The organism is Maribacter algicola, assembly GCF_003933245.1.
GTDB lineage: Bacteria > Bacteroidota > Bacteroidia > Flavobacteriales > Flavobacteriaceae > Maribacter > Maribacter algicola.
Genome location: NZ_QUSX01000001.1, coordinates 173,015 through 288,357 on the forward strand (window position 1 = coordinate 173,015; position 115,343 = coordinate 288,357).

The following is a 115,343-nucleotide window of genomic DNA, read 5'->3' on the forward strand; positions in this document are numbered from 1 at the left end:
TAAAATATCTCAAAGGGATACATTAGTTTTGTGGGCAACAAAGATATTAAAACCAAAAATTAGCAGAATAGGCTTTTTATTGACAAATGACCAAAATCCTGTTGCTTTCCGATACACATTCCCACCTGGACAAAACTATCTTAAAATATGCATCAATGGCGGATGAAATTTGGCATGCAGGTGATATAGGCTCACTCGAGGTATCGGATTCGCTATCGTCCATAAAACCGCTAAGGGCCGTATTTGGCAACATTGATGACCATCAAATCCAAAAAGAATTCCCCTTGAACAATAGGTTTATGTGCGAAGACGTAGATGTTTGGATTACCCATATTGGTGGCTATCCCCCAAAATACAATGTCAACATACGGGAAGAAATCAAAAAAAATCCCCCAAAACTTTTTATTTGCGGGCACTCCCATATCCTCAAGGTGATGTGGGATAAGAATCTAGAAGTGCTGCACATGAATCCCGGAGCCTGCGGTAAACATGGTTTTCACCAAATTAGGACCATGCTTAGATTCTGTATAGATGGAAAGGAAATCAAGGATTTAGAAGTTATAGAGCTTGGCAAAAGATAAAAACCCGGGAACTACCCCGGGTTTTCGCACTAATACTACTAAGATGTTAGGTTCAACGCAAACGATCCACAGATTTTACAAGATCTTCATCCTTTTTGATCGCCCTATTGGCAAGGGCTAAAAAAACGATAGAAAATACAGGAATCAGCATCCCAATACCCTTCTCAGAAACCGTAGTTTCTCCGGATAGATTTAGGGACCGATAAACGAAAAGTCCTAGTAAAAAAAGATTTAATATCATGTTCAACCGGTTCAACACAAACTGGTTCTTTCTTTTCTTGTACAAAAACATAGCCCATAAGGCAAGTGTACCACTTATATAAAAGAGAACGGAAACCAAAATTTCATTGTTGGCATACACTTCTTGTCCTTTTGCGTCTGACCATAAGTTTACAAAGAATGGCAAAACACCTGATAAAAGTGCCACAATGATTAAATAAACGGTCTGAATTCTCTGAATCATCCTAAATGCTCTCCTTAAAAGCACAAAAATAAAGGTCTTTTTAAGAATTATCCATCAAATATTGAAAATAATTTGTAATATTGTAACGTTAATGATTTTAACACTTACCAAGGGAAACCTTTCCCCTCTTTATCCTTTTTAATTTAAGAGCCATAGCACTTCTTATCCTTATCAAAATACATACAACTTATTTATACACTTAATGTTTGAGATTTCAGATTTAAAATCAAAAAAGCTTCCTGAACTGCAGGAAATAGCCAAAGAACTAAACGTTCCTAAATTTAAGACCTTAAAAAAATTGGACTTGGTCTATCAAATTTTAGACCTACAGGCAGCAAATCCAAAAGTTGCCGCGTCAGTAGCACCTACGGAAACCGACAAACCAAAATCCAAAAAACCCAGAATTTCCAGAAATAAGGCAGAAAATAAGGAGGAAAATAAAACTGCCGTAAAAGCACCTGAAAAAACTGCTGCCGAGAGCATCGATTCCCCAAAATCCAATTCCAACGAACAGAGGATTCCAAAAACCCGTCCAAAAAGTAACGACAACGACACAAAACGGGAACATCAAAAAAATCCCGCACAGAGTAAGAACCAAAACAATCGAAAACAACCTAATACTCGCGGCAACAATCACGACAAGAGTAATTTTGACAAAGATTTAAAGAACCGGTACAAGGAACCTGAATATGAATTCGACAGTATTATTACAAGCGAAGGAGTATTGGACATCATGCAGGATGGGTATGGTTTTCTAAGATCTTCAGATTATAATTATTTATCCTCGCCTGACGATATCTATGTATCCCAATCCCAAATTAGATTATTTGGTTTAAAACCTGGGGATACTGTTTTAGGAAATGTAAGGCCACCAAAAGAAGGGGAAAAATATTTCCCCTTGATTAAAGTAAACAAAATTAATGGCATTGACCCCCAAGTGGTACGTGATAGGGTTTCCTTTGAGCATTTGACTCCATTGTTCCCCAAGGAAAAATTCAATCTGGCAGAAAAGCAGAGTACCATTTCCACTAGAATTATTGACTTATTCTCGCCCATTGGAAAAGGACAAAGGGGAATGATTGTTTCACAACCTAAAACGGGTAAAACGATGCTCTTGAAGGACATTGCCAACGGTATTGCGGCAAACCACCCAGAGGTATATCAAATAATCCTTCTGATCGACGAACGTCCAGAAGAGGTTACGGACATGCAACGCAATGTACGTGGAGAGGTCGTGGCCTCTACTTTTGACAAGGAGGCATCAGAACATGTAAGGGTAGCCAACATAGTTCTCGAAAAAGCAAAAAGATTGGTGGAATGTGGTCATGACGTAGTGATCCTATTAGATTCCATTACCAGATTGGCAAGGGCTTACAATACCGTGCAACCTGCCTCCGGAAAGGTGCTGAGCGGTGGTGTTGACGCCAATGCACTTCACAAACCAAAAAGATTCTTTGGAGCGGCACGTAATATTGAAAATGGAGGCTCCCTTTCAATCATTGCCACCGCACTTACGGAAACAGGCTCTAAAATGGACGAGGTTATCTTCGAAGAATTCAAAGGAACAGGTAACATGGAACTTCAATTGGACCGTAAAATCGCAAATAGAAGAATATTCCCTGCTATAGACCTCACCTCTTCCAGCACAAGACGTGATGATCTTTTATTGGACGAAAACACCCTGCAACGCATGTGGATAATGCGCAAATACCTTGCGGACATGAACCCAGTTGAAGCCATGGAGTTCATTGAGCAACGCTTTAAGCAAACCAAGAACAACGAAGAGTTTCTAATGACTATGAATCAGTAGTCTTGAACCAAATTTCCTAAAACTCCAATGGCCTGCCATTGGAGTTTTTTTATGCCCTAATCGAAATAAAACCCTATCTTTAGTAAAGTTTCCCCAAAACTAAATAACCAAAAATCTGAACTTATGAATAACACTTGTAAATACCTACTTCTCGTAGTTTTGGTAACTCTATTTTCTGCCTGTCAAGATGGTTCCAAAAAAGAAACTCAAGACCAAAAACCTATTGAAATTACTTATGAAGCTCCCAAACAGATTATTTCACTGGAAGAGGCCGACTCCCTTTATGTCAACTACCAAAAAAGAAGAGCTTCAATTATAGTGAAGACCGAGATGGAATCCCATCCTGAAGGAAAACCATTTGTACCCACCCAATTTGTTTCTTTTGATATTAAAGTGCTTAAAGAGTATATCGGTTATGTAGAACAAGAAGCGAAAAAAGGGGGGACTACGGCCGATAGTCTACGTATCTATTTTGGAAATTATGGGAATATCAGTAAGAAATATCCAAAGAAAAATACAGTATTCTTATTACCGACCGCAGCAGTGAATAAAGATTATGGAGGAATATTTATTGATAGCGAAGGTAAGGCCAAGTTAGTTCGAGATTGGGTAAACGAACAACTAGATGAAGGTTTTAAAGGAAATCAAAGGTCTGAGGCCTCAATCCTACCTAGTTTTTCATCTGCTTCCTCTTTACAAGGGGGCAAAAGTTTGACACTCAATTTTGGTCAAGGCGGACCTCCACCTAAAACGGATTTCTAAAAAATCGTGCCTCATGACTTCGTGGACTTTTATCAAAGAAAACTATTTCATGATAGGATATGCAATTACCTTGTTTGTGTCATTGGCCACTTATAGAAAGTATTATGATACCGCCCTGAAATACTTTCCAATAATAATTGCATATACCTTATTCAATGAAATTTTAGGTTACTTAGTAAGAAATTATAATGAAATATCTTTTTTTCAAAACCTTAAATACAGCAATTTTAACGACATAATATATAATATTTATGCGGTAATATTCTTCGGGTTTTTTTTTCGAGTCTATTGGGGACTTATTGATAATCCCAAATACAGAAAGTGGATTATGAAGGTTGCCACAGTAACAATATTGGCGTATTTATTAAGCTTGTTATTTCAAAACCCACTAGACACTAATCTATACTATGCCATTGCAATAGGGTCTTGGTCGTTAATTTTTTGCATTATTTTATATTTTAGAAATAAAATGGATTTAAACCAAAAAATCTACCAACCCTATAATCTAATGTTTTGGGTAAGTTTGGCACTACTGAGCTTTTATATCATATTTCCATTTCTCTACATTATTGGCTATACAGCTTACGAAATATGGGTTGAGTATGAACTTAGAGCAGTACTAAGATTACTTATTGCCATAATGTATAGTATCTTAATAGTTGGATTCATAAAGGCGAGGAGAAAAGCTTTCAGTTAGAATTGAAATCAATCCATATTCTGCAAAATTCTGAAAAACAAAAAAGCCTCCTTTTTGGGAGGCTTTTTCTAATATTTTCAAATGTGCTTACAAAGCAGCTACGTGTTTCGCCAATTTACTCTTTAAGTTGGCCGCCTTATTGCTATGGATGATGTTTCGTTTTGCCAAACGATCAATCATACTTACCACACTAGGCAACAAAGCCTCGGCATCCTTTTTGTTCTCCTCCGTACGTAATTTCTTGATTGCATTACGCGTGGTTTTGTGCTGATACCTATTACGTAAACGCACCGCTTCGTTCCTTCTAATTCTCTTTAATGCCGACTTATGGTTTGCCATCTTTTAACTAATTATATTTTTATTGGACTGTAACATCCATTTAATTCTAGTAGCCCGTAGGGGAATCGAACCCCTGTTACCAGGATGAAAACCTGGCGTCCTAACCCCTAGACGAACGGGCCATTAAGCTTATTCGGAACAAAGGTTCCCATATTTTCAGTAGCCCGTAGGGGAATCGAACCCCTGTTACCAGGATGAAAACCTGGCGTCCTAACCCCTAGACGAACGGGCCATTACTTTACGTAATTGCGGATGCAAAAATACAATTATTTTTTACTATCACAACTCCCATATATTATTTTTTAAAATCTTTTAATAGGCCTTGGCGAACAACACTCTTTTTGAAGATGGTTTTCCTGTCAAAATACAACTACCAACCTCATCCTTAGCATCTAATGGTATACATCGAATTGTTGCTTTGGTTTCCTCCTTTATGCGATCCTCCGTTTCTGCTGTTCCATCCCAATGAGCGGATATAAACCCTCCTTTGGTATCCAGAACCTCTTTGAATTCCGAGTACGTTTCTACTTGGGTAATGTGGTTTTCCCTATACTCAAAGGCCTTCTTGTATATTGACTTTTGAATGTCGTCCAATAAGAACTCTATTTTATCTACAATTTCATTGGCGGGAACCGTACTTTTTTCAAGCGTATCCCTTCTGGCAACCTCATAGGTGCCATTCGCCAAATCACGCTGCCCTATAGCCAATCTAACAGGTACACCTTTCAATTCATATTCGTTGAACTTAAAACCAGGTTTTTGCGTATCGCGATCATCATACTTCACGGAGATACCCTTTGATCTTAATTCCTTGACCAAAGGCCCTACTTTTTCGGAGATTTCATCCAATTGTTCCAATCCTTTGTAAATAGGAACGATTACCACTTGGATAGGAGCTAGTTTTGGTGGTAATACGAGGCCATTATCATCGGAGTGTGTCATAATCAACGCACCCATCAATCGTGTGGAAACCCCCCAAGAGGTGGCCCAAACATATTCCTTTCCTCCCTCTTTACTTGCAAATTTTACATCAAATGCCTTTGCGAAATTTTGCCCAAGAAAATGCGACGTTCCTGCCTGCAAAGCCTTTCCATCCTGCATCAATGCCTCTATACAATAGGTTTCCAAGGCTCCCGCGAATCGTTCACTAGGTGTTTTAACACCTTTTATAACGGGAACCGCCATATGTTCCTCCGCGAATTCGGCGTAAATGTTCATCATTTGGACAGCCTCTTCAATTGCCTCTTTTTCCGTGGCATGTGCCGTGTGTCCCTCCTGCCATAAAAATTCCGCCGTTCTAAGAAAAAGTCGCGTACGCATTTCCCATCGGACAACGTTGGCCCACTGGTTTATCAACAAGGGTAAATCCCTATAGGATTGAATCCATTTTCTATAAGTATCCCAGATAATGGTTTCAGAGGTGGGCCTAACAATCAATTCCTCTTCCAATTTAGCATCCGGATCCACGATAATACCACTTCCATCCTCCGCATTCTTCAACCTGTAGTGTGTTACAACGGCACATTCCTTGGCAAATCCCGCGACATGACTTGCTTCCTTGCTCAAATACGATTTAGGAATAAAAAGAGGAAAATAGGCATTCTCATGCCCCGTATCCTTAAACATTTTATCGAGACCGGCCTGCATTTTTTCCCAGATGGCATAACCATACGGTTTTATGACCATGCACCCTCTAACACCGGAATTTTCGGCCAAATCAGCCTTAACCACCAATTCATTATACCATTTGGAATAGTCCTCGCTTCTAGAAGTCAAATTTTTACCCATTGTTCGGAGTTTGGCACAAAACTTGTGCTTATTAAAGAAAATAATGCGGTAAAACTAGTTATTTTTACTATGTTCAACAATATAATTTTAGAACGATGATATATTCCACATCCCACACCAAATATTTATATGGCCTGATGGTCGCTTCACTGGCACTGCTAGTGGTTTCCTGTGGTTCATACCAACAAGCTTCGTATTACGACAACGACGGAATCTATGCCGATGATGCACCTAGAACCGTGGAACGTAGGCCGGACAGGCAGTACAATCCTACAACACGGGTAGAAGAGTCTGATACCTTTACGGACTATTTTGGACAAAAAGCAGATCAATATGACCAGATATTGGATAGTGAAATATTCACGGATGTGGATTCCTATTCCAGTAACGACCTTAACGATAGCATCCCGCAAGATCAATTGACCGATTATTACGATAGCCCAAACGACTACCAAGGTTTTGGAGGTTGGGGCGATAACGGTCAAAACGTTGTTATAAATGTTTATGATAATGGCTGGTACAATTTTGGCTGGGGTGGCTTCGGTTGGGGCTGGAACGATCCTTGGCTATGGAACAATTGGGGCTGGGGAGGCGGCTTCGGCTGGGGCTGGAACAATTGGGGCTGGAATAGATGGAACCGTTGGGGCTGGAACAACCCTTGGGGTTGGAACAACTGGGGCTGGGGAGGCTACGGTTGGGGCTGGAACAACTGGGGTTGGAATGGATGGAACCGTTGGGGCTGGGCCGGCAATTGGGGCTGGGGAGGTTACTATGGTAATGGTTTCAATAGAAATTTCCGTAGGGACTATGCATTCTCCAACAACCGCACAAGACGTGGTTACTACAATACCGTCACTAATGGCTCAACCGCCTTACGCGGCAGGTCAAACGTAAATACCAGGGGCACCTCACCTAGGTATAGGACTTCTGATTCAAGGGCCGTATCCGCTAGGAGTTCTTCCAATACAAGGAGTAGCTCCCTAAATAGAAGAACCGTAAGCGTAGACCAAAATAGGGCCTATAGAACTAATAGGAGCACACGGGCCACACCACGATACTATAGCAATTCCCGAAGCAATGGATACTCTAGTGGAACCGCAAAATCCTCATCCACATATAATAGAAGCGGCATGACAGGCAGAACCAGTAGGGCCGTTACACCAAGAACGTCCACCTATAGGGGGTCTAGCTCTGGAAGAAGTAGTTCTTCTTATGGAGGCTCCAGAAGCATGGGTACCAGCAGAGGCTACAATTCCAGTGGTAGTTATAGCTCAGGAAGGAGCAGTTCCGGAGGCAATTATAGTTCTGGTAGAAGTAGCTCTGGTGGTAGTTACAGAAGTTCGGGTGGCGGAGGTTCTTCAAGATCTTCAGGTGGAGGTAGGTCTTCTGGAGGAGGTAGGTCTTCAGGCGGTCGCAGCAACTAATAACTATTATTTTTAAAAAATTGCAATAATGAAAAGAATATTCACTTTCATAACACTATCCCTTTGTCTAATGGGAAGTGCACAGAATATAAACGATGTACTTCGCTACGGACAGGAAGAACTTCCTGGAACAGCAAGATTCCAAGCTATGGGTGGCGCCTTTGGGGCACTGGGCGGAGACATGTCTGCCATTAATATAAACCCCGCAGGTTCGGCAGTTTTCAATAATAGCTTAATGACCCTCTCCGGCACCCACTTTAGGAGGGAAAACGACGCCAATTATTTTGGTACTTCCGTGAATTCAAATCGAAATGAAATTGACTTGAACCAAATAGGTGGAGCTTTTGTCTTTAATAACACGGACAAAGATTCCGATTGGAAAAAGTTTTCCTTGGCCTTTAATTACGATATGGCCCAAAGCTTTGAAAATGAAGTGTTCATTTCTGGAAATAGCAATCAGGGAATCGACAACTATTTTTTAAATTTTGCCCAGGGAGTGCCCTTTGGCTCTATTTTGATTCAAGAGGGTGAGTTTATAGAAGATGCTTACTTGGATATTGGTGCGGCCCAAGGTTTTCGCAACCAACAGGCATTCCTAGGATATTACGGAGGGATTTTAGATCCCGAAAGTCCAGATGACGACACCACCAATTACATTAGCAATACAGGTTACTCATCCGTCAACCAAGAGTTTTTAAAAACTACAACAGGATACAACAGCAAGTTTACGGTGAATGCCGCCAGTCAATTTAGGGATAATCTTTACCTAGGGGCTTCCTTAAATTTTCACAATGTTATTTACGACCAGTTGACCCAGTTTACTGAAAATGGTTACAACACGGATTCCCCAATACAGAATACATCATTTGATAACTTATTAAGTACGGAAGGAAATGGATTTTCCTTTAGTTTAGGAGCTATTGCCAAATTGAACGAGCTTGTTCGTTTGGGCGCTAGTTATCAATCGCCAACTTGGTACCGACTTACAGATGATTTCTCACAAAGAATAAATTCCGATTTGGCCGATGATGACATCAACTTTATAGATTTTAATATCGTAAACCTATTCGATAGATATACAGTTAAGACCCCGGCAAGGTTAAATGGTAGTATGGCCTTGGTCTTTGGGAAAAACGGATTGTTAAGTTTGGATTACGGATATCAGGATTTTTCACAATCCGAGTTAAGACCCACCAATGACAGTAATTTTCAAACCGTGAACAACCAAATTACAAATGAGTTGGGCGGTGTATCCACTTTAAGATTGGGGGGCGAATATCGCGTGGGAATGGTGAGCCTCCGAGGAGGTTACAGATTTGAACAAAGTCCTTATGTCAATGGTGTTACTATGGACGACCTAAATGGTTATTCTGCAGGAATAGGGTTCAATTTTGGCGGCAGCCGCTTAGATTTGGCACTTAGTAGAACTACTCGGGATATGAACGAAAATCTGTTTGACACAGGCTTGGATACCCCAGCAATGATAACGAGGACAAACACCAATGCTACATTGAGCTATACTCTGAACTTTTAAGTAGTATACATATATAATTGAAAAAGGACCGCATATTTCGGTCCTTTTTTTATCTCTTTAAAGTAAAGTGCGATTGTCTGGTTTTGGCCACTAGCAACCCTCCGTCATCCTCTTGGTACTCAAACCGAAACCAATAATCCGTTGATGGCATGGGTCTTCCATTATAGGTACCGTCCCAACCTTCAACAGCGCCCAGCTGTTTCAATAGCTTTCCATATCTATCAAATATATAAACGATAGGGTTCGATAAAGTCTCTATTCCCTTTATGTTCCATTCGTCATTGATAGTGTCACCATTGGGCGTAAAGAACTTGGGATAACCAACCACTAAAAACTCAACAGGTTCTGTAATGCCACAACCATTTTTATCGTTGATTACAACGGTATTGATACCCGGCGGAATATCCAGGAAAACGGGATCATCCTGAAAAGACCCTCCATTGATGGCATACTCGTAATCACCATCTCCATCAACAAATATCTCCACGTTGTTGGCATCAGGGTCAACGGACAAATTGGTTTCTAAAACCTCTACCCTATCCAAAATTGGAATGCCGTAGAAGGTTATCAGAATACCCCCTAAATCAGCTACAGTTGGTGGAGTTCCAGATGCGGTGGTTATCGAAGCGAAATATCGCCCGGAATTTGGACTGGTAACCACCAATTCGGCCCCAAAAGGACCTGAGCCGGCCAAGGTACCATCAACCGTACCATCGTCGTCGTAATCTACCGTCCATTCAACATTTGCAATATCGGAACCTGCCGGAGAATTCAAGGCACTCAACACGATATCCGGATCACCCTCACAAGCTATAATATCCAAACCTAAAAATTCATCCCTTAGGGTACAATCCAAGGCCGTATTTTGATTTTCATTTACTGAATTCCCCGTAAAGGTTAACATGAAAGGCTCTGGGTCCCCGTCAAAGTTGGTATTGAAATTATTGATTAAGATATAGTAGATTTCCCCGGGTTGTACATCCAACCATTCATCATAGGTATTTTGGCTTCCCACCAAAAAGGGTGCTCCTTCCTGACCGTTCTCTGGATTCACACCAATTCCGGTGAAATTGGTATTATTTACCTCATAATTACATCGTATGGGCTCCGAGGTTCCGTCTCCAATAATGGAACAAAAATTTTGACCACTCAATTCGTCATAGGGACCGTAAACGGCAAAATCCCACTCTGCGGTTGGGGTTGTATTTCCACCGGAAGGCAAAGCTTCTATATCAAAACCGACCTGACCACCGGTTCCGGCCCTAAATACAAACCAGGAGGTATTGTTCTCTATGTTGGCGGAACTTACGCTTCCTTTTTCCAAACATCCCGTTTGCCGGATAACTTCCGGATCAAAATCATCGATATCGCCACCACCATCGGCCAAGCCCATAATAGGAGCATCGGCACAAACAGGAATGGCTGTTCTACAGTCAGGAGAGTTCTGCGCGTTGACATCCCAATAAAACAGGAGCAATAAACAGGTTACAAACAGAAGTGTTCGCATATTTCAATGGGGCTAGTACTTTACTTTAACGTATATAATAACTGGCTAATACAAGGTTTAGTATTTTTCAACGATTTATTTGAGCACTTAATCGATGAACGGACAATTAAGCCTTTCTTAAAAGGGCACAAAACCAACAGAAGCAAATCCTTAAACTTAACATCGATTTATAGTACCAATGAAGCACCTCATGGTATAAAGTGCCATAGAATGTATATCTTTGCCCCTTGTTAAAGTTTGTCTTAAATGAAAACAGAGGGAACATTGGAGGAACAGTTTGAACAATTGGGAGATGACCACATTTCTTCATCTGAAGAAACCCCCTTACGAAAGGATGCCTTCCTACTAAGTGATGAAGAAAAAATAGAAAGAATCAAGGGAAGTGTTCGGGAAATACTGCTCACTTTGGGAATGGATCTTGAGGACGATAGTCTTAAGGGCACACCAAACAGAGTAGCCAAAATGTTCGTAAAGGAAATTTTTGGCGGTCTCCACCCTGATAGAAAGCCCAATTCTTCCACATTTGAGAACAAATACAAATATGGGGAAATGTTGGTAGAAAAAAACATCACCCTTTATTCCACCTGTGAACACCATTTATTGCCAATCGTGGGCAGAGCTCATGTAGCCTACATTTCTAATGGCTCCGTGGTAGGTCTATCTAAAATGAACCGCATCGTAGATTACTATGCCAAAAGGCCTCAGGTACAAGAAAGACTTAACATTCAAATAGTTAGGGAATTGCAAAAGGTACTTGGAACCGAAGATGTAGCATGCGTCATCGATGCAAAACATCTTTGCGTAAATTCCAGGGGGATCCGTGATATCGAAAGTAGTACCGTGACTGCGGAATATGGCGGTAAATTCAAGGAAGAAGCTGTTCGCAACGAGTTTTTGGAGTATATAAACATGGATACGCAATTTTAATCCCCTCCTAATAAAATGCAATTGTACCAAGAGCAAACTTTAAGGGTCCACAATTCACTTTCAGGAAAAAAAGAAACATTTGTCCCTATAAACGAGGGCCATATAGGCATGTACGTCTGCGGTCCAACGGTATATAGTAACGTACACCTGGGAAACTGTAGGACCTTCATGTCTTTCGATATGATCTTCAGGTACTTCCGTCATTTGGGATACAAGGTGAGGTATGTACGAAATATTACGGATGCAGGCCACCTAGTCGATGATGCAGAGGATGGCGAGGACAAAATTGCAAAGAAGGCAAGGTTGGAACAACTGGAGCCCATGGAAGTCGTTCAACGATATACCGTGGACTTTCATAATATTTTGGAGAAATTCAATTTTCTTCCACCCAGTATAGAACCTACGGCAACGGGGCATATCATTGAACAAATTGAAATTATAAAGGATATTCTGGAAAAAGGATATGCCTATGAGGTGAACGGTTCTGTTTATTTTGATGTCGTTAAGTTCAACGAAACGAACGAATACGGAAAACTTAGTGGTAGAAAACTGGAGGACATGATTGCCAATACCCGTGAACTTACAGCACAAGATGATAAAAGAAGTCCCCAAGATTTCGCCCTTTGGAAAAAAGCGGAGCCAGAACACATTATGCGCTGGCCCTCGCCGTGGGGCGATGGTTTTCCCGGTTGGCATTTGGAATGTACGGCCATGAGCACCAAGTATCTTGGAGAGACCTTTGATATTCACGGAGGCGGAATGGATTTAAAGTTCCCGCACCACGAATGTGAAATTGCACAGGCAGAAGCAAGTAACGGTAAATCACCTGTCAAATATTGGATGCACGCCAACATGCTGACCTTAAATGGCAAAAAAATGGCCAAATCCACAGGAAACAGTATTCTTCCAGGGGAAATATTCTCCGGCGAAAACAATATTCTCAGCAAGCCCTTTTCCCCTCCCATGATACGATTTTTCATGATGCAGGCCCATTATGCAAGTATTTTGGATATAAGCAACGACGCCCTATTGGCTTCGGAAAAAGGGTTCAACAAATTAATGGACTCAATAAAGTCCATAAAAGCCTTACCCACAGGAAACAAGTCGGATTTTAATGTCAAGGAATGGAGACAAACGTGTTATGACGCCATGAACGATGACTTTAACACGCCGATACTTATTGCCAAACTATTTGATGCCGTCAAGCACATAAACCTCATTAAAGAAGGTTCAGAGACACTTATTCAAGACGATAAGGAAATGCTTCTTGAGACCATGCAAAATTTCGTTTTTGACATATTGGGATTGGAGGACAAACAAAGTTCCAGTGCGGATTCTGAAAAACTAAGCGGTGTCGTAGAATTGTTGATTCAACTTAGAAAAGAGGCAAGGGAAAACAAGGATTTTGCTACTTCGGATAAAATAAGAGATCAATTGGCAGCGTTGGGCATTCAGCTCAAAGACGGCAAAGAGGGAACTACCTATAGTTTATAACCGCACTTAGTACCGTATCGTTTTTAGCTGCGATTGGTACTCACCCGGGGAGAGCTGCTGCCTGTGTTTGAACACGCGATTAAAATAAGACCTACTTTCAAATCCACATTGCATGTAAACATCCTTGATATTCAATCCAGGATCCTGCAATAATCCAGTGGCCAGTTTAATCCGTTCGTTATTGATGAACTCGATGGGCGAAATTCCCAGCTCATTTTTAAAGATCCTGTGAAAATGGGACTGGCTCATACAGGCCTTTTTGCTTAAATCCTCAACGTTCAAAGGTTCATGTAGATTTTCGCGTATGTACCTTATTACAAATGAAAGTCGATTATTACTGTTTATGGCTATCTGTGAGCTGGTATATATTTTACGCTCGTTGGTCTGTAAAATCCGTATGATAAGTTCACGAAGCATATTATCAACAAAGAAATCCTTGGAGGGATGGTTTTCAGAGAAAAGAAAAAGTAATCTCTGTAGGATCTGAAAAATTCCTTGATCGTTCACAAAGTGGAAATTGTAATCCATTAAGCTCCATTCCTTCTCGTCATCCCTGGTCATGCTTTCGTTCATGAACTGTAGCACATTTTTGATTTTATCTTCGGATATGGCCATGGCCAAACAACGGGTTGGATTTTTGGATTTGGCCTCAGGAAAATCAATACACATGGTTTCATTAGCCGGGAGTACCAGAGACTCGCCCGGCAAAAAATCAAACGATTCATAGTCCCTAAGATGCATAACTTTTTTCCCTTCGATCATACTAGCCAAAACAGGTTGGTTAAATTGCAACAACACTTTCTCAGCTTGTTCATGGGTTTCAAAAACATGCATGGCCGCATTTTTTAACGTATAGGAGGTTTGGTTTTCGACCATAGTTTCCAATCGTCTTCCCTCCAAAAATGTATCGGACAGCTTTAACATTTCTTAATAATATCAATCATGCAATATGGAATATACAAAATTTTATATCTAAATAAATCATTATAACAAATAATGATAGGATTGTTCATGTTATTCATAGAATTCGTCAGACCATTGCACTTTTCAATATGTAATTTTAGAGGAATCTTTTATAAAGAACTGAAAAACAAAGAACTAATTTTTAATTTTTTAAAACAGTTAAGATATGAGCAACACTGCAACCGTGGCGCAAGACGTGCTACAAAAACCGACATTCAAAAATCAATATGAGAATTTCATAGGAGGAAAATGGACGGCACCCGTAAAGGGGGAGTATTTTGAAAACACCTCTCCGGTAGACGGAAAATCCTTTACAAGGATTCCCAGATCTACGGCAGAGGATATAGAAAAGGCTATTGATGCGGCATGGGAAGCAGCACCTTCATGGAACAATTCATCGGCAACAGAACGAAGCAATATGCTTTTGAAAATAGCCGATGTAATGGAAAAAAATCTGGAGATACTGGCGAGAGCCGAAACATGGGACAACGGAAAAGCAATTAGGGAAACAAGAGCTGCAGATTTACCATTGGCCATAGACCATTTTAGATATTTTGCCGGGGTTATCAGGGCCGAAGAAGGATCCGTAAGTGAATTGGACAGTAATACCGTTGCCTTAAACGTTACCGAGCCTTTGGGAGTAGTTGGACAGATCATTCCTTGGAACTTCCCTATTTTGATGGCGGTATGGAAACTGGCCCCAGCATTGGCAGCAGGAAACTGTGTAGTCCTAAAGCCCGCTGAACAGACCCCTGTAGGGATTCTTATCCTTGTTGAGTTGATTCAGGATATTCTTCCCGCTGGTGTTCTTAACGTCGTTAACGGCTTTGGAGCCGAAGCAGGCAAACCCTTGGCATCAAGCTCAAGAATCAATAAGGTCGCATTCACCGGAGAGACTACAACCGGACAATTGATTATGCAATATGCCTCCAAAAACATCACGCCCGTTACTTTGGAACTGGGCGGGAAATCTCCAAATATATTCTTCGAGAATATTATGGACGCAGATGATGAATTCTTTGATAAATGTATCGAAGGTGCCAACATGTTCGCCCTTAACCAAGGTGAGGTCTGTACCTGTCCATCTAGAATGCTCGTACAGGAAAGTATTTTTGATGCCTTTATGGCACGTGTTATAGAAAGAACAAAAGCGATAAAAATGGGACATCCCCTAGACCCGAACACGATGATGGGAGCCCAGGCATCCAGCGACCAGTTTGAAAAAATCCTCAACTATATCCAAATTGGCAAGGAAGAGGGTTGTGAGGTGTTGACCGGTGGTGAGCAAGCCTACAATGAAGGCTTGGAAGGTGGATTTTACATTCAGCCAACAGTGTTAAAAGGAAACAATAAAATGAGAGTGTTCCAGGAGGAAATCTTTGGACCCGTCGTTTGTGTAACCACCTTCAAGGATGAGGCCGAAGCCATTGAAATCGCCAATGATACGTTGTATGGTCTGGGGGCCGGGGTCTGGACCAGGGATACACACCAGGCCTATACGGTTTCCAGGGCCATCAAAGCGGGTAGGGTCTGGGTAAACTGCTACCACCTTTATCCCGCACATGCCCCATTTGGTGGATATAAAAAATCCGGAATAGGCAGGGAGAACCATAAAATGATGTTGGCGCACTACAGACAGACGAAGAACATGCTTATCTCTTACGATAAGAAGCCAATGGGATTCTTTTAAAAGAAAGAACATGAAAACCAAACGGGTACTGGTAAGTGATAAAGCTGCCGAAGTTATCAGTGAGCTCAAGGAAAAACACGGTGATCTTATGTTTCACCAGAGTGGGGGTTGTTGCGACGGCTCTTCTCCTATGTGCTTTCCTAAAGGCGAATTGATGATCGATGATAACGATATTTGGTTGGGAACTATAGAGGGATGTGAATTTCACATTTCCAAAGACCAATTTGAATATTGGAAACATACCCAACTTACCGTCGATGTAACACCCGGTAGAGGGGCAAGCTTTTCACTGGAAATACCCATGGGCATTCGGTTTATCATAAAATCCCGACTTTATAGTCCGGAAGAGGCGGAAAATCTAGCCCCTGTTCGGGTAGGGGAGTAATTAAAAGTATATATCATTTAAAAAAGGCCTGTAGAACATACGGGCCTTTCACTTTTTCAACACGATATAATGCGTAACTTGTTCCCTCAAAATTCTGCCGTTGAAACTTACATTTAAAAATATACTCATAGCTCCTTTTGTACTTTTGGTCCGTTTTTACCAACTTGTCATTTCACCTTATACTCCGGCAACTTGCAGGTACTCGCCAACATGCTCCCAATATACCTTGGAGGCATTGAAAAAGCATGGCCTTTTTAAAGGAGGCTGGTTGTCCGTCAAAAGAATATTCAGTTGTAATCCCTGGGGAGGAAAAGGATATGACCCCGTACCCTAAAAAATTGTACAAACTGTAAATTCGACCGGATATTTCGTAGGAGGTAATCGGTCCTATTTGCTTATATTAGCCCCTCTAAATCATCGCGCATGTACTTCTTAGGAATTATTTGGAATCCCAACGAGACCCTCTTCAATTTAGGCCCCATCCAAATAAAGTATTACAATTTGCTTTGGATTATCGCTTTTGCCATTGGTTGGTATCTTATGAAGAGGATATTCGTAAATGAAAAAAAATCGGTTGAACAACTAGATTCTCTTTTTGTATATACAGTTTTAGGAACCATGCTGGGAGCCAGATTGGGGCATGTCTTTTTCTATGACTGGCCCTATTATAAAAATCATTTACTGGAAATACTTTTACCAATACGGGAGAGCGATACGGGCAGTCTTCTTTTTGGTCTTATCGATGGGTATGAGTTCACCGGTTTTACGGGATTGGCCAGCCACGGGGCAACCATTGGTATTATTATTGCCACCTATTTGTTCACCCGAAAACATAATGGTTTCAGTATGCTTTGGATTTTTGATAGACTTACTATCCCCGTTGCTATTGGGGCTTTTTGTGTGCGTTTAGGTAACTTCTTCAACTCTGAAATAAACGGAAAGACTGTTGACGAGTCTTTCATCTTTGCGACAAAATTCATCAGGGATTCGGACGACCTCCATCCATCAAAAGCCTTGGGAGTCACCAAGGAAAGAACGCTGAACGCGGCCTATGATGCCATTGAGAACGACCCCCAATTTTCCCAATATTTAATGGAGATTCCTTATAGACATCCTGCGCAATTGTACGAAGGAGTATGCTATATTTTTGTTTTTATTCTATTGTATTATCTCTATTGGAAGACCGATAAAAAGAACAAACCCGGCTATCTTTTTGGGTTGTTTCTGATTCTATTGTGGACCGTTCGTTTCTTTGTGGAATTTGTAAAGAAAAGCCAAGGTGGTTTTGAAGAATCCCTAGGTTTACTATCAACGGGACAATGGTTGAGTATTCCCTTTATCCTATTAGGCTTTTATTTCATGTTCAGACCTGTAAAAACATCATAAATCGGTTACCGATATGTGCGTTTCAAAATACTTTTTGGGCATAGCGATAATTTTATTTATTGGATTGTCCTCTTGCAAGGAAGAAGCAAAGAAGGCAATCAAAACAACCCCGGTGACCTTTACGAAGGAGGGTTCTTTGAGTATCTTCAGACAAGAATCGGATTCCTTAATACAACAATTGGATATAGAAATTGCGGAAACCGATTATGAGACCCAAACCGGACTCATGTACCGAAAAAGCATGGAAACCAGCCAGGGAATGTTGTTCATTTTTCCCGATGTTGCCATGCATTCCTTTTACATGAAGAATACGGAGTTTCCCTTGGATATCATCTTCATAGGCGAAAATTTAAAAATAGCCAGCATCCAAAAAAACGCCCAACCTTATAATGAGATCGGCCTGTCTTCCAAAGTACCGGTAAAATATGTGTTGGAAGTAAATGGGGGCCTTTCAGATGCTTGGTCCCTTGAAATTGGGGACAGGATTTCGTTCATAAGACTTTAGCCCATGAACTACTCTATGGAAGGTGCCGAAACGAAAAGGCTACAGTTCAGAAAATTAACTGTGGCCGATTTTGATGCATGGCTGCCCTTCCATGTAGACCCTAGATCGTCGCAGTTTTGGTCAGGCCTTCCTCAAAATCCGGTTGCTGCCTGTTCCCAACAATTTGACCGGGTTTTTGAACGCTATGAAAAAGGTCTGGGAGGAATGTTCGCCTTAATAAACAAGGACACAAAGGAACTAGTTGGCCTGTGTGGCTTGTTAATACAAAGTGTGGATGGCCAAGAAGAACTGGAAATTGGGTATTCCGTTCTCCCAACACATTGGGGGAAAGGTTTCGCCTCCGAAGCCGCCCAAAAATGCAAGGAAACCGCCTTCAAAAAAGGATGGGCAAACCATCTTATTTCCATTATCCATATTGAAAATGAACCTTCCAAAAAAGTAGCCATAAATAATGGTATGCATCTGGAAAAAAGAACGGAATACAAGAACAACCCTGTATATATCTTTAGAATAGATCGATAATATGGAGCCCTCTTGGAGGGATTTTTTATGGCAATCTAATTACCTCAAAAAAAGAAATGTTCAATAACCAAGCTATTTACCAAATTTGAAACGCATGAACCATTGGGGGATTTTTACGGATAATCAAACCAACAAAAAAGAGCTTATTCAAAAGCTTCAAAACAATAAGTTTTTAGATATCATAAACCTGAAGGACAAAACCGGAAAACTATTTTCCCAATTGGCCCTTAGAAAGTTCATGGAGGAAGAAGAAAAACATGGTACCAAATACATTTCAAATGCGGGTCAAGACTTAAAGACAATGTCCAGCGGGGAACAAAAAAAAGCCTTGTTATTTCATATCCTCGACCAAAAACCGGACTATATTCTATTGGACAATCCCTTTGATAATTTGGATATAGGATTTCAAAGTAGTTTGAGAGACCTTCTCATAGAAAAGTCCCGTGAAACAATTCTTGTTCAGCTGGCCAGTAGAAAGTCTGATATGCTTCCCCATATCCACAATTTTGCAAAAGTCATTGATGGCCAACTTATAGTCGTAAAGGAAACATCGCAACATGAAAACGAGGAGATGAACGTCTTTTCGGGAAACATTCCTCCTCCAATTGACCCAATTCAATTTGATGGAAACATATTAATTTCGTTTCAAAAAGTTTCCGTCTCGTATGGCGAAAAACACGTTCTCAAGGATATTGACTGGGAAGTGAAACCCGGAGAGTTCTGGCAACTGATCGGAAACAATGGGACGGGTAAGACAACCATTCTTTCGATGATAACCGGGGATAATCCTAAAGCTTTCGGCCAAGAAATATACCTATTCGGAAAAAAGAAAGGTTCCGGGGAAAGTGTTTGGGACATCAAGGAAAAAATAGGCTACTTCTCCCCTGCCATGACCGATAGCTTTTCCGGAAGACATTCCGTCGAAAATATGCTAATTTCCGGGTTATTGGATTCCATTGGACTGTATATTAAACCCACCGAAATCCAAAAAAGGATTATTAAGGATTGGCTCTTACTTATTTGTTTATGGGATAGAAGAAACGTTCAATTCAACGATCTTTCCTTAGGAGAACAGCGTCTCGTTATGACCGTTCGCGCCATGGTAAAACATCCACCATTATTAATACTTGACGAACCCACCAGTGGTATGGACGATATCTCTGCCAATATGCTCGTGGCACTTGTCAATAAAATTGCGGAAGAGACACAGACCACCATCCTATTTGTAAGCCATAGAAAAGAACCCGGACTCAACCCCAAGAAAATCCTTGAATTAAAACAAACAGAGGAGGGTTCCATTGCCATTGTAGAATAGAACCTGATAGGTTTTAAACAAAGAGCTCACCCTAAAAGAACCCACAAAAAAAAGTCGCTATGATAACATAACGACTTTCCTGAGTTAGTATTAAACCAATTTCTAATTGAGGACTTTTGTAATCTTCTTGCTCAATGCATCGAACATAACTGGTGTTGCAATAAATACAGAAGAATACGTACCTACAACTACACCAACAATCATTGCGAACATAAATCCTCTCAACGATTCGCCACCAAAAATAAAGATGGCCAATAATACCACCAAGGTGGTCAAAGAGGTATTCAAGGTTCTTCCCAACGTACTGTTGATTGCGGAATTGACATTTTCTCCACCCTTCCAACCTCTCTCGGCCAAAATTTCACGTATACGGTCGAACACTACCACGGTATCGTTCAAGGAATACCCTATGACCGTTAGTATGGCCGCAATAAAGGCTTGATCGATTTCCATGTTGAATGGCATTATTTTACCGAATATGGAGAAAACACCCAAAACGATCAAAACATCGTGGAATACGGCGACGACCGCTCCCAATGAGAATTGCCATCTACGGAAACGTATTAAAATGTATAGGAAAACCACGGCCAATGAGCCCAAAATGGCCAGGAAGGCATTGTTCTTGATATCATCCGCAATGGTAGGACCTACTTTCACGGACTGTAATATTCCCACGGTTTTACCTTCACTTCCAATGGCAAAAGCATCTTTAGAAGTTCCGTCTGGAAGGTATTTTTGCAATGAGTTGTATAATTTATCCTGAATTTCGGTATCCACTTCAATACCTTCAACATCTACTTTATAAGGGGTCGTAATCTTTATTTGATTCGCTTCCCCAAAGGTCTTCACATTGGTTCCACTTCCAAATACGTCGTTCAATTCAGATGCTATTTCGGAAGGGTTCACGGCTTGTTCAAAACGTACCGTGTAGGAACGACCTCCCACAAAATCCACACCCTGTTGCAATCCAGGCCCAAAAAACAAGGATGCCAGACCTACTAGAACCAAAATACCTGAAAGGATGTAAGAAATCTTTCGTTTTACCAAGAAATCGATGGATAGGTTCTGGAACAGGCCTTTTGTTAGACTTGTGGAGAAATCCAGTTTTCTATTTTTACCACTGATGTACCAATCTATCAATAATCGGGTAATGAAAATAGCCGTGAACAAAGAGGTAAGGATACCGATAAGCAAGGTAGTCGCAAATCCTTTGATCGGGCCCGACCCAAAGACAAACAGGATTATGGCCGTAAGACCTGTAGTAATATTCGCATCCAAAATGGAGGATAGAGCATTTCCAAAACCATCGGACACGGCCAGACTCTTGCCCTTCCCTTTTGCAAGTTCCTCTTTTATCCTTTCAAAAATAAGTACGTTCGCATCCACGGACATACCTATCGTCAATACGATACCCGCGATACCCGGTAAAGTCAATACGGCGTTCAAACTTGTGAGTACCCCAAAAATCAATAGAATGTTCAACAACAACGCAACATCGGCAAAGGCACCCGCCTTTCCATAATATGCGATCATCCATAGCAATACAATGGCCATAGCTATCAAAAAGGACATAAAACCACTGTCTATTGCTTCCTGACCCAACGATGGACCTACGATTTCAGATTGTATGATTTCCGCAGAAGCCGGTAATTTACCTGCTCGCAATACGTTTGAAATATCCTTTGTTTCGTTTACGGTAAAGTTACCCGTGATCTCTGAACGACCACCTGAAATGGGGCCACTGGAAACCCCTGGAGCGGTATATACCTTGTTATCCAAAACAATTGCAATTCCTGTTTGGTTATTATAGGCATCGCCTGTCAATTGCTCCCATTCCTTGGCACCTTTGGTGTTCATGGTCATGGAAACGGCTGGTTTGCCAAATTGGTCAAAATCTGCACGGGCATCGCTCACCACATCACCACTGATTCGAGGAACTCCTTCCCGGTTGGACTTTAAGGCATACAAATCGATTACTTCCGTATCTTCGGTTGCAGGTCTTTCCCAAACAAATTTTACGAATTGGATATCCGCTGGCAATAACCTTCTGATTTCCGGCATTCTAAAATAAGACCCAATGGTAGCCGTGTCCTTTATGGCAGCCCTGAACATAGCGTTTGTTCCGGGGTTTGCAGGTATCAACAACTCGTAAAGAGGGTTCACCTGAGTAGCAAGGTCCAAAGAATCAGCGGCCACATCCGATAACAAAGAATCCAATTCCGACTCTTCCTTCACAGGTTCCGGCTTCTTGACATCCACGATCTCCTTTAATTTTTCGTTCGCTTGGATCAAGAAAGTGCTAAAGGATGGATTGCTCTGTTTGTACGTTTCCCAAAACTCCAATTGTGCTGTACTTGATAATAAATCCTGAGCGCGGTTTATATCCCTCGCACCAGGCAATTCTACCAAAATCCTACCTGAATTTCCTTCCCTTTGGATATTTGGCTGGGTAACCCCAAAGCCATCAATACGCTCACGCAACACCTCGAATGCGGATACTACGGACTCATCTATTTTTCTTCGGATGATGGGTTTTACCTCATCATCGGACATTTGAAAGTTGATTTCATCGCTCAATCCCTTATTGGCAAAAATATCCGGTGAGGCCAGTTTGGTTTCTCCCTTAATTTCGTCAAAAGCCTCAAAGAATAGATTGAGGTAGGTATCATCGCTATTTTTCGACGCCGCATCGGCATCGGCCAATGCTTTGTTGAAAACAGGGTTTTTAGTGTTGTTCGCCAAACCTTTCAATATGTCCTTTACGGATATTTGCAAGGTAACGTTGATTCCCCCTTTTAGGTCAAGACCTTTGTTCAACTCCTTCTTTTTGGCCTCGTCGTAGTTGGTGTAACCCAAAATGGTATTGTTGCCAATGGAATCCAAGTAACTGGCTTCCAAAGCTTCCCTTTTGGCTATGTAGTCCTCTTCCCCTTCAGAAATACGGCTTGCAGCAAATACTTCTGCTTCCTTCTCTACCTTATTGGTGATGAAAGTGTAGGATAGTTGGTAGATACTAACTAACCCGAATAATAAAGCAAAAAGCTTTATAAGTCCTTTATTTTGCATTTTAAAAATTGATTTAAGTTATGTCGATTATAATTTTTTTGTGATTTAAAAATCAAGAGGAAACGTAATTTTCTCCCTTTGAGTAGGTTGTTTGGAAATTAGCTTTTCCCAAGAAGACAAGGTCCTGCCCTTCCCTCTGGTATGTTCCGTGAAGTATTATCTATTGCGATTGCAATGTTATGATGAATCTTAAAGGCCGTTTGATCCAAAGTATCCGGCCTTAACACCACTGGAGTGTTGGCATACAGTAGAACCGAATTATAAAATCCCCCGTGAACCTCCTTCTGGGCCACAACGAGGTTTCCGTTGATTTTCAATCCATTATGGGCCTGTTGATGTAAATCTGAAACAACAAGGCTATAATTTTCAGGGAGGCTTTCATTTGGAAAATTAAGAGGGGATTCGTCTTCATACCCCGATGGCTTCGAGGTTTCATCGGAAAGAAATTCCTTGACAACATGCGCATCGATATCGCTGTAATAACGAATATTTACATGGCTGGTATCATCTTCTATTACCTCAATACCTTCGACACCCAAGAACAACAGTTTTTGCGTGATGTTGGACAACACTTCATCACGAGCATTTTCAGATGCGATTTCCACATCTGTGAATTGAAGGGTAATCTGCTGATTGGATGCTCTTTTATGCGGCTGACCGAGCCCCAAAAGAACGAGGATTACTATTAAGCTACTTATGCACCATTTTGCATTCATGGCGCAAATATAAAAAGAAAGATTATTGTTGAAACTATATTTTAGGATATAAGCCGAATGCCCTGAAAAAGAAAACCTTTGGATTCGTAATCCAAAGGTTTTCATATACGTTTAAGATGTATGAAAACTACAGTTCCAACAATCCGTTGGTTTTGGAAACACCTTCCGCACTTTCTTTCATTTTTGCCTTTTCAGCATCGCTTAATGGTATATCCACAATTTGCTCGATACCATTTTTACCTAGGATAACAGGCACCCCTATACAAATATCGTTTAGGCCGTACTCTCCTTCCAGCAACGTGGAACAAGGGAACATTTTCTTTTGGTCGCAGGCAATGGCCTGCACCAATGCGGAAACCGCTGCCCCTGGAGCATACCAAGCACTGGTACCCAACAATTTGGTCAAGGTGGCACCTCCTACTTTGGTATCTTCCGCAACTTGTTGTAATCGCTCCTCGGATAAAAATTCGGATACTTTGATACTATTTCGTGTAGCGTGCGAGGTCAAAGGAACCATTCCAGTATCGCTATGCCCCCCTATGACCATGCCGTCCACATCGGATATGGGAGCATCCATGGCCTCAGCCAAGCGATACTTAAAACGGGCGCTATCCAACGCACCCCCCATTCCTATAATCTTGTTCTTTGGAATATCCGTTGTTTTATGAACCAAATAGGTCATGGTATCCATTGGATTACTCACAACGATAATGATGACGTTGGGAGAATGCTGTATCAGGTTGCTAGATACCGTCTTTACGATACCTGCATTGATGCCTATCAACTCTTCCCGGGTCATTCCGGGCTTTCTAGGAATACCGGAAGTTATGACAGCAATATCGCTGTTGGCAGTTTTTGAATAATCATTGGTACTTCCCGTAATTTTGGTATCAAAACCGTTCAAGGATGCTGTTTGCATCAAATCCATCGCCTTACCTTCCGCAAAACCCTCCTTAATATCCAAAATGACCACCTCTGAAGCAAAATCCTTAATGGCAATGTACTCCGCACAACTGGCTCCTACCGCTCCAGCTCCAACTACTGTAACTTTCATGTTCCTATATTTTTATGAATTAATTTATTTATACTAAAACAAAAGGTTTCACTATACCTTTTTAGCTTGTCAAAAATACTCAATTCCTAACAATTTGACAGGAAGTAAAGCGGTAATATATCCAGACTTTTGACTTTTAAAAACATCGACAAAATGTAGCTTACGTTAAAAAAAGATACCTTTCAACGAAGAAATGGCAAAAAAGTTGCCATACGTCGATTTTTAGTAATATCGCAAAAGATGCCCCGTTTATGATTGTGGATCCCAAATCCAAACATAACCTACTTAGCAATGAAAAAGTTCCTCTCGTTAATGGCCATTTGTGCCATTATCTTTTCCGCAAACTGTTCGCGCATTGAACAGAACAATGACCCCATTATTGGTATTTGGTCCCAATCCGGAACCGAAATTAGCAATGGTTCTTCCAAAAGTACCCTCCGTAAAGAGTGGATTTTTAATGATGTTTATCTTGGTAGATATCATGAAATCAACGGAAACGACATTACCCTACAAACAGATTTTAAGTGGTACAAGGAAGGTGACATTTATACCATAGAATATAGGGGACTTGAAAATGTGCCTGTTGACCGTTTAAAAATTATTGAAAGCGATCAAGGTACTATTTTGGAAAAGATTGATGGCGAGTACGTAGCCATCAGGGAGTAGAAAATTTTCACAGGGCCATGGGAAAGAGCCTGTTCGGAGAAATCTGGGCAGGCTCTTCATGTATAAAAAAAGCCCGGCGGATGAGCTGGGCTTTTTAATTTCATAGTTATTTTATGGACTATCTAAACCCAAAATTGACACCAAATGTCCATGTATTGAATTCTCCTAAAGTATAATCGGCATTGAGCCTAAAGAAGCCCAACTTAAGCTTGGCGCCTACATTGCCCGTAACACCGTTTACCTTTTTGGTAATGGAAAAGGGGTCTTCGTATGTTTCCGAAGCAAAAGGTCCTGCAGTCACTATATAAGTTCCCAAAACGTCCGTTACGGATTTTCCTGTAACATAGCCCAGTCCGCCATAAAAATTGATTACCGGAAGTCTCGTGGAAACAACGGCATTAAATGCCCACGTATTTATACTCGTCTCTATTCGTTGGTCGTTTCCTTGTACCAAATTGAAATTCGCAAGGTCATAGTCACCATCTACCTTGGTATATCCTATAACTGCAGAAATGGCGACCGGTAAAATTTTATCCGCAGGGAGAAGTTTAGTAAAATCATGTTGCAGTCCAAAACCGATCAAGCCCACAGAAGCCCCCTCATATTCCATCTTGGGTAAAAACCGTGCCTTTATCTCCGTACCTTTGATTAGGCCAACACTTCCTTGAAGGTATCCAGAAGGTACAAAATCCAAGCCCTCTCCGGAAAGTCCGGAAGGCAACTCAAAAGTCTCACGAACCGTAATGCCCGCAACTTGGCCTTCCACAAATACTTCTACACCAGTTATATCCCCCAAGGCAGTAGAAACTTCCCTAGCAATGCCGGGATTATCCACAAAATCCAGATTCTGATAGTCATTGGGATCTAAAACAAAAGCTTTTTTATCCGACTTATTTTTAAATCCGGTAATATTACCAATAATGGATATTTCAAATCCGCCCAAGGGCTTGGCATCTGCCGTATTGTACCAACCTGTAGAAAAATTATAAATAGCACTTTCTGAAAGCGGCTCCAAATAATCCGCGGTAAATTGTTCTGCATCCTCCACACCGGCGGCAAAAAGGTCGTTAAAGTCCTGGGCCATAGCGGCACTAAAACTACACAGTAAAAAGCATGTAAGTAAATTCTTCATTTTTTTAATTTTTCCTAAAACTAAAAAACCTGCGTTTTTCGCGCAGGTTTTTGTTGTGTAATAGGGTTTTTCTATGTGTCAATGTTCGCATAGACGGCATTTTTCTCAATGAATTCTCGCCTTGGAGGCACCTCATCGCCCATCAACATAGAAAAGATCCGATCCGTCTCCGTCGCATTTTCAATGGTAATTTGACGTAAGGTCCTGAATTCTGGGTTCATAGTAGTGTCCCACAATTGTTCAGCGTTCATTTCACCAAGTCCTTTGTATCGTTGTATGCTTACACCTCCACTAAAACTTGCTGCGATTTCATCACGCTCCTTATCGGTCCAGGCATATTGCTTTTTTTGGCCCTTTTTGACCAAATATAGTGGTGGTGTAGCAATGTAAACATGGCCACCTTCGATCAACTCACGCATGTAGCGGAAGAAGAACGTCAAAATCAAGGTTTCAATGTGGCTACCGTCCACATCGGCATCACACATGATTACCACTTTATGGTAACGCAATTTTTCGAGGTTCAAAGCCTTGCTGTCTTCTTCGGTACCTATGGTAACGCCAAGTGCCGTATAAATGTTTTTGATTTCCTCATTTTCAAAAACTTTATGCTGCATGGCCTTCTCCACGTTCAGAATCTTACCTCTCAAGGGCAGAATGGCCTGAAAATTCCTGTCACGACCTTGCTTGGCAGTTCCTCCTGCAGAATCTCCCTCTACCAGAAATACCTCACATTGGGTAGGGTCTTGCTCTGAACAATCCGATAATTTCCCGGGCAATCCCCCCACGCTCATTACTGTCTTTCGCTGAACCATCTCCCTAGCTTTGGTTGCTGCATGCCTGGCTTGGGCCGCTAGGATTACTTTTTGCACGATTATCTTTGCATCATCTGGATGTTCTTCTAAATAGTCCGTCAACATCTCCGATACGGCTTGGCTAACAGCAGAGGAAACCTCCCTGTTGCCCAATTTAGTCTTGGTCTGGCCCTCAAATTGTGGTTCCGCCACCTTAACGGAAACGATCGCTGTCAAGCCCTCCCTAAAATCATCCCCTTGAATTTCAAATTTTAGCTTGTCCAACATACCGGAAGCATCGGCATATTTTTTAAGGGTTGTTGTGAGCCCCCTTCTAAAACCAGATAAATGGGTACCTCCTTCGTGCGTATTGATATTATTTACATAGGAATGTAGGTTTTCCGTGTAGCTTGTATTGTATACCATGGCAACTTCCACCGGAATATCGTTCTTTTCACCTTCCATGGAAATAACGCTCTTAATCAAAGGTTCCCTATTACCATCCAAGAACTTTACAAACTCCTTAAGTCCTTCATTGGAGTAGAATGTTTCCGACACAAACTCCCCCTTATCATCCTTTTGCCTTCTATCCGTAATGGAAATGGTAACCCCTTTGTTTAGAAAGGAAAGTTCGCGCATCCTATTGGAGAGGGTTTCATAACTATATTCAATGGTCTGGGTAAATATGGTCTCATCCGGTCTAAAAGTGACTACCGTTCCCCTATCATCAGTTTCACCAACGCTCTTTACGGGATAAAGCGCCTTGCCCCTTTCATACTCCTGTTCCCATATTTTACCATCCCTGTACACCGTAGCCTTTAGATGACTTGACAGCGCATTTACACAGGAAACTCCAACACCATGTAAACCACCGGATACTTTATAGGAATCTTTATCGAACTTGCCCCCAGCACCAATTTTGGTCATTACGACCTGTAGGGCGGATACACCTTCCTTTTTATGCAAATCAACAGGAATACCCCTTCCGTTATCCTTTGTGGTAATGGAATTGTCCTCGTTTATGACGACACTTATGGTATCACAATGTCCACCCATGGCCTCATCTATGGAGTTATCCACCACCTCATAGACCAAGTGATGCAACCCACGGACACCCACATCCCCAATGTACATGGAAGGACGCATCCTTACATGCTCCATACCTTCCAAAGCCTGGATACTATCCGCTGAATATTGCTTTTTATTTGCTTCTTCGCTCATAAATTAAAAGTTGTTTTTACTTCAAAAATTGCAATCCTACAAATATACGGAATACCCCATGAAATAAGCCCTTTCTCCATATTGGACACTGTCAAGTTATCAACAAAAATTGTGGAAAATTACCAATTTGACAAAAGGGGCCTGCTTAATTAATTTTGACCGGCACACAAGGTTTCAATTTGAAATGACCATAACAAAAGAGGTGCCAATATTTGGCACCTCTCAAGGACTAATTAAAAAATAAAAACTGCCCTGTTCCTTTGAAACAGGTAAACAGAATTGCCTTAAAGAACTTATTTCACATAAGCATCCGCATGTACTTTGGCCACGGCCCTTCCTGATGGATCATTCATGTTTTTAAACGCTTCGTCCCACTCCAAAGCAATTTTGGTACTACAGGCCACGGATGGTTCCTGGGGAACGCATAGCGCAGCGGCATCCGAAGGGAAATGTTCCTCGAATATGGAACGGTAGTAAAACTCTTCTTTGGTTGTGGGCGTCTGTATGGGAAACCTAAACCTGGCATTTGCCAATTGTTCATCCGTAACCTCATTTGCCACCAATTCCTTTAATGTATCGATCCAACTATAACCCACACCATCCGAAAATTGCTCCTTTTGTCTCCAAGCAACACTTTCGGGTAGCATTTCCTCAAAGGCCTTCCTAACCACCCATTTTTCCATGCGTTCACCGTTTATCATCTTATCCTTTGGATTGATACGCATGGCCACATCCATAAATTCCTTGTCCAAAAAGGGCACACGGCCCTCGATGCCCCATGCGGCCAGAGATTTGTTGGCCCTTAAACAATCATACATATGGAGTTTATCCAACTTTCGAACAGTTTCTTCATGAAAATCCTTTGGACTTGGTGCTTTGTGGAAATATAGATAGCCACCAAAAAGCTCATCCGCTCCTTCTCCTGATAATACCATCTTTATTCCCATGGACTTAATTACACGTGCCATCAAATACATAGGAGTAGAAGCACGGATCGTTGTAATGTCATAGGTTTCCAAATTGTAGATAACATCCCTTATTGCATCCAATCCTTCTTGTATTGTAAACTTGATTTCGTGATGCACGGTGCCAATGTGATCCGCTACCTTCCGGGCGGCAGCCAAATCCGGTGATCCTTCTAGTCCCACTGAAAATGAGTGTAACTGTGGCCACCATGCGTCCACCGTATCGCCGGACTCTATTCTCTTTTGGGCGTATTTTTTAGCTATGGCCGAGGTCACCGAGGAATCCAACCCTCCGGACAATAAAACGCCATAAGGTACATCCGACATTAACTGACGGTGCACCGCAGCCTCCAAAGCTTCCTTGATTGCTTGGATACTGGTTTCGTTTTCCTTTACGGCTTCATAGTCCATCCAATCGCGCTTGTACCATCTTTTCAATTCCCCATCGGAACTATGCAAATAATGCCCTGGGGGAAATAATGCTATCTTGGTACAAGTACCCTCCAAAGCCTTAAGCTCCGAAGCCACATAAAAGGTTCCATTCTGGTCCCAACCCATATATAAAGGAATGATTCCCATGTGGTCCCTGGCCACAAAATATTCGTCTTTTTCAGAGTCATAAATGGCAAAACCAAAAATACCGTTCATCTCATCTATGAAATGGGGCCCTTTTTCTTGGTAAAGTGCTAGAATGACCTCGCAATCGGATTCAGTTTTAAAATTATATTTTCCCTCAAATTGCTTACGCAACTCTCTATGATTATATATTTCCCCATTGGCGGCCAAAACCAACTTTCCATCTTCACTCAAAAGAGGTTGCTTTCCAGAGGCAGGATCCACAATTGCCAAACGCTCATGGGCCATGATGGCTTTGTCATCGGCATAAATACCGCTCCAATCCGGCCCTCTATGCCTAACTTTTTTAGACATTTCCAGCAATTGAGGCCTTAATACTTCCGTACTTTCCTTGACGTCAAACGCACAAACAATTCCACACATATTATGATATTTATAATAATTCCGATACAAAAATCGTACAATGGTTTAAAATATAAAACACAAAGGTTAATTATGATTACATTTTATAATCACAAAATGCTATTGTATATAAAAAATAAACCAATTTATTTTTAAATGGAAGTATCCCAACCATTTTGTAAGTATGTTAAAATTTAACGACTTTTTATAAGAATAAGCTCTGTGAAGTACTTAGCTTTGAAACACTAAATTAAATTCGATTATGAAAAAAATTATTTCCCTATCCCTATTCATCGCTGTTATATCCTTTTCAAACGGCCTGAGCGCCCAAAAGTTCTCCGGATTGGACAAAAGTCCTATGGATATGGCATCCTACCCTACCGATTACAAGGTTTCTGACAAGGTGGTGAGAATCATCTACGGAAGACCTCAACTTAAAAACCGTTCCTTGGCGGAACTAGCCCCTACCGGACAAGTTTGGAGAACCGGTGCCAATGAAGCGGCGGAGATTACCTTTTACCAAGACGTAAATTTTGGAGGTAAGGATATAAAAGCTGGGACATATTCATTATTCACGATTCCAGGAGAACAGGAATGGACGGTTATCCTTAATAAAAATTTGAACCAATGGGGTTCCTATTTTTACGATGAAAGTGGCGATGTTGCAAGAATTAAAGTTCCCAATGGTTCCGATGCTTCAAGTTTGGAAGAGTTTTCCATAGCCTTTAAGGAAGTTGAAAAAGGTGCCCACATGGTCATGGGTTGGGACAAAACAAGAGTGGCGGTTCCCATCACATGGTAATACCACTTTTTACTATAAAAAGAAACGGACTTAGGTCCGTTTTTTTATTTTCTAATTTTTAGTCAATAGCTATATCCTTCAATCGACCTTTATTAATTTTCCGGTAACTGTTTTGCACCTTTTACGGAAAACCTACTGCCTTCTCCCGTTATGACCTGTCCCTCAAGTTCCTTTCCTTTTATTCCAAGTACCACACCAACCCGCTCCACACCATCCAGGTTGACATGAAATTGCATTACATCACCTTCTACCAGTACATCATATGCATTGAGCGACCCTCTATTTTGCAATTGCACCTGCACCGCATACAGGCCTTCCATTTTATCAACTATCAAAAGACCTTCTTCATAGCCATTATCTATGTCCGCCACCCTATAGCTCCAAATACCTACAAGGTCTGTTGGTTCTAAAATTTGATCATTTGAAGTGCTTCTCAAAACGTCTTGGGCGGTTCCTGTGAAAAACACAAGCAAAAGCAATAGGAATATAGGAATGTACCTCACAATATTAGGATAGGATTTCTACTTATAACTCTCAATCCAGGAATTTATTTTCTCTTCCAAGAGCATTAAAGGCAAACTTCCGGAGCCCAACACTTGATCATGGAACTCCCGTAAATCAAATTTAGGACCTAGTTCCATTTTGGCCTTATTCCGTAATTCCACTATTTTTAATTGGCCCATTTTATAGGAGAGCGCCTGACCAGGTGTGGCCATATACCGTTCCACTTCGGCAATGATACCTTCCTCGGACTCCGCTTCATGGGCCAAAGAATAGGCTATGGCCTCTTCACGGGTCCAACCCATTGCGTGTATTCCCGTGTCCACTACCAAACGAATGGCGCGGTGCATTTCCATACTGAGCATGCCAAAGTATTGATAAGGGTCTTCATAAAGGCCCAGTTCCTTTCCTAGGGATTCCGCATACAGGGCCCACCCTTCCACAAAAACACCCATACTTTCAGGATGAAGAAATTCAGGCAGCCCTTGGTTCTCCTGTTGTAGGCTTAACTGGTAGTGATGGCCCGGTATGGCCTCATGTAGGAACAAGGCCTCGTCGTGAATCACATTGTAGCTATTGACATTGGGAATGGGCACATAAAAGGTCCCTGGCCGTTTGGCATCCTTAGATCCCGGAACATACTCAGCACTGGCCGATGCCTCCCTGAACGCTTCGGTACGCTTCACATGAAAACCGGCCTTGGGGCGAAGGTTGAATACACTATCCAATTGTAAGCTTAATCGATCATGGATACCATTAAAATGTTCCAAAACTTCAGCTGGATCATTAAAGGGCATCAGTTCTCTTTTGTTACGCACCTCGATGAAAAAGTCATTTAATTCACCTTTAAAACCCAATTCATCTTTTACCTTTTCCATTTCCCCTGTAATACGTTCCACTTCCTGCTGTCCAAGGGCATGGATATCTTCCGCAGTCATCTCCGTGGTAGTGTGCAATCGAATCAAATAATTATAAGTTTTGCGGCCATTTGGTAAGGCGGACAATCCATCGGTATCTCTACAGGCAGGAAGATATTCCTCTTCCAAAAATTGATGCAACTCTTGGTACTTCGGAAGAATTTTTTCTGTAATCATCCGTTCATAATCGCTTTTCAAGCTTGCCCTGACATCCTCATCCATCGCCTCCGGAAAATTGAGCACGGGCTGATAGAAGAGATTCTCCTCAAGGGGAATATCAAGGAACGTCTTAATTTGTGGCAGCATTTTTAGGGTAAGGACCTTAGGCAAAACGATTTCTTTTTGCATTCCTTCCTGCATATGCTCCATACAGGTATCCAAAAACTGGAGGTAGTCTTCCAAACGGTGTAACCAATTTACATAATCCTCCTGGGTGGCGAAGGGCTGTACGCTAGTGCCCCCGGCCAACTGGGCCACATATAGATGTAATGACTGTATCTGGAACAAGGGCATAAGTTCAAAACTGGGCAGGTTATAGATAGGAGATGCCATAGTGACAATGGAATTGTTTAACCCCTCCAATTTCATACGGCAGTCCCATTCCATTACCCGGGCGCTCAAGGCATCTTCCTTGGTAAGCTCGGATATAGGATACTTTTCCATTTCGGACAAAAACGAGATATAGGATTCACGGAGATATTCCTGATGCCTGTCTGAGATATAATTTACAATGGTATCATTGTAGGTGTCAATCCCCGCTTTTGTGGACTCTATGGGATTAATTTCTTTTTGAAAATCGTAAAAAGCGACAAAAAGACTATCTATGTTGCCAGTAGCTACTTTTGTAGTTTTACGCTCAGGTGTACAGGCTGAAAGCAATAGTATTATTGCTACAATAAATCCTTTGCAATTCATGGTCAGTGGTTTTTAGGATGCTATGGCTCTATTTCGATTTTTTATGTTTCTTTTCCTTTATTCGAACATAGATTAATTTATTCCTACCCTTGGAATCCTCTCGACGTTCAATTTCAAAATGTGGTATGGAGTTGATCAATGGGGTCAACTTTTGAAAGCCATAGTTTCTTGAATCAAAATTTGGCTGCTTTTTCTGGAGCAAACTTCCAACATCGCCCAAAAACGCCCATCCATCATCATCCGCTACATCTTCTATGGTAGTGGCTATAAACCTAAGGTCCTTTGGAGTTATTTTATCGACCTGGTTTTTATCATCGTTCTGGCTTGTATTGTTTATGGCCTCCTCTGACTGACTCTTAAGTATCTCTATGTATATGAATTTATCACAGGCAACTATAAATGGATTGGGAGTTTTACGTTCCCCGATACCGAACACCTGCATTCCCGCTTCCCGAAGCCTCGTAGCCAACCTGGTAAAGTCGCTATCACTGCTTACGATACAAAATCCATTGACCTTGCCAGAATATAGGATATCCATAGCGTCAATGATCATGGCGGAGTCCGTGGCATTCTTACCTTGGGTGTAGCCGTATTGTTGAATAGGCGTTATTGCATTTTCCAATAATACATTTTTCCATTTTCCCAATCTGGGATTGGTCCAATCGCCATAAATCCTTTTGATCGTAGGATTGCCGTATTTGGCTATTTCCTCCATCATTTCCTTGACATAGGCCGAGGGTATGTTATCGCCGTCTATCAATACGGCCAAGTTTAAATCCATTTGTTTAGTTTTCAGTAAAGTTAAAGGGTTTTATCCCTTTTATGGACAATCATTGAATTATAAATTGAAATACTAATCCATTGAGTTAAAATATTTCTTTTGAATTCCGAATAAAGTGTCGGTATCGATTGCACCATCGTGAACGACCAATCGATAATTCAAAATAAGGGGGATTTCACTGGACAAAGGAACCGGTAAGCTACCCGGATACGGATACACCGCATTCTGCATACTTTGCTTGGAACGAAGAATCCAAGGATTTGGATAGTCCAAATTGTCCTTTAAAGGTATTATTGTCAAGCCAAAGGGAGCTTCTTTCTGGGCTACCTTACTAACAATATCTATCCAATTGTATCCTTGCACCGGTGTATTTTGTGGAGTTATATTTCCTTCGGAATCCTTAAATAACACATCTTCGGATAATTGTACCCGTGCCGAAAAACCTCCATAACCTTTTTCATCATCAGAACCACCAATTAAAATAGTATCGAATAAAGGATACAGTTGAATCTTTATATCGATTGCCCTGTAGTTGGATGCTTTTGGATATACTGTAATCCAATTGATTTCCTTCACCAAGGGCCTGGTTTCATAAGTATCATTTATCGCCGTAGCGGATTTCCAAATCACTTCTGATTTTAGAGTAACCGCCATACTATTTTCTCTGATTTTCGACGTGCTTACAACGTCCCATTCAAAATCCCGTATTTCCCAGCCGTCTCCATACTTTGTATCATTTAAATAAAGCTGATGCCAAGCCCAAAAAATACCTCTATGATGCAAATGATCTTGGGGAAAATCCTCTGTATTGGGTACCCCTTCCAAGGAAAATAGTGGATGTATATAATTGGCTCGTTCATACATACCCTTAAAAGACTTGGGCTCCTTCTGATAGACCAAAACGCTATCTTTCCCTTCCAAAAAAACAGCGTTATTTTCGGTTACTTGTAAGGTTACCTTTTGGGAAAAAAGACTCCCCCAATGCATTAGTAAGACGGAAAGGAATAGTATTGTTTTATACATCGTTCAAAACTGCATAGGGAAATTACCAAAATATTAATACTCCAAACTACGGAAAGTTGATATAATTAGTAACTTGAACCCTTAATTAACGAACAATAACTCTCTGATGAAAAACAAAATTGCGATTACCGGCCTTGTATTATTTTTATGTCTCGCCATAACGGGCCAGGTTTTCTCCCAAGAGCAAAAAAGGGAATTTTATGAGCTTAAAACCTATACTATAAAAAACGAGGCACAGGAAAAAGCTGTGGATGCCTATTTAAAGAATGCCTATTTGCCGGCACTTAAAAGAATGGGTATAGAGAACATTGGGGTTTTTAAGGTGCGTCCAGGTAAATTCGTGATGGCCGATAAAATCTTTGTATTGATTCCTTTTAATTCCTTGGACCAGTTTGAAAAAATGGAAGCTTCCTTGGCAGTGGACAAATCACATTTGTCAGCAGGTAGCGATTATATTACGGCCAAACATGACAACCCTCCGTATCAGAGAATAAGTTCCACCTTGATGCGGGCCTTTTCTGAAATGCCTAAAATGGAGCCAATTAGCGTTTCCTCTCCTAGAACGGATCGCGTATATGAATTGAGAAGTTACGAATCCGCTACGGAAGCACTTTACATAAACAAAGTATCTATGTTCAATGAAGGTGGCGAAGTTGAATTGTTCGATAGTGTGGGAGCCAATGCGGTTTTCTATGCCGAGGTTATCTCCGGTGACAGTATGCCCAATTTAATGTATATGACCACCTATGAAAACATGGAGAAAAGGGACGCTGTATGGAAGGTCTTTTTTGGTTCTGAAAAATGGCAGGAGCTTGTGAACGATCAACAATATAAAAACAACGTGAGCAAAGCAGATATCTGGCTTTTATATCCTACAGAATATTCCGATTATTGATCTTTATTCATAAACACGAATTCCACCCGTCTGTTTTCCTGTCTCCCCTTGTTACTTTGGTTCGTGGTAAGGGGACGTGAACTGCCATAACCTTCATAGGAAATCCTAGAAGTATGGATTCCACTTTCCAAAAGAAATTTGGCTACGGCACCCGCCCTCCTTTTTGAAAGCAACAGGTTATAGGATTCCTCCCCTATCCTATCCGTATGGCCAGAGATTGAAATCGTTAGATTGGAATTGGTGTTCAGGTAGGTAATGATCTTCCTCAATTCAAATTTGGCATTTGGGGAGATATCAAAACTGTCAAAATCAAAAAGGACACTCTTGAAAGTATTCACTTCATTAATGGCGTAGCTTGTATTCGAATTTCCTTCCACTGTCAATTGCTCGATCTTTGATTCATCACCAATGGCTACCAACGAGACCATATCCAAATAGTAATACGACCCTTCAGTGGCCCTTCGTTGCGTTTTATAGGTTTGTGTCCTTTTATTGTCCTTGAAATTCCCAATGACCAAATAGTTCTCCGTACCGTTCGCCACAAATTCACTTTCCACTTTCACCCAAGATTCGTTATCCGAATAAAAGTCGGAATACCTGATTTCAAGTGTATTGGAGACATCACCCGTCACTTTGGACAAATGCATTCTTGAAAGCACCTTTCGTGTATCTATTTGGATGGGATTTTCCGAAAAGAGAATCCCGAATTCCTTGACAGCAAAGTCCGACCGTTCTGCCAAACTTACATAAAAGGAAAGTCTATATTTTTGGTTCTTTTGGAGATTTTCAGTGAGACGCGTCTGCAAATACTCCCTGTAATCATCGGGAGCGAATAAATATAAACCCACATAACCCACCCCAAACTCCGCAGGTTGTTCCCCATTAAAGTTTTTTGGCGTTCCCATGGCCTGGCTACATCCGTTGAAATAATCCGTGGAACCCAAAGTAGGTATATCCCAATCGGTTAAATCCTCATTTAAGTTGCCCAATTTTTTGGGACAGTTCAAAAATTGCTCAAAACTGGGGTTTTTTACAAGGTTTTGGCCAAGCACAAAATGAGTTCCCATCACCAAAAAAAAGGGAGGGAGTATGCCCATGATATGAATAAACCTAAACCTCATCCCCCTAAGTTAGAAAATATAGGGCGGAGAAGATATATTTTAGTCTGCCGGCTTCTACAAATCGAACTTATAGGTAGCTCCGGCCATAACCTGTAATCCTTGAACGGGATAATTTGCCCAACGCTGGTAGTTGTTGTTGGCAATGTTCGCAGCTTTCAAAAAGATGGACAGTTGATTGTCTACCCTGTATCCCAAATGGGCATTGGCATCAAAAAAGCCATCCAAACTAATCAAGGTTGCAGGATAATCCGAGACCGGAACATTCTGCACCACTACTGTACTAAAGTCCTCCCTTTCCCCAACATAGAAAAGATTGGCACCGGCAAACCACTTTTCGCCAATCTGATAGTCCATGAACAAAGATCCTTTTAAGTTGGGAAGGTTCCAAGCGGGATTGTCCGTTTCCGTATTATAATCATATACTTCGGCATTGATACCCAAAGTGAAATTACGGTTTACATCAACATTCAACTCCCCAAAAATACCTATGGTTTTTATATCGTCATAAAAGACCTCAAAGGAATTGCCAAAGTAATAGCCTTTTTCATCATCCCTAAAGTTGTTCTGGGCATTGAGCTTGAACAAAGGCGTACTGTTTTCTGCCGTATAAGAACCTTTGATATTATAGCTCAAATTGGGCAATAACTGTCCCTTCAACCCAATGTAGGCGTTGTACTGGCTATCTGTTGGGGCAATGGTCAACGTGGGCGACACAAAGGTATTCTCCTCCACGAAATCATAGTAGGAGTTTTGCCGCAGCTCCCCTTCCACTCCACCATAGGCAATTACGGTCTCATCCAACAATCTATACGAGGCCTTAACTGCGGGATAAATGTAAAAATTACCCTCGCTGGCCTCCAAGTTCATTCCGTACACCAAATTTACACCCAAATTCAGTGAAAGATCATCCCTGCGCATCATCAGCACCGGACTGATACCTACCTGCAATTGGCTGTACGAAATACCTTGATCGTTCGTGGGGCTATTGACGCTGGCATTTTCGAAATTCCCAGCTACATGATCCACCTTGGCCCCTATTGCAAAAATCTCATCGTTTAGCGGTGCCTCGAATGAAGTATTTAAAATGGCCCTGTTCTCGCCCGATTTCACGGAATCCCAAAACCTTCTGTATTTCAAATCAAGCCGATTAAAAAAGGATTCCTCCACATTGATGTGGCCCCCAACCTCGCCCATAAAGTAATTTTGCCGCTCGTTGATCCCGTTAACGGTAGCTTCGTCATAAACGCCTTCCGGGAGTCCGTACCAATTGTACAACTGATGCTGCAAGGCGATATCTGCACCCCAATCCAAATCACGATCCCGCTTTTTAAAGGAAGCGTCCAAACGGCTATCCGCAAAAATATTGTCCAATTGAACCCCTTCTATGGAACCCCTTGAAGAATTGTGGTTAAAACCCAAATCAAAGGTCGCGTCCCTATCCACTTCTCGGGTAGTATAAAATTCCGCCGTTGCATTGCCATAATTGCCCGCACCTGCGGAGGCATAGGTATTGAACAGTTCCGGGGGCGGAACCCTTTCCACGCGGGACGCCGTTCCTTTTGAAGGTGTAAACGTAGATGCAACGGGAACTGAAAAAATACTATAGTTGATCTTCTTTTTCTGCAGTACGATAGAATCATTGAGATTTGGCATGGATTTTATTTTGAACGCATCGGAGACCGTTGGTGTATAAGCCTTGGTCACCGTAACGGTTTCCGTGCCTAGATCCTTGGTTTCTTCCTGTGCCATGGCCCATGGAGCCATCATCAGCATTGCCAATCCCATACCTATTTTAATACTCTTGTACATACGTGTTCTATTACTATGCGTGTTTATTCTTGATTTGGATCTACTGAAGAATTCCTCTGTGATTCCTTGGATTTTATCATGGCCAGCTCCCCTTGGGCCACAGCAACGATTTCAGGATATTGACCAAAATTGGAAATGACGCTATCCAGAATATAAGTTGCCTGGTAGGAGTCTCCCAAGGCATAAAAGTTTTTGGCCATCAAAACCAACCCTTTACCGCCCCATTCCTTGTAGGTGGCGTAGTCCTTTGCCAATTTCTGCACTGAAATATTCGAGGATTCATAATCACCTTCCTTGTTCTTAAAATAGGCATCATAGTACAATGCCTCTGCGGCGGTCGCTCCAGATGCTATGGTCAAAACTTGGGCATAGGCTGATTTTGCCTTGGATTCGTTCCCCGTGGCGATGGCAGAACGCGCGATCATGATCTGGGCGTCGCTCTTGATACGGTCGTCTATGCTAGGCGTGCCTAAAACTTTCTCAGCATACTCCAATGTTTTGGAATAATTCTTTTGCCCGTAATATCCCTTCATCAGGTTTGATTGGGCAAAGGTCCTGTTCTGTTGGATGTTGGCCTGATCTTCCAATTTCAACAAATAAGGCAGCGCGGTCGCGTAATCCTGTTTTCCAATATACACCTCGCAAACCCGGGTCAGGGCCTGCTCCGCATATTCGCTGGTGGTCTTGTCCGCCACATATTTGTAATAGGGCAAAGCGGCATCCTTATCCCCTTCACCAAAGTATAGTTGTGCCAAACTGAAATTGGCATCTAGGGCATGTAATCCGTTAGGGAATTCCTGTATGTACTTTTTATAGGCCCGAATAGCTGCATCGGTCTTGCCCTCCATATTCTGTTTTTGGGCCGATTCAAAAGTGGCGTTGTCCAGTTCTGCATTGGTCACCTCAACAAAATCCAATCCGTTTACCCAACTGGCGTACTCATCCACCCTACCCAAATCCACGTATACCAACTTGGCCGTGGAAACTGCTTGAATGGCCTCCTGGGTATTGGGAAAATCCCGCACCACGGTTTTGAACTTGCCCAGTGCCTCATTGTTCCTTCCGGAATTGTAAAATACGAGCCCCTGCCTCATAAGGGCCTGTGGCACAAGGGAACTTCCCCTAAAATCATTGATCAATCGGTCATAGGCCTGGAGCCCTTTGTTCTCCTGCCCTGTGGACACATAGGTATTGCCGAGTTCAAACAGAGCATCGTCCTTAAATGTTGACCTTGGGTATTGTGACACGAAATTCTCGAGGTTTTCAATTTTACTTTCTGTCCTATCAACAAAACCATAGCTCATAGCCTTTTGATAAGCCGCGTAATCCTTTTCAGGTCCGGTCAATGCCAAGGCCTTGTTGTAGGTCTCTATGGCCGGCCAGTATTTGCTGGTCGCAAAATAACTGTCGCCCAATCGCAGATAACCGTCATGCAACTTCTCAACATCGTCCTTTTGGGCATCGGTGAAAGCGCTGAAATAGGTAATGGCATTGGCGTAGTCCTTTTGTTTAAAGTATGCATAGGCCAAATCATAATCCACGTCATTTCCTTCATTTACTTTTTTGGAAGCAGGGTTTTGTTTGAAGTCCCTGAACCCTATCGCAGCGGCATCAAACCGATTCAGGAGATAATCCGCTTCGGCCTTCCAATATGTTGCACGCGCCCTAAAGGAATCATTGACGGCACTGCCCAAGGATTTTCCCAAGACTTCCGATGCCGCACTATAATCCCCTTCCATGTACAATTCCAGACCCCTGTAGTAGGCCACCTTTTGATAGGTTTCCTTGGTGGCATAATTTTGGTTCCTCTCCAACAGTTCCATCGCCCCTGCAAAATTTTTGGATGTAATGAAGGAGTCCACCAAGAGGGTCTGCATTTCCTCCTTGTTTTCGTCGTTGGGATAGGCATCCAGATAGTTCGTTATTACCTGTGGTACAGGTTCGTAGGCATTCCCCACTTCATAGCTCAATCGGGCATAGTTAAGAAAGGCATCCTTCTTTATATCTGGATTAAAATCCATTTGCGAGGCATTCCTAAATGCGTTTAACGCTTCCTGTTTTTGGTCCTGTTTCAAATAGCACTCCGCCAAGTGATAATAGGCATTTTGCGATACGCTATTGGTACCCCCGATTATCTTATTGAACTGGGCAATGGCATTGGCATAGTCTCCCTGTTTGTAATAGCAATAGCCCAATTGGTAGTAATCCGTATTGTTCCATTTGCCGCGTTTTCCCTTGTATTCTTGTAGGTACGGGATGGCATTTTCGTACTGGCCGAGATTGAAGTAACTCTCGCCGATGATTTTATTAAGTTCCGATACTTCGGTTCTATCGGACTTTGGTAATTGCTTCTTGGCCAAGGCAATCGCTTCCTCGAACTTACCTAGCTTAAAGTTCATATCGGCCTGATAATAACTCAATTTTTCTTCCAATACATTCTGGTCCGTAATCTGGTCAAAACGCTCATTGGCCGCTTCATAATCATCTTGTTGGTAGGAAATATACCCCAGATAATATTTGGCTTGGGATCCATATACCGGGGAAGTTGTCACCTTCTCCAGATACCGCTCCGCTTCTTTTGGCTTGCTTGAGGAAAAGAGTGAATACCCATAATTAAAATTGAATTTGTCCATTTCGCCCATAGACAAGGCGCTCTGGTCCACCTTGTTGTACCATTTTAGGGCGTAAGGATATTTTCCCGTGTCAAAATAGTATTCCGCTACATCTGCAAAGGCAGAATTTTTTTTAGTGGAAGTGGGGTAGTTTTCGACAAACTCCTCCATCATGCGGTCCGCACCGGGCTGGTTCAACCGTACGGCCGCATTCGCCGCATAATAGGCGCTGTTGGCGGCAATCTCCTCGTCCTTGGTGGTAGCCTTCACCTTTTCGAAAATTGTCTGGGCGGCCTGAAACTGTTCATTGTTATAAAGGGCCAGTGCATCCTGAAAATCCTTGTTTTCGTGGGTATAGATTTTTGACTCTTGGGCAGTTGCCATCCAAAAAACTCCCATGACCAATGGAAGAAAAGCGGTGATTTTATGAAGCATAGTGTTCTCTTACTATTTTGAATTACCGTAGTATCACAAAGGATAACGGCAAAAATTGTTCCTAAGTATGTGGGTTGCGGGTACAAAAGAAAAGAATTTGTTCAAGGGTACGGCGTTATCAAAAGGAACTTATTACTTTTATATCAACAGAGAATTTATGGAAGAGACGGTTTTAGAGTTAAAGGATGCATCCATTTTTCAGAAGGAAAGCTTGGTGCTCAGCGAAGTGAACATACATGTGGCCAAGGGAGAATTCGTCTATCTTATAGGAAAGACTGGCAGTGGAAAAAGTAGCTTTATGAAAACCCTATACGGCGACCTACCCTTGCAAAAAGGGGAAGGAAAGATAGTGGACTTCAATTTAAAGACACTTAAGGAGAACGACATCCCTTTCCTAAGGCGAAAACTGGGCATCGTTTTTCAGGATTTTAAGTTGCTGCCCGATAGAAATATAAACCAAAACATGCTGTTCGTCCTAAAGGCGACAGGATGGAAGGACCAGGCCAAAATGGATGCCCGGGTGGTAGAGGTTTTGGAGAAAGTAGGCATGAAGACCAAGGGCTTCAAGTTTCCGCATGAACTATCAGGTGGGGAACAACAACGTGTGGCTATTGCCAGGGCCCTGTTGAACGACCCGGAATTGATTTTGGCTGACGAACCTACCGGAAACCTAGATCCCCAAACCAGTGTGGAAGTAATGAAGGTACTTCAGGAAATCAACAAATCTGGCCGCACGATCTTAATGGCGACCCATGATTATGCACTTATTCTCAAATACCCCTCAAAAACCATCAAGTGCGACTCAAACAAAGTATTCGAGGTAGTTCAAAAGGCGGTTTAATTCTTGGACTTTTTACTCTGAAAATCCCAATCCATAAGCGTCCGATGGAAAAAGAACGCCTTTCTCCAACCTGAAAATTTTTTTAAAAGGGTCTCCAACTATATCTAGGTGTCCATCCAAATCGGCATATACGATATTAGGTCTTGAAAGGGCAAAATGGAGACCTGCGGAGATTCCCAAACCACATTCATCTATACATCCCACCATGGTCTCCAAATTGGCGGCCTTGGCAACGGAGCTAATATGGTTCGCCGTAAGGATGCCCCCAACTTTTTGAAGTTTGATGTTCACCATATCCACCCGTTCGTTCTGTGCCAATCTGAAGGCATCGGTCAAGGTTTTAAGGCTTTCATCGGCCATTACGGGAATGTCCACTTGCCCCGTAACCTCCCCCAAATGTTCATCGGATTCATGCTTGGTAGGCTGTTCGAATATTTCAATCCCAATGGCCGAGGTGGCCTTTACAAAAGCGATGGATTCTTGAACGGTATATCCCTGGTTTCCATCAAAACGAAACCTTACCCCAGGAAATTCCTTATGTAAGCGAATCATCTTGGCAATATCCTCCTCCAAATTTAAGCCGCCCTTAATTTTTAGGATCGAGAAGCCCATAGCCGTATATTCGTAGGCCTGTCGAACGGTCTCCCCCATATTCAGGATTCCAATGGTGATACTGGTGGGTATGCTCGATCTATAACCTCCCAAAAACTTGAACAATGGAACCTGAGCCTTTTTGGACAATAAGTCATATAGGGCAAGATCTACCATGGCCAAACAGCTCGACTTTTTTCCTAAGAGCGTTCTTAATTCTGAAAGAATCAGGGCAAATGTGAAAGGGTCCTTATTTTTTAGATACGGAACTATGATGCTGTCGAGGGCATTTTTAACCTCTTTAGGGGTTTCGTGCGTAACTTCCGTATCGGGTACGGAACAACCATACCCAACCAAATTTCCATCGGTTTCGAGCTTTATGATAAAATTTGTGGTCGCATCGATTTTTTCATATGCAATCGTATAGGGAACTGAAAGTGCCAGATCCAATCGCTCGTAGCTTACCTTTGTAATCTTCATTCCATTTTACCTACTAAGAGATTTACCAATTCCTTTGCCCCAAACTCCAATACGTCATAAGCGGGCAACTTTGTTTTCATGGTAATCTGTTTGCACATTTCTGGAATCTCAGCCTTGGTCATGCCCTCATGGTTTACCGTAACGGCAATGACCTCCTTACCGGAAATCACCTGTATTGCATTGATCTGCTCTTCCAAGGAGTGGAGACGATACCCCGGAAAACCGTCATATTCCAACCTTTTTGGAGCGTGCTGCAGGATTACATAATCAGGTCTACCCGCAGCCAAAATCTCAAAACCACCGGGATATGCAGGATTCATTAAACTTCCCTGACCTTCAATGACAATTACATCAGGGTCCTCATTTTTCCAAGCACTTACAACGGCATGCTCTATTTCCCCGGAAACAAAATCATTGATACAGCTATCCATGACCATGCTATATTTGGCCCCCTGCATCCAAGCGGTCTGTCCCGTTCCGATCATTTCGGCCTTTTTACCAGCTTCCCTGAACCCATGCACCAGAATCCAAGCGGTGGTTCTTTTTCCCAGCGCGGAATCCGTACCTAAAACGGCCAATTTGAGACAATCCACCTTTTCAATATCGCCCGTAAAAAAATGTAGCTTGTCCCTATCCGGAGTCTTTCTAATATCACGGATCGCAACCTTATTTTTTTTGGCCAACGCCACCAGCTCCGGATCATTTGTCAAAAAATCGTGAAGACCACTATCCACGTTCATCCCATGCTGTAGAGCCAATTTTATGCTTCCCTTGGCCTCCTCGGGTAATCGGCCGCCATCTGGGGCCAACCCCACTACCAAATAGTCAGGCTTTGCATCTATGGCCTTAATGGCCTCCTCCAAATCCTTAAAAACCTTGACCCCATTGTCCCTGCCATCCAAGACTTGTCCTGCATCCTGTCCCGCATATCTTGAATCCAAGACCCCTAGAATCTCATACCGCTCCGTAAAGCGTACCAATCCATGGGCGGTTTTTCCATTTGGTGTATTAAATGCACCTTCACAATAAACCAAGGCCTTTCCATCGATTATTCGTTTCATTCCAAATTAATTTTTTGCAGTGAGTACGGCCACAAATCGGTCGGCCTCAAAATTCATTTTTTCATTCAGTTCCAACAAAGCAATCAATCCAGCAGTAGCGGCGGGAAGAATCTTGTACCCCTCCTTCTTGCTCAAATAGGTGGACATATCGCGCAATTTCTTATCACTTATATTAAAGGCCTCTCCATGGGATTCCTTAATTGCATAAAGTGCCTCTTCGCCGTCAAAGCTATGCCAGTTGATCAATGGTTCATTTAGTTTGGTTTCCTTGATTAGCTCAGGCCTCAGATCCTTGCAATGGTCAAAACCGTGTAAAAATGAGTAAACTATTGGATTTTTATTGGCGGATGAAGCGGCTATCATTTTAGGTATTCTAGAGGTTTTGCCCCTTTTATATAAGGTTACAAAGCCCCTAAAAATACCGGCAATCAGCGTGCCGTTGGAGACGGGTACTGCACAATATTTTGGAGCATCGCCCAAATCCTCAAAAATTTCCACGGCCAATTGGGAATAGGCACTGATTTGCAGGGGTGTATTGGAACCACCGGGATTGGCATCGTACCAGTCATTTTTTTTTGCCAATTTGGAACTTTCCATAACCACGTCCTCGTAGCTTCCCGGTAATCGGATAATTTCGGCCTTCAACCCCTCCATTTCTGTGATACGATCGGTATGGTAGCTTTCCGGAATAAATATTTTACAATTTATCCCGGCAAGATTGGCCGCCAAAGCAACCGCAACTCCATAATTGCCACAGGTTGCCAAGGTAACCGTATCGAACTCCCTTCTCAAGGCATCGTACAATTGGGCAAAGGCTATGCGATCTTTTTGGGTGCCTGTTGGATTATCACCCTCATATTTGATGTACAATTGCCTCAAGTCAAACTCCCGCTCCAAAGTTTTGGCCCTGCTTAGGCCCGTATCGCCAATTTCCAAGCTGATTATGTCCTCATAGCACTCCAAGCGGTCCACAAGGTTTTTTGTATGGTCTCGTACAAATGCGCTCAATTTACGAGCCTCTGATGAGACTTTGTTTTCCGAGGTCCTTACACCGTCCTTAAGATCCATTTATAGTTGAAATGATTGGAATGAAGATAAACTAAATTCAAAGACGGAATTGACCTGAAAAGATGTTTTTTGAAAATAGCGCTGAATACGCTTTTTCTATACGAAGACCATCCGGCTACATGGATAAAAACCATAAACCTAATCCATTTCCATGATCAAATTTGCAATCAGGGCCGTCCAGCCCGTTTGGTGTGATGCTCCCAAGCCTTTCCCGTGATCGCCATCAAAAAACTCATAAAACAAATGATGGTCCTTAAAATGGGGGTCATTGGTAAACAACTTGTTTTCATCATCGGAATGATATTGGAACTTTCCGTCCTCATTACGTTCAAATAGCTTCAATAACCTCTTGCTGAGCTCATTGGCAATTTGCTTTAGATTGAGCTTCCTGCCAGACCCAAATGGGAATTCATATTGATAGGAATCCCCATAAAACAAATAGTACTTTCGCAGGGATTGTATGATCATATAATTTAAGGGCAACCAAATTGGGCCGCGCCAATTGGAATTTCCTCCGAACATGTTGGAACGACTTTCACCCGGTTCATATTGAATCTGATGATGTCCATGGTGCTTGAACACAAATGGATGCTCCTCGTGGTACTTTGAAAGCGATCGGATACCATAGTCGGACAAAAACTCGTCCTCGTCCAACAAACGCCTTAGTAAACGCTCCAACCGAAATCCCCGCATAATGGAGAAAAGGTAATTGCCATCTGCATTGGTTTCTTCAATATTGGATATTAGTGATGCTAAGTCTGGTCTGGTTCTAACGATGTCCGCTGCCCTTCTCCTGAATTCCTTTAGTTCTTCAAAAAGATCTTTATGGATAATCTCAACGGCAAACAGAGGAATAATACCTACTAATGACCTGACTTTCAAACGATTCGTCATTCCGCTATCCATTTCGACTACATCATAATAGAAATTATCCTCATCATCCCATAACGAAATATCCTTTTTACCTATATGGTGCATGGCCCAGGCTATGTTTAAAAAATGCCTGAAAAACTTAGCTACCAAATCTTCGTAGGATTTGTTGCCTTTGGAAAGTTCCAAACTCATTCTAAGCATGTTGAGGGTAAACATAGCCATCCAACTCGTAGCATCTGCCTGCTGCATTCTGGTAATTCCCGGTGGCATATGGTTCCTGTCGAAGACTCCAATATTATCCAAACCCAAAAAGCCACCTTCAAAAAGGTCCGTCCCGCTTTTATCCTTTTGATTGACCCACCAAGTGAAATTGATCAACAATTTCTGGAAGGCCTTTTCCAAAAAATGAATATCCCCCGTTCCAGTTTTTTGCTTATCCTTATCGTAGACGTTCCAAACGGCCCATGAATGTACGGGCGGATTTACATCGCTGAAATTCCATTCATATGCGGGAATCTGCCCATTGGGATGCATGTAGCTTTCCCGCAACATCAAAATGAGCTGTTCCTTGGCAAAATATGGGTCTATCTCCACAAAGGAAGCCATATGAAAGGCCAAGTCCCAGGCGGCATACCAAGGATATTCCCATTTGTCCGGCATGGAAATGACATGTCTGTTGGTCAAATGCTGCCAACTAAAATTTCTGGGGCTTTCCCTATAAGGTTTTGGTTCCCCAGGTCCTCCAAAAAGCCACTTGTAGACATCATAGTAATAAAACTGCTTGGTCCACAATAATCCAGAAAATGCCCTTTCCACAATGTCCTTATGTGCTTGGGGCAAGTCCTTTTTTGATACTATATCATTGTAAAACTCCTCACATTCCCGAATGCGACTCTCAAAAATAGTATCGAACCCAGTCCAGGGATCATCCAATTTTCGTTTGCTCAAGCGTATCCTCACCGATTTTTCCTCACCAGCATTTAAGGTCAATTTGTGCCAAACGGCAAATTTGGACCCCGTCTTTTCTGGATTTACGGTATCCATTCCGTTTACCACGTGGTTATTGATACCGTCCTTGACGTATGGAACCTCATTGTCCACATTATAAATACGTTTGTTATTAGTCTCGTTTTCGCAAAAAAGCTGCTTGCCCTTTTCATGATAGAGATAATAGCGACCGTTCCTAATACTTCTGGACTGTATGCAGTTCTCCGAAACAGCTTTCATGCTTGGCCTTTCAAAACGTTTATTGTGTTTCCAAAAGTTCCTGAACCATAAATGTGGTAGCACATGGATGGAGGACTTTTTTGATGACCGATTCACTACGGTAATCTTCATTAGGATATCCCCAACATCGGCCTTGGCATATTCAATAAAGCAATCAAAATAGGTATTGTTCCTAAAGGCTTTGGTATCCAGAATCTCATATTCAGATTCCTCCCTACTCCTAGACCTGTTTTTCTTCACTAGGTCCGTATAAGGAAACTTCTTTTGAGGGTATTTGTACAAATACTTGTTATAGGAATGAGTAGGAGTGGAAACTTGATGAAAATATAGTTCCTTTACGTCCTCACCATGATTGCCCTCACCATTGGTAAGACCGAACAAACGTTCCTTCAAGATGGCATCCTTTCCATTCCAAAAGGCCGGTGCCAAACAAAGGATTTCCCTAGAATCGCAGAAACCGCCAATCCCCTCTTCGCCCCATCTATAAGCATTGCTACGTGCCTTATCATGATCCACAAAATTCCACGCCTGGCCATTGGCACTATAATCCTCCCGTACCGTTCCCCATTGGCGTTCGGCCAAATAGGGACCCCATCGTTTCCAATTCTTGTAATTATCTCCAACGGCGAGACGCTGCTCTTCAGCATTTTTTAATGACATAAACTGAATCCTTTTTATAAAATGGAAAATAATTGTCTGAACCTCCAAAATAGGAATGGTTCAATGACACTCCCTTGAAAATAAAACGTTAAAAATAAAATTAATTTACGCAATTGATCAGGGTGATTAAAACTATTGATGTATTGTTATTATTGCAGGCCAACTTTTATTTGGTTGATCTTTTACCTATAGATAAATTACCAAACTCATAAGACAATGAAAGCAAGTACCAAAATCCGTTACTTAACACGGATTCCATTTCAAAGGATACTTCTTTTGGCGTATAAGAAAAAAACGTGCCTCCATGTAAGTTTTCCAACACAACCTCCTGGCCGGTACTTGAAATCCGTAAGAACAACTCAATTTTGGTGAAATTTATATAGGCCGATAAGGGATACAGAACCTTCAGATTCTTGAGAACCGATTTTAATGAAGTACAAGTATTTGATTATCAATATTTTTCATAATAAAATCACTGGCACAAAAAAAGAAGGAAAAGATTGAACATTTAAAAAAATTGAGTTCATTTGCATTGATTATGAATACCTCAAAAAATAGGGTTCCAATCAAAAAACAATAATGGGAAACAAACAAAATTATGCACTATGAAAACACTACTTATAGCCTTCGTTCTAATTGCCGCCACATCTAAAGGAAACATCGTTCAGGACACCGTAAGGGTCAACGGAATCTATGACAGACATGAGGACGGTATATACTATTTTAAGGGAGATAAAGGAGAAATCTATGAATTCCATGACATTACCGAAGAAGCTTCGGAGGCTTTTGACCTGATGGACGAAGCACTGGTGGGAAAATTGTTCAACATTACATTTACCTTGGAAATTGGGGAGGACGATGACATGGAATATAACACCATTATTGGCCTGAAACTATTGGAATAGTAAATATTCTTCGGACGTACGGAAAATAGGCCTTGGCCACTTTTAGAAACCACTAAAACTACCTACCGCCCTATAAAATTCAAGGAAAGGAATCTTTTTTGTTTCTTTGTAATCTCTTTTAAATTTTCGACATGACTTTACTTGGTATTGATGTAGGCGGCTCAGGAATAAAAGGTGCATTGGTAGATGCTGAAAGTGGTAAAATGCTAACCGAAAGGTTTCGCATTCCCACTCCCAAACCAAGAACGCCCGAAGCCATGGCCGATGTCATTGCCGAAATTGTAAAACATTTTGACTACAAAGGCAAGGTAGGCTGCGGATTTCCAACCATCATCAAAAAAGGTGTCTGTAAGTCCCCGGGGAACTTGGACCCGAGCTGGTTAGGTGTTAATGTTGAAGAGCTATTGGAGAAAAAAACCGGATTGGATTTTACGGTTATCAATGATGCCGATGCTGCCGGTTATGCAACCATGAATTATGGTGTTGGACGGGGAAAAGAAGGCTTGGTGGTCATGATTACCATTGGTACTGGCCTAGGAAGCGGGGCCTTTTTCAATGGACAATTGATCCCTAATTTTGAGCTTGGCCAAATACCTTACAAAAAATATAACAAAATTGAACTATGGGCGGCTGGTAGTGCCAAGGACAGGGAGGGTCTATCCTATAAAAAATGGGGGAAGCGTTTCAATACCTTTTTGGAATATGTAGAACTAATTATCTCCCCTGACCTTATTATTCTAGGTGGCGGCGCCTCAAAGGATTTTAAGGAATTCAAGAAGAAAATAAAAATCGAGACGCCTGTTATACCAGCGGAACTGGAAAATCATGCAGGAATCATCGGTGCGGCCGTGGCATGCTTGCACAAAGCTCCAAAGGTATAGGGAAGCTACTTTTGGTCATGTAAAACTACAAAGCCTTGTGTCCCTCGCTCGATGCCTTAAATTGCTCGTAAGTTTCCACAACTTTCGCATCAAACTTTTTAGGATCCATAAAATTCATCTCATTATCCTTTATGCGCTCATCCCCACCAAAAATTACTTGTAGTTCCTTTTTGAGCATGGCCTCAATGGATTTTTTGGCCACAAGCTGCGGGGAATCCATTTCCCTTCCCTCGAATTTCTGCATCATATCAGTGGCTGTGGCCGTGGGAAAGGAACAGGTAACGGAAACGTTAAATGGGGCAAGCTCCCTTCTCATAGAGTCCGAAAACTGTTTTATGGCCGCCTTGGTACTACCGTAAACCGAGTAAAATGGCATGCCAATCAAGCCGAGTCCAGATGAAATATTGAGTATGGTACCATCCTCGGATGACTTTAATAAAGGTACGCAGTATTTCGTCAATAACAATATTGCGGTAAGGTTGACGGCTACTTGGTCGTAAATTTCTTCATCCGGCAATTCCTCCAGAGGTCCCGCCGAAACGATACCTGCATTGTTGATCAATATATCCAAATACCCCCATTTATCCTCGATACGTGCTGCGGCTTCTCTAAGAATGTCGATATTGGCAACATCACCCGCAATTCGGAGAAACTTTACTTCAGGGTTTGCCTCGGATATTTCCTTAAGACCTTTTTTATCCCTGGCAATAATGGCAATATGGGTTACGCCACCATCAATAAGTTCCTGTACCATACATCTACCTATACCCCTTGTACCACCCGTAATGAGTACCCTCTTTCCTTTTAATTGCATGTTGATCCTTTATGAGTTTTATTTGTTAGTTTGAGCCAAATATGGTCGTCAAATTAGAAAAAAAAACTTGGTGGGCTTAAAGAAACTTAGGCTTAAGTAAATTATTACGAAAACGTTATTTATTGATTGGTTTGGATTATGGAATACGAAAAAAACTATTAAAAAATTACCAGTTTGGCAAACGCAGTTTCGCCTAAAAATCGACTTTTTAAGATATTAACCTGGGGATTTCCCAAAACGTACAAGAAATAAAAAGGCCCTGAAAAATCAGGGCCCGGTTTTATGCTATCTTGTTACGCTTTCGGTCGTTTTCCGTAAGGTAAATCTTCCGCAGCCTTAGATGCTTTGGGGTTACCTCAACGTACTCGTCCTTTTGAATGTATTCCAAGGCTTCCTCCAAAGAGAATTTAATGGCCGGAACTATCCTGGCCTTATCATCGGCCCCTGAAGAACGTACGTTTGATAGTTTCTTGGTTTTGGTGATATTTACTGTCATATCGTCCCCACGGGAGTTTTCACCAATAACCTGTCCTTCATAGATATCCTCACCCGGATCCACAAAAAACTTACCACGTTCCTGTAATTTATCAATGGAATATGGAATTGCCTTACCGGTCTCCATAGAAACCAAGGAGCCATTTTGACGTTGTGGAATATCGCCTTTCATTGGTTGGTATTCCAAGAATCGATGTGCCATGATCGCTTCTCCGGCAGTTGCCGTAAGCAATTGATTTCTTAATCCGATGATGCCCCTGGACGGGATTTGAAACTCACAAATCATTCGGTCGCCTTTGGCCTCCATACTGGTCATTTCGCCTTTTCGGATAGAAACCATTTCCACTGCCCTTCCAGAAACTTCCTCTGGCAAATCTATGGTCAAATGCTCGATGGGCTCACATTTTACCCCATCTATTTCCTTTATAATTACTTGAGGCTGTCCTATTTGTATCTCGTAGCCTTCCCTTCTCATGGTCTCGATCAAAACCGATAAGTGAAGTACACCACGGCCAAATACCAAAAATTTATCGGCACTATCGGTCTCATTTACCCTAAGTGCCAAGTTTTTCTCCAATTCACGCTCCAAACGTTCCTTGATATGTCTGGATGTCACAAACTTACCATCCTTTCCAAAAAACGGGCTATCGTTAATTGTAAACAACATACTCATCGTAGGCTCGTCAATAGCGATGGTCTTCATTCCTTCCGGATTCTCAAAATCAGCCACGGTATCCCCTATTTCAAAACCTTCCACACCCACCAAGGCGCAAATGTCACCAGCTTCAACGGAAGTGACCTTTTTACGACCCAAACCTTCAAAGGTAAAAAGCTCCTTTATTCTGGACTTTACTATGTTACCATTTCTCTTGACCAAAGAAATGGGTTGGCCTTCGCTTAGAGTTCCACGCTGTAATCTACCTATGGCGATTCTACCCGTAAAGGAGGAGAAATCCAAGGACGTAATCAACATCTGGGTATTTCCTTCCTTGGGTTCGAACAAAGGAATATGTTCAATGACCATATCCAATAGAGGCTCTATATTGTCCGTTTGATGCTTCCAATCATAGCTCATCCAATTGTGCTTGGCCGAACCGTAAACAGTAGGGAAATCCAACTGCCATTCCTCAGCTCCCAATTCGTACATCAAATCAAAGACCTTTTCATGTACCTCTTCCGGTGTACAGTTTTCCTTATCCACCTTATTGATGACCACACATGGCTTTAGACCAAGATTTATGGCCTTTTGAAGTACAAAGCGGGTCTGAGGCATGGGGCCCTCGAAAGCATCGACCAATAACAAGACGCCATCAGCCATGTTCAATACCCGTTCTACCTCACCACCAAAATCCGCGTGACCCGGAGTATCGATAATATTTATTTTCGTGTCCTTGTAAACCACAGAAACGTTTTTGGAAGTAATCGTAATACCCCGTTCACGTTCCAAATCGTTATTATCCAGGATCAAATCCCCGGTATTTTCATTTTCACGGAACAAACTGCAATGATACATGATTTTGTCTACCAAGGTAGTTTTACCATGGTCAACGTGTGCGATGATCGCAATATTTTTTGTGTTGGACATAAAGCCTTATTTTAAGCGCGCAAAGATAGTCTTAATTTCTTTAGATCTAGCCAAACAAATGTTATTTTTATCTTATTGATTTTGAAGGGATTATTTTGATTTTCTTATCCCCAATACCCACCTTACATTGGCAGACAACAACAAATCAATACCATTATTAAATTCATCAATGAAGTTGGCAGGACCCGCTTCCAAACGGAATTGTAATCCACCGAGGTAATTTCTTTGAATTCAATAAACAGCACCCAAGGCCAAAGTATATCTAGAAACATAATCCAAATCGCCAATTAGCGCATTTCCACCTTGGATCGCTACGGTTGGGGCGGTTTAGTTACCTGTATTGCCAGAAATTCGCTTTCCCTTTCGTATTCTCCGATCAAAATTGTAATAATCCCGATACTGGATTCTTCCAATAGGATAAATCGCGAATCCGTCGTCAAAGAAATCAGATTCTTGATCGGCAAAACCCATGGTAGCCTCAGCAGTCAGTGTTGAACTTTTCTAAATCCCAAATTCATAAACAACACCGGGCAATAAGGTATTTATGGTTATTTAATGGTTCTCAACATCCTTTCGTAGCTGTGGATTCGAAGTTAAAGAACTAAGCAAAAAAGTAATGATGATAACGGTTCTAATAATTGTGATTGGTTAAAATTAATCATCTTTAGTCATCAATTATTGTGCTAAAAGTATCAATCGAAAGTCGGTTTTCTAGATTTTCGTTTGGTAGCCACCCAACCGAAGGTAAAACCAATTAAAGGGCCATATCCACTTTGAATGCCGTCACCTTGGTAATAACCCATGCCTAACTCTGCATTAAAATTAAAGCCTTTTTCATAGGTACGCTGGATACCATAGACCATTCCATAGAAACCCACATTAAAATCGTCAGGTCCAATTATATTGGTTGTCAATCTAGCTTGAGAGAAAAAGATAGCTTGAGCTGCCGCGATATAATTACCAGAATTACCAGATACATTTTTACCTTTATTGGTCCTACTTCGAAAATTATGATAGTACCGATAACGATTGTTCATAGCTAAACCAAACACATAGCCTGGTTCATAGGCTGCCATACCTAAGCCCAAGGCAGTAGAAATACTTTGATTTCTAAACAATCCCAATTCATAGGATATTCCTGGAGATAGTAAATCCAACTTAAATTGGTGACGTTCCAGATTGACGATTCCAAACCCCTTCTCTGCAACCCCATTACTTTGAGATTGTACCCTTAAGCCCACCAAAACTAGCAGTATAAAAAAAAATTTGTTCATGTTGAATAATGGTTGTTACACTTAAATCTAAAAACAATACCATTGAATAACACTATCTTTATGAAAAATTTATAAGATGGATTTGACCAAGATTCCCCAAATAAAACATACTGATAGTGGTAATTTCTTTTTGCTCTCAGGCCCATGTGCCATTGAAGGGGAAGATATGGCGCTGCGAATTGCTGAGCATATTGTTTCGCTTTCAGAGCAATTGAAAATACCCTATGTTTTCAAGGGAAGTTTTAAAAAAGCAAATCGAAGTAGATTGGATTCCTTTACTGGTATTGGAGATGAGAAGGCACTCAAGATTTTGCGTAAAGTATCGGAAACTTTTAAAATCCCTACCATTACTGACATTCACACGGAACAGGACGCGACTATGGCTGCAGAATATGTGGATGTTTTGCAAATTCCCGCCTTTTTGGCAAGACAGACCGATTTGGTCGTAGCAGCAGCTGAAACCGGTAAGACAGTAAATATAAAAAAGGGGCAATTCATGAGTCCGGAAAGTATGAAACATGCTGTTAATAAAGTGACGGAAACAGGTAACGAGCAAGCCATTATAACAGATCGTGGAACTATGTTCGGGTATCAGGATATGATCGTGGATTTTAGGGGTATTCCCACCATGAAACAGTATGCGCCTGTTGTATTGGACGTTACCCATTCGCTTCAACAGCCCAACCAATCTTCTGGAGTTACGGGCGGCAGGCCGGCCCTAATAGGTACCATGGCACGTGCAGGTATCGCGGCAGGGGTTGACGGACTTTTTATTGAAACACATTTTGATACCGCAAATGCCAAAAGTGACGGTGCCAATATGCTCGAATTAAGTTTAATGGAAAAATTATTGACGGATTTAGTTGCACTAAGAACAGTGGTGAATCAATTTTAAGATAAGTCCTCCCTTTTATAAAAGCCCTTGCTTTTAAGGGATTCGGCCTCCAGAAGTACCTCCATAAGGACGGTGTCATCAACTTCTTCCAGAGTTGTATACCGAAGGGATTTGACCACTTTTCGCTTTTCCGAAACCATCCTGTCCAAATGCTTCGTTAAGTGGGCAGAGTTCCAGAACCCTACATCGACAAAACCCTTTTTCTGGGAAACGTTCAAATAGCACAATGGCGTTTTGTCTATATAAAAACAGGAAATTTTCCACTTATACTTCATGGTGGCATTAGGAATGGTATGTTCTACAACATTTTTAACATGTAATAAAATGCTGCGAAATGGCTCAGGCTGGTTTAGAATATAGTTTTCGGCTGGGTTCATATCAAGCTCAAGGTATAAAGTATTTTTAAAAAATATCAATCCCTGATTTCCAAGTTACAAAATAGCACTTAGATAAATATCTAATCTGAACTATCAATTTTAAAAAGTAAAAAGCAATACAGAAATGGTAATATAGGTGATATTGAATTCTGAGAAAGTTCAAAAAGAAATTCAGCAAAAGTCCTTAAAATATAATTGTAACGTTTAAATGGCAAACGGTCAATATTTAACTTTTATAACAATTGCACTAAATCCTTGTAATATTACCGATATGACCACTCTGTATTCAAGGTTCATCCGTAGATTTCCATTTTTTACCATAAGTTTTAAAATACCAAGACAAACCATAACATTGCTGAAATATTTTTATAGTTTATGACTTAACAAGTTCGTGCTGTGATTTGTATTTATTAGTATCTTTAAGACTCACTGAAACCAGGTTTTATGAGGAAAATACTTCCCTTTATCATTTTTTCTATCATCTTGTTTTCATGCACCAAAGAGAATACGGACACTCCTTTAGCGACTTTGGAGCCATCCGGAAACTTAGCTCCATCCCCAACAGATGAATTAGTCGAGGAGCAAAAGGAGCAACCAACTACGCAGATAACACTTAACGAAATAACTACTGATTTTGAAAGGTTCATGGGCCAAAATAATTTTCGCGGTGCCCAACTTGCCATTATACGGAATGAAAAATTGGTTTACCTAAACGCTTTTGGGGTTTCTGATGTTGACAAGAAAATTCCAGTTTCAAATTCCACTTTGTTCCGGGTTGCAAGTATATCCAAACCAATTACCCTTTTGGCAATCTCCAAATTGATTCTTGATGAAAAACTCGATATAAATGAGCGTGTTTTTGGGACCAATTCAATTTTAGGCACTACCTATGGTAGTCTTCCCTATGAAACAGAGGAATTGCAGATTACTGTAGAACACCTAGTGGAACATACGGCGGGCTTTGCCAACGAACCTACGGACATCATGTTCGAGCCCGTTAATTTAAATTTTAATTCTCTAGCAGGTAAAGTATTGGATGAGCGTTCGTTGACTTTCGAGCCTGGCCTACGTTTTCAATATTCCAATTTTGGGTATGCACTTTTGGGTAAAATCATTGAAGCAAAAAGTGGCCAAAGCTATAAAGACTACGTGAAAGAGAACATATTGGAACCCAATTTGATCAATGATGTATATATGGGAAAAAGCACCATTGAAGAAAAACTACCCAATGAAACCATGTACTATTCCACATGGGCTTCTCCATACAGTATGAATCTTGAACGATTAGATGCTGCCGGTGGATGGATTTCCAATGCAAAATCCTTGGCCCTGCTTGCAGTAAAATCCGATGGCAGATTCAATGTCAACAATATTTTGCCTGCAGGAGAGGGCGTAAGTTATCTTTTAAGGAGTAGTTGGACACATAATGGGGCATTACCTGGAACACTGGCAGCTTTGCATGTTGGACATCCATTTTCTTATGTTGTACTTGTAAATAGTGGTGAATCGAATTTTGCTATTGTTTTGGATGCAATCCACACATTTATGAACAATATGATCGAGCGTCAGGATGCTTGGCCAAATACAGATTTGTTCGAGCCAAGTCAATAGCCATTAATAAATTAACTATTTAATAAACCTTTGGACATGATAAGAGTACCCACAACAAAACTGAAAGTACTATTTTAGACCATTATGAGAAAAATCTATTACATTCCACTCTTTTTATTTTCTTTTTTGGTTTCGGCCCAAGACCACTCCCATCAAAGCTCAAGACCCTTGACGTTTCCAGATATTCCGGGCTACAATACCATCAAGACCGATTTACATATACATACCGTATTTTCTGATGGTAATGTTTGGCCGAACATCCGGGTGCAGGAAGCCCTTCGGGATAATTTGGATTTGATTTCACTTACGGAACACTTGGAATATCAGCCACATAAGGAAGATATCCCGCATCCGGACAGAAACCGTTCGTACGAAATCGCATTGCAGGAAGCTCAGGACCATGACTTGCTAATAGTACATGGCTCAGAGATTACTAGAAGTGCTCCCATGGGCCACAACAACGCCGTTTTTATCGAAGATGCCAACCCTATTCTACAGGATAGAGTAGAAGATGCCTTTGCTCAGGCCAACAAACAAGGAGCCTTTGTTTTTTGGAACCACCCGGCATGGCATGCACAAAGTCCAAAAGGAACTCCCATTCTGAGCGATTTTCAAAAAAACCTAATCCAAAAAGGCCAATTACATGGCATTGAAGTCATTAATAGCCTAGACTATGCTGAGGAATCCCTGGCACTGGCCTTGGAATACAACCTTACGATTATGGGTACGAGTGATGTGCACGGACTTATCGATTGGGACTATACTGAAAAGGGAAACCATCGGCCTATAACCTTGGTTTTTGCAAAGGAAAAAACATTGCCCTCCATTAAGGAAGCCCTTTTTGCAGGCAGGACCGTGGCGGTTTACAATGAACTTCTAGTAGGAAAGGAGGCCTATCTAGTACCATTGATTCAAAAAAGCATCCAAGTAAATTCGGTAAAATATATCGAGGACACCCAAGTATTGGAAGTGGTGCTGGAGAACCTGAGCAGTAGCGACCTTATTTTTGAAAATGCCATGTCATATTCCTTTTACAGCAAACCCGCCATTTTTACCATCAGGGCCGGAACATCTGAAACGTTGCGCATCAAAACCTTGGAAAATTTTGGACAGTTACAATTAGAATTGAAGGCTTTGGGTGCCTACGTGGCACCTAGAACGAATCCCCTTATTTCATGGGACCTCAGAGTAGGCCAATGATTCTTTCTGGGATTTTTTGTTTCCGAAATTAAAGAGCACATCTTCCTTTAAAAAGGAGAAGTAAAACGTGGTTCCCTTTCCCGCTTCGCTTTCCAACCAGATTTCACCTCCATTTTTAGCCAAAATCTTTTTCACCACGGCCAGTCCAATACCACTGGAGTCCTTACGTTTGTCCTCCTCCAGTTTTTGGAACAATTTAAAAATACGGTCAAAGTGTTCCTTGGCAATGCCCATACCGTTGTCCTGAACATAAAATGTAAAACGGTCCACTTCATCCATGACACCTACATTTATATATGCTATAGGTTTGTCATTATATTTTATGGCATTCTGAATCAAATTTTGATAAACCTGTAGCATTTGGGTGCGATCTACCAATAGACGAGGCAGCGAACTATCCTTTTCTATAATTACCTTTTCTGAATTATTGGCCCTTATAAGTCCATCTACCACTTCGTTTAAATCCAAAAGAGCTGTAACTGTCTTTTTTTCAATACCCAAGGAGTATTTAAGAATTCCATCTACAAGCATATCCATCTGGCCCACTTGATCCATTAACAGTTGTAGGTTGACCTTGCCCTGTTCCAATCTGCCATCATTCATATCTTCCAAAATCCAGGTACCCAAGGAGTGTACGTTGCGCAACGGACTCTTTATATCATGGGAGACAACATAGGCAAATTCTTCCAGCTCCCTATTTTTGAGGGATAATTCCCGAGCTCTTCTTTCCAAGGCCTTGGTACGTTGTTTTACCATTGTTTCCAAATCCATATTTTGCTTGCGCAATTTATATTTATACCTGATAAAACCGTTCTGGATAAACATTGAAAAAACGAAAATGGTGGCAAGGGATAATAGCACGGCCCCTTTATCGGAAAAGGAAACATTGGACACTCCCAATTGTAGGAACAAATGAAGGAAGGAGGAAAAGGTATAAAGTATGATTAATATTCTGTGGGTCAACAAGAGAATGCCCCCAAAGAGAACCACATAGGTACCCAACAGGTAGGATAGATGAAATTGGTTCAGGGCAGAGGTAATTATCAAGTAATGGGCAAATATCGTGAGGGCCGCGAATACAATATACCCATAATACTTTCGGCACCAAGAATTTAAGAAAAATGGAGCGAGACCTACTACCATGAAGAAAAGGCTTAAAACCTCTGGAGCCCAATCCAGTTCTACACGCTCCGTATCAAAATAGCCAATAGCCATACTATAAAGGTAAAGACCTGGTGAAATTAGTAAAAGAACAGGACGAGAGCTTCTTAACTCAAAATCGTCCATGGCACCAATGATTCGAAACATATTATTTCCAATTATTATGGTGAAATTACGTCCTTCCTTTCCCCTTAAAAGGATTGGTAATTCCAATGGGAATGGATGTTACGGTGAATAGCGGTTTACTGTAGATGGATGGTAGCTTTTACAAGACCTATTTTATAATAGTTATTTCACGTAAACCGATTTATTGGGTTTTTTGACGATAATGGAACTTCTTTCGTTTTTAAACAAACACACATCAATGTAAGCAAGTAGCCAAGATTGCTTGCATGCAAACAACATTTTAAAATTGAATGACCAATCTAAAGCTGCTCATTTAAAAATAGAACTGTGGCTACTTTGCTGAATTGGACACGTAATCCTGCAGATAACCATACCTTTCAGTAAGCTTTCCGTTTTGCGTCATCCTCGCCCGTTGTAGGATACCATCCTTATCCCCATTGAAAAAGGCAGGGATAACATTCTTTACAAAGGCTTCCCCAAAGCCTTCACTGGCATCGCGGGGTAATTCGCACGGCAGATTGTCCACGGCCATAACGGCGATGGCATTTTGGTTTTTATAATCGGTTTCACTTTCTGTTTTTGGATCATACCCATAAATGGGATCTTCAATAGTTGATGGCCTGATCGTGGAAGCCACAGGACCGTCAATATCGCAGCTTACATCTGCCACTACCCTGATTTTAAAATCTGGATGTTTGGCATCCTCCCTCGTATAGAGATAGGGTGCCCCTTGCCCGTAAAAATGCCCGGCAATGTAGAAATCGGTCACCTTTGCAAATCTGAAAAAATTCGATTTGTATTCTTCCGGATGAGCAAAGAAATCTGCTTTATTTCCCCTTATACCATCTTTTCTTCTGTTGTATTCCCCGGCATCGATCTGACAATAGACCGGTTCGTTAAATTCTTCTTCCAAATATTCAGCAACGGTCACTCTTCTCAATCCCATGCCATCCAACATTTCCCGGGAACCGTTGCCAACCCTTCCCCTGCCCGTAAGCAATATTTTTATATTAGGAAGTCTGATATTTTTCAATTCACGTATCAAGGCTTTTTGGTCAGGCAAGGCATTGGCCTTTGGCAAGTCGAACAATCCATATTTTAATCCATAGGTACGGAAACCATTATAGGCACCAACGATACCCGCATATCTACCAAAGGCCACCAAACGTTGCTCGCTGGTATTGGTTATGACCTCATGATCATAGAGCTCAATGTTCCTTTCCAAAATGGCCCGTAACAGATTTCTATTATAAGGCTGCTTTTTTATGGTATGCGAAAAGAAAAAGTATTTCTTATTTGGAATAAGCGCATCGATGGGAACTTCCTTGACCCCTAAAAGGACATCGCAGTCTTGCATGGAGTCCTCCACAGGTAAACCCAATTGCCTATAGGCGTCGTCGTCGAACGCTCTAATGGGAGAAGGTTCCACAATTATTCGTGCTTTTGGAAAACTCGCTACGACTTTTTGGCAGGTTCCTGGAGGCAAAACTACCCTACGATCTGGGGGATTCTTGCGTTCTCTAATGATTCCGAACTTCATACAGCTTTTGGTATAAATATTGCATAAATGTAAAGGGATTTGTAGCAGTGCGCAAACTTTTGTTAGCTTTGCAACCCGCGTTAGGGATAGAGGCGATATACTTTTTCTATCATTTCGAACGCCCGCCAGAATGAAAATTTCTTTCGGACTGGGAGTGGGGAGACAGAAAAAGATAAAGCCGATAGCCCGACCTTTTGAAAAAAAGGAAACGCCAAGTTCTTTGAAAAAATGGGGCCGACTGGTTTTGACAGCGAGACCAATGGCAATGTAAGCATGCCGAGCGCTGGGGTACAGCTCGTTAATATCATACTTCACACTTTTAATTGGCGAAAATAATTACGCTCTTGCCGCATAATCCGAATTATAGTAGGATATGCCTCGTCCCTACAAGGTAGGGAAGCGAGATGTTCCTGAATAGCCCTTGTTGACGGCGATTCATTTAGGAGCACCAGAAAAGTCAACACAAGGGTATCCGCTCGCTTTGGTGGTGCCTCTAAAACCTTAAGAAGATAAGTGTGTATTAGGCCGTATCTGGTCAGGTGCACATCGAAAACCAAACAGATACTAAGCATGTAGAAAGCACTGACGTTGCTTGTTTGGACGAGGGTTCGAATCCCTCCGGCTCCACTCCAAAAGCCACCATTTTAGGTGGCTTTTTTCGTTACGCCGTCGGGCTTCGAAGGCCAGCGCGGCAAGCTCGCTCCTTCGCTAAAAAGGTCTACAAGACCTTTTTTTAACGCTCGGCCGTCTCCGGCTCCACGACACTTAAGAAACCACGCCAAGGCGTGGTTTCTTATTTGCAATATCAATAAGGAGGGATAACCGAAGGTAATCATCCGTCTCCACTAAAATCGAAATTTCAGAATTAAATGCGAAAGTGGGCAAAGAAAAAAAGGTAAACTTCTAACGATTATATTGTGTCATCTCCTTTTTAAAAATCCTTAATCCAATTAAATTTTTCATTTATGATTTCCTCTTTTTTCTCGGTTAAATAGTCCAAGAAGGCGACCGCTGCAGGGGAAAGGTTTTTAGATTTTAACCAAATTAGGTTCCAAGTGGTAATAATTGGCAGTCCTTTAATGGGTATGATTCTCAGTTCGTTGTTCCTAAGCGAGTTTTTAATGCCTATCAAAGGCATGATGGAACATCCTAGCCCTGCAATAACGGCCTGCTTGACCGCTTCATTGGAGGTTAGCTCCAGTTTTTTAGTGACGGAATATCGGTTTTCAGTAATAAAGCCTTCCATGGCGTTTCTTGTAGCGGAACCCGGTTCCCTGTAAATGAGAGGCAATTTTTCAAAAAGATATTGCTTGGTATGACTTTTAGGCAATTCCCTTTGATAATCGCTCACATAAAACAGCTTGTTTGGCATCAACGCCACCGACGAAACTTTAAGCTTATCCGGCAATACGGAAACCAGCGCAAAATCCACCTCGTTTCTTTCCAAACTTCGCACTACTTTTGTTTTATTGGTCACGTCCATGATCAAATCCACACCTGGGTTAACCTTCATAAAATCCGACATAAAAAAAGGCATCACATATTTTCCCGTAGAAACAACCGATATCTTTAATCGACCGGAAAGTCTTCCTTGAAAAGCCATAGTCCTGTAATTGATCTCTTGAACCTGATTCAAGATTTTCTCTGCCGCCTGGGCTATTTCCTTCCCAAAATCCGTCACAAAAAGTCTTCTTCCCACAACTTCCGTCAAGGGGATTGGAAACTGGTCTTGAAAATTTTTCAGCTGTATCGATACGGCAGGCTGTGTTAAATGCAACTCTTCAGAAGCTTTCGTAATACTTTGTAATTCAGATATCTTAAGAAAAATCTGAAGTTGGTGCAATGTATAATTCATAAAATAAATTAATGTTTATCATTATAAATATAAATAATATTTAATAATAATTATACTTCATCTTTGCACTGAAAAATGTTAAAATTCAAAAATTCATGGAAACTAAAGAATTACCAAAAGTCAAAAAACAACTAAAGACCATCCAACTTGTGGATGGAACCTTTACACCTAGCGAGGCGTCCGATGTCATTTCAGCCTTGTTAGATGAAAAAATCAATTTTCATAAAATCCAAAGATTACAAGTTTGGGAAGGAAACCATAAATGTAATACACACGGATTGGATGGTAGAATTCAGCAATTAATAAAAGAAAAACAGTTGGCAAAGGAAATCATCAACGAAGCACGTGCCAAAGGCACTAACATTTCTATCAACGGTACTCTCAGTTTAAAGTTTGTCGACTAAGTTTAAAGTTCATTCGAATTCTAAAGTCCGCTACTTTCAAATTTTTCATTAACTCTAAAATCAAATCATGCAAATAAATAAAAAAACCGTCCTCCCTTTGCTCGGTGTTCTCGCCATGATTTTACTTATTGGACTTTCCTATTTCAACCAATTTATTTTTATGGAACAATTACTTCTTTGTGCATTCATTTTTGGGTTATCGGCCCTTGTTCACATATTGGGTGGCATGAAGAATATTGGGCAAGAAGAGGAAAGAGCCAAAGAAAGAATAAAATAATACTTAGATGACACCACAGCAAACCACGTTCACAAAAATATCAAACGAGCATACTGGTAAAACTTGGCTTACGGATATATTCCCGGTCTTATTTTGGGCCATTTTCTTTGCCAACCTACTTTTTACCTTGGTTCACTTTCCCAATATTCCAGAATGGCAGTGGGAAGAACTGTTTAGAACCAATGGTTTTACCTTTCTTCTTATAATTACCGTTTCCTTTTTCAGCGCCATTATTGCCACCTATGCCAAATTTTATTTTAAAGAACAGGGACAGAGGTCCAATTTTATGTTATTGTGCCTAGCGTTCACGCTCTCTGTACAGTTCTTCATTGTTTCCAAGCATATCCTGCTGTTACTGTTGGGCTGGTCGCTTATGGGCCTGGTCATGTCCAGACTTATTGGATTCCATTCGCAATGGAGCGAGGCCAAGGAAGCAAAAAGAGTGGCAAGAAATTACTTTTTAATAGGTAGTTTTCTTTTGGGGGTAGGCCTATTGCTACCTGCCGCCTATAACAATAGTATGACCTTGGATGCTTGGACGGATGCCATTGGACAAACTCCAAAATACATCCTATTGCTTTCAGCTTTTTGTATTATTGTTGCCGCTTTGATCCAGTCTGCCATATTCCCTTTTCACAAATGGTTACTATCTTCCATGACGGCCCCTACTCCTGCATCTGCCCTCATGCATGCAGGTTTTGTGAACGGGTCTGGAATAATCCTAACCTTGTTGGCGCCCATTATTGTTGCATCCAACACCTTGGATATACTGCTCATCATTGGCGGGCTTACGGCCATCGTAGCACAGTTTACAAAACTTATCCAAGTCAACGTGAAACAACGTTTGGCGTGTTCCACTATTGCGCAGATGGGTTTTATGATCATGCAATGCGGCCTTGGTTTTTTCAATGCAGCCATCGCGCATCTTATCCTACATGGGTTTTATAAAGCATCCCTTTTTCTCTCCAGCGGGGAAGAGGTTGAAAAACTTCATCCAAAATCCCCACCATCCATACGTATAAAATGGTACCAAGGGCTGATTGTTTTAGTATTCAGCTTACTGGGGGCTTACCTTTTCGCCCTACTCACCGGAAAAGGATTGACTTGGGACAGCGGCATATTCTTAACGCTGATAGCGGCCATCACAGTGGGACAAATGACCTACAATCTCGTAAAGCTTAATCCACTCAAAGGATGGCAGAAAATGGTGTTGCCCCCGTTACTTTTTATTTCAGGAATCGCGGTATATGCCCTCGTATATAAATTGGTGACCACCTTTATGACCGGGATGGAAATCATTGCTATACCAACCCAGATCACACCTTTTCAAATTGTATTTGGTATTGTGTTCTTAGTGGGGTTCTTTATCATGAAACTTGGAAGCTACAGAAAAATCCCTTGGCTTTATGTAAAACTTCTGGGCCTGTCCCAACCCTCCAAAAAATCCTTTTTAAATTATAAAAACTAACACCATGAATCAATTGGACATCGATATACTAGTAGATAGGGCCACGGAATACGTAGGAAACACATGGCCCCTCTATTCGTTTGTGACCTCCAATCCCCTAAGTGGTTTCGAAAGCCGACATTTTTTACAGGCAACCCAAGAAGCCGGGGACCTCTTAAGGGCGCAAATGTTCCCTAAGGCTTCGGTTTACAAAAAAGCCTTGGATAGCGGAGCTATAGCCATTTCCGAAATAAAGGATATTTTAAGGGAGAAAGGGTATTCCTATTCTCCTGAGCATTCTTTGGAGCTAATGACAAAAAAGACCCCTAAGGGAACGGAGTCTAAGGAAAATGCGTTGGACCGCTACATGGTAAAGTGGCTTTCCTCCTTTATGGACGAAGGTCTGGCGGAATGGGAAATGCCTTATAAGTCCGAAGGATTTTATCAAGCTTGGAGAAAATTGGCACCGTACGATGATAGTTTAGGTATTGTTCGGTTGACCATGATTCCCAAAACCAGTGATGATGCCCTAGAAATGTTGTTGGATGGATTGCCCAAAGAAGTGATCCTGAAAGCCTTTTCCCAACATCTAGCGGCCTTGCCGGGATGGACCGGTTACATAAAACACAGAGCGAACAATCTCAAGGCTTGGCAACAGGAGGCCCCTATAGACCTTAAGGACTATTTGGCCGTACGACTTTGGGCAAATAAAAAGTTGGGATTCGGACTTGTAAATAAGGATATATCGGACAATACGAAAGACCAAACCACTGAACTCCACTATATATGGCTAATGGCCTGGGAAAGAAGTTGGCAGAAAGAATTGTTAAAGACCCTAAAAAAGTCGGATATCGGCGTTTCAAAAAGCGAAGATTCGAAGCCCGATGCACAGATGGTATTCTGTATAGATACACGATCAGAACTCATCCGTAGACATGTGGAATTTCAGGGTAACTACGAAACCTTTGGGTATGCGGGTTTCTTTGGTATAGCCATGGATTACGAAAACCCAAAGAACGGCCTGTCACAAAAAGCCTGTCCGCCCATTTTGGAATCCTGTTATCTGGTTTCGGAAAATGCCAAAGAAGACAAGGAAGCTTCCAAAAATCATCTGGACAACAAAAACGAGATACGTTCCTTTTGGAACTATTTTCTAAAGCGGATGAAGAATATGTTGCCCTCCACCTTTGGTTTTGTGGAAGGTTCTGGATTTCTTTACGGACTTAACCTTACGGCACGCACGCTTTTTTCTAATTCCATATACCAATGGAAAAACAAAACTGGAAATACGTATGAAACGGTGTGTACCCCGGACATTAAAAATACCAACAAAAAGGATTCCCATACCATTTCCATTGACTTGACGGAAAAAGTAGCCATTGTGAAATCCGCCTTTGATTTAATGGGTTGGAAAAACTTTGCGCCCTTGGTAGTTTTCGCGGGCCATGGAAGCCATTCTGCCAATAATCCCTTTGGTTCCAGTTTGGACTGTGGTGCCTGCGCGGCAACGCCGGGAAGGCACAATGCACGGATGTTGGCAAAACTCGCCAATGAAAAAGAGGTTAGGGAAGTACTTTTGAATCATCATGGGCTGAAAGTTCCTGAATCTACCTATTTTATGGGTGCGGAACACAATACTACCACCGATGAGATCGTACTTTTTGATGCCGATGCACCTCAATCGCACCAAGAAGCCTTGGAAAGTCTCAAGATAAACCTGAAAAAAGCCCAGATTTCTGCGACGCAGGAAAGATTGGGACGAACCAAAAACAGTGTCTCCCAAGCACAATTGAATGCAAGCAATTGGGGGGAAACAAGGCCGGAATGGGGACTTGCCAAAAACGCCAGTTTCGTGATTGGACCAAGAAAATTGACGCAAAACCACAATCTGGACGGGCGGTGCTTTCTCCACTCCTACGATTGGCAAACCGATCCTGAAGGAAAGGCCCTAGAAGCTATAATGCAAGGACCCATGGTCGTCACCCAATGGATTAATAACCACTATTACTTTTCCACCGTGGATAACGAAGTCTTTGGCGCTGGTACCAAGACCACTCATAATGTTACGGGAAAATTCGGTGTGGTGCAGGGCAATGGTGGCGATCTTAAACGTGGGTTGCCCTGGGAATCCCTTTATGATGAAAAGGATACCCCGTATCACCCTCCATTAAGGCTGACCGTAGTGATCAATGCCCCACTGAAAAGAGTGAACAAAATATTGGATAATAACGAATCGTTAAAATCCTTGATTGCCAATGAATGGCTCCACCTCATCATTATGGATCCTGGAAAAAATGATGAGATACTCTGGAAACCAGATCAATTGATATGGGTCAAGAAAAAGAAAAATGGGGCAAATACATCCTTACAGGATAAAAAGTATGAAGAATTAAGTGTTTAACCAATGGACCAGAATCTTTTGTTTTTGTATTAGCATAAAAAACTAAAAACTGACTACCATACATTGAAAGCCACCTTATGGGTGGCTTTCTGCTACACTGCATTTTAGGAACGCTTAAAGTAACTAGGAAAAAATGGTAGCATTAGATATTAATGCTATCTTCGATATAAACAAAAATATCAGAATGCCCTCGGAAAAATCCATTCTACGTACTATAATCGAACTTCTGGAAGTCTTTTTCAACAGCTCCCGAAGCCTAAATAGAACAAGGACCTGGCACCAACATGTGGTTCCTTACGAAGATGGTTGGGCCGTTCGCCGCGAAGGAAATAAGCGTATTACCAGCAAGCACCGAAAACAGAGTACGGCCTTGGAAAAAGCCAAAAGATTGGCACGAAAATATAATGCGGATGTCATTATCCACAGGGAAAACGGGGAGATCCGGGATAGGATACAATATAGAGATTCCAACCCATAAACAGGCTTTATGCCCTTACAAATCCGTTACCTGATTACGCTTAGTGCTTTTTCCGTAGAATCTTTAACTCATATAACCCAATATGGGCATTTGGCGGATTTTTAAGTTTTTGTTAGTACACAAATTCCAGTAAAAAAGGTACTTTATGAAATATGGTAAAGATACCGCGACCAACTTGCCACATATTTCAAAAAAAAACACCTTTTAAAAAAATAAGCATAAAAGGGAATCCCTTTGCATATGTACTAATTTCCATACTTATTTTCATTGGCTGTTCGCCCAAATTCACCAATGTGTCACTCCCTATTGAAAATGTTCAGGAATTTTCAACTTCAGGCTCCATGGTATTGGAAGACAAGTGGTGGACCGCTTTTGAAGACGAACAGCTAAATATATTGATAGATAGCGCGCTCCGTTCCAACATGGACTTGGCGGCCATTTGGCAACAGTTTATGGCAGCCAAAGCAGTGGTGCGTAGACAGGCGTCTAATAAATGGCCACAGATAGATGCATCGGCACAGACAGCACGTAATTTCCCGGAACCGGATTTCGTGGGTGGTGAGAATACCCAGCTAGGATTGTCTACTTCCTATGAGGTGGATTTATGGGGAAGAATACGTACAGCGGTACAAGCGGAAAAACTTCGGTCAGACGCAAGTCTTTACGACTACAGAATAGCGGCAATTACGCTCTCCTCCCAAATAGCTTCCACGTGGTATCAGTTGCTCGTCGCTAAAAAGCAATTGGAAATTACGGATGAACAGATAGCTGTCAACGAGGACATCATCAAACTGATTCGTTCCAGATTCGTAGGTGGTCAGATACGTGCCGTGGATATTTTAAGGCAAGCGCAATTATTGGAAAGCACCAAGGAACAGCGCATTATTTTTAGGACCAACGTGGAACTGTTGGAAAACCAGCTTGCCGTGCTTCTTGGAAAACAACCTCAGGAACCTTTGGAACTTGAGACCCGACCCCTACCCCAACTAACCGAACTTCCAGAAACGGGACTGCCTCTGGAACTGGTTAGAAGACGGCCCGATTTACAAAGATCCTATGCCCTATTGCTAGCGGCCGACCGCGATATGGCATCCGCAGTAAAAAGTAAATATCCTAGGCTTTCATTGAGCGCCAGAGGACAATTGCGTTCCAATAATTTTGACAATCTCTTTAAAAATTGGGCCTACTCCATCGCCGGAAACCTATTGGCGCCCCTCTTTTATGGTGGCCGACTAAGTGCCGAAGTTGATCGAACCGAAGCAATCAAACGTCAAAGACTCTATGAATACGGCCAAGCCACCTTAACGGCCTTTCAGGAGGTAGAAAATGGTGTTACTAGGGACATTATGCAGAAAGAACGCCTGAAAAATATTGAAAGACAATTGGTCTTGGCTGAAAAAAGCAACAAACAATTGCGAATAGAGTTTCTGAACGGATTCAGCCCCTACTTGGACGTGCTCATTGGACTGGATGCGGAGCAACAGTTGCGAAGGGATTTCTTGGACGCGCAATTGCAGCAGATCCAGATACGGATCGATTTATACCGTGCTTTGGCAGGTGGATTTGAGACCGAAAGGGAAATTGAAATGGAAAAAACGAGATAACGATGACCAATAAAAAAATACTATGGATATGTTTGGGGATTTTGCTGGCCGGTGTCGCCATCACCACACTAATTTTCTCCACGGAGCCGGAGGCCCAGACAGAAGGTGCGACGGTAGAAACGGCCATGTTGGTTGAAGTTACGGAAGTGCAAATGGGTACTTTTGAACCGGTAATCGTGGCGACAGGCACTGTACAGCCTGTTGAGGATGTGCAATTGAGCGCATTGGTTCCCGGCCAGATAATTAGAAGAGATCCCGCCTTTACACCCGGTGGCTTTGTAAAAAAGAACCAGGTTTTGCTTCAAATAGACCCTTCCGATTATGAAAATACCCTTGAACTCAGAAGAAGCGAACTGTTGCAATCCCAGACTACGTTGGATACGGAAATGGGGCGGCAGCAAATTGCTTTGCAAGATCTGCAGCTAATTGTTGACGACTCCCTTTTTGGAAACGATCCGCTATCCGAGGAAGAGCGCCAGTTAGTACTTAGAAAACCTCAGCTAAATGCAGTGAAGGCAACCATTGAGGCTTCCAAAGCATCAGTGAAACAGGCCCAATTAAATCTTGAAAGAACCACTATAAGGGCACCTTTTGATGCACACATACTTACGCAAAATGTATCCACGGGTTCACAAGTAGCACAAGGAGATAATTTGGGAAGAATCGTAGGTACGGAATATTATTGGGTGAATACCACAGTTCCCGTTTCAAAGCTAAAATGGTTGAAATTCCCAAAAACTAGCACGGACAAAGGGTCGCTTGTGCGGATAGAAAACTCGACCACTTGGCCCAGCGGGACCTATAGGGAGGGCCATCTGGACCGACAAATTGGGGCACTGGACGGACAGACCCGCCTTGCCCGCGTGTTGGTACGTGTGGAAGACCCACTTGGCCAAAAACAGTATACTGTGGAAACGCCTATGCTCATTATCGGTTCATTTGTGGAGGTCTTTATCAAAGCAAGTCCCATCAAAAATGTTGTCCGTTTGGATAAAGGATTTGTCCGTAGCAGTGAGACCGTCTGGGTAATGAAGGACAATAAATTGGAAATAAGGGAAGTGGATATCGCTTTGACGGACGACAAGTATGCCTATATATCAAACGGGTTACAGTCTGGTGATAAGGTAATTACTACTGATTTAAGTACGGTAAGTAACGGAATCGGCCTACGTACAAAAGGGCAGGATAAAGCGAATACCTCAGAATAAAATCTCATGGAAGAAAAAGAAAAAGCTACAGAAAAGAACCCAAGAAAAGAAGGTGCCATTGCCTATATGGCCCGAAATTCCATCGCCACTAACCTATTGATGCTGTTATTATTAGGAGGAGGAATCTTTACCATGTATACCATACAAAAAGAGGTTTTTCCTGAATTTCAATTGGATTTTGTGGAAGTCTCCGTGGCCTACCCAGGGGCCTCACCTGCGGAAGTTGAACAGGGAATCCTACAACCCGTGGAGGAAGCCATTCGCGGGGTTAATGGTATTAAAGAAATTGTGTCCGAGGCCCAGGAGGGTTCAGGACAGGTAACGATAGAACTTGTGGCAGGTACAGAAAGGATGAAGGCCTTTCAAGATATCGATCAGGCAATCAATCGAATCCGGACCTTCCCAGACGATATAGAGGAGCCCGAAGTAGCCCTCCAAAACAGACAGCGCGATGTTATTCAAATAGGATTGTTCGGCAAGGCCGATATCTGGACCTTACGGAAATTGGCAGAACGACTGAGGACTATTTTACTGAATAACCCTGAAATAACCCAGGTAGAATTGGGTAATGTACCGGAGTACGAGACACGCATAGAAGTACCCCGAAGCAACCTGCAAAAATATAGTCTAACCCTTGGCCAAATTGCGGATATCATCCGCCAAAGTAGTAATGATGTTCCCGCTGGAGCGGTACAGACCCAAAGTGGGGAGATTTTATTGCGCATGCAGGAACGTAAGCAATGGGCGGAAGAATTTGGGAACATCACCATCATTTCCTCTGCGGACGGTGCAAACCTTCTTCTTAGGGATATCGCCACCATCACTGACGGATTTGAAGAGGTTGGCTTTCATGGTCAATTCAATCAAGAGAATTATGTAGAACTGCGCATTTTTCGCATAGGAGATCAATCTCCCCTAAAAATTGCGGAGGAGGTCCAAAGTATTTTGGCCGACTTTCAATTACCCCTGGGCATAAAATATAGAACAGATAGTAACAGGGCTGCGGACTATGAAGAAAGGCTCTCCCTTTTAACAGAAAATGGTGTTTTGGCCATTCTAATAGTATTGGTCATTCTAACCCTATTCTTGGAATATAGATTGGCATTTTGGGTCATGATGGGAATGACGGTCTCCTTCATAGGGGGTATGATATTTCTCCCATTGATCGGTATTAGTGTAAATATGATATCCATGTTCGGGTTTTTAGTGGTTTTAGGTATTGTAGTGGATGATGCCATTGTAGTGGGCGAAAACGTATACGAGTATCGGCAAAAAGGCCTCAGCCCCATTAAGGCAGCAATTGCAGGCACCAAGGATGTTTCACTTCCTGTGACCTTTAGCATCGTAACCACCATAATTGCCTTTGTTCCCCTTCTTTTCATGCCAGGGGAAACGGGTAAATTTTGGCAACCGTTGCCAGCCGTGGTAATCGTCATTCTTGCAGTTTCCTTGATAGAGGCACTTTTCATTCTTCCCTCCCACTTGGCCCACTTGAAAAAAGAACAGAATAAAAATAAATGGGTAAGAAAACTGGAAGGATGGCAAAGGTCCTTTGCTATGGGATTCGATAATTTTATAGAAAACAAGTACAGGCCAATTTTGGACAAATGTCTGCAATACCGATACATTACATTGTGTGCCGCTGTTACTTTATTATTGATAGTAGGTGGATATGGATACAGTGGCCATATGGGAATGATAATGATGCCGGAGGTCGCTGCAGACGAAATCGAGTGTGGAGTAAGGCTCCCGGTAGGTACAACACCGGACCAAGCCGCAAAAGTGGCAAAGGAGATTTCCGATGCTACCCAGCGGATGTTCGAAGAGCATAACCTTTACGAAGTAGCCGAGGGTATAAAGACCAATGTGCGGGGTCAAAATTTTATCGATGTGGAAATTGTTATGTTGCCCCCGGACCAACGCGATATCACCGCAGGTGAAATGATTGCCCTTTGGCGCGATAACATTGGTGATATTCAAGGGGTTGACCAAATTACGTTTGAGGCAGAGCGTGGACCAGGCGGTGCCCGTCAGGCAATCAGCGTGGATTTAAGCCATTCGGATATTGACGTACTCGAACGTGCAAGTGCGGCCTTTGTGGAGCGCATGAAGGAATTTTCCAATACACGTGATGTTACGGACAACTACAACAAAGGAAAGCTACAGTATGATTTTAAGCTACTTCCTCAAGGACGAAATCTAGGCTTAACTTCCGATGATATTGGAAGACAGGTTCGGGATGGATTTTTTGGGGCTCTGGCCATGCGACAGTTACGAGGTATGAACGAAATTGAGGTCAGGGTAAAACTTCCTTTGGAAGAGCGAAAAGATATCAAAAATCTGGAGGATTTCCTTATCCGTACTACGGATGGTATTGAAGTGCCCTTAATGGAAGTGGTGGAAGTGGAGCAACGAGAGGCCTTTACCAGCATAAATCGAAGGGATGGCAGAAGGGTCGTTAACGTAGGAATGGATGTGGAACCTGCTAATTCGGTCAGTCGGGTATTGGCTTCCATGCAAGAGGAGGTCCTTCCGCAACTGCGAAGTGATTTCCCAGGTACCACATGGACCTTTGAAGGTAGTCAAGCAGATATGCGTGAAAGTACCAACACCTTGAAGGCCGGATTTTCCATTGCCATGTTATTGATATATGCCCTCTTGGCCATTGCCTTTAGCAGTTACACTCAACCGTTGATAGTTATGACGGCCATTCCTTTTGGAATCGTTGGTGCGGTTATCGGTCATATATTATTGGGCTATGACCTTTCCTTGGTAAGTCTTATGGGTGTCATTGCGCTTTCTGGGGTGGTGGTAAACGATTCCCTCATAATGATCGATTTTGCCAATAAACGGCGATTGGCCGGAGACTCCATTTATGAGTCCATACATGAAGCCGGACTTCGTAGGTTTAGACCTATCATCCTAACAACGATGACCACATTTGGGGGATTGGCGCCCATTATTCTGGAAACATCCAGTCAGGCGTTTTACCTAATACCCATGGCGATTTCTTTAGGATTCGGAATCGTTTTTGCTACTGCGATCATCTTGGTCATTGTACCCTGCCTTTATCTTATATTGGAGGACATAAAGCTATTGCGAAAGAAGGGCAACACCGTAAAACGAGTGGATGTTCTAAAGGCTTAGCGACTATTTAACTTATTGAACTTTAGCGTTACAAAAATTGGCTTTTGCACAACAAAATTTCGACAAGTACCAATATATTGTATTCAAACAAAAAACGATATCATGGACAATGAAGAATTACTAGGTAAGGAATTGAGCAACCTCTATGCTATTTCAAAACAGGTAAACACCTTTTTCAATGGTAGCAATATCAGTTTTTTGAACGAACGCCGCAAAACGATGTTGGAGGATTATTTAAAGCTTAGTTGTAAATATGAAAATGAAATTGCGGAAACACTTCGAAATATAAAGGTAAACCCCGGAAATACAACAGACTCCATAGTAGATGAAATAACAGAGAACCTTCAGGAAGTTATTTCGCAGAAAGGTTACAAAAAAGATTCAAAACAACTAAGCTATATGATGTCACTGAATCGTTTGATCAGCTATCACGTGGCCAATATAGAAAACATCGGTTTTCTGCTGAACGAAGTGGAACTTAAAAACGTTTCGTAAGGCAAATGTTATTCTTAGACGGATTCAGGAGAATACAGGGTACCTCCGTTTCCTGAGGTTTTTGGTATAGACCTATACAAGTATCGGTCTAATATGGACCAAGGTATCCGGCTTATTAAGATTTTTGATAATATGCCTCTGGAATGGTTCCCATTAGAATACATTCAATATTTTATTACCGTTCCTCCATTCTCATTTTGGCTTTCTCCTATACCCGGCCAGTTTATTGATAATACGATCCAAAGTTCAAGGTGAAACGTCGGCCATGGCCAGATCGACCGCAATGGTGCACTACGTTTTAACCATTGAGAGTTTGATAAAAAACTGGAAAAACTCCTACCTATCGGGTTTTTAGGATTCCAAAAAAATGATTAAAAAGTGTCCTTCATCCAATTATATGGTTTCCTTTTTACCCAATTGCCTCTAGTGAAATCTGGAAAATCCTGGGGTTCCCCATTATTGGCAATAGATAGTTCGGACAAGGGTGTAATGGCACTCCAAGCTGCGGCATCGTAGGCATCCATAGGGGGTGCAATATTCGCTTTGGCAGATTCCACAAAGGCGTTGATTACGAAGAAGTCCATACCACCATGTCCCGCGCCACTGGCGTATTCGCCATATTTTACCCAAAGAGGGTGGTCATATTTTTTTAGCCATTCATCCGCACTATCCCATTTATGAGGCTCTGATTGTCCCTCAACATAAATTCGGTTGCCATCCACTTCCCAGAGACCATTGGCGCCCTGCACCCTAAACCCCAAGGAATAAGGTCTTGGCAGATTACAGTCATGGGTAACAATTATGGTCTCGCCATTGGAAGTATCGATCGTGGTGGTAATAACATCCCCTTGTTTCCATTTCAACTTGGCATTTGGATGATCTTCCCCGCCTTTGGCCACAATATAATTATGCAAGCCAATTGCCTTGGTGGCGTGGGAGGTAAGGGACATAAATCGATTCCCCCTATTGATATCGCACATTGCGGCTATGGGCCCTACTCCGTGGGTTGGATATACATCGGCATTTCTTAACAAGGAATGTTGGGTACGCCATTTTGCTTCGGAAATTCCCTTTTCTCCAAATTCCACCCCTACACCATAGGCTTCCGTACCATCATTGAACTTAACGCCCCTTAGATCGTGCTGATAACCACATCTAAAATGAACCAATTCACCAAAAACATCCTGTCGAACCATGTTCAGAACCGCCAAGATATCCCTCCTATAGTTTACGTTCTCCAAGATCATCATATGGGTTCCGCTGCTCTCATGGGTATTCACCAAATCCCAACACTCCTCCATGGTATTTGCGGCGGAAACTTCCAAGCCTGCGTACTTGCCAGCTTGCATGGCATCCTTGGCCATGCGAGTGTGCCATAACCAAGGGGTCGCAATAATAACCGCATCCACTTCCTTGCTTTCCAAAAGATTTTTATAGTCCAAATCGTCCTTTCCAAAAACCTGCGGCTTCGCTTTCCCCTTTTCGGAAATCATATCCAGGGCAATTTTCGTTCGGGCTTGATCTACATCGCATATAGCTGTAACAAGTACATCGTCCCGCATCAATAAATTTCTAAGGTGATTGGTGCCACGCAGGCCCACACCGATCATACCTACGCGGAGCTTTTGCGCGGAAAAATGCATTCCCATGGAAAATTGTGGCCAAAGGGCCGCTCCTGTTGCCGCTATGGAGGTGGATTTAATAAAATTTCTTCTGGATTTTGAGTTCATTGCGATACGGTTTTATATATTAGAGTGGGTCATGTTTTGGATACGCAACCCCGGGTCGACCTGTATGTTATATGCTTCCTTGGCACCAGCGGAAAGCAGTGTGTCAACAATTTTAGTTTCAGTACCAGGTTCAGTTAGGACCACGATACTACCGCCACCACCCGAGCCCACAATTTTTGCCCCGTAGGCACCCTGTTTCAAAACGGCATCGATCATGACATCGATTTTGGGGACCGTAATTTTTAATTTATCCTTCAACAAGGAGTGATGGGCGGTCATCAACCTACCTATTTCCTGTAAATCCAAATTCGGTTTTTGCAATTCCAACAAGGCCCTTTGAGTAATATGGTGGTTTTCAATGGCCGCCTCAAAATAAGGAACCAAATCCAATGGCAGTAGGGGACCATATTTTTTTAGGTCCGAAATGGTGGCCTTGTGAATATTAAAATCATTGTATTTATCCGAAACTATTTGAATGGCCTTTTGGGCATTTCCCTTAACTCTTCCCAAAAGTCCCACAGTTTCCTTGGGAACCCCAGATACCCCTGTCACCATTCCATCCAATTTAGTACCGATGGTACGGCATTCAAAAGGTGCCTCTGTTTTGATATGGACAACCCCGCCCATGGCGATACTAAAATGGTCCATCATGCCACCAGGTTCCCTATGTTCCATGATTTCGGCCCTGTATCCCAGCTCTGCTAAAAACTCCCGGTCGACCGGCCTGTCAATGCCAAAAGCCTCTATTAAAAAATAAATCCATGCCAAAAGAACCGCCGAGGAGCTGGAATTCCCAGAATTAATGGGGATGTTCCCTGTAATATCCACATCGTAACCCCTGTTTGGGAGACACCCCTCACGTCTTAAAACGCGTAGTGCCGAGGCGAAATAATCCCGGGGCTCTAGAGATCCGAATTCCTCTGAAATTGGAATATCCCTTTTGGAATCGATATCCTGCATCCGAATCTTAAAAACCCCGGAATCGTTGGGCGAGGCTTTTAGAAAGATATGCCGATCAATGGCACAGGCAATTACAGGAAGTCCCAAGTAATCCTGATGGTCCCCAAACAGACAAGTCCTACCCGGTGCCACTATTTTTATTTCTTTGTCTATCAAAATTCCGATCTCTTTGAATTTGTCCAACGTATTGCTTTAATACCAGAAGCTAATTGATTTAGAAGGTACATCATCAACGTAGCAATGATACAAAAAATGTGTTCGAGCACAAATTTAATATTCGGGTAAAACCGAAGTATTAAAACCGTATGCATCTTGACTGACAACGAGTACCGCTTTCAAATCAACCACTTGTAATCCCATAGGAGGCACCTATGTTAAAAACCTGTTGATTAAAAAGAGGGCTATGGTTTTAATATTTATTTATATTTGGAAATCGACCATCCACACCGATGATAAAAAATATCAAGACCATGTTCAGTAACATGAACGACTCCACGCGCGAGGCAGCCCTCACTTGCCTTTGCAATGAGTTTAAATTGAACGATAAGCGGTTTATAAAAAAAAATTGGATGATCGGAGGTAGAATTCCAGAGGAGTACCAGGAAAGAACCGTTGTTATTTTCCAGAATTTATTGCGGGAACAAGCCCTCAAAGTGCGGGAAATTAAGGTAAATCTATAATTACAACCTCTCCGGATTTTACTTAAAAAGTATTTGCAAAACCTTTAAATCAACGTTCAGGGAAATCAAAAACCTCTCCTTTAACTATGGATGTATCTATAGGTAGACCTAAAATTTCAAGCAGGGTTGGTACTATCTGATTGCTAAACAACTGTTCCTTTAACCTTATTTCCCCTTTTGCCGTTATGCCCTTTCCAAAGGCTATCAACCATACACTTCCTGCTCCTTGTACATCGGAGCCATGACTTCTCCAGGAATCCAACGGTGCAGAGCCACGGCCATGGTCCGAAGTTATCAAAAACAGTGTATTGTCCTTATAAACCGAATCGGATTGGGTAAAATCCCACAACTCCTTAATAAACAAATCGGTGGTTTGGGCCGATTTCAAATAAGCACCGTAATCCCCATCATGGGCAAAGTCGTCCGTTTCCCCATAGGCGATATACACCAATTTTGGATGGTTCTTCTTCATTTCCTCCAAGGCAAAGTAATGGGTGAAAGCATCTAACCTCACGGAACCCCATGGACTGGGCACCTTGGGTTGTAATTCGTTCAGGAATTGCTCCCTATCAGTTAGAGAATCACCATGTGCTAAATCAAAACCTGCATTGACCGGAACCTTTGACCGTTCCTCATTAATGATGTAAGGAAAAACATCCCAGCTACCAAAGGCCGCCACCTTACCTTGATATCTTTGATCTTCGTTGGCTATTTCCAAAATGGTCCTATTGGGGTTTGGCACTTTGTCATTGCTTGTAATTTGCTCATCATCCGCCCTTCCAGTCAAGATCTCATTATATCCCGGGTAGGAAAACCACATGGAATTGGTCAAATCCACCTTATTTCCCAGACTCCTGTTTCCATATATCTGCCCCATAGCTGATACCTCGTTCCAAATAAATGGCAGTAAGGCCTTCCTTCTTTCTACAGAAGATTTCTTCCAAAACAACCGTTTTAAACTCGTGGTATCCTGTACATAATCACTGTTGGCCACCAAAAGCGAATCCGCACCGGTAAAAAGTTCTTGCCAGCGAAAACCGTCCAAGGTGATCAGCACGATATTGATTTCTTCTTGTTGTGCCCTTACTTGGGCGCTTCCCATACAAATGAGTAGAAAAAGCATTGGCATTTTATAGTTCATTTTTCGTTTGTTTAATATTTGATTCCTTTTAGTGTATTATCATCTTACCTGAACTAAAAGTTATTAACGATCTATATTGATAACTTTTGGTGTGCATTTCATCGAAAAAATTGCTCTTTTAATCGTGAAAACAAATTCAAAATCTATTTTTGGCCGACCCATTTAGCCAAATATTCATTTACCCATAGCATTTTAAATGAAAATACGCCTTTTCAAGTTCCCTTCCCTAGCGTTGCTTGTTTTTGTTTTGCTTATTTTTTCAACCTCCTGTAACAAGGAAACCGATTTGGTTTCTGAATTTGTCATTAAGGACAGCGTAAAGGTAATTGACCAAAATAGTAATGAGCAGCTTGTAGAAATAGAGGCCGTAGAGGGTTCCAACTAGTATCCCTTCCCATCCGTTTGGAGCAACAATAACCGTTTTGGCGACCCTTATTTTCCAATCTTTATAATACCTTAGTGGGAAACTATTTTTTAATGTCCTCCCCATTTAAACGAAACATTTCACTAACCGGCGATACCAAATTGACCGGTATTGCGCTTACAGAATCTAAAGAATATGCCGCTGGATTTCCGGGGATTAAAGTCGCGATTCAGCATACTTTTAAGGAAATGGGGGCTTTGGAAGCCTTGGGCACGCTTTCCAAAATGAACCAAAAGGACGGGTTCGATTGTGCGGGTTGCGCTTGGCCGGACCCAGAAAAACCTTCCAAGCTTGGGGAATATTGCGAAAATGGGGCAAAAGCCCTTGCAGAGGAAGCCACATACGAAAAGGTGGATGCCGATTTTTTCAAGGAACACAGTGTCGAGGAAATTTCAACTTGGTCCGATTTTAAAATTGGCAAGAGTGGCAGATTGACCCAACCTATGATTTTAAGGGAAGGAAGTATCCATTATGAACCAATCTCCTGGGATGCCGCTTTTGATACAGTTGCCCAATATCTAAAATCCCTGGAATCCCCGGACGAAGCTATTTTCTATACTTCGGGCCGGTCCAGTAACGAGGCTGCCTTCCTATACGGACTATTCGTGCGTGCCTTTGGCACCAATAACATGCCGGACTGTTCCAACATGTGCCATGAAAGCAGTGGGGTCGCCTTGTCCGAGACTTTGGGCATTGGAAAGGGGTCTGTAAAATTGGAGGATTTTGATGCTGCAGAAGTAATCATCGTTATGGGGCAGAACCCGGGAACCAATCATCCCAGAATGCTTTCCGCACTTGAAAAGTGCAAAAAGAACGGTGGAAAAATAATCAGTATCAATCCCTTGGCAGAGGCCGGATTGATTCGGTTCAAAGACCCACAATCCCTTACAGGTATCACAAAGGGCACCTCATTGACGGATATCCATCTTCAGGTAAAAATCAATGAGGACGTTGCCTTGCTAAAATTGATCATGAAAAAGTTGGCCCGTTTGGAAAAAAACGGGAAAAAAGTGTTCGATCACGGCTTTATCGAAACCTATACCCAGGGATTTGATAGCTTCCTAAAGGACCTAGATCGCCACAAGGAGAGTGAACTTTTGGCGAGATGCGGTATTCCCGAGGAAACTATTGACGAAGCTGTTTCATTACTGTCGGAAAAAAATAAAATCGTCATCTGTTGGGCCATGGGACTTACACAACACAAAAATGGCGTGGACAATATCAAGGAATGTGTAAATCTATTACTAAGTAAGGGAAGTTTGGGTAAACCAGGCGCAGGGACATGCCCGGTTCGGGGACATAGCAATGTACAAGGAGATCGCACGGTGGGTATTATGCATCACGTTTCCAAAGAACTGAATGAGACTATAGAACGTGTTTTTGGTTTTACCCCACCTGAAAAAGAAGGATTGGATACAGTAAAGGCGCTCAAAGCCATGCACGAAGGGAAGGCAAAAGTATTTGTTGCCTTGGGCGGTAATTTTGTATCGGCCGTGGCCGATACTTCTTATGCAGCGGAAGCACTTCAAAACTGTGAACTTACCGTACAAATTAGTACCAAGTTGAATCGCAGTCACTTGGTTACGGGAAAAACAGCATTGATCTTACCGACTTTAGGTCGGTCCGAAAAAGACAATCATAATGGTAAGGACCGATTCCTGACCGTTGAAAACAGTATGGGAAAGGTGCATCGAACCAAGGGCATACTGCAACCAAAATCGGAACATTTAAAAAGTGAACCAGAAATTATTGGGGGTATTGCCCAGGCCTATTTCAAAAACCAGCATCCGGTAGCATGGGAAGATTTGGGCAAGGATTATGATGGTATCCGACAAAAGATGTCCGAAACGTTACCGGGATTCGAATCCGTTCAAAAAGCGTCCAAAGGAACAGGCTATTACCTACCCAACAACGTTAGGCAACTCGATTTCAGTAAACTGAAAAACGGCAGGGCCCAATTCAGTATTTGCAACTTGGCAAACCACACCTTACAACCCAACGAATTTATCTTGATGACCATACGTTCCCATGATCAGTTCAATACTACTATCTACGGTCTCAATGACCGCTATAGAGGTGTTACGAACGAACGCCGTGTGCTTTTTATGAACCAAAAGGATATGGAGAGATTCGGCTATAACACCTTGGACATCGTGGACCTGGTAAGCAACTATGATGCGGTCGAGCGACGTGCTCAAAGATTTTTTATCGTCCCTTATAATATCCCGCAAGGAAATCTGGGAGCCTATTTCCCGGAAGCCAATATGGTGGTTCCCCACAACCATTATGCGGATAAAAGTAATACGCCCATTAGCAAATCCATTATCGTACATTTGGAAAGGTCGAAATAAGTATTTCCCGACCATGCTTTATTCCCCTTTCAGTAAATTGAACTAACTTTAAAGTGGCCTTTTCCAATCGCTATTTTGTACTGTATCGTTGACATAGAAACCACCGGCAACGGAATCAAGGGTAATAGGATTACCGAAATATCCATTTTTAAATACGATGGGCATGAGGTGGTGGATGAATATACCACCTTGGTAAATCCGGAATGTGATATTCCCTTTTTTATTACCGGACTAACGGGTATAGATAACGATATGGTCAGGAACGCCCCGAAGCTCGAAGAGATTGCTCCCAAAATACTTGAAATTACATCAGGTGCCATTTTTGTGGCACACAGCGTAAACTTTGACTACAATGTCATAAAAAACGAACTAAAGCTTCTTGGATTGGAGTTTTCAAGAAAGAAGCTGTGCACTGTTCGTTTATCAAGAAAATTGATACCCGGTTATCATTCCTACAGCCTTGGGAAACTGTGTTCAGCCGTTGGGATTCCCCTTTCAGACAGACACCGGGCCCGTGGAGATGCCCATGCTACCATGCTCTTGTTCCATAAGCTATTACGGACACAAGATGCCGAAACAGTATTTAAGTCCTTTTTGAACGCCAAATCCCAGGAAGCTACCCTACCCCCTTCCCTGCCCAAATCGGAATTTGAAAAATTACCCGCAACACCGGGGATATATTATTTTAAGGACTCCAAAGGACAAATAATTTATGTGGGAAAGGCTATCAACATTAAAAAAAGGGTATTGGGACATTTCTATGACAAATCTACCAAGGAAATCGCTTTATGTTCAGAAACGGGCTACTTGGACTTTGAGGAAACGGGAAATGAATTGATTGCCCTATTGCTGGAATCAGCTGAAATTAAAAGGCATTATCCTAAATTCAACCGCGCCCAAAAACGAAAAATACAGCAGTATGCCATTTTTAGTTATGAGGACCGAAATGGAATCCTCCATTTGGCCTATAACAAAATCAATATGGCTCCCAATCCGCTACTGGTTCTATATAGTATTGCTGAATGCAGAGCCTTTATGGAGGCACTGTGCGAAAACTTTGAGCTTTGCCCAAAATACTGTCACCTACAAGACAATGTGGATACATGCTCACATTTTAGAATAAAAAATTGCATCGGGATATGTTCAGATATCCGTCATTTGGAAACTTATAACGAGCGGGTAGGTAATGCGATAAGATCCCTAAGTGAAAAAAAATCTGATTTCGCCATCAAACTCAAGGGTAGAAATCCTGATGAAAACGGTTTTGTACTCGTCCAAGAAAATCTGTATATGGGATTCGGATTTGCTCCCAAAGATAGCCCGCTGCTAACATTGGATGATTTTGAAACTTTTCTTTCAAAACAAAGAAATACCTTGGAAACACAACGCATTGTAGAAGCTTTCGTACGGAAAAATCAAAAAGGAATCGTAGGTTTAAAGGGCGTAGAAACCTATTAAGGTTATCAGTCCTTAAATTTGTGATACATACGGATTACAAAATACAACCAAAGGATGAATATAAGCCCAACAATGATGGAATAAACCAAAACTACCTCCACTACTTTCTATATTTTAGATAGTTCATAAAGCCTAAGATAGTTGGCGCCCAAAATGCAATAAAAATCGCGTCCAACTTTTGCCCCTGTAGGAACATGACCTCGGAGACAATAATAATGGAAAGAACGACTAGGAGCATGATTACGTTCATCACTCCAATACGTTTTATAAAACTTTTTAGCATACTCAAAATAAATGGAATATAACAGGCATATCCTACAAACCAGGATAAGCAACCCCTTTAATTCTTGTTTATCTAAAAGTACGAAAATATGTGGTCAAAAAAACAAGTTTATCTAAGACTGCTTTCCTTTTCCACTGTTCATGAGGCTAAGAGTTACCACAACAAGGGCTATCACCACTGCGGCAAATACGCCGATCATAATAATGCCGTTACTCCAGTTCACTAATGGTAGCAAAGTTTTCATATGTTATTATTTATTGATTATAATAGGTTAAATGCGATTCACCAACAATCATCCTTTGTTGTTTTCAAGATTTGTATTGGCTTGTTCCACGAGTATCCACTTAAAAGGGTTGTGCTAACACTAAATTTTCCAAAGAGCTCTATCGCCCCTTAAATTATTGTTCAAAAGTAAAAGGGAAGAGCCCAAAATTTTATGATTTCTGTCATGAACATTCTTTTATTAAAAGAGTATTTACCGAGCTTTTTTATTCTCACGGGCAACCCTAGCACCAAGTGTGGACAACTGATAGGCCTTGTCAAAATAGTCAACTGCCTCCTTGGTGGTTACAAAAAGAAACTCCTTTTGAAGTTCATTTATGATATTGGTGGTAAAAATAATATCTCGTATAGGTCCTGTGGCCCCAGCAATGTAAAACTGAAGCCCCATTTCATGTATTTCATGTATGAGTTTGGAAAGCATATCGGCACCCGTGGCATCAATATAGGTCATGGCTTCGGCATTCAAGATGACCGCCTTTAAATCCGACCCCTTTCCTTTGATTTGCTTTAGCATCTTCTTTTTAAAATAACCCGAATTACCAAAATAAAGTTGCGAATCGAACCGCACAATGAGCAGATCTTTTCTTATCACGACCTCATCGTTGAAACGATTTATATTTTTATAATAATCAGAACCCTTTACATTCCCCAACTCGGCAAAGTGGGGTTTGGAGGTGCGGTATACCATTAGCAATAACGACAATAGTACGCCCACTACGATGCCTTGAGTGATTCCTATAAAAAGTGTAACCAAAAAAGTTATTGCAAGCACCCCAAATTCATCCTTACGGCCCTCCCATAAATAGTTGGCATATTCAAAATCTATCAACCCAAAAACCGAGACCATAATGATGCTGGCCAGCACCGTATTGGGCAAGTATTGGAAAACGGGCGTAAAAAATAATAGGGTAAGTACGACCAAAACAACACTAAATAAACCCGCCAAATTTGTTTTGGCACCTGCTTCCTGATTAATGGCCGACCTAGAAAAACTGGCGGTGGAAGCATATGCCTGAAAAAAAGAACCTAAGATGTTGGATGCTCCCAAAGCAATCAATTCCTGATTGGCATCAATGGTTTCCTCCCCACTTTTCTCTTCCAAGGCCTTGCCAATGGATATGGTCTCCATATAACCCACCAAGGCCAGAGCAACGCCCATGGGCCAAAGACTTTTTACACTTTCAAAGCTAATGTTGGGAATTTCAAAAGAGGGCAAGCCTCTAGAAACCTCGCCCACCAAATTCATTCCGTAAGAGCCCAAACTAAAGAAGTACACGGCCATGATGCCCAATACAACTACCAAAAGGACTGCAGGAAAACTCTTTTTCCATTTTTTAAAACCCAAAATCATGAGAATGCAAAGGATGCCCAATCCCAAATCATAGGGGTTGGCATCTGCCATTTGCCGCAGTGTCAATGCTACAATTTCGTGAAAATGATTGCTATTAGGGACACTAATTCCCAACAAGTGTTTTAGTTGGCTTACCATAATAATTATGGCCGCCGCCGAGGTAAACCCACTGATTACGGGTTTTGACAAAAAATTGACCAAAAATCCCATTCTGAATATGCCCAGAAGTAATTGTGTAGCCCCCAAAATCAAAACCAACACTACGGCCAAAGCGATGTAATCCGATATGTTTGAAATTGCGAAAGTCCCCAACGCAGCTGCCACTAAAAGGGAATCCATGGCCACGGGTCCCATGGCCACTTTACGTGAGGTGCCTAAAAAAACATAGGTCAATACAGGAATCAAGGCCGTATACAGACCATAAACCGGAGGCAACCCGGCAATCATGGCGTAGGCCATACCTTGTGGGACCAAAACTATCCCTACGGTAAGTCCGGCAATAAGGTCTTTTGTAAAATAGGCTCTTTTATAGGTTGATGCCCATTCTAAAAACGGTAGAAAACGCTTCACGTTTCAAAAGTAATCAATTAACCAATCAAGGCTCAGTTCAGCATCTTGTTAAACTCCAAGGCCTTTCCAACCCAAAAATCCAAATCGTCCTCTTTATCAAAACCTTCCGGATAAATAAAAAGATAACCGAGCATGGGCCTACCTGTAAAATCCATTTTACGGCTTCCTTGCTTCTCCAGTAGTTCCTCGTAATTCAATTTACCAACACGTACCATTAACCGGTCCTGTTGGTTATTTTTATCCCGATCCACACCCACACACATTTTGCCGTTGACCATAAAGAGGTAGCCACCCATCATTTTCTTTTCTTCTAAAAGACCCGCTCCTTTCAAACGTTGTTTTACCCTATCTACTAAATATTCGCTATAGGCCATAACCCAATCATTTAGGATGAATAAAAGCCCTGAAAACAATAGGTTTGGAATTATTTAAATACTTAAACCCAGCATCCAAATTAGCCTGCTCCACGGCATAAGGATAAAAGGTGATGGGTTCTATACAGACCATGTTGGGAACTTCCGTCCACAGCATAAAGTGTTCAAAACCTTCGGTTTTGATGGTCAGTTCCAATTGGTCCTTGAGTATGATCGAGGATTCATTGGGTACCTGAAGGGCCCTGCTACCTACCGCCATAACTTCCGGGATGGAAATTTCCTTTTTCTGGGATTTAATTATTGGGTGCTCCGTGGTAAGGCTGAAGGCCGGGTGGTATCCCAACATAAAGGGCATGCCATCTTCCCCTTCGATTTCAAAACAGATTTCCAGGCCATCTTCTTTCAAATGATATGATTTTTTGAAGTTGAAATCATAAGGCCAAAAAAGTTCTGGTGCGGTCGACTTCCCAGGATATTTGGAATTTTTTATGCGTGTATTCGCTTGATAGCGCTTTTCAAAAACCGCTTTTGTATCAGCGGCTTCCAAAAGTTCGTATTTCAGTTCCCGTAGCAATCCATGTTGGTCTTGGACAGCTTCACCTTTGGGAGTGTGTACCTTGAAATCGGCTTCATTTGTGGGTCCAATAATGGGAAACATCTCCGTATCCGAATTTCGCCAACCCGGACTTCCTTTTTTATGTATCAATTCGTGGCCATCCACCAGATAGCCTACCAGTTCACCTTGGTCGATCCGTACTTGTTGTTTAGGTAAGGTAAGTATCGTCATGTTATTCGTTAATTAATCGGTAAATTAAAATAGCGGTTCTTTTGGTCAACGCTTCAATGGTGTTCAGATTCACGGTTTCCTGTGGTGTATGGGCGCCCGTGCCCATGGTGCCCAATCCGTCCAGGCAATCCACATATTCCGCCACAAAAGAGGTATCCGCAGCGCCTCTTCTACCGGGATCATAAGCGACTACCTCTCCCTGATTTAAATCGAGGCTGACTTGATTCAATTTTTGCAAAAGGGCATGATTACCTTGGGTCGGTGCCATGGCCGGGTACATATCGGAAAATGAAATCGTCGCCGAAGTCTTTGGGAGGTTTTCCGCAACGATTGCCCTCATTTTCTCCCGGGTACGTTCTTTTTGCTCCTCCGAAATAAACCTCAGTCCACCCCGTACCTCGGCCCGTTGGGCGACCACATTCGTTTTTCCAAAAACGGTGCCTTTGCTTGTCATGTCATCAAAGGTCACAAAAGTACCTCCCAACAACGTCCCGGGATTGAAGGTCAAAAGTTCCTCCCCTTTTACATCGGAATAAAAACCATGAAGGATACGGGACATTTCAAAAATGGCCCCCGCACCCGTATTTTCACTAAAGATACCCGAAGAATGGGCCCGTTTCCCCTCTACTTCCACCTTCCATCCCGAAGAGCCACGTCGAGCTACGGTAGCGTAGTTAAACCCGGTCGATGTTTCAAATCCCAAGGCAATATCGCTTCTTTTGGCGGCATCTATTAAGTCCTTCCTACTTATCTCCAAAGGGTCCCCGGCACTTTCCTCATCGCCCGTTAGGGCCACAATAATCTGGGCATCGCCCAACAAATTATTTTCTTGCAAGGCTTTTAGGGCATACAGAATAATGAGGTTGCCACCTTTCATATCATTGCCTCCAGGGGCGTGGGCCGTACTGTCACTGACCATCGTAAAGGTTTGAAAAGGGCTGTCCTCCTCAAAAACGGTATCCAGATGTCCGATTAATAACAGCTTTTTTCCTTTGGAACCTTTGGTCTCGGCAAACAAATGCCCTGCCCGGTTCATTTCCGCGGGCATGGAAATCCAATTCGTTTCAAAACCGATGTCGCCAAAAGCAGTACTGAATTCGGCCCCCACCTTCTTCACCCCTTCCAAATTCAGGGTGCCGCTGTTGATGTTCACCACCTTTTCCAAAAAGCCAATGGCATCGGGATTATTGGCTTCGATACTTTTGATGATTTTTTTCTCGGTGCGGGATAGTTTTTGTCCCGTTACATTTTGGAAAATTGGTAACAAGAGAACGACGAATAGGATTTTTCGAATCATAACATTTGGTTTGATCCAAATGTACCTAAAACAGAAACAAAAAGAAATACCGATACTTTCAGGTCTTATAATTACTCAAAGCGAATGGCCTTCACAGGCGAAATCTTGGTGATGATGTAGGAGGGAATCAAGAGCATCAACAGGCACAGGAAAAGCACCCCGATATTCAATAGCAACACCGTAATCAAATTAATATGCACGGGTATGTATTCGATATAATATTCCTCTGGATTTGGAAACTTAAACACCCGATATCTGTCCTGCACCCATATAAAGCCTAATCCAATCAAATTTCCCCAAAACAGCCCAATCCCTATCAAATAGGCTGCATTGTACAAAAAGACCTTTCGAATGCTCCAGTTGGTGGTACCCAAGGCTTTTAGTATTCCTATCATGGGGGTGCGTTCCAAAATGAGCACTAAAAGGGCTGTAATCATGTTGATGCCACCTACAATGATCATGATGCCAATAATCAGAGCGATATTAAAATCGAACAAGCCTATCCATTCAAAAATTTTATAGTATTTGTCCATCAATGTGGTGGTATTCAAATAAGAAACTGTCTTACTATAAATTTCGTTGTTCTTGGCATCGATGTCGTCAAAATTGTCCAGCAACACCTCAAAATTCCCCACCTCATCATCGGCCCATTTGTTCATTTGTTGAATGTGCCTGATGTCAATAAAGATATACCTATTGTCTATCTCTTCGAAACCACTGTCATAAATGCCTGAAATAACGAATTTCCGTTGATTCGGCATCTTATTGGTATCATCGTCCCTTAAAAAAAATGTAAAAAAAGAATCCCCAATACCCAATTTCAAACGGTTGGCGGTTAATTGGGAAATGAGGACCTCTGAGTTGAGTTCACCGGTGTAGTCAGGTAAAGTTCCGGCTACCAAAAATTCATTGATGGGCGTCCAATAGTAATCCTCTCCTACCCCCTTGGCTATAATGCCCTCGAACGTGTCCTCCGTTCGGATAATCCCTCCTTTCGTGGCTACGGCTTGCACATGTCGAATCCCGTCCACATCCGTAAATCTGGGATAGAAATCCTGTTTTGTGGATACAGGTGATACCGATACTTCAGACCGATTATTGTCATAGTTGGAAATCTGTATATGGCCATTGAAGGCCGTCACTTTTTCCCGAATCTTATGTTTTAGTCCTACCCCCGTAGCGATGGCAATCAACATCATTACAACACCAATGGCTATGGCCGCTATCGCAATTTTTATTATTGGCGCGGAAATACTAATTTTATGTTCCTTGCCCGTAATAAGCCGTTTGGCAATAAAATACTCTAAGTTCAAATGATGTTGTTTTTATACCGATTCAAAAATACCCTTTTTTTATCTTTCCTGATCTGCCTTTCATGCGGAAACTCGGGAAGGAAGACTGCGGATGTCTCTCCGGTTTTGGGCACGGAACCCATTCAGAAGGAAACCAAGCCAATTCTAGTAGCGGCCAATAGAACCGATGCATATCTTCCGCTGTTGGCAGGGAAATCGGTTGGCATTGTGGCGAACCAGACCTCAGTCATTTTTAAGGAAAACGGATATACCCACTTGGTCGATTCATTGTTAAATTTGAATGTCCACATAAAAAGGGTGTTTTCACCGGAACACGGTTTTCGTGGCAAGGCCGATGCCGGTGAAAAAGTGGACAGTGGTACGGATAACGAGACGGGGCTTCCCATCATTTCCCTCTATGGAAAGAACAGAAAACCTTCGGCAGAACAATTGGCGGGGTTGGATGTGGTCCTATTCGACATACAGGACGTTGGAACCCGATTCTATACGTATATCGCCACACTACAATTGATTATGGAAGCCTGTACCGAAAGTAATATCCCCGTTTTGGTTTTGGACCGACCCAATCCAAACGCCCATTACGTAGATGGCCCCACGATGCAAAAGGAACACTCCGGATTCTTGGGAATGAACGAAATCCCCCTAGTATATGGCATGAGTATTGGCGAATACGCTAACATGATCAACGGTGAAGGTTGGTTGGAAGGAGGCAAAAAATGTGACCTAACCGTTATTCCCTTAAAGAACTGGACACACGACAAATTTTATCAAATCCCTATACGCCCCTCGCCCAATCTACCGAATGATGTTTCCATCAATCTCTACCCTAGTTTGGGGCTTTTTGAAGGTACCAACGTCAATGCAGGTCGCGGTACGGAATTTCAATTTCAGCGGTATGGGGCTTCCTTCATGGATTCAACGTCTTATAATTTTTCCTATGTTCCGGAACCCAATTTTGGAAGTAAATATCCCAAGGAAGAGGGCAAAAATTGTTTTGGAAAAGACCTCTCCAATACCCCAAGAATAAGCGAAGTTTCCTTGCAATGGATTTTGGATGCCTATAAAAATACAACCGATAAAAGCAAGTTCTTTTTAACCGAGGGATTTACAAAGCACGCCGGCACCCCTGAACTTCAAAAACAAATCGAGTCGGGGCTTACGGAAGGGGAAATAAAGGCTTCTTGGCAACCAGAACTGGAGAAATTCAAGAAAATGCGAGCCAAGTATTTGATGTATGATTAAATTAATCAGCGTCACCTACAGTTGTTGGCCTACGGTATTTGTGAAAAGGCTGTTTTAGCAGTCCGGATATACTCGAATTTTCCGTTTCATCTGGGAAGGTATCCACACCGTACACGATCGATTCCCTGTCCAAATGCATATAGGTACCAAACAATCGGTCCCAAATGGCAAAAATATTTCCATAATTACTGTCCGTGTAAGGTAGCACATAGTGATGGTGGACCTTGTGCATGTCCGGAGAAACGATAATGTAACTCAGATATTTATCCAATTTTGTAGGCAGTTTAATATTGGCGTGATTGAATTGCGAGAGTACGACCGACAAGCTTTGATATAACATAATGATGCCAATAGGCGCCCCTACCAAAAGCACCCCTAACAAGGTAAATAGATAACGAACAAAAGATTCCAAAGGATGGTGCCTGTTCGCCGTAGTCGTATCCACGTGATGATCGGAATGGTGTACCAAGTGAACCATCCACAAGGGTTTTACCTTATGCTCCACCCAATGTGCCAAGTACGCCCCGATCAAATCCAACAGCATAACACCAAGTAGCACATACAACCACAAAGGCATTGCCGGTAGCCAATTAAGGATGCCAAAATCATTGGCCACGGTCCAATCTGCGGTTTTCAACAACAAAAACGCCAAGAAAAAATTAATGACGATGGTCGTTAGAGTAAAAAAGAAATTAGGGACGGCATGTTTCCATTTTTTATAGCGTAACGTGAATAACGGAACGATACCTTCCAAAACCCAAAAAAAAGTTATACCTCCCACCAGTATCAAGGAACGATGTGCCGAAGGAATCGTTTCAAAGTATTGAATTAATTGTTCCATATCCTTAAATATACAAAATCATGTCAATTTTTTTAAACAGGTTATACGGGAATCCGCTTCTTCATTTCCTCCACGATATTGTAGGCTGCTGGACAAATGGTTACATTCTTTAAAGTGATGTGGCTTATCTGTTGGAACTTTTTCCTGTCGGTATGGGGAAACTCCCTGCAGGCTTTAGGCCGCACCTCGTAGATAGCGCAATAATTATCGGCATCCAAAAAAGTGCATGGCACTTGCTGAAGCACATAGTCGTTCTCCTCATCGATGCGTAGATAGGCATCGATAAATTGCTGGGGCTTCATTCTAAAATGCTTGGAAATTCGTTCAATATCAGCATTCGTGAACAAAGGACCGGTAGACTTGCAGCAATTGGCACAGGTAAGGCAATCCGTCCGTTCGAATTCGGCTTCATGCAATTCCTGCATCACATAATCCAAATTCTTGGGCGGTTTCTTCCTTAATTTAGCGAAGAATTTCTTGTTTTCGGCTTTTTTATCGGAAGCCCATTGCGGAAGTTGTTTCAGTATCTTGTCCATCATCCAAATTTTCGCTCCAAAACTAGGTAAGTCCTGTTTAAAACGAGATTTTTGTAGCATTAAAAATATAAAATTTGTCAGAGGATATTTTGGGCAAGGCCCTTTTGGATTACCACAACCTTAAGTATACGGAAGATATCATCACCATTTCGTCCTTGGACGAGGAGGACCGTTTACCACTTCCTTATATGTTCCGTAGTTTTGAACAAATGCCCCTTTTGGAACAAATTGCCCTGGAGCATTGCAAAGGCATGGTACTTGATGTAGGTTGTGGGGCCGGCAACCATAGTCTTTATTTACAGAATAAAGGATATGAGGTGACGGGTTTGGACGCTTCTCCAGGGGCCGTTTCGGTATGTAGACAAAGAGGAGTTTTGAAAACGATACATGCTGATTTTTTAAGTTTGGACGGTCAACAATTCGACACGCTTTTGTTATTGATGAACGGTATAGGAATCACCGGAAAGCTAAAAAAACTGGACACGTATTTGAACCAAATGAAGCGGTTGCTCCGGCCAAACGGACAGGTTTTACTGGATTCCAGCAATATTCTATATATGTACGAATCAGACGAGGAGGATGGGGGCTACTGGATTCCTCAGAACGTGGACTATTACGGAGAGGTCACTTTTACGATGCGCTATAAAAACGAGGTAAGTGAACCGTTTGATTGGTTGTACGTAGATTTTAATACCTTAAAAAGAGCAGCCACGTTTAACGGTTTGCATTGTGACATGGTAAAACAAGGCGAAAACGACGACTATTTGGCCCGTTTGACCTTTTTGTGATACTTCTATAGTATCTTTAACGTTGTGCTATTGAAAAAGTTGATTATGAAAAAGTTTAAATTTGTGTCCCTTTTGGCGCTTTTTATCCTATTGGGTTCCTGTTCAAAGGACACTACGGAACCGGATGTACGTATAGACAAGACCCTTAATTTAAAGGGTACGGGGGATTCCGCCAACGATATACTGTCCAACGACACCTACGATAAACTTCAAATAGAGATTGCCTATGTTTCCGGGTTTAGGCCCACGGCAACGGCTATTTCAGAATTCACTAAATTTTTAAGGCTACATACCTTCAAAGAGGATATTGAATTCATATACAGCGAATTGGATTCCCCTAACGAGGAAAGCCTTACCTTGCAGGAAATCGCTGATCTGGAAACTGAAAACAGAAGCATCTATAGCAATGGCACTACTCTAGCGGTTTACATCTATTTTTCGGATGCGCCAGCGGAGGGTGACGAAGAGGATGAGGGTTTAGTGACCTTAGGTGCCGTTTTCAGAAATACCTCCATGATAATACATGAGGCCACCATCCGGCGATTGGCAGCTCAAAGCATATTAGTTAGCAATGCAGATGTAGAGGCGGCTACCCTAAACCATGAATTTGGGCACCTTTTTGGGTTGGTGAATTTAGGCACCACAGCCTTATCAGACCATGAAGATACTGCCGCGGAAAATCACTGCAATGTGGATGGGTGCCTTATGCGTGCGGAGCTGCAGTTTACACTTTCGGGAAAATCTTTTGACACTAAGAAAAGTGGCTATTCTGCGAATCTTAACCCGGCTTGCGTATTATCGGGTACTTCTGTAATGAGTTTATTGAGACCCTCAAAAACGGGCAGATCCGTTGAAATTCCCGGGTTGGATGCCGCTTGCATTGACGATATTCAAGGTAACGGAGCCAGATAGCCCCTTTTAAGGAATATTCAAATACTTATGGGTCTGTAAGGAAACCTTCCATTTGGGGTTTTTCATAACGTACTCCACGATCATTGGGGTTACCTTCTCCCGTACGCTCCACTCCGGTTGCAAATACAGGATACAATCCTTGTTCGTTTTGGCAGCCTGTTCTTCGGCAAATATTAAATCATGTTTGTTGTAAACAATCACTTTTAGTTCATGGGCTTCATCATATATACGACCCACAGGGAGTTTGTTTTTTTTGGGCGATAGACATATCCAATCCCAAGACCCTGTCAAAGGATAGGCACCCGAAGTTTCGATATGGGTTTTCAGTTTTTGGCCTTTCAACTTTTCCGTCAACGGTCCCATATCCCACGTCAAAGGCTCACCCCCTGTAACCACAATGGTATCCGAATATTTTGCCGCATTGTATACAATATGTTCGATATCTGTGGGCGGATGTGTTTCGGCGTTCCAACTTTCCTTTACGTCGCACCAATGACACCCAACATCGCATCCACCTACCCTTATAAAATAGGCCGCCGTACCTTTATGAAAGCCCTCTCCCTGAATGGTGTAGAACTCTTCCATTAAAGGTAGAAATAACCCTCTATCCACCAATGCCATGGTATCCATTTTCTCCATTCGTCAAAGATAGGAAAAGACAGGGTTATAGTTTTCAGTCCTAGGTACCAATTTTAAGAGGAAAGAGTGTCTTTGGCAATGCAATCCACCACCTTATAGACCTTACCATCATATTTGGTAAAAAGATAGAGTTCGCCAGCACTGTCCATGCCCCATCTAAGATCCACCCGGGCACCGCCCAACAAGGTATCAAAGGAGGTAGCCTCTCCGTTAAGGACAAACCCTATTTTTTGGATGGGTGCCTGCTGTCCCTGATGCACATTAGTTACATCTGCCATGAATAGGGTACCACGTGGAATATCGCCAAAGAGGTATTTGCCTTGCAGTTTTTTTAATGTACCATGATAGGTATAGCCCCCAGAGACCGCATTGCCCTCATCATGATCATATTGTATGATGGGATAGGCAAAGCCATTATCATCTTTGGGTAGCGGATAGACCACCTCTGTATTGGCATCGGCATCAAAAACAAAGGTACCCTCCCTGTTGGGCCAACCATAATTGCCTCCTTTTTCCACAAGGTTCACTTCCTCAACGCTATGCCTCCCTATATTGGAGACATACATCCGCCTTTGGTCCAAGGCATCCCAAGAAATGCGATGGGGATTTCTAAATCCATAGGCCCATATTTCGGGGATATCCTCGCTATTTCCAACAAAGGGATTATCGTACGGAATACCGTATCGACCGTTTACGCTATTATTACCCAAAGGATCTATTCTGATTACCGACCCCCATATTTTGTCCTTTCGACCCACAAATTGGGGTTTATCGGCATATATTGCCCCGCCATCACCAATACATAGGTACAGTAGTCCGTAATCCGAATCTCCCTTTTTGGCCATTGGATTAAAGGATACCTCTTGAAACCCGTGTGAGGAACCCAACATATCCACCCTCAGCAGTTCCCTTTTCGACCCACTGAAATGTTGCGCTTCCGGATTTTGAGCCTTCCATTCTGTAAGAACCCATTGCAGCCCAACCTTTAGACTATCCGGCAATGCGAAATCAGCGTCACGCATATGGGCCGGCTCCGTATGGGTGGTGTATAGCAGTCCGTTCTGTTCAAAATTTGGGTGAATGTCAAAACTACCTAACCCGGTCCCAAAACCTGGTGCATTGATAAAATTTGGTAGCTGCTGGACCATATCCAGATACGTTTTGACAGTAGAATCCTTCGCCTCGTATAATTTACCGTTAAGATCAGCAATAAAAAGTCGTTCCCCTTCAGAGAAACGCAAGGCGGCCAATTTATTGATGCGCGCCTTGGGATGATGTTCTGCACTGGCGGGCACTTGAAGCACCTCGTCCAATACCAACAGGAGGTTGGACTCATTTATTTTTTCCGTTATGGGGTCTGACAAAGCTCCGGGTCTTTTCTTTTTACTCTTTCTTTCCGCTTCGGAATACTTATGGATAAATCCCAATAGTGCCTCCAATTCATCTTCTGAAAAATACCCAAAAGCAGGCATATATGTTGAATAGGCTTCATAAAGTTGAACGCTTCTTTCGTCACCGGCCTCTATTTTTCTCTTGGGATTCCTTATAAAATCAGTAAGCCAAGCCTTATCCGCCTTAAGGGTAACACCGGCCAAATTGGGACCAATATTATCTGCATTAAAATCATGACAACTAGCACAATGCATATTGAACAATTGCATGCCTTTCTGAACGGATAGTTCATCTTGCCGGTAATTGTCTACTCTGCCCGCTTTAGGGTGCAGGTCCTTTTTTACACTGCTATTACAAGAAAAAAGGGCCAGACAGAGGCCCAAAAGTATATAAATCTGCCCCTTTGGCACTAAAAATAACATGATGGTAAATTTAAATGATGTGGTTTAAGCTCTTTTCAGCGCCCTAAACACCACGATTTATTTTAATTTTTGTGGGTAGGCGTACTACCCTATACTACCCCTAAGATACACATAGCACTTAAAATCACAGCAGAAAAATGCTTTGACGAGTGGTGATTTTTTTTGGGTTTTGGAATACAATCCCTTTTTCTATTGCTTAAAAATCTTCTATTTTTAACAAAAAATAAAAGCATGGCTTCCAAGGAAAGTTTTTTTGAGCATATTGAAAACGGATACGCTACCAAAGGTGATTATATCACCATGGGTGCCGCAATGTTAAACGGCGAAGCCATGACCAATGCTTTGGTAAAGGTGCCTTTGAAAACACTGAACCGTCACGGTCTAATCGCGGGGGCCACCGGAACGGGAAAAACCAAAACCTTACAGGTGTTGGCGGAGAATCTATCGGACAAGGGAATTCCTGTACTTCTCATGGACCTGAAAGGCGACTTGAGCGGATTGGCACAACCCAGCCCAGGTCACCCAAAAATTGATGAACGCCATGCCAAGATTGGAATACCTTTCGAGCCCAAAAGTTTTCCCGTGGAGATTCTTTCCTTATCGGAGCAGGGCGGAGTCAAATTACGGGCCACCGTATCTGAATTCGGCCCAATTTTACTATCCAGGATTTTGGACCTATCAGAAACCCAAGAAGGCATCGTAGCGGTAATTTTCAAATATTGTGACGATAATAAACTACCCTTGTTGGATCTGAAGGATTTTAAAAAGGTATTGCAATATGCCACGGGTGAGGGCAAGGCCGAATTTACCGAAGAGTATGGACGGATTTCAACCAGCTCCACAGGAACGATCCTTAGAAAAATAATCGAGTTGGAACAGCAGGGAGCCGACCTTTTTTTTGGTGAGAAATCCTTCGAAGTGAATGACCTTACCAGAATTGATGATAACGGACGGGGATACATCAACATTATCCGGCTTACGGATATTCAGGATAGGCCCAAACTCTTTTCAACCTTTATGCTCAGTTTGTTGGCCGAAATTTATGACACCTTTCCAGAGCTTGGAGATAGCGAAAGACCAGAATTGATTTTGTTCATTGACGAGGCCCACCTAATTTTTAATGAAGCGTCCAAGGCCCTGTTGGATCAGATAGAAAGTATCGTGAAATTGATACGATCAAAGGGAATCGGGCTGTATTTTGTTACCCAAAACCCTACAGATGTACCCAATGAAGTTCTAGCTCAATTAGGATTAAAAGTACAACATGCCCTAAGGGCTTTTACGGCCAGGGACCGAAAAGCAATCAAACTTACGGCCGAAAACTATCCTATTTCAGATTATTACGACACTAAGGAAGTACTTACCTCCTTAGGGATTGGGGAAGCCTTAATTTCTGCATTGGATGAAAAAGGAAGGCCCACGCCATTGGCGGCCACCTTATTAAGAGCACCTATGAGCCGGATGGATATATTATCAGATACGGAATTAAAGGAGCTCATTGACAAATCCAAGTTGGTAAAAAAATATAGCGAAGTAATCGATCGCGAGAGTGCCTACGAAATATTGAACGAGAAAATTGACAAGGCCGAGCAACTAGCGCAAAAAGAAAAGGAAAAAGCCCAAACCAATCGAAGAACCTCATCCACCAGAAGAAGTACTAGACAAAATCCGGTAATTAAAGTGCTGACCAGTGCAACGTTTATACGGGGAGTGCTCGGTGTATTAAAAAAAGTTATGCGATGATCTGTTTGAAATGAGCTACAGCTTATGCTTATATAGTAAGACATGACAAAATGCGAATAATGGCCCAGTACTGAGTGGAGTTGAAGTATGACCTTTAAAACAGTATTTAAGAACACATGAAATCAATCAAAACAATCATTATTCTTTTTTCTTTGATCATTATAGCACAGTGTCAAAAAGAAGATGACAATACTTTTAAAATCACCACAGATCATGTGGGTAAATTAAACAAATCAAGTTTGGCAAGGGATTTGGACCTCATTTACGAAAACGACTCCGTAGTCCGTGATACCATTCAGTCCAACTTTGGGAACGGTTCCAGTAAAATTAAAATCTATGAAAAAGGGGGCGCACTATTGCTTACCCTAACTCCCAATATGGATAGTATTCCCACCATTCAGAACGTTTTGATAAACGATAAGCGTTTCAAGACCGATACCGGAATCAATATTGAAAGCACCTTTAAGGATATTCAAGAGAAATATGAAATAAAAAAAATAATTACCTCCATAAACAATGTAATTATCCTATTGAAGGATAGTGACATCTATTTTACGATTGCCAAAGAGGAATTGCCAGAAAATCTTCGCTACAAGGCAAATACCAATATTGAGGCCGTTCAAATTCCCGATGCGGCGAAAATAAAGTATATGATGGTAGGTTGGGATTGATTTTACCAAGTTCACCTTACATCAATTTGACAAGGATTTTTTATGAAAGCATTGTTTAAAAAACTCATTCCTAAATTTTACGGAGCTTTATTAAACCTTTATGTTTTCCTAAGTCCTACAAAAGCAGCTTCAAAAGCGTTCACAATTTTTACGAAAGTCAGAAAAGGAAGGGTTTTGCCTAATCAAAAGGAATATCTAGACCCTGTCAAACATGAACGAATAGAGGTTACCGGCCACATGATACAAACGTACAATTGGCCCGGTGATAGGGAGACGGTATTATTGATTCATGGCTGGGAAAGCAACACATGGAGGTGGCATAAGCTACTTGAGAAATTGACACAGGCCAATTATAATGTAATCGCATTTGATGCCCCTGCTCATGGCTATTCAACGGGTGAACACCTATATGTTCCTTTGTATGCCGAAGTGTTGGAACAAATGATAATCAAGTATAGGCCACATCATCTTATAGGGCATTCCGTTGGGGGAATGACCATATTATATAACGAATATCGAAATCCAAACGATGCCATTGAGAAAATAGTGACTATAGCTTCCCCTTCTGAATTTCATGAAATTATAGATCATTTTCAAACTCTTTTAGGCTTATCCAATCGTATGTTAGACGCTTTGGAAACGTACATAAAAAAGCGGTTTGGATTTACCATACGAGAGTTTTCGTCTTCCAAGTTTGTATCGACGAATAACAAGAAGGGATTGCTATTTCATGACAGATGGGATAAAATTACTCCATATCACGCTTCAGAACGGGTTCACGCCGTATGGCAAGAAAGCATTTTTTATAGTACCGAAGGTTTGGGCCACTCCATGCATCAGGACGAGGTAAACGATAAAATCATTGCCTTTTTACAAGATAAGATAACTCAATAGGACAAAAGCCCTACTTTTTTCCAATCTTTTGGCTAGTTTTAAAATAAAAATGGCAAAAGAAAAAAATAGATCTGGAATTTTGAACGAGGAACAGTACGAGGCACTCGTAGAAAAAGGGTATAGCAAGGAGAAGTCCGCTAGAATTGCGAATACACCAGATTCCGGAAAAAAAGGCGGAAAGGCTCCAAATTATGAAGAGAGGACCAAAAAAGAGCTTTATGAAAAAGCGAAAGAAATTGGTATCGAAGGACGTTCTAAAATGAACAAAAAAGAGTTAATTTCGGCGTTAAGAAATAACTAAAGAATGAACAACGTTTCACCCTTTCACATTGCCATTCCGGTGCATAACTTGGCGGAATGCAGAAAATTCTATGGAGAAATACTGAATTGCGAAGAAGGAAGAAGTAGCGACCACTGGGTCGACTTCAACCTTTTCGGGCATCAGTTGGTCATCCATTACAAACCTAAATCCGAGACGGATTCGCTTCACCACAATCCGGTGGACGGCCATGATGTCCCCGTTCCACATTATGGGGTAGTATTGCCATGGGACACCTTTGAAAGTTTTTCCGAAGAACTAAAACAGAAAGGCGTAAAATTTATCATTGAGCCCTACATAAGATTCAAGGGACTTGTTGGTGAACAGGCCACCATGTTCTTTTTGGACCCTGCTGGTAACGCTTTGGAGTTTAAGGCGTTCAAGGACATGGGGCAATTATTCGCCAAATAAACTATTGTGACCAAGAAGTAGGGACCCTGTCCCAACGGTGTTTTTTAAGTTCCTTGATTAATTCCTTTGGTAGGGATTTACCATCACTGGTGGCAGAATTAGCCAATACATTACGCTGTTTTCTCATTCCAGGAATGGTGGTACCTACATGTTTGTTCTCCAAAATAAATCGGAGTGCCATTTCCGCCATGGTCATGCCTTCCGGAATTAGGGGCCTAAGGGCGTCCGCGTGTTCAACGGAAGAATTTAGATTTTCCGGGACAAAGTAGGTACCCCGCCAATCTCCCTCCGGGAACGTGGTTTCCTTGGTCAAATTACCCGTCAACGTCCCTTCGTCAAAAGGAACCCTCGCTATGACCCCAATATCCAGTTTCTCGCAAAGCGGAAAGAGTTTGTCCTCTGGCGCTTGATCAAAAATATTGTAGATAACCTGAACGGCATCCAACAATCCTGTTTCGAGTGCCAAAATTCCATTTTCTGGCTCCCAACGGTTCATACTGATTCCCATAGCCGCCACCTTACCGGACTTTTTCAAATCCTCAACAGTCCGCTGCCACTCTTCCCGCTCGCTCCAGGTATCGTCCCACGTATGGAACTGCATCAAATCTATTTGTTCGAGTCCGAGGTTTTTAAGGGTTTTATGGGTGTATTCCATGATATGGTCCGTAGGATAGGAGTCCTCAAAAGCATATTCCGGTTTGGCGGGCCACTGAAAATTCTTGGGAGGAATCTTGCTAGCCGTATATAATTTTTTGGAGGGATGTCTTTTTACAAGGTCGCCCAAAAGTTCCTCGCTATGGCCTTCGCCATAACCCCATGCCGTATCAAAAAAATTAACGCCGTTTTCTACGGCCAGATCAAGGGACTTGGCGGATTGCTCATCATCCGAAGCTTTCCAACCAGCCATGCCCCACATTCCATATCCTATCTCACTTACTTGCCAATCTGTCCTTCCAAACCTTCTATAATTCATCTGTGTATTTTATTTTTATTTATCTCCTATTGTTCGTTTTTCTACACCTTCAAAGGTGATTTTTACGGGCTTGATGGTCCCATCCTCATTGAATTCCATTACATCCAAACAAGTTACCCTGTGGTCTCTGTCCTCGTTGGGAATAGGTCTACGATGGTACACCATAATCCATTCATCCGTTCCGGGCACATTGATTACGGAATGATGGCCGGCTCCCGTGGCAACGGATTCGTCTGATTGCAATACCGTGCCTATTCGTTTATAGGGACCCGTAGCCTTATTTGCCATGGCATACACCACGCGATAGCTACCATCTGTCCAATTACCTTCGGACCACATAAAATAGTATATATTCTTTCGGAGAAACATAAAAGGACCTTCCACGTAGCCTTCCGGAGTAATTTCCCTAAAAATACTGCCATCTTCCCAAGGTACAAAACCTGTAAAATCATCATTTAATTTACCAAGGTTGCAATGGCTCCAACCTCCATAGAAAAAATAATGTGTTCCGTCCACATCCTTAAAAACGAATTGGTCGATTGGTTGGGCATCATTGTAAAAATCGGATATCAACGGTTTCCCTAAATAATCTTCGAACGGACCTCCAGGCGAATCGGCCACGGCTACGCCAATCCCACCATAATGATTGATGTCGTTATTGGGGTCATAAGATGACCTGCCAGGTCTTTGTATATCATTGCCACCAAAGAACAGGTAATACTTTTTGTCCTTTTCAATAATGGAAGGGGCCCATAGGGCCTGCCTCAACCATGTAATCTTTGTAGTATCCAATATATTTTCATGCTTCTTCCACTCTATCAAATCTCTGGAAGAAAACGCATCAAAATGCAACTGTTTGTCATAATCATCCGAAAAAGTAGGATAAATCCAATATTCTTCACCAAAAACTACCCCTTCCGGGTCGGCATACCATCCCTCAAAAATGGGGTTGCCGGACATTGATGCTGTGTTACCCTTTTGACCAAAACCCAAATTACAGACCCATAATGCAGAGCATGCAAAAAATAATTGAATACATCTTTTTTTCATCTTTTGGAATTCTTGTTGCGTCAATTGTTTTAGTAAGTCAAATAGGAAGATATTTAATTACGAAATAAAATTATGTAACAAACCTCAAAATTCAAGAATTTTTAGCCTATTGAAAGCCCTTTACGCCGGACCCAGAAGTAGGCAAAAACTAGATTGGGCACCCATGCCAACCAAGCGACAATACGGTATGCCGGTTCAAAAGAACCTATAAGCAAAATTAATAGTGGCAACCAAATGCGTAGTGTGACCGCACCAAAACAAGCAGCATAACTATATATCATAAAGACCTTATGCTTTTCAAAATCCCTTTCTCGAGCCGCCCTATAGGCCGTAATGGTAAAATACAACCAACAAACGGCAAGCAGAAAAAAGCCTGTCTTTGCTATAGGGCCGCCAGTTGCATAAAAGGCAATAAAACCACCACAAATTCCACTTATGAGTACGGATACGACATATATCTTACCAATAAGCCTATGTCTGGCAAGGTTGGAATTCCTGAAGCGTTTGCTAAACTGTACCCAACCTACCATGAGGGCCACACCCCCAAAAAGGATATGACCAAAAAATCCAATATTCCAAATTACATTGGCCAGCAATTCCTGACTTTTGGAAAGCAACAATCCTATTTCCTCTTGGGCAAAGACATAGATTAATGGATATAGCCCTACGCCTATAGCCAAAAACCCGAATACGAACCATGCTACCTTATTCGTCCTATTCATAGCGCCAGCTTGTCAAATCGGCCCCTTGGGGAGCACTTTCTTCAATCCTTTTCATTATTTTTGGCACGTACATGGAGTTATATCGCAACCTGCTGATCGCATTGGGCAGCTCTGAATCACCGTTCCAGCAATGCTCGGCCCGATCCCCGTACAATACTTCCCCTTCATAATAGGGATCTGTGGTGCTCTCCAGAAAATCCTCCATGAGATACACGGCATTGTTTAGGTAATAGTTGTCCATATCCCCACAGTAGATGTGTATCTTCCCTTTGAGGTTTTCGCCCAATTTATCCCAGTCGCGCTCCATAATATATCGGAGATCGTAATTTTCCTTCCAATATTCGGCCACCTCGTGGTCAATCTCCCCCGTCATTTTATCCCAAATTCTAACTGGATAGCCATCATCGCCTTGGGGAGAGTAGGTGGCTTCCCATATATCCCACTGTTGCCCTGACCTGGATTTATCGCCTAACACCAATTCCAGATGATTTCCCTGCCTCAAGGTTGATTGGATATTGCCCAAATAATCCCTATGTGAAGGTACTTCCAATTTTTTATGGGCAGCGTCATAGTAATAGGCATTATCATCTTCGTAGATATTGGTAAGGCAATACGCCCTAAAATCGATAGGGTCCGGGCAAGCCGCAAAACATCCGTTGTATTCCTCCGGATACTTCACCTGAACGGCCAAGGCCTCCCATCCACCCGTGGATCCTCCATACAGAAAGCGGGACCATCCTTCGCCCATACCCCTAAACTCCTTTTCTATGTAGGGTATCAGTTCGTAGGTAATGGCATCGCCATAAGGCCCCTGACTGGCCGAGTTCACGGCATAAGAATCATCGTAATAAGGTGTTGGATGCTGAATTTCGATAATCAAAAACCTTGGAAAATCGGGTTCGTTCCATCTTTTATAAAAATCGTACGCCTCTTGCTGTTGGATGATGTTGTACCCTTTCAAATCGAACCTGGCGGAATAATCTGGTTCCAAATTCGGGTCTGGCGGCGTAGTCCTGAAGCCGCTAAAATCGGAAGGAAAATGTCCGTGAAAGACCATTAGGGGATACTTTGCTTCGGGATGTTCGTCAAAACCCTTCGGCAACAAGACATGGGCCCCCAGATAGATGTCCCTACCATAAAACTCGGATAGTTTTTCGGACTTCATCTTAATATGCTTTATCCACTCCGTATCCTCGGGCTCGGCTATAGGCGGAATCACCTGATCCATCTCCACGCTCACATTTTCAATGCCATTGCTGCCTACCCGAATCTTAAAGGGCTTACTGTACAGATTACCAGGCGAACTGTTCCATTGCTGCCCTTCGCCATTGTCCATGGGCAATTTTACTGTATGGCCAGTAGCCAGGTTAAACGTTTCATAAACATGTAGCAAGGCCTGCACATTGTATTCGCCCGGCGGAATATCTGCCATGCTGGGATACGGATATCCAAAAACAGTTTCGTCAAAGGTAATGGGCTTACCGGGATCCATATTATCCACGTTCATCCCAAAGATCAGTTGTGTGTTTAGACCATCGTTAATTTGAAAGCGAGGTTCCTTACTGTCATCGGAAGAAAACATCAGCAAAAGCCTACCATCCTTTGCCTCTTGGCTGACAGATGCATTAAAACTAACGTTTACGCTATAGGTAGACTCCTTGACTTTTTGGCAAGAACCCAATAGTAAAAGGGCAATACAGACGAGACAAAAATTTCTAATCATTTTAGGTCGGTTTTTGATTAAAAGGTAAACCATTTAAATAAGAATGCAAAAGCCTGCATTGTTTTTGTGAACCACTACAAAAATGATGTCAAAAAAGCTGTTTCGTAGTATATACGAACATACCATTTAAAGAAACCGTTCGTTTTATACTAGCATAGGATTTTAGCAATGTAATCCTATTATAAGCACACCCAAATCCTGAACGTTATGAAACCCTCATCGAGGGATTTATTATGATAAGTTAAATATCACTATAAAAGTAAATGTTTAAAAAAAAAGCTGTTAACCTAATTCTAAACGAATGAAAAAACTAATTGCGATAACCCTAATTTTCTCTGGAATCCTTACCGTTAGTAGTTGCGAATATGACGACAGCAACGACTTGGATATCTTAAGGCCGAATGATTCCACACAAACTGGGCAGGCCAGTAGCCAGTAGCCAGTAGCCAGTAGCCAGTAGCCAGTAGCCAAAGTTTAGATAACTAAAAACCCCACAATACTATTTGTAGGGCTCAAGTATTTGAAATAATTTTTCTTATTCCCTGCTCCTATGCCTTTCCCGAGCCAATAGGGTGTTTTTAAGCAACATGGCGATGGTCATGGGGCCAACACCTCCCGGAACGGGGGTAATAAAAGATGCTTTTTTACTTACGTTTTCGTAATCCACGTCACCTGTAATGTAATAGCCCTTTTCAGTGGAATCATCCGGAACCCTTGTGATTCCCACATCGATGACCACCGCATCGTCCTTGACCATTTCGGCCTTGAGGAAATTTGGCACACCGAGAGCGGAAATAACAATGTCTGCCTGAGAAATTATCTGGGTGATGTTTTTGGTATGACTATGGGTTAGGGTCACCGTGGAGTTTCCAGGCCAACCCTTTCGCCCCATCAAAATGCTCATAGGCCTTCCTACGATGTGGCTTCGGCCTATTACAACCGTATGTTTTCCCTTGGTATCGACTTGATAACGTTCCAACAATTCCAAAATACCAAAGGGTGTAGCAGGAATGAACGTACTCATATCCAAGGCCATTTTCCCGAAGTTCATGGGATGGAAACCATCAACGTCCTTATCCGGATGGACGGCCATGATGACCTTTTGGGTGTCGATTTGTTCCGGTAAGGGTAACTGGACAATAAATCCATCAATATCTTTATCCTCGTTCAGCTCGTGGATCTTCTTCAACAATTCCTGTTCCGATGTGGTGCTGGGCATTCGTACCATGGTGGATTCAAACCCTACGCGTTCACAAGCCCTTACCTTGCTACCAACATACGTTAGACTGGCACCATCGCTACCCACAATGACCGCGGCCAAGTGCGGGACCTTTTCCCCCCTTTCACGCATCTTTGCCACTTCAGCGGCTATCTCATCCTTTATCTGATTTGAAATTTTTTTACCGTCAAGAATTTCCATGTATTTCGTATTCAGTAGGCAGTTTCAGTAGGCAGTACATTACACTACAAAATTACCCGGGTTGTTCATTTTAAATTGAATCGGTTTTACCACCTATGTTATTTTTCTTACTGGTTATCCGATATTAACGCCCAAGACCGCTCATCATCTGCATCATCTTTTTACCACCACCCCCTTGCATCATTTTCATCATCTTGCTCATTTGGTCAAATTGTTTTAGCAATTGGTTTACTTCCTGCACCTCTCTTCCACTACCCTTTGCTATTCTTTTCTTTCTACTGGCATCCAGTTTGGAAGGATTGGACCTTTCGTCGGGCGTCATGGAATAAATAATCGCCTCAATATGCTTAAAAGCGTCATCGTCAATATCCAAACCTTTAAGGGCCTTTCCGGCCCCGGGAATCATCCCCATAAGGTCCTTCATGTTCCCCATTTTTTTGATTTGCTGGATCTGGCCTAGGAAATCGTCAAACCCGAATTTATTCTTGGCGATTTTTTTCTGAATCTTTCTGGCCTCCTCTTCATCAAACTGCTCTTGTGCCCTTTCCACCAGAGAAACAACGTCACCCATTCCCAAAATACGATCGGCCATACGGGAAGGATAGAAGATATCGATAGCCTCCATTTTTTCACCCGTACCGATAAACTTGATGGGCTTGTTTACGACCGATTTTATGGAAATGGCGGCTCCACCACGGGTATCACCATCGAGCTTTGTAAGGATGACCCCGTCAAAATTCAGGACATCGTTAAATGCCTTGGCCGTGTTCACAGCATCCTGCCCGGTCATGGAATCCACTACAAACAAGGTTTCTTGCGGATTGATGGCCTTATGGATATCCGATATCTCGTTCATCATCTTCTCGTCCACGGCCAAACGACCGGCAGTATCAATGATGACCACATTATGACCTTCCGCCTTCGCCTTGGCAATACCGGCCTTGGCGATGGCCACAGGGTCGTTATTGTCCCTATCCGAATACACAGGCACACCGATCTGTTCCCCAACAACGTGCAACTGGTCGATGGCCGCGGGTCTGTATACGTCACATGCTACCAACAAAGGGTTTTTAGATTTTTTCTTCTTTAGAAAATTCGCCAATTTCCCCGAAAAGGTCGTCTTACCGGAACCTTGCAAACCAGACATCAATATAACGGACGGATTACCAGATAGATTGATTCCTTCTGAATCGCCTCCCATTAATTGGGTAAGTTCATCCTTTACGATCTTTACCATCAATTGGCCCGGTTGCAACGTAGTCAAAACATTTTGACCTAGCGCCTTTTCCTTTACCCGATTGGTAAATTCCTTAGCGATCTTGAAATTGACATCCGCATCCAAAAGGGCCCTTCGCACCTCCTTGGTCGTCTCCGCAACATTGATTTCCGTTATCTGCCCATGTCCTTTTAGAACATGAAGGGCTTTATCCAACTTTTCGCTTAAATTATCAAACATCCTATTCCGTTTTTAATGGGAAAGCAAATTTAAGAATATCATTGCTAAACGGGCATAAACACTGCCAAAATCTAAAAACAAAAAGAGCATCCAAATTATGGACGCTCTTAAAGCTGGGATGTGGGGCAAAAAAGGTATTACATTTTCATTAGTAACATAGCAAGACCCATATCAACTTGAGTCAAGTTCGCATTAAATCGTTTTCCAGAAAACGTCCATCAACACCACCAACGAGGCCCAACTCTTTACTGCTGGTGGTGTATTTTTGGATGTTTTATTTTTATGGATTATATTTTTTCAAAAACCAAACGGTCGATACTTCCATCGCCACTTTCGTCTTTCAATTCGATTCGCGCACTGGAAAAGGAAACGATGTCCCAATCTTCGGAAATCTCTTCGAAACTGGCCGGTGAGGCGAAATAAATATTAAAATCAACATCGTCATCTGAACTACTGTCGTCATCACTACTACTAGAATCTGAAGTAATGGACCATGCGCCTGAAACGGAAGTTTCTCCATTGTCCGCAATAAGCCTACCATCCGACTCGAAAACAAAAGTATGATCGGAAAAATCATTTGTTTGATCAAGCCCATCCTCCTCAAAAAGAGCCACACGCCAACTGCCCGATGTAATGGTAGACTTGACCTGCTCTGCGTTTACTATTTCATTTACATCATTGGAATCATCAGAGGATTCACAGGCTACGAATACCAGACCCGTCAAGGCCATCACCACTAAGCTTAATTTTTTTAGTTTTTTCATTTTTAAAACGAGTTTTTTGATTGATAAGGCCTATGGGGAATAATTCCCCATAGGCCCAATTTTTATTTTTCCAATACCAAGATGGATATGGTACCATCACTGCTAACATCCTTTAACTCCAGCCTTCCTTCTGTCATGGAAACAAATTCCCAATCATCGGTCAGTTCGTTCATAGGCATATTGTCTCCGTAATTCAGATATACTTTAAGCTTACCATCCTTGTTTCTAAGAACTCGCCATAGTCCAGTAGCATAAACCACCCCACCTTCTTTAAGTTCCATTTGTAGGTTTGGCATGAAGGCGGTACTATACCCTCCAAAATCAAGGGTCTCATCAACACTTTCGTCTATATAAGATGCAACGGTCCAGTCACCGCCCATCATGAAGTTCCTAATTTCCAGGACATCTGCATCATCCGCATTATCGTCACAAACTCTTTGCAACACCAGTTCATAGTCAATTTCATCGACTTCAAACTTTAGTCGGCTTTGAGTAAGTTCACGAACTGGCCATTCAAAACTTACTCCTGGCTCATCACCCATTGTGATGGAAACTGCAAGTTGTTGTTGCATGTTAAAGCCAATTTCCCAAGTACCTTCTGAAGTATTTACACCATTGCTTAGGGTTACTACACCTTCCGCCAAGAATTTAAACTCGTAACCCAAAAGACGATCGATCTCCTCTCCTTGGTTTTCTACATTCTTGATAACCCATACACATTCCCTTAGAATGTTCCTCAAATTCTCAGGATCAAATCCAATGCCGACTCCTTCACAATCCCTACGCATCCAGATTCGGTTTCTTTCCCCATTATAGAACTTAATGACACCTTCTTCAGTTTTATAGATGGTCCACTCCATATTGAAGCCTAATAAAGTTTCTATATTCATGGTCACTTTGGGACCATTATCTCCCATGATGGAAGACCAAGTACCGTTGGCTTCAAAACCTAAACGGTTGCTAACATATACGGTTCCATCTGCCTTAAAGTCAAAATAGTAATTTACGTATTGTGCGATCTCACTTACATCGTCCCTTATCACTTCAAGTACTTTCCACGGACAGGATACAAGGAACTCCTCCAAATCTTCGTCATCAAAATCATCGTCGTTATAATCGTTATCATCGTCCTCGTCACAGGCATCCTTGGCATTTCGTATGTTCATTGCCAATTCCTCATTGCTGTTCACCTCTATTTTAGAACCATCGTACAATTCCAACATAATGGGAAAATCAAAGCTCACAAGCTCATTATCCCCTAAACCTTTGAAGAAAAGTCTTAATTGCCTGTCGCTTTCAACAACCACCTCCCCGGTTTGCTCCAGGTTGATGTCAAATGTGTATAAGGTCATAGGATATACAAAATCTATACACTCAATATCATCATCTTCACCGCCCTCTTTACACTGTTGGGCCAACTCTCTCAAATCCTCAAAACCATTGATGTTTATTTCGGTAAAGTCGCCCGATGTAATGGTAATGGGAAAAAGAATTTCCAGAAAATCCTCATCATCGTCCACCTCATCAAAAATTTCTTCGATCAATTTCAAATCTTCCCTAGAGTTTATGGTCAATTCCAATCCATTCACCTCAACGGTATAGGGAAACTTTACGTCGTAACAGCTGGTGCCGTCCACGATATTATCAAAGGAACCGTCCCTAGTGACGGTATTCTGTATCAAAATACCGGCAGCTGAACTAGCCGTAATGGCCGCTGGTTCATCACCAGTGTTAATCTCTTCGAATTCATCTTGGCATGAGGTAAAACTCAGTGCAATAACAAATATGCCCAAGTAAGCAACATTTAAAAACTTTTTCATAACGATTTGGTATTATAATTTATTCGGCAGTAAAACAACACGTTGAAAAAAAACCCTACCTGCTTTTTAATTTTTTTTAAAATATCTTTGAAAAAAACAGGACATTGAAAGCTGACGAACCTCAAAATGTATGCAAGGAAAGTACGTACAGTACTTTGTTCAATGCTTATTCAAAAACGATTTTCAACTACATATATTATAAGTTTGGCAATGAAGAGAAGGCAAATGATGCCGTGCAGGAGGCTTTTGTAAAACTTTGGGAAAACTGTGCAAAGGTCGCACCAGAAAAAGCAAAGTCTTTTTTATATACCGTTGCCAACAATGTATACTTAAATGTTATCAAGGCGGAAAAGGTGCGGCTTAAATATGCCGATAAATCCCTGAAGACCACCCATGAGTCCCCAGAGTTTCTCATGGAGGAAAACGAATTCAAGGCAAAATTGGACCAAGCTTTGAACGACCTGCCCGATAACCAGCGGTCTACATTCCTATTGAATAGGATCGATGGAAAAAAATATGTTGAAATTGCCGAAATGGAAGGGGTAAGCGTAAAGGCCATTGAAAAGAGGATGCATTTGGCGCTGAAAGCGCTTCGGGAAAAGATAGAGGGGATTTAATATGGTTGTTGGTTGTTGGTTGTTGGAAATTACAAAATACCATCTGCACACGTAAAACATAAAAAGCGGTAATTTCTGTTTAAAGACTGATAAATCAAGGTGACCTTGGAAAATCAATTACTAAAAACTAACAACTTCTAACTATCAACTAAGAAAAGTAGGGTTTTTTAATAGATAGTTGTTAAAGAGGTATAAAGCTAAATAGATATGCAGGAAAATTACTTGGCAAAATGGCTTAATAATGAGCTTTCAGAGTCGGAACTTGAAGAATTCAAGAAGTCCGAGGAGTTTGCCACCTATCAAAGAATAGCGGAGACTTCCAAAGAATTACGTGCTCCTCAATTTGATAGTAATAAGGCCTGGGAACGTCTTCAAGAATCAAAAAGCAACCAGGAAGCGACCAAGGTTATCTCCCTATCTCCTTTTAAAGCTTTCTTAAGAGTAGCGGCTGTCGTAGCAGTGTTACTTGCTGGGGCATATTTTTACATCAACACACTTGACGAAACCATAAGTACTTCGTTTGCTGAAAATACCGAAATTACGTTGCCCGACTCCTCTGAAATTCTGTTGAACGCGGAATCTAAAGTATCCTACAGCGAAAAAAACTGGGACACGAAAAGAGCAATTAGCCTTGATGGAGAGGCCTTTTTCAAAGTGGCGAAGGGCAAAAAGTTTACAGTTACCACCCAACAAGGAACGGTGACCGTTTTGGGAACCCAATTTAATGTAGAGAACAGGGATGGTTTTTTTGAGGTTACCTGTTACGAAGGCTTGGTGAGCGTAACTTTTAACGGTACGGAATTTAAACTCCCCGCCGGGAATTCGGCTGTTGCAATTGACGGTATAATAAAAAAATCAAAGGCGGAAGTCAACGGACAACCATCTTGGGTAAACAACGAGAGTTCCTTTAAAAGTATCCCTTTAAAATATGTTCTTGCGGAATTACAACGTCAACATGATTTGGAAGTAAGCCTTGATGATATTGATGAAAATCAATTGTTTACAGGCACATTTAGCAATTCCAATTTGGATTTGGCTTTAAAAAGTATAAGCACACCTCTTCAAATTAGTTTTAAATTAGAGGGCAACAAAGTGCTGTTCTATGAGGAAAGCGCCCCTTAAAACGCTTAGTGTCCATTTTGTCATAGTCCTTCTGTTATTCCTAATGAACAACGGATGGACACAGGAAACCTCCAAACCAAAAATTCCGGTCATTGGTTTGCTTCAGGAATTGGAAACCGAGTTCAATGTAAAGTTTTCCTTTGCCGATGCCGACTTGGATGGCATCGAATTAAATAGGCCAAATACAAATGAACTTGAAGCCTCCATTGCCCATATATCAGCAGAAACTCCCCTACAAATCGAAAAACTAAGCGACCGCTATTATTCGATACTACTTAAGAACACTATTTCCGTTTGTGGTATGGTACTGGACAATTTTGAAGACAATACCATACCGGGTGCCACTGTTCGGGTCTTGGATTCGGACATCGCCATGATTACCAATATGGACGGGACCTTTGCTTTTGAGGAGGTTCCGCGCACCGCTGTCATCCAAATCAGCCATTTGGGGTTCAAACCTTATTTCATTTCGGCAGAAAAACTTAGTTACAAATCCCCTTGTACTTCCATAGCCTTGGCGCTTAGCTATCAGGAGTTGGAGGAGGTCGTAGTCTATAAATTCCTAACGGATGGTCTAGCCAAATTTTCCGATGGTAGCATACAAATGAACACGGCAGAATTCGGGATTCTGCCCGGTTTGATTGAGCCAGACATATTGCAATCGGCACAATCGCTTCCTGGAATCAAAAGTGTGGACGAGACCGTTTCGGACATTAACATCCGCGGAGGTACCAATGACCAAAACCTGATTATATGGGACGGAATAAAGATGTACCAGTCCGGCCATTTTTTCGGACTTATATCGGCCTTCAATCCATATTTGACCGATAAAATCACCGTTATTAAAAATGGAACCAGTTCCATTTATGGGGATGGTGTAAGCGGGGTGATGGACCTTCGAACAAAAAATGAGATTCAAAGCACGTTCTATGGCGGTGCCGGTTTCAATCTAATCAGTGGGGATGTTTACGGACAAATCCCTCTAGCGGAAAACTTGGCCGTACAATTCTCGGGAAGAAGGTCCGTAACCGATTTTCTAGAGACACCCACCTATACCACTTTTTCGGAAAAGGCCTTTCAGGATAGTGAAGTGCGTACGGACAATGACTTTTATTTTTACGATTTTACGGGTAAGTTGTTATATGATATCGACCGATATCATAAAGTTAGGCTAAGCCTCATCCATATCAACAATGACTTGGACAATTTTACGCTTAGTCCCGATGGTAACGATGCTACCGAAAATTCCTTGGACCAGATCAACATTTCCTTTGGGGGAAGCCTAGAAAGCGAATGGACGGATAACTTCCATACGCAAGCAAACGTCTATTACACCCAATACAGGCTCACAGCGTTCAGTATTACAGAAAGTGCGACACGCCAATTGTACCAAAATAACCTCGTAAAGGAATCCAGTGCAAGACTCAATACCACTTACAAATTGGCCCCCACCTTGCAATGGACGAACGGCTACCAATTCACCGAAACCGGTATTGAGAACATTACACGAATAAACCAGCCCTTTTTTGAAAGTAGTGTGAAGGGTGTTATTAGGTCTCACAGCGTTTATTCTGAATTTCGATTTGAAACGGAGGACAAAAGTCTCTTTGCCCAAATTGGGGGTAGGTTAAACTATATTGCCAATATCAATACTTTTGAGAAAGTATTGGTCGAACCCAGATTAAGCATCTCCTATGAATTCGCCCCTAATTTTAAGTTGGAGGCCTTGGGTGAGTTTAAAAGCCAATACACCAACCAGATCATTGACTTGGAACAGAACTTTTTAGGTCTGGAAAAAAGAAGATGGACCTTGGCAGATGAGAATCTGTTACCAATTGTGCAGGGCAAACAGGCATCGCTGGGCTTCAACTATGATGAGAACAGATTATATGTAGGTATAGAGGGATTTTATAAGAACGTAACAGGTATCAATGTATATACCCAAGGTTTCCAGAACCAAAATCAGTTTGATGGTGAAATTGGGGAATATTTGGTAAAGGGTGTGGAATTTTTAATCAACAAAAAAACGAACGATTATAGCGCTTGGTTCAGTTATGCCTATAATGACAACAAATACACCTTTAATACCTTAATACCGCCCAGCTTTCCCAACAATTTGGAGTTGGAACACTCCTTTACCCTGGCCGGAAATTATAATTACAACGATTTTAAAATAGGTATTGGTTTTAACTACAGATCGGGCAAGCCGTATACCAGGCCAGACGTTACTAACCCCCTCGACACCTCAACATTTCCAAATGAAATAAACTATGAGACCCCAAACAGCAGTAGCTTACCGGAATATTTTAGGGCCGATGCTTCCGCAACCTATGATTTTAATCTGAGCAAAACCCTACGAGCATCGGTAGGTGCTTCTGTTCTGAATTTTACA

General features: G+C 42.0%; 99 protein-coding genes, 2 tRNA genes and 1 other RNA gene (2 of these 102 running past the window's edge). 49 read left to right on the forward strand and 53 right to left on the reverse strand.

Going from position 1 to position 115,343, the window contains the following annotated elements; translation table 11 throughout:
• Window positions 1-13, reverse strand: partial view of a tRNA pseudouridine(38-40) synthase TruA gene (truA, locus tag DZC72_RS00695; RefSeq protein ID WP_125221021.1) — the 5' portion only. Its footprint begins 740 nt before the window's first position; the window shows 13 of its 753 coding nt (coding positions 1-13); it begins with the start codon at window positions 11-13; its stop codon lies off the left edge, out of view.
• Between the two features lie 73 nt (window positions 14-86).
• On the opposite strand from truA, the gene DZC72_RS00700 reads away from it, so the two are divergent.
• Window positions 87-581 (forward strand): metallophosphoesterase family protein, encoded by a 495-nt coding sequence (locus DZC72_RS00700; protein WP_125221022.1) that lies wholly within the window; start codon window positions 87-89, stop codon window positions 579-581.
• A 52-nt stretch (window positions 582-633) separates the two neighbouring features.
• Here DZC72_RS00700 and DZC72_RS00705 read toward each other — a convergent pair whose 3' ends face one another.
• Window positions 634-1,044: a DUF4293 domain-containing protein gene (locus tag DZC72_RS00705; protein ID WP_125221023.1), complete on the reverse strand. Its 411-nt coding sequence runs from the start codon at window positions 1,042-1,044 to the stop codon at window positions 634-636.
• A 202-nt stretch (window positions 1,045-1,246) separates the two neighbouring features.
• On the opposite strand from DZC72_RS00705, the gene rho reads away from it, so the two are divergent.
• Together rho and DZC72_RS00715 are read left to right on the forward strand one after the other, a co-directional pair.
• The gene (gene rho, locus DZC72_RS00710; protein ID WP_125221024.1) at window positions 1,247-2,854 is read left to right on the forward strand and encodes a transcription termination factor Rho; all 1,608 of its coding nucleotides are present in this window, start codon (window positions 1,247-1,249) and stop codon (window positions 2,852-2,854) included.
• A 123-nt stretch (window positions 2,855-2,977) separates the two neighbouring features.
• Complete coding sequence (locus DZC72_RS00715; RefSeq protein ID WP_125221025.1) at window positions 2,978-3,616, forward strand: hypothetical protein; 639 nt, start codon at window positions 2,978-2,980, stop codon at window positions 3,614-3,616.
• 784 nt (window positions 3,617-4,400) lie between these two features.
• On the opposite strand, the gene rpsT is transcribed toward DZC72_RS00715, so the two are convergent.
• From rpsT to proS, 4 genes are all read right to left on the reverse strand, one after another.
• Window positions 4,401-4,652: a 30S ribosomal protein S20 gene (rpsT, locus tag DZC72_RS00720; protein WP_100869334.1), complete on the reverse strand. Its 252-nt coding sequence runs from the start codon at window positions 4,650-4,652 to the stop codon at window positions 4,401-4,403.
• Window positions 4,653-4,702: 50 nt separating this feature from the next.
• Window positions 4,703-4,774, reverse strand: a tRNA-Glu gene (locus tag DZC72_RS00725).
• A gap of 38 nt (window positions 4,775-4,812) precedes the next feature.
• A tRNA-Glu gene (locus DZC72_RS00730) sits at window positions 4,813-4,884 on the reverse strand.
• Between the two features lie 80 nt (window positions 4,885-4,964).
• Complete coding sequence (proS, locus tag DZC72_RS00735; protein ID WP_125221026.1) at window positions 4,965-6,440, reverse strand: proline--tRNA ligase; 1,476 nt, start codon at window positions 6,438-6,440, stop codon at window positions 4,965-4,967.
• 95 nt (window positions 6,441-6,535) lie between these two features.
• On the opposite strand from proS, the gene DZC72_RS17660 reads away from it, so the two are divergent.
• Together DZC72_RS17660 and DZC72_RS00745 are read left to right on the forward strand one after the other, a co-directional pair.
• Entirely contained in the window at window positions 6,536-7,864 is a 1,329-nt protein-coding gene (locus DZC72_RS17660) for a hypothetical protein (protein ID WP_165869243.1), read from the forward strand.
• A 28-nt stretch (window positions 7,865-7,892) separates the two neighbouring features.
• Window positions 7,893-9,398: an OmpP1/FadL family transporter gene (locus tag DZC72_RS00745; protein WP_125221027.1), complete on the forward strand. Its 1,506-nt coding sequence runs from the start codon at window positions 7,893-7,895 to the stop codon at window positions 9,396-9,398.
• Between the two features lie 49 nt (window positions 9,399-9,447).
• On the opposite strand, the gene DZC72_RS00750 is transcribed toward DZC72_RS00745, so the two are convergent.
• Complete coding sequence (locus DZC72_RS00750; protein WP_125221028.1) at window positions 9,448-10,905, reverse strand: T9SS type B sorting domain-containing protein; 1,458 nt, start codon at window positions 10,903-10,905, stop codon at window positions 9,448-9,450.
• 246 nt (window positions 10,906-11,151) lie between these two features.
• Between DZC72_RS00750 and folE the strand changes: the two genes are divergently transcribed.
• Together folE and cysS are read left to right on the forward strand one after the other, a co-directional pair.
• On the forward strand, window positions 11,152-11,832 hold the full coding sequence (gene folE / locus DZC72_RS00755) for a GTP cyclohydrolase I FolE (RefSeq protein WP_125221029.1): 681 nt from the start codon (window positions 11,152-11,154) through the stop codon (window positions 11,830-11,832).
• 15 nt (window positions 11,833-11,847) lie between these two features.
• Window positions 11,848-13,326, forward strand: coding sequence for a cysteine--tRNA ligase (gene cysS / locus DZC72_RS00760; protein ID WP_125221030.1), 1,479 nt, complete (start codon window positions 11,848-11,850; stop codon window positions 13,324-13,326).
• A 6-nt stretch (window positions 13,327-13,332) separates the two neighbouring features.
• On the opposite strand, the gene DZC72_RS00765 is transcribed toward cysS, so the two are convergent.
• Window positions 13,333-14,250 (reverse strand): AraC family transcriptional regulator, encoded by a 918-nt coding sequence (locus DZC72_RS00765; RefSeq protein ID WP_125221031.1) that lies wholly within the window; start codon window positions 14,248-14,250, stop codon window positions 13,333-13,335.
• Window positions 14,251-14,455: 205 nt separating this feature from the next.
• Here DZC72_RS00765 and exaC point away from each other — a divergent pair, with 205 nt between their 5' ends.
• The 7 genes from exaC to DZC72_RS00800 all read left to right on the forward strand — a co-directional run bounded on the left by exaC (window position 14,456) and on the right by DZC72_RS00800 (window position 20,092).
• On the forward strand, window positions 14,456-15,979 hold the full coding sequence (exaC, locus tag DZC72_RS00770) for an acetaldehyde dehydrogenase ExaC (RefSeq protein ID WP_125221032.1): 1,524 nt from the start codon (window positions 14,456-14,458) through the stop codon (window positions 15,977-15,979).
• A gap of 10 nt (window positions 15,980-15,989) precedes the next feature.
• Window positions 15,990-16,364 (forward strand): DUF779 domain-containing protein, encoded by a 375-nt coding sequence (locus DZC72_RS00775; RefSeq protein ID WP_125221033.1) that lies wholly within the window; start codon window positions 15,990-15,992, stop codon window positions 16,362-16,364.
• Window positions 16,365-16,464: 100 nt separating this feature from the next.
• Complete coding sequence (gene yidD / locus DZC72_RS00780) at window positions 16,465-16,698, forward strand: membrane protein insertion efficiency factor YidD (protein ID WP_394340614.1); 234 nt, start codon at window positions 16,465-16,467, stop codon at window positions 16,696-16,698.
• Between the two features lie 89 nt (window positions 16,699-16,787).
• Window positions 16,788-17,750, forward strand: a complete 963-nt coding sequence (lgt, locus tag DZC72_RS00785; protein ID WP_125221034.1) for a prolipoprotein diacylglyceryl transferase — start codon at window positions 16,788-16,790, stop codon at window positions 17,748-17,750.
• 13 nt (window positions 17,751-17,763) lie between these two features.
• Entirely contained in the window at window positions 17,764-18,255 is a 492-nt protein-coding gene (locus DZC72_RS00790; RefSeq protein WP_125221035.1) for a DUF192 domain-containing protein, read from the forward strand.
• Window positions 18,256-18,258: 3 nt separating this feature from the next.
• On the forward strand, window positions 18,259-18,777 hold the full coding sequence (locus tag DZC72_RS00795; RefSeq protein ID WP_125221036.1) for a GNAT family N-acetyltransferase: 519 nt from the start codon (window positions 18,259-18,261) through the stop codon (window positions 18,775-18,777).
• 94 nt (window positions 18,778-18,871) lie between these two features.
• Window positions 18,872-20,092 carry an ATP-binding cassette domain-containing protein gene (locus tag DZC72_RS00800; protein WP_125221037.1) on the forward strand — a complete coding sequence of 407 codons (1,221 nt, stop codon included), beginning with the start codon at window positions 18,872-18,874 and terminating at the stop codon, window positions 20,090-20,092.
• 102 nt (window positions 20,093-20,194) lie between these two features.
• Here the strand turns inward: DZC72_RS00800 and secDF are convergent, their stop codons facing one another.
• From secDF to mdh, 3 genes are all read right to left on the reverse strand, one after another.
• Window positions 20,195-23,158, reverse strand: a complete 2,964-nt coding sequence (secDF, locus tag DZC72_RS00805; RefSeq protein WP_125221038.1) for a protein translocase subunit SecDF — start codon at window positions 23,156-23,158, stop codon at window positions 20,195-20,197.
• A gap of 98 nt (window positions 23,159-23,256) precedes the next feature.
• Window positions 23,257-23,979 (reverse strand): hypothetical protein, encoded by a 723-nt coding sequence (locus tag DZC72_RS00810; protein WP_125221039.1) that lies wholly within the window; start codon window positions 23,977-23,979, stop codon window positions 23,257-23,259.
• Between the two features lie 22 nt (window positions 23,980-24,001).
• Window positions 24,002-24,928, reverse strand: a complete 927-nt coding sequence (mdh, locus tag DZC72_RS00815) for a malate dehydrogenase (protein WP_125221040.1) — start codon at window positions 24,926-24,928, stop codon at window positions 24,002-24,004.
• A 291-nt stretch (window positions 24,929-25,219) separates the two neighbouring features.
• Between mdh and DZC72_RS00820 the strand changes: the two genes are divergently transcribed.
• The gene (locus DZC72_RS00820; RefSeq protein WP_125221041.1) at window positions 25,220-25,594 is read left to right on the forward strand and encodes a hypothetical protein; all 375 of its coding nucleotides are present in this window, start codon (window positions 25,220-25,222) and stop codon (window positions 25,592-25,594) included.
• Between the two features lie 118 nt (window positions 25,595-25,712).
• Here the strand turns inward: DZC72_RS00820 and DZC72_RS00825 are convergent, their stop codons facing one another.
• The 3 genes from DZC72_RS00825 to asnB all read right to left on the reverse strand — a co-directional run bounded on the left by DZC72_RS00825 (window position 25,713) and on the right by asnB (window position 30,702).
• Entirely contained in the window at window positions 25,713-26,726 is a 1,014-nt protein-coding gene (locus DZC72_RS00825; protein ID WP_125221042.1) for a DUF6588 family protein, read from the reverse strand.
• A gap of 71 nt (window positions 26,727-26,797) precedes the next feature.
• On the reverse strand, window positions 26,798-28,738 hold the full coding sequence (gene gyrB, locus DZC72_RS00830; protein WP_125221043.1) for a DNA topoisomerase (ATP-hydrolyzing) subunit B: 1,941 nt from the start codon (window positions 28,736-28,738) through the stop codon (window positions 26,798-26,800).
• 293 nt (window positions 28,739-29,031) lie between these two features.
• Window positions 29,032-30,702 carry an asparagine synthase B gene (gene asnB / locus DZC72_RS00835; RefSeq protein ID WP_125221044.1) on the reverse strand — a complete coding sequence of 557 codons (1,671 nt, stop codon included), beginning with the start codon at window positions 30,700-30,702 and terminating at the stop codon, window positions 29,032-29,034.
• A gap of 241 nt (window positions 30,703-30,943) precedes the next feature.
• Between asnB and DZC72_RS00840 the strand changes: the two genes are divergently transcribed.
• A complete protein-coding gene (locus DZC72_RS00840) occupies window positions 30,944-31,483 on the forward strand; it encodes a DUF2911 domain-containing protein (protein WP_125221045.1) in 540 nt (179 codons plus the stop codon).
• A 92-nt stretch (window positions 31,484-31,575) separates the two neighbouring features.
• On the opposite strand, the gene DZC72_RS00845 is transcribed toward DZC72_RS00840, so the two are convergent.
• The 4 genes from DZC72_RS00845 to DZC72_RS00860 all read right to left on the reverse strand — a co-directional run bounded on the left by DZC72_RS00845 (window position 31,576) and on the right by DZC72_RS00860 (window position 35,620).
• Window positions 31,576-31,986 (reverse strand): hypothetical protein, encoded by a 411-nt coding sequence (locus DZC72_RS00845; protein WP_125221046.1) that lies wholly within the window; start codon window positions 31,984-31,986, stop codon window positions 31,576-31,578.
• 18 nt (window positions 31,987-32,004) lie between these two features.
• Window positions 32,005-33,816, reverse strand: a complete 1,812-nt coding sequence (locus DZC72_RS00850) for a DUF885 domain-containing protein (RefSeq protein ID WP_125221047.1) — start codon at window positions 33,814-33,816, stop codon at window positions 32,005-32,007.
• 28 nt (window positions 33,817-33,844) lie between these two features.
• Complete coding sequence (locus DZC72_RS00855) at window positions 33,845-34,597, reverse strand: NYN domain-containing protein (protein WP_094999080.1); 753 nt, start codon at window positions 34,595-34,597, stop codon at window positions 33,845-33,847.
• A 72-nt stretch (window positions 34,598-34,669) separates the two neighbouring features.
• Window positions 34,670-35,620, reverse strand: a complete 951-nt coding sequence (locus tag DZC72_RS00860) for a DUF6807 family protein (protein ID WP_125221048.1) — start codon at window positions 35,618-35,620, stop codon at window positions 34,670-34,672.
• 106 nt (window positions 35,621-35,726) lie between these two features.
• Here DZC72_RS00860 and DZC72_RS00865 point away from each other — a divergent pair, with 106 nt between their 5' ends.
• On the forward strand, window positions 35,727-36,515 hold the full coding sequence (locus DZC72_RS00865) for an NIPSNAP family protein (protein WP_125221049.1): 789 nt from the start codon (window positions 35,727-35,729) through the stop codon (window positions 36,513-36,515).
• Here the strand turns inward: DZC72_RS00865 and DZC72_RS00870 are convergent.
• Genes DZC72_RS00870 through DZC72_RS00880 form a run of 3 tightly spaced genes read right to left on the reverse strand, consistent with a single transcriptional unit; the run spans window position 36,509 to window position 42,492 of the window.
• Window positions 36,509-37,636 carry an OmpA family protein gene (locus DZC72_RS00870; RefSeq protein ID WP_243641613.1) on the reverse strand — a complete coding sequence of 376 codons (1,128 nt, stop codon included), beginning with the start codon at window positions 37,634-37,636 and terminating at the stop codon, window positions 36,509-36,511. The genes DZC72_RS00865 and DZC72_RS00870 overlap by 7 nt on opposite strands.
• Window positions 37,637-37,690: 54 nt before the next feature.
• A complete protein-coding gene (locus tag DZC72_RS00875; RefSeq protein ID WP_125221050.1) occupies window positions 37,691-39,445 on the reverse strand; it encodes a porin family protein in 1,755 nt (584 codons plus the stop codon).
• Window positions 39,446-39,468: 23 nt separating this feature from the next.
• Window positions 39,469-42,492 (reverse strand): tetratricopeptide repeat protein, encoded by a 3,024-nt coding sequence (locus DZC72_RS00880; RefSeq protein WP_125221051.1) that lies wholly within the window; start codon window positions 42,490-42,492, stop codon window positions 39,469-39,471.
• A gap of 157 nt (window positions 42,493-42,649) precedes the next feature.
• Between DZC72_RS00880 and DZC72_RS00885 the strand changes: the two genes are divergently transcribed.
• A complete protein-coding gene (locus tag DZC72_RS00885) occupies window positions 42,650-43,333 on the forward strand; it encodes a cell division ATP-binding protein FtsE (protein WP_125221052.1) in 684 nt (227 codons plus the stop codon).
• Window positions 43,334-43,345: 12 nt separating this feature from the next.
• Here the strand turns inward: DZC72_RS00885 and DZC72_RS00890 are convergent, their stop codons facing one another.
• From DZC72_RS00890 to DZC72_RS00905, 4 genes are all read right to left on the reverse strand, one after another.
• Window positions 43,346-44,404 carry a mandelate racemase/muconate lactonizing enzyme family protein gene (locus DZC72_RS00890; RefSeq protein ID WP_125221053.1) on the reverse strand — a complete coding sequence of 353 codons (1,059 nt, stop codon included), beginning with the start codon at window positions 44,402-44,404 and terminating at the stop codon, window positions 43,346-43,348.
• Entirely contained in the window at window positions 44,401-45,465 is a 1,065-nt protein-coding gene (locus tag DZC72_RS00895) for a DUF1611 domain-containing protein (RefSeq protein ID WP_125221054.1), read from the reverse strand. Before DZC72_RS00895 ends, DZC72_RS00890 begins: the two co-directional genes overlap by 4 nt.
• Window positions 45,466-45,471: 6 nt before the next feature.
• Complete coding sequence (locus DZC72_RS00900) at window positions 45,472-46,533, reverse strand: pyridoxal-phosphate dependent enzyme (RefSeq protein WP_125221055.1); 1,062 nt, start codon at window positions 46,531-46,533, stop codon at window positions 45,472-45,474.
• Between the two features lie 138 nt (window positions 46,534-46,671).
• Window positions 46,672-49,293 carry an MGH1-like glycoside hydrolase domain-containing protein gene (locus DZC72_RS00905; protein WP_125221056.1) on the reverse strand — a complete coding sequence of 874 codons (2,622 nt, stop codon included), beginning with the start codon at window positions 49,291-49,293 and terminating at the stop codon, window positions 46,672-46,674.
• A 605-nt stretch (window positions 49,294-49,898) separates the two neighbouring features.
• Here DZC72_RS00905 and DZC72_RS00910 point away from each other — a divergent pair.
• Window positions 49,899-50,198 carry a hypothetical protein gene (locus tag DZC72_RS00910; RefSeq protein WP_125221057.1) on the forward strand — a complete coding sequence of 100 codons (300 nt, stop codon included), beginning with the start codon at window positions 49,899-49,901 and terminating at the stop codon, window positions 50,196-50,198.
• A gap of 131 nt (window positions 50,199-50,329) precedes the next feature.
• Entirely contained in the window at window positions 50,330-51,079 is a 750-nt protein-coding gene (gene ppgK / locus DZC72_RS00915) for a polyphosphate--glucose phosphotransferase (protein WP_125221058.1), read from the forward strand.
• 25 nt (window positions 51,080-51,104) lie between these two features.
• Here the strand turns inward: ppgK and DZC72_RS00920 are convergent, their stop codons facing one another.
• From DZC72_RS00920 to DZC72_RS00930, 3 genes are all read right to left on the reverse strand, one after another.
• The gene (locus DZC72_RS00920) at window positions 51,105-51,893 is read right to left on the reverse strand and encodes an SDR family NAD(P)-dependent oxidoreductase (RefSeq protein WP_125221059.1); all 789 of its coding nucleotides are present in this window, start codon (window positions 51,891-51,893) and stop codon (window positions 51,105-51,107) included.
• A 280-nt stretch (window positions 51,894-52,173) separates the two neighbouring features.
• Window positions 52,174-53,973, reverse strand: a complete 1,800-nt coding sequence (typA, locus tag DZC72_RS00925) for a translational GTPase TypA (protein ID WP_125221060.1) — start codon at window positions 53,971-53,973, stop codon at window positions 52,174-52,176.
• A gap of 692 nt (window positions 53,974-54,665) precedes the next feature.
• Window positions 54,666-55,247, reverse strand: a complete 582-nt coding sequence (locus DZC72_RS00930; protein ID WP_125221061.1) for a hypothetical protein — start codon at window positions 55,245-55,247, stop codon at window positions 54,666-54,668.
• A 76-nt stretch (window positions 55,248-55,323) separates the two neighbouring features.
• Here DZC72_RS00930 and kdsA point away from each other — a divergent pair, with 76 nt between their 5' ends.
• Window positions 55,324-56,142 (forward strand): 3-deoxy-8-phosphooctulonate synthase, encoded by an 819-nt coding sequence (kdsA, locus tag DZC72_RS00935; protein WP_125221062.1) that lies wholly within the window; start codon window positions 55,324-55,326, stop codon window positions 56,140-56,142.
• On the opposite strand, the gene DZC72_RS00940 is transcribed toward kdsA, so the two are convergent.
• The gene (locus tag DZC72_RS00940; RefSeq protein WP_125221063.1) at window positions 56,139-56,519 is read right to left on the reverse strand and encodes a DUF1801 domain-containing protein; all 381 of its coding nucleotides are present in this window, start codon (window positions 56,517-56,519) and stop codon (window positions 56,139-56,141) included. The two genes, kdsA and DZC72_RS00940, sit on opposite strands and share 4 nt — an antisense overlap.
• A 444-nt stretch (window positions 56,520-56,963) precedes the next feature.
• Between DZC72_RS00940 and DZC72_RS00945 the strand changes: the two genes are divergently transcribed.
• Together DZC72_RS00945 and DZC72_RS00950 are read left to right on the forward strand one after the other, a co-directional pair.
• A complete protein-coding gene (locus DZC72_RS00945) occupies window positions 56,964-58,130 on the forward strand; it encodes a serine hydrolase domain-containing protein (protein ID WP_125221064.1) in 1,167 nt (388 codons plus the stop codon).
• Window positions 58,131-58,214: 84 nt separating this feature from the next.
• Complete coding sequence (locus tag DZC72_RS00950; protein WP_125221065.1) at window positions 58,215-59,330, forward strand: Sb-PDE family phosphodiesterase; 1,116 nt, start codon at window positions 58,215-58,217, stop codon at window positions 59,328-59,330.
• Here DZC72_RS00950 and DZC72_RS00955 read toward each other — a convergent pair.
• Both DZC72_RS00955 and DZC72_RS00960 read right to left on the reverse strand, forming a co-directional pair.
• On the reverse strand, window positions 59,304-60,638 hold the full coding sequence (locus DZC72_RS00955; RefSeq protein WP_125221066.1) for a sensor histidine kinase: 1,335 nt from the start codon (window positions 60,636-60,638) through the stop codon (window positions 59,304-59,306). The genes DZC72_RS00950 and DZC72_RS00955 overlap by 27 nt on opposite strands.
• A gap of 310 nt (window positions 60,639-60,948) precedes the next feature.
• Window positions 60,949-62,157 (reverse strand): NAD(P)-dependent oxidoreductase, encoded by a 1,209-nt coding sequence (locus DZC72_RS00960; RefSeq protein ID WP_125221067.1) that lies wholly within the window; start codon window positions 62,155-62,157, stop codon window positions 60,949-60,951.
• Window positions 62,158-62,387: 230 nt separating this feature from the next.
• Here DZC72_RS00960 and ssrA point away from each other — a divergent pair.
• Window positions 62,388-62,787, forward strand: a transfer-messenger RNA (tmRNA) gene (ssrA, locus tag DZC72_RS00965).
• Between the two features lie 301 nt (window positions 62,788-63,088).
• On the opposite strand, the gene DZC72_RS00970 is transcribed toward ssrA, so the two are convergent.
• On the reverse strand, window positions 63,089-64,012 hold the full coding sequence (locus DZC72_RS00970; RefSeq protein WP_125221068.1) for a LysR family transcriptional regulator: 924 nt from the start codon (window positions 64,010-64,012) through the stop codon (window positions 63,089-63,091).
• Window positions 64,013-64,107: 95 nt separating this feature from the next.
• Here DZC72_RS00970 and DZC72_RS00975 point away from each other — a divergent pair, with 95 nt between their 5' ends.
• The 9 genes from DZC72_RS00975 to DZC72_RS01015 all read left to right on the forward strand — a co-directional run bounded on the left by DZC72_RS00975 (window position 64,108) and on the right by DZC72_RS01015 (window position 75,473).
• Complete coding sequence (locus tag DZC72_RS00975; protein ID WP_125221069.1) at window positions 64,108-64,416, forward strand: hypothetical protein; 309 nt, start codon at window positions 64,108-64,110, stop codon at window positions 64,414-64,416.
• 67 nt (window positions 64,417-64,483) lie between these two features.
• Window positions 64,484-64,693 carry a hypothetical protein gene (locus DZC72_RS00980; protein WP_125221070.1) on the forward strand — a complete coding sequence of 70 codons (210 nt, stop codon included), beginning with the start codon at window positions 64,484-64,486 and terminating at the stop codon, window positions 64,691-64,693.
• A 7-nt stretch (window positions 64,694-64,700) separates the two neighbouring features.
• Window positions 64,701-66,161 (forward strand): proton-conducting transporter transmembrane domain-containing protein, encoded by a 1,461-nt coding sequence (locus DZC72_RS00985; RefSeq protein ID WP_125221071.1) that lies wholly within the window; start codon window positions 64,701-64,703, stop codon window positions 66,159-66,161.
• Between the two features lie 4 nt (window positions 66,162-66,165).
• The gene (locus DZC72_RS00990; protein ID WP_125221072.1) at window positions 66,166-68,541 is read left to right on the forward strand and encodes a DUF2309 domain-containing protein; all 2,376 of its coding nucleotides are present in this window, start codon (window positions 66,166-66,168) and stop codon (window positions 68,539-68,541) included.
• Window positions 68,542-68,725: 184 nt separating this feature from the next.
• Window positions 68,726-69,019, forward strand: coding sequence for a DUF2188 domain-containing protein (locus DZC72_RS00995; RefSeq protein ID WP_125222552.1), 294 nt, complete (start codon window positions 68,726-68,728; stop codon window positions 69,017-69,019).
• 293 nt (window positions 69,020-69,312) lie between these two features.
• Complete coding sequence (locus DZC72_RS01000; protein ID WP_243641614.1) at window positions 69,313-70,623, forward strand: efflux transporter outer membrane subunit; 1,311 nt, start codon at window positions 69,313-69,315, stop codon at window positions 70,621-70,623.
• Between the two features lie 2 nt (window positions 70,624-70,625).
• Entirely contained in the window at window positions 70,626-71,831 is a 1,206-nt protein-coding gene (locus DZC72_RS01005) for an efflux RND transporter periplasmic adaptor subunit (protein ID WP_125221074.1), read from the forward strand.
• A gap of 6 nt (window positions 71,832-71,837) precedes the next feature.
• Window positions 71,838-74,978 carry an efflux RND transporter permease subunit gene (locus tag DZC72_RS01010; RefSeq protein ID WP_125221075.1) on the forward strand — a complete coding sequence of 1,047 codons (3,141 nt, stop codon included), beginning with the start codon at window positions 71,838-71,840 and terminating at the stop codon, window positions 74,976-74,978.
• Between the two features lie 102 nt (window positions 74,979-75,080).
• Window positions 75,081-75,473, forward strand: a complete 393-nt coding sequence (locus DZC72_RS01015) for a hypothetical protein (protein WP_125221076.1) — start codon at window positions 75,081-75,083, stop codon at window positions 75,471-75,473.
• Between the two features lie 371 nt (window positions 75,474-75,844).
• Here the strand turns inward: DZC72_RS01015 and DZC72_RS01020 are convergent, their stop codons facing one another.
• Both DZC72_RS01020 and DZC72_RS01025 read right to left on the reverse strand, forming a co-directional pair.
• Window positions 75,845-77,203 carry a Gfo/Idh/MocA family protein gene (locus DZC72_RS01020; protein ID WP_125221077.1) on the reverse strand — a complete coding sequence of 453 codons (1,359 nt, stop codon included), beginning with the start codon at window positions 77,201-77,203 and terminating at the stop codon, window positions 75,845-75,847.
• A 12-nt stretch (window positions 77,204-77,215) separates the two neighbouring features.
• The gene (locus DZC72_RS01025) at window positions 77,216-78,346 is read right to left on the reverse strand and encodes a mevalonate kinase family protein (RefSeq protein ID WP_243641615.1); all 1,131 of its coding nucleotides are present in this window, start codon (window positions 78,344-78,346) and stop codon (window positions 77,216-77,218) included.
• Between the two features lie 266 nt (window positions 78,347-78,612).
• On the opposite strand from DZC72_RS01025, the gene DZC72_RS01030 reads away from it, so the two are divergent.
• The gene (locus tag DZC72_RS01030; RefSeq protein WP_125221078.1) at window positions 78,613-78,843 is read left to right on the forward strand and encodes a hypothetical protein; all 231 of its coding nucleotides are present in this window, start codon (window positions 78,613-78,615) and stop codon (window positions 78,841-78,843) included.
• Between the two features lie 49 nt (window positions 78,844-78,892).
• Here DZC72_RS01030 and DZC72_RS01035 read toward each other — a convergent pair whose 3' ends face one another.
• Window positions 78,893-79,984, reverse strand: coding sequence for a sulfatase-like hydrolase/transferase (locus DZC72_RS01035; RefSeq protein WP_243641616.1), 1,092 nt, complete (start codon window positions 79,982-79,984; stop codon window positions 78,893-78,895).
• 196 nt (window positions 79,985-80,180) lie between these two features.
• Here DZC72_RS01035 and DZC72_RS01040 point away from each other — a divergent pair, with 196 nt between their 5' ends.
• From DZC72_RS01040 to DZC72_RS01050, 3 genes are all read left to right on the forward strand, one after another.
• Window positions 80,181-80,369 carry a hypothetical protein gene (locus DZC72_RS01040; RefSeq protein WP_125221079.1) on the forward strand — a complete coding sequence of 63 codons (189 nt, stop codon included), beginning with the start codon at window positions 80,181-80,183 and terminating at the stop codon, window positions 80,367-80,369.
• A 92-nt stretch (window positions 80,370-80,461) separates the two neighbouring features.
• On the forward strand, window positions 80,462-82,759 hold the full coding sequence (locus tag DZC72_RS01045; RefSeq protein ID WP_125221080.1) for an FdhF/YdeP family oxidoreductase: 2,298 nt from the start codon (window positions 80,462-80,464) through the stop codon (window positions 82,757-82,759).
• 75 nt (window positions 82,760-82,834) lie between these two features.
• A complete protein-coding gene (locus DZC72_RS01050; RefSeq protein WP_125221081.1) occupies window positions 82,835-84,217 on the forward strand; it encodes an exonuclease domain-containing protein in 1,383 nt (460 codons plus the stop codon).
• A 100-nt stretch (window positions 84,218-84,317) separates the two neighbouring features.
• Here DZC72_RS01050 and DZC72_RS01055 read toward each other — a convergent pair whose 3' ends face one another.
• The 6 genes from DZC72_RS01055 to DZC72_RS01080 all read right to left on the reverse strand — a co-directional run bounded on the left by DZC72_RS01055 (window position 84,318) and on the right by DZC72_RS01080 (window position 90,474).
• Window positions 84,318-84,470: a hypothetical protein gene (locus tag DZC72_RS01055; RefSeq protein WP_243641707.1), complete on the reverse strand. Its 153-nt coding sequence runs from the start codon at window positions 84,468-84,470 to the stop codon at window positions 84,318-84,320.
• 505 nt (window positions 84,471-84,975) lie between these two features.
• Window positions 84,976-86,703 (reverse strand): SulP family inorganic anion transporter, encoded by a 1,728-nt coding sequence (locus tag DZC72_RS01060; protein ID WP_125221083.1) that lies wholly within the window; start codon window positions 86,701-86,703, stop codon window positions 84,976-84,978.
• 32 nt (window positions 86,704-86,735) lie between these two features.
• Window positions 86,736-87,077, reverse strand: coding sequence for a TfoX/Sxy family protein (locus DZC72_RS01065; RefSeq protein WP_125221084.1), 342 nt, complete (start codon window positions 87,075-87,077; stop codon window positions 86,736-86,738).
• A gap of 7 nt (window positions 87,078-87,084) precedes the next feature.
• Window positions 87,085-87,864: an aldose epimerase family protein gene (locus DZC72_RS01070; RefSeq protein ID WP_125221085.1), complete on the reverse strand. Its 780-nt coding sequence runs from the start codon at window positions 87,862-87,864 to the stop codon at window positions 87,085-87,087.
• Window position 87,865: 1 nt separating this feature from the next.
• Window positions 87,866-89,161 (reverse strand): M20/M25/M40 family metallo-hydrolase, encoded by a 1,296-nt coding sequence (locus tag DZC72_RS01075; RefSeq protein ID WP_125221086.1) that lies wholly within the window; start codon window positions 89,159-89,161, stop codon window positions 87,866-87,868.
• A 71-nt stretch (window positions 89,162-89,232) separates the two neighbouring features.
• On the reverse strand, window positions 89,233-90,474 hold the full coding sequence (locus DZC72_RS01080) for an ABC transporter permease (protein ID WP_125221087.1): 1,242 nt from the start codon (window positions 90,472-90,474) through the stop codon (window positions 89,233-89,235).
• A 3-nt stretch (window positions 90,475-90,477) separates the two neighbouring features.
• Here DZC72_RS01080 and DZC72_RS01085 point away from each other — a divergent pair, with 3 nt between their 5' ends.
• On the forward strand, window positions 90,478-91,716 hold the full coding sequence (locus DZC72_RS01085; RefSeq protein WP_125222555.1) for an exo-beta-N-acetylmuramidase NamZ family protein: 1,239 nt from the start codon (window positions 90,478-90,480) through the stop codon (window positions 91,714-91,716).
• Window position 91,717: 1 nt separating this feature from the next.
• On the opposite strand, the gene DZC72_RS01090 is transcribed toward DZC72_RS01085, so the two are convergent.
• Both DZC72_RS01090 and DZC72_RS01095 read right to left on the reverse strand, forming a co-directional pair.
• Window positions 91,718-92,557, reverse strand: a complete 840-nt coding sequence (locus DZC72_RS01090) for a sterol desaturase family protein (protein ID WP_125221088.1) — start codon at window positions 92,555-92,557, stop codon at window positions 91,718-91,720.
• A gap of 41 nt (window positions 92,558-92,598) precedes the next feature.
• Window positions 92,599-93,093: a YkgJ family cysteine cluster protein gene (locus tag DZC72_RS01095; protein WP_125222556.1), complete on the reverse strand. Its 495-nt coding sequence runs from the start codon at window positions 93,091-93,093 to the stop codon at window positions 92,599-92,601.
• A 74-nt stretch (window positions 93,094-93,167) separates the two neighbouring features.
• Here DZC72_RS01095 and DZC72_RS01100 point away from each other — a divergent pair, with 74 nt between their 5' ends.
• Both DZC72_RS01100 and DZC72_RS01105 read left to right on the forward strand, forming a co-directional pair.
• Window positions 93,168-93,881 (forward strand): class I SAM-dependent methyltransferase, encoded by a 714-nt coding sequence (locus tag DZC72_RS01100; RefSeq protein ID WP_125221089.1) that lies wholly within the window; start codon window positions 93,168-93,170, stop codon window positions 93,879-93,881.
• A gap of 45 nt (window positions 93,882-93,926) precedes the next feature.
• On the forward strand, window positions 93,927-94,793 hold the full coding sequence (locus DZC72_RS01105) for a hypothetical protein (RefSeq protein ID WP_125221090.1): 867 nt from the start codon (window positions 93,927-93,929) through the stop codon (window positions 94,791-94,793).
• Between the two features lie 6 nt (window positions 94,794-94,799).
• On the opposite strand, the gene DZC72_RS01110 is transcribed toward DZC72_RS01105, so the two are convergent.
• Both DZC72_RS01110 and DZC72_RS01115 read right to left on the reverse strand, forming a co-directional pair.
• The gene (locus DZC72_RS01110; RefSeq protein ID WP_125221091.1) at window positions 94,800-95,432 is read right to left on the reverse strand and encodes a 7-carboxy-7-deazaguanine synthase QueE; all 633 of its coding nucleotides are present in this window, start codon (window positions 95,430-95,432) and stop codon (window positions 94,800-94,802) included.
• A 53-nt stretch (window positions 95,433-95,485) separates the two neighbouring features.
• Window positions 95,486-97,246 carry a PQQ-dependent sugar dehydrogenase gene (locus tag DZC72_RS01115; protein ID WP_125221092.1) on the reverse strand — a complete coding sequence of 587 codons (1,761 nt, stop codon included), beginning with the start codon at window positions 97,244-97,246 and terminating at the stop codon, window positions 95,486-95,488.
• A 231-nt stretch (window positions 97,247-97,477) separates the two neighbouring features.
• On the opposite strand from DZC72_RS01115, the gene DZC72_RS01120 reads away from it, so the two are divergent.
• The 5 genes from DZC72_RS01120 to DZC72_RS01140 all read left to right on the forward strand — a co-directional run bounded on the left by DZC72_RS01120 (window position 97,478) and on the right by DZC72_RS01140 (window position 101,284).
• Window positions 97,478-98,989: a helicase HerA-like domain-containing protein gene (locus tag DZC72_RS01120; protein WP_125221093.1), complete on the forward strand. Its 1,512-nt coding sequence runs from the start codon at window positions 97,478-97,480 to the stop codon at window positions 98,987-98,989.
• 116 nt (window positions 98,990-99,105) lie between these two features.
• Entirely contained in the window at window positions 99,106-99,660 is a 555-nt protein-coding gene (locus tag DZC72_RS01125; protein ID WP_125221094.1) for a hypothetical protein, read from the forward strand.
• A 174-nt stretch (window positions 99,661-99,834) separates the two neighbouring features.
• Window positions 99,835-100,554, forward strand: a complete 720-nt coding sequence (locus DZC72_RS01130) for an alpha/beta fold hydrolase (RefSeq protein WP_243641617.1) — start codon at window positions 99,835-99,837, stop codon at window positions 100,552-100,554.
• A gap of 49 nt (window positions 100,555-100,603) precedes the next feature.
• Complete coding sequence (locus DZC72_RS01135; protein WP_125221096.1) at window positions 100,604-100,855, forward strand: DUF7218 family protein; 252 nt, start codon at window positions 100,604-100,606, stop codon at window positions 100,853-100,855.
• Between the two features lie 3 nt (window positions 100,856-100,858).
• Entirely contained in the window at window positions 100,859-101,284 is a 426-nt protein-coding gene (locus DZC72_RS01140; protein ID WP_125221097.1) for a VOC family protein, read from the forward strand.
• A gap of 1 nt (window position 101,285) precedes the next feature.
• Here DZC72_RS01140 and DZC72_RS01145 read toward each other — a convergent pair whose 3' ends face one another.
• The 4 genes from DZC72_RS01145 to DZC72_RS01160 form a co-directional block, all read right to left on the reverse strand.
• Window positions 101,286-102,257, reverse strand: a complete 972-nt coding sequence (locus tag DZC72_RS01145; RefSeq protein ID WP_125221098.1) for an aldo/keto reductase — start codon at window positions 102,255-102,257, stop codon at window positions 101,286-101,288.
• Window positions 102,258-102,272: 15 nt separating this feature from the next.
• On the reverse strand, window positions 102,273-103,307 hold the full coding sequence (locus tag DZC72_RS01150) for a glycoside hydrolase family 43 protein (RefSeq protein ID WP_125221099.1): 1,035 nt from the start codon (window positions 103,305-103,307) through the stop codon (window positions 102,273-102,275).
• 101 nt (window positions 103,308-103,408) lie between these two features.
• Window positions 103,409-104,029 carry a DUF2306 domain-containing protein gene (locus tag DZC72_RS01155; RefSeq protein WP_125221100.1) on the reverse strand — a complete coding sequence of 207 codons (621 nt, stop codon included), beginning with the start codon at window positions 104,027-104,029 and terminating at the stop codon, window positions 103,409-103,411.
• Window positions 104,022-105,752 (reverse strand): alpha/beta hydrolase-fold protein, encoded by a 1,731-nt coding sequence (locus DZC72_RS01160; protein WP_125221101.1) that lies wholly within the window; start codon window positions 105,750-105,752, stop codon window positions 104,022-104,024. The genes DZC72_RS01155 and DZC72_RS01160 overlap by 8 nt, the downstream gene beginning before the upstream one ends.
• Before the next feature lie 301 nt (window positions 105,753-106,053).
• Here DZC72_RS01160 and DZC72_RS17665 point away from each other — a divergent pair, with 301 nt between their 5' ends.
• Window positions 106,054-106,191 carry a hypothetical protein gene (locus DZC72_RS17665; RefSeq protein WP_165869244.1) on the forward strand — a complete coding sequence of 46 codons (138 nt, stop codon included), beginning with the start codon at window positions 106,054-106,056 and terminating at the stop codon, window positions 106,189-106,191.
• A gap of 96 nt (window positions 106,192-106,287) precedes the next feature.
• On the opposite strand, the gene DZC72_RS01165 is transcribed toward DZC72_RS17665, so the two are convergent.
• From DZC72_RS01165 to DZC72_RS01180, 4 genes are all read right to left on the reverse strand, one after another.
• Window positions 106,288-107,172, reverse strand: coding sequence for a bifunctional 5,10-methylenetetrahydrofolate dehydrogenase/5,10-methenyltetrahydrofolate cyclohydrolase (locus DZC72_RS01165; RefSeq protein WP_125221102.1), 885 nt, complete (start codon window positions 107,170-107,172; stop codon window positions 106,288-106,290).
• Window positions 107,173-107,296: 124 nt separating this feature from the next.
• A complete protein-coding gene (gene ffh, locus DZC72_RS01170) occupies window positions 107,297-108,628 on the reverse strand; it encodes a signal recognition particle protein (protein WP_125221103.1) in 1,332 nt (443 codons plus the stop codon).
• A gap of 287 nt (window positions 108,629-108,915) precedes the next feature.
• A complete protein-coding gene (locus tag DZC72_RS01175) occupies window positions 108,916-109,392 on the reverse strand; it encodes a hypothetical protein (RefSeq protein WP_125221104.1) in 477 nt (158 codons plus the stop codon).
• 62 nt (window positions 109,393-109,454) lie between these two features.
• Window positions 109,455-111,212 carry a hypothetical protein gene (locus DZC72_RS01180; protein WP_125221105.1) on the reverse strand — a complete coding sequence of 586 codons (1,758 nt, stop codon included), beginning with the start codon at window positions 111,210-111,212 and terminating at the stop codon, window positions 109,455-109,457.
• Between the two features lie 104 nt (window positions 111,213-111,316).
• On the opposite strand from DZC72_RS01180, the gene DZC72_RS01185 reads away from it, so the two are divergent.
• The 3 genes from DZC72_RS01185 to DZC72_RS01195 form a co-directional block, all read left to right on the forward strand.
• On the forward strand, window positions 111,317-111,829 hold the full coding sequence (locus DZC72_RS01185) for an RNA polymerase sigma factor (protein ID WP_125221106.1): 513 nt from the start codon (window positions 111,317-111,319) through the stop codon (window positions 111,827-111,829).
• Between the two features lie 207 nt (window positions 111,830-112,036).
• Window positions 112,037-112,951, forward strand: coding sequence for a FecR family protein (locus DZC72_RS01190; protein WP_125221107.1), 915 nt, complete (start codon window positions 112,037-112,039; stop codon window positions 112,949-112,951).
• On the forward strand, window positions 112,932-115,343 hold the 5' portion of the coding sequence (locus DZC72_RS01195; protein WP_125221108.1) for a TonB-dependent receptor. It continues 117 nt past the right edge of the window; the window shows 2,412 of its 2,529 coding nt (coding positions 1-2,412); its start codon is at window positions 112,932-112,934; its stop codon lies beyond the right edge, outside the window. The genes DZC72_RS01190 and DZC72_RS01195 overlap by 20 nt, the downstream gene beginning before the upstream one ends.

Bases quoted from the DNA above. Each gene is read 5' to 3' on its own strand.
- DZC72_RS00970 (WP_125221068.1), bottom strand. From the start codon at position 64,012: ATGAATTATACATTGCACCAACTTCAGATTTTTCTTAAGATATCTGAA.
- rpsT (WP_100869334.1), bottom strand. From the start codon at position 4,652: ATGGCAAACCATAAGTCGGCATTAAAGAGAATTAGAAGGAACGAAGCG.
- DZC72_RS00750 (WP_125221028.1), bottom strand. From the start codon at position 10,905: ATGCGAACACTTCTGTTTGTAACCTGTTTATTGCTCCTGTTTTATTGG.
- DZC72_RS00995 (WP_125222552.1), top strand. From the start codon at position 68,726: ATGCCCTCGGAAAAATCCATTCTACGTACTATAATCGAACTTCTGGAA.
- DZC72_RS00765 (WP_125221031.1), bottom strand. From the start codon at position 14,250: ATGTTAAAGCTGTCCGATACATTTTTGGAGGGAAGACGATTGGAAACT.
- DZC72_RS00950 (WP_125221065.1), top strand. From the start codon at position 58,215: ATGAGAAAAATCTATTACATTCCACTCTTTTTATTTTCTTTTTTGGTT.
- DZC72_RS01070 (WP_125221085.1), bottom strand. From the start codon at position 87,864: ATGACGATACTTACCTTACCTAAACAACAAGTACGGATCGACCAAGGT.
- DZC72_RS00810 (WP_125221039.1), bottom strand. From the start codon at position 23,979: ATGAAAACCTTTGGATTACGAATCCAAAGGTTTTCTTTTTCAGGGCAT.
- DZC72_RS00895 (WP_125221054.1), bottom strand. From the start codon at position 45,465: ATGAAACGAATAATCGATGGAAAGGCCTTGGTTTATTGTGAAGGTGCA.
- DZC72_RS01145 (WP_125221098.1), bottom strand. From the start codon at position 102,257: ATGAATTATAGAAGGTTTGGAAGGACAGATTGGCAAGTAAGTGAGATA.
- DZC72_RS01160 (WP_125221101.1), bottom strand. From the start codon at position 105,752: ATGATTAGAAATTTTTGTCTCGTCTGTATTGCCCTTTTACTATTGGGT.
- exaC (WP_125221032.1), top strand. From the start codon at position 14,456: ATGAGCAACACTGCAACCGTGGCGCAAGACGTGCTACAAAAACCGACA.
- mdh (WP_125221040.1), bottom strand. From the start codon at position 24,928: ATGAAAGTTACAGTAGTTGGAGCTGGAGCGGTAGGAGCCAGTTGTGCG.
- secDF (WP_125221038.1), bottom strand. From the start codon at position 23,158: ATGCAAAATAAAGGACTTATAAAGCTTTTTGCTTTATTATTCGGGTTA.
- DZC72_RS01175 (WP_125221104.1), bottom strand. From the start codon at position 109,392: ATGAAAAAACTAAAAAAATTAAGCTTAGTGGTGATGGCCTTGACGGGT.
- DZC72_RS01040 (WP_125221079.1), top strand. From the start codon at position 80,181: ATGAAAATACGCCTTTTCAAGTTCCCTTCCCTAGCGTTGCTTGTTTTT.
- DZC72_RS00985 (WP_125221071.1), top strand. From the start codon at position 64,701: ATGACACCACAGCAAACCACGTTCACAAAAATATCAAACGAGCATACT.
- DZC72_RS00900 (WP_125221055.1), bottom strand. From the start codon at position 46,533: ATGGATCTTAAGGACGGTGTAAGGACCTCGGAAAACAAAGTCTCATCA.
- DZC72_RS01180 (WP_125221105.1), bottom strand. From the start codon at position 111,212: ATGAAAAAGTTTTTAAATGTTGCTTACTTGGGCATATTTGTTATTGCA.
- DZC72_RS01030 (WP_125221078.1), top strand. From the start codon at position 78,613: ATGATAAAAAATATCAAGACCATGTTCAGTAACATGAACGACTCCACG.
- ffh (WP_125221103.1), bottom strand. From the start codon at position 108,628: ATGTTTGATAATTTAAGCGAAAAGTTGGATAAAGCCCTTCATGTTCTA.
- DZC72_RS00905 (WP_125221056.1), bottom strand. From the start codon at position 49,293: ATGTCATTAAAAAATGCTGAAGAGCAGCGTCTCGCCGTTGGAGATAAT.
- DZC72_RS01125 (WP_125221094.1), top strand. From the start codon at position 99,106: ATGAAATCAATCAAAACAATCATTATTCTTTTTTCTTTGATCATTATA.
- DZC72_RS00945 (WP_125221064.1), top strand. From the start codon at position 56,964: ATGAGGAAAATACTTCCCTTTATCATTTTTTCTATCATCTTGTTTTCA.
- DZC72_RS00840 (WP_125221045.1), top strand. From the start codon at position 30,944: ATGAAAAAAATTATTTCCCTATCCCTATTCATCGCTGTTATATCCTTT.
- DZC72_RS01010 (WP_125221075.1), top strand. From the start codon at position 71,838: ATGGAAGAAAAAGAAAAAGCTACAGAAAAGAACCCAAGAAAAGAAGGT.
- folE (WP_125221029.1), top strand. From the start codon at position 11,152: ATGAAAACAGAGGGAACATTGGAGGAACAGTTTGAACAATTGGGAGAT.
- DZC72_RS00855 (WP_094999080.1), bottom strand. From the start codon at position 34,597: ATGGATTTAAACTTGGCCGTATTGATAGACGGCGATAACATACCCTCG.
- DZC72_RS01135 (WP_125221096.1), top strand. From the start codon at position 100,604: ATGGCAAAAGAAAAAAATAGATCTGGAATTTTGAACGAGGAACAGTAC.
- DZC72_RS01035 (WP_243641616.1), bottom strand. From the start codon at position 79,984: ATGAACTATAAAATGCCAATGCTTTTTCTACTCATTTGTATGGGAAGC.
- proS (WP_125221026.1), bottom strand. From the start codon at position 6,440: ATGGGTAAAAATTTGACTTCTAGAAGCGAGGACTATTCCAAATGGTAT.
- DZC72_RS01120 (WP_125221093.1), top strand. From the start codon at position 97,478: ATGGCTTCCAAGGAAAGTTTTTTTGAGCATATTGAAAACGGATACGCT.
- DZC72_RS01190 (WP_125221107.1), top strand. From the start codon at position 112,037: ATGCAGGAAAATTACTTGGCAAAATGGCTTAATAATGAGCTTTCAGAG.
- DZC72_RS17660 (WP_165869243.1), top strand. From the start codon at position 6,536: ATGATATATTCCACATCCCACACCAAATATTTATATGGCCTGATGGTC.
- DZC72_RS00955 (WP_125221066.1), bottom strand. From the start codon at position 60,638: ATGTTTCGAATCATTGGTGCCATGGACGATTTTGAGTTAAGAAGCTCT.
- DZC72_RS01095 (WP_125222556.1), bottom strand. From the start codon at position 93,093: ATGGACAAGATACTGAAACAACTTCCGCAATGGGCTTCCGATAAAAAA.
- DZC72_RS01085 (WP_125222555.1), top strand. From the start codon at position 90,478: ATGTTGTTTTTATACCGATTCAAAAATACCCTTTTTTTATCTTTCCTG.
- DZC72_RS00715 (WP_125221025.1), top strand. From the start codon at position 2,978: ATGAATAACACTTGTAAATACCTACTTCTCGTAGTTTTGGTAACTCTA.
- DZC72_RS01105 (WP_125221090.1), top strand. From the start codon at position 93,927: ATGAAAAAGTTTAAATTTGTGTCCCTTTTGGCGCTTTTTATCCTATTG.
- DZC72_RS01075 (WP_125221086.1), bottom strand. From the start codon at position 89,161: ATGATTCGAAAAATCCTATTCGTCGTTCTCTTGTTACCAATTTTCCAA.
- DZC72_RS01165 (WP_125221102.1), bottom strand. From the start codon at position 107,172: ATGGAAATTCTTGACGGTAAAAAAATTTCAAATCAGATAAAGGATGAG.
- DZC72_RS00910 (WP_125221057.1), top strand. From the start codon at position 49,899: ATGAAAACACTACTTATAGCCTTCGTTCTAATTGCCGCCACATCTAAA.
- DZC72_RS00800 (WP_125221037.1), top strand. From the start codon at position 18,872: ATGAACCATTGGGGGATTTTTACGGATAATCAAACCAACAAAAAAGAG.
- DZC72_RS00820 (WP_125221041.1), top strand. From the start codon at position 25,220: ATGAAAAAGTTCCTCTCGTTAATGGCCATTTGTGCCATTATCTTTTCC.
- DZC72_RS00885 (WP_125221052.1), top strand. From the start codon at position 42,650: ATGGAAGAGACGGTTTTAGAGTTAAAGGATGCATCCATTTTTCAGAAG.
- DZC72_RS01110 (WP_125221091.1), bottom strand. From the start codon at position 95,432: ATGGAGAAAATGGATACCATGGCATTGGTGGATAGAGGGTTATTTCTA.
- cysS (WP_125221030.1), top strand. From the start codon at position 11,848: ATGCAATTGTACCAAGAGCAAACTTTAAGGGTCCACAATTCACTTTCA.
- DZC72_RS00930 (WP_125221061.1), bottom strand. From the start codon at position 55,247: ATGAACAAATTTTTTTTTATACTGCTAGTTTTGGTGGGCTTAAGGGTA.
- ppgK (WP_125221058.1), top strand. From the start codon at position 50,330: ATGACTTTACTTGGTATTGATGTAGGCGGCTCAGGAATAAAAGGTGCA.
- DZC72_RS01150 (WP_125221099.1), bottom strand. From the start codon at position 103,307: ATGAAAAAAAGATGTATTCAATTATTTTTTGCATGCTCTGCATTATGG.
- DZC72_RS00860 (WP_125221048.1), bottom strand. From the start codon at position 35,620: ATGTATAAAACAATACTATTCCTTTCCGTCTTACTAATGCATTGGGGG.
- lgt (WP_125221034.1), top strand. From the start codon at position 16,788: ATGTACTTCTTAGGAATTATTTGGAATCCCAACGAGACCCTCTTCAAT.
- DZC72_RS00980 (WP_125221070.1), top strand. From the start codon at position 64,484: ATGCAAATAAATAAAAAAACCGTCCTCCCTTTGCTCGGTGTTCTCGCC.
- DZC72_RS00795 (WP_125221036.1), top strand. From the start codon at position 18,259: ATGAACTACTCTATGGAAGGTGCCGAAACGAAAAGGCTACAGTTCAGA.
- kdsA (WP_125221062.1), top strand. From the start codon at position 55,324: ATGGATTTGACCAAGATTCCCCAAATAAAACATACTGATAGTGGTAAT.
- DZC72_RS00790 (WP_125221035.1), top strand. From the start codon at position 17,764: ATGTGCGTTTCAAAATACTTTTTGGGCATAGCGATAATTTTATTTATT.
- DZC72_RS00705 (WP_125221023.1), bottom strand. From the start codon at position 1,044: ATGATTCAGAGAATTCAGACCGTTTATTTAATCATTGTGGCACTTTTA.
- DZC72_RS00745 (WP_125221027.1), top strand. From the start codon at position 7,893: ATGAAAAGAATATTCACTTTCATAACACTATCCCTTTGTCTAATGGGA.
- DZC72_RS00975 (WP_125221069.1), top strand. From the start codon at position 64,108: ATGGAAACTAAAGAATTACCAAAAGTCAAAAAACAACTAAAGACCATC.
- DZC72_RS01155 (WP_125221100.1), bottom strand. From the start codon at position 104,029: ATGAATAGGACGAATAAGGTAGCATGGTTCGTATTCGGGTTTTTGGCT.
- DZC72_RS01045 (WP_125221080.1), top strand. From the start codon at position 80,462: ATGTCCTCCCCATTTAAACGAAACATTTCACTAACCGGCGATACCAAA.
- DZC72_RS00960 (WP_125221067.1), bottom strand. From the start codon at position 62,157: ATGAAGTTCGGAATCATTAGAGAACGCAAGAATCCCCCAGATCGTAGG.
- DZC72_RS00775 (WP_125221033.1), top strand. From the start codon at position 15,990: ATGAAAACCAAACGGGTACTGGTAAGTGATAAAGCTGCCGAAGTTATC.
- DZC72_RS00940 (WP_125221063.1), bottom strand. From the start codon at position 56,519: ATGAACCCAGCCGAAAACTATATTCTAAACCAGCCTGAGCCATTTCGC.
- gyrB (WP_125221043.1), bottom strand. From the start codon at position 28,738: ATGAGCGAAGAAGCAAATAAAAAGCAATATTCAGCGGATAGTATCCAG.
- DZC72_RS00870 (WP_243641613.1), bottom strand. From the start codon at position 37,636: ATGAGGTTTAGGTTTATTCATATCATGGGCATACTCCCTCCCTTTTTT.
- DZC72_RS01090 (WP_125221088.1), bottom strand. From the start codon at position 92,557: ATGGAACAATTAATTCAATACTTTGAAACGATTCCTTCGGCACATCGT.
- DZC72_RS00990 (WP_125221072.1), top strand. From the start codon at position 66,166: ATGAATCAATTGGACATCGATATACTAGTAGATAGGGCCACGGAATAC.
- asnB (WP_125221044.1), bottom strand. From the start codon at position 30,702: ATGTGTGGAATTGTTTGTGCGTTTGACGTCAAGGAAAGTACGGAAGTA.
- DZC72_RS00880 (WP_125221051.1), bottom strand. From the start codon at position 42,492: ATGCTTCATAAAATCACCGCTTTTCTTCCATTGGTCATGGGAGTTTTT.
- DZC72_RS01065 (WP_125221084.1), bottom strand. From the start codon at position 87,077: ATGGCCTATAGCGAATATTTAGTAGATAGGGTAAAACAACGTTTGAAA.
- DZC72_RS00890 (WP_125221053.1), bottom strand. From the start codon at position 44,404: ATGAAGATTACAAAGGTAAGCTACGAGCGATTGGATCTGGCACTTTCA.
- DZC72_RS00920 (WP_125221059.1), bottom strand. From the start codon at position 51,893: ATGCAATTAAAAGGAAAGAGGGTACTCATTACGGGTGGTACAAGGGGT.
- typA (WP_125221060.1), bottom strand. From the start codon at position 53,973: ATGTCCAACACAAAAAATATTGCGATCATCGCACACGTTGACCATGGT.
- DZC72_RS00875 (WP_125221050.1), bottom strand. From the start codon at position 39,445: ATGTACAAGAGTATTAAAATAGGTATGGGATTGGCAATGCTGATGATG.
- DZC72_RS00850 (WP_125221047.1), bottom strand. From the start codon at position 33,816: ATGAATTGCAAAGGATTTATTGTAGCAATAATACTATTGCTTTCAGCC.
- DZC72_RS17665 (WP_165869244.1), top strand. From the start codon at position 106,054: ATGAAAAAACTAATTGCGATAACCCTAATTTTCTCTGGAATCCTTACC.
- DZC72_RS00825 (WP_125221042.1), bottom strand. From the start codon at position 26,726: ATGAAGAATTTACTTACATGCTTTTTACTGTGTAGTTTTAGTGCCGCT.
- DZC72_RS01015 (WP_125221076.1), top strand. From the start codon at position 75,081: ATGGACAATGAAGAATTACTAGGTAAGGAATTGAGCAACCTCTATGCT.
- DZC72_RS01140 (WP_125221097.1), top strand. From the start codon at position 100,859: ATGAACAACGTTTCACCCTTTCACATTGCCATTCCGGTGCATAACTTG.
- DZC72_RS00700 (WP_125221022.1), top strand. From the start codon at position 87: ATGACCAAAATCCTGTTGCTTTCCGATACACATTCCCACCTGGACAAA.
- DZC72_RS01020 (WP_125221077.1), bottom strand. From the start codon at position 77,203: ATGAACTCAAAATCCAGAAGAAATTTTATTAAATCCACCTCCATAGCG.
- DZC72_RS01005 (WP_125221074.1), top strand. From the start codon at position 70,626: ATGACCAATAAAAAAATACTATGGATATGTTTGGGGATTTTGCTGGCC.
- rho (WP_125221024.1), top strand. From the start codon at position 1,247: ATGTTTGAGATTTCAGATTTAAAATCAAAAAAGCTTCCTGAACTGCAG.
- DZC72_RS00865 (WP_125221049.1), top strand. From the start codon at position 35,727: ATGAAAAACAAAATTGCGATTACCGGCCTTGTATTATTTTTATGTCTC.
- DZC72_RS01115 (WP_125221092.1), bottom strand. From the start codon at position 97,246: ATGTTATTTTTAGTGCCAAAGGGGCAGATTTATATACTTTTGGGCCTC.